General features: G+C 40.9%; 107 protein-coding genes (1 of these 107 running past the window's edge). 36 read left to right on the top strand and 71 right to left on the bottom strand.

Annotated features, from left to right (window positions below; genetic code table 11):
* Positions 1–21 precede the first annotated feature (21 nt).
* Positions 22–675, bottom strand: a complete 654-nt coding sequence (locus OO007_RS07460) for a hypothetical protein (protein WP_325808326.1) — start codon at positions 673–675, stop codon at positions 22–24.
* A 236-nt stretch (positions 676–911) separates the two neighbouring features.
* Between OO007_RS07460 and OO007_RS07455 the strand changes: the two genes are divergently transcribed.
* Positions 912–2,126: a hypothetical protein gene (locus OO007_RS07455; RefSeq protein WP_325808325.1), complete on the top strand. Its 1,215-nt coding sequence runs from the start codon at positions 912–914 to the stop codon at positions 2,124–2,126.
* A gap of 70 nt (positions 2,127–2,196) precedes the next feature.
* The gene (locus tag OO007_RS07450; protein WP_325808324.1) at positions 2,197–3,663 is read left to right on the top strand and encodes a cytochrome-c peroxidase; all 1,467 of its coding nucleotides are present in this window, start codon (positions 2,197–2,199) and stop codon (positions 3,661–3,663) included.
* A gap of 89 nt (positions 3,664–3,752) precedes the next feature.
* Here OO007_RS07450 and tsaD read toward each other — a convergent pair whose 3' ends face one another.
* Positions 3,753–4,757: a tRNA (adenosine(37)-N6)-threonylcarbamoyltransferase complex transferase subunit TsaD gene (tsaD, locus tag OO007_RS07445; protein ID WP_131905386.1), complete on the bottom strand. Its 1,005-nt coding sequence runs from the start codon at positions 4,755–4,757 to the stop codon at positions 3,753–3,755.
* Positions 4,758–4,865: 108 nt separating this feature from the next.
* The gene (locus OO007_RS07440; RefSeq protein WP_325808323.1) at positions 4,866–6,206 is read right to left on the bottom strand and encodes a DEAD/DEAH box helicase; all 1,341 of its coding nucleotides are present in this window, start codon (positions 6,204–6,206) and stop codon (positions 4,866–4,868) included.
* Positions 6,207–6,372: 166 nt separating this feature from the next.
* Here OO007_RS07440 and OO007_RS07435 point away from each other — a divergent pair, with 166 nt between their 5' ends.
* A complete protein-coding gene (locus tag OO007_RS07435; RefSeq protein WP_131905388.1) occupies positions 6,373–6,816 on the top strand; it encodes a YaiI/YqxD family protein in 444 nt (147 codons plus the stop codon).
* Here OO007_RS07435 and OO007_RS07430 read toward each other — a convergent pair.
* The 4 genes from OO007_RS07430 to OO007_RS07415 all read right to left on the bottom strand — a co-directional run bounded on the left by OO007_RS07430 (position 6,731) and on the right by OO007_RS07415 (position 10,135).
* On the bottom strand, positions 6,731–7,756 hold the full coding sequence (locus OO007_RS07430; RefSeq protein ID WP_325808322.1) for a M23 family metallopeptidase: 1,026 nt from the start codon (positions 7,754–7,756) through the stop codon (positions 6,731–6,733). The two genes, OO007_RS07435 and OO007_RS07430, sit on opposite strands and share 86 nt — an antisense overlap.
* Positions 7,757–7,947: 191 nt before the next feature.
* A complete protein-coding gene (locus OO007_RS07425; RefSeq protein WP_131905390.1) occupies positions 7,948–8,709 on the bottom strand; it encodes a sulfite exporter TauE/SafE family protein in 762 nt (253 codons plus the stop codon).
* A 124-nt stretch (positions 8,710–8,833) separates the two neighbouring features.
* Positions 8,834–9,247 carry a hypothetical protein gene (locus OO007_RS07420; protein WP_325808321.1) on the bottom strand — a complete coding sequence of 138 codons (414 nt, stop codon included), beginning with the start codon at positions 9,245–9,247 and terminating at the stop codon, positions 8,834–8,836.
* Between the two features lie 45 nt (positions 9,248–9,292).
* Complete coding sequence (locus tag OO007_RS07415) at positions 9,293–10,135, bottom strand: SDR family NAD(P)-dependent oxidoreductase (protein WP_325808320.1); 843 nt, start codon at positions 10,133–10,135, stop codon at positions 9,293–9,295.
* 146 nt (positions 10,136–10,281) lie between these two features.
* Between OO007_RS07415 and OO007_RS07410 the strand changes: the two genes are divergently transcribed.
* Entirely contained in the window at positions 10,282–10,827 is a 546-nt protein-coding gene (locus OO007_RS07410) for an RBBP9/YdeN family alpha/beta hydrolase (protein WP_325808319.1), read from the top strand.
* Positions 10,828–10,967: 140 nt separating this feature from the next.
* Here the strand turns inward: OO007_RS07410 and OO007_RS07405 are convergent, their stop codons facing one another.
* From OO007_RS07405 to OO007_RS07385, 5 genes are all read right to left on the bottom strand, one after another.
* A complete protein-coding gene (locus OO007_RS07405; RefSeq protein ID WP_325808318.1) occupies positions 10,968–11,396 on the bottom strand; it encodes a hypothetical protein in 429 nt (142 codons plus the stop codon).
* A gap of 150 nt (positions 11,397–11,546) precedes the next feature.
* Positions 11,547–13,193 carry a cell envelope integrity protein CreD gene (gene creD / locus OO007_RS07400; RefSeq protein WP_325808317.1) on the bottom strand — a complete coding sequence of 549 codons (1,647 nt, stop codon included), beginning with the start codon at positions 13,191–13,193 and terminating at the stop codon, positions 11,547–11,549.
* A gap of 325 nt (positions 13,194–13,518) precedes the next feature.
* Positions 13,519–13,755, bottom strand: coding sequence for a TIGR02647 family protein (locus OO007_RS07395; RefSeq protein WP_131905396.1), 237 nt, complete (start codon positions 13,753–13,755; stop codon positions 13,519–13,521).
* A 388-nt stretch (positions 13,756–14,143) separates the two neighbouring features.
* Positions 14,144–17,416: an efflux RND transporter permease subunit gene (locus OO007_RS07390; protein WP_325808316.1), complete on the bottom strand. Its 3,273-nt coding sequence runs from the start codon at positions 17,414–17,416 to the stop codon at positions 14,144–14,146.
* Positions 17,409–18,608, bottom strand: coding sequence for an efflux RND transporter periplasmic adaptor subunit (locus OO007_RS07385; protein ID WP_131905398.1), 1,200 nt, complete (start codon positions 18,606–18,608; stop codon positions 17,409–17,411). The genes OO007_RS07390 and OO007_RS07385 overlap by 8 nt, the downstream gene beginning before the upstream one ends.
* 113 nt (positions 18,609–18,721) lie before the next feature.
* Here OO007_RS07385 and OO007_RS07380 point away from each other — a divergent pair, with 113 nt between their 5' ends.
* A complete protein-coding gene (locus OO007_RS07380) occupies positions 18,722–19,198 on the top strand; it encodes a DUF4124 domain-containing protein (protein WP_325808315.1) in 477 nt (158 codons plus the stop codon).
* Positions 19,199–19,348: 150 nt separating this feature from the next.
* Here OO007_RS07380 and OO007_RS07375 read toward each other — a convergent pair whose 3' ends face one another.
* Positions 19,349–22,033, bottom strand: coding sequence for a hypothetical protein (locus tag OO007_RS07375; protein WP_325808314.1), 2,685 nt, complete (start codon positions 22,031–22,033; stop codon positions 19,349–19,351).
* 453 nt (positions 22,034–22,486) lie between these two features.
* Between OO007_RS07375 and OO007_RS07370 the strand changes: the two genes are divergently transcribed.
* Both OO007_RS07370 and OO007_RS07365 read left to right on the top strand, forming a co-directional pair.
* The gene (locus tag OO007_RS07370; RefSeq protein ID WP_325808313.1) at positions 22,487–24,238 is read left to right on the top strand and encodes a multiheme c-type cytochrome; all 1,752 of its coding nucleotides are present in this window, start codon (positions 22,487–22,489) and stop codon (positions 24,236–24,238) included.
* Between the two features lie 239 nt (positions 24,239–24,477).
* Complete coding sequence (locus OO007_RS07365) at positions 24,478–26,190, top strand: proline--tRNA ligase (protein ID WP_325808312.1); 1,713 nt, start codon at positions 24,478–24,480, stop codon at positions 26,188–26,190.
* A gap of 236 nt (positions 26,191–26,426) precedes the next feature.
* On the opposite strand, the gene OO007_RS07360 is transcribed toward OO007_RS07365, so the two are convergent.
* Complete coding sequence (locus OO007_RS07360) at positions 26,427–27,635, bottom strand: MFS transporter (RefSeq protein ID WP_325808311.1); 1,209 nt, start codon at positions 27,633–27,635, stop codon at positions 26,427–26,429.
* A gap of 92 nt (positions 27,636–27,727) precedes the next feature.
* Between OO007_RS07360 and purH the strand changes: the two genes are divergently transcribed.
* Complete coding sequence (gene purH / locus OO007_RS07355; protein WP_325808310.1) at positions 27,728–29,296, top strand: bifunctional phosphoribosylaminoimidazolecarboxamide formyltransferase/IMP cyclohydrolase; 1,569 nt, start codon at positions 27,728–27,730, stop codon at positions 29,294–29,296.
* Positions 29,297–29,492: 196 nt separating this feature from the next.
* Here the strand turns inward: purH and OO007_RS07350 are convergent, their stop codons facing one another.
* Positions 29,493–30,851 carry a dicarboxylate/amino acid:cation symporter gene (locus tag OO007_RS07350; RefSeq protein WP_165874652.1) on the bottom strand — a complete coding sequence of 453 codons (1,359 nt, stop codon included), beginning with the start codon at positions 30,849–30,851 and terminating at the stop codon, positions 29,493–29,495.
* 327 nt (positions 30,852–31,178) lie between these two features.
* Between OO007_RS07350 and OO007_RS07345 the strand changes: the two genes are divergently transcribed.
* Complete coding sequence (locus OO007_RS07345) at positions 31,179–31,622, top strand: CopD family protein (protein WP_131905405.1); 444 nt, start codon at positions 31,179–31,181, stop codon at positions 31,620–31,622.
* A gap of 301 nt (positions 31,623–31,923) precedes the next feature.
* On the opposite strand, the gene OO007_RS07340 is transcribed toward OO007_RS07345, so the two are convergent.
* From OO007_RS07340 to OO007_RS07310, 7 genes are all read right to left on the bottom strand, one after another.
* Complete coding sequence (locus OO007_RS07340) at positions 31,924–33,336, bottom strand: DEAD/DEAH box helicase (protein WP_325808309.1); 1,413 nt, start codon at positions 33,334–33,336, stop codon at positions 31,924–31,926.
* A 50-nt stretch (positions 33,337–33,386) separates the two neighbouring features.
* Positions 33,387–34,229 carry a shikimate dehydrogenase gene (gene aroE / locus OO007_RS07335; protein ID WP_325808308.1) on the bottom strand — a complete coding sequence of 281 codons (843 nt, stop codon included), beginning with the start codon at positions 34,227–34,229 and terminating at the stop codon, positions 33,387–33,389.
* Between the two features lie 152 nt (positions 34,230–34,381).
* A complete protein-coding gene (gene hemB, locus OO007_RS07330) occupies positions 34,382–35,389 on the bottom strand; it encodes a porphobilinogen synthase (protein ID WP_325808307.1) in 1,008 nt (335 codons plus the stop codon).
* A gap of 109 nt (positions 35,390–35,498) precedes the next feature.
* The gene (locus OO007_RS07325) at positions 35,499–35,990 is read right to left on the bottom strand and encodes a nuclear transport factor 2 family protein (protein WP_325808306.1); all 492 of its coding nucleotides are present in this window, start codon (positions 35,988–35,990) and stop codon (positions 35,499–35,501) included.
* Between the two features lie 27 nt (positions 35,991–36,017).
* Complete coding sequence (locus OO007_RS07320; protein WP_325808305.1) at positions 36,018–37,595, bottom strand: HAMP domain-containing sensor histidine kinase; 1,578 nt, start codon at positions 37,593–37,595, stop codon at positions 36,018–36,020.
* 24 nt (positions 37,596–37,619) lie between these two features.
* Positions 37,620–38,318, bottom strand: a complete 699-nt coding sequence (locus OO007_RS07315) for a response regulator transcription factor (protein WP_325808304.1) — start codon at positions 38,316–38,318, stop codon at positions 37,620–37,622.
* 76 nt (positions 38,319–38,394) lie between these two features.
* Positions 38,395–38,916, bottom strand: a complete 522-nt coding sequence (locus OO007_RS07310) for a M23 family metallopeptidase (RefSeq protein WP_325808303.1) — start codon at positions 38,914–38,916, stop codon at positions 38,395–38,397.
* Between the two features lie 127 nt (positions 38,917–39,043).
* Here OO007_RS07310 and OO007_RS07305 point away from each other — a divergent pair, with 127 nt between their 5' ends.
* Positions 39,044–39,952: an NAD(P)-dependent oxidoreductase gene (locus tag OO007_RS07305; protein WP_325808302.1), complete on the top strand. Its 909-nt coding sequence runs from the start codon at positions 39,044–39,046 to the stop codon at positions 39,950–39,952.
* 97 nt (positions 39,953–40,049) lie between these two features.
* Here OO007_RS07305 and OO007_RS07300 read toward each other — a convergent pair whose 3' ends face one another.
* The 5 genes from OO007_RS07300 to glyA form a co-directional block, all read right to left on the bottom strand.
* On the bottom strand, positions 40,050–40,838 hold the full coding sequence (locus OO007_RS07300; RefSeq protein ID WP_325808301.1) for a sulfite exporter TauE/SafE family protein: 789 nt from the start codon (positions 40,836–40,838) through the stop codon (positions 40,050–40,052).
* A 176-nt stretch (positions 40,839–41,014) separates the two neighbouring features.
* Positions 41,015–41,566 carry a GTP cyclohydrolase I FolE gene (gene folE / locus OO007_RS07295; protein ID WP_325808300.1) on the bottom strand — a complete coding sequence of 184 codons (552 nt, stop codon included), beginning with the start codon at positions 41,564–41,566 and terminating at the stop codon, positions 41,015–41,017.
* A gap of 212 nt (positions 41,567–41,778) precedes the next feature.
* A complete protein-coding gene (gene ribD / locus OO007_RS07290) occupies positions 41,779–42,933 on the bottom strand; it encodes a bifunctional diaminohydroxyphosphoribosylaminopyrimidine deaminase/5-amino-6-(5-phosphoribosylamino)uracil reductase RibD (protein WP_325808299.1) in 1,155 nt (384 codons plus the stop codon).
* 62 nt (positions 42,934–42,995) lie between these two features.
* On the bottom strand, positions 42,996–43,514 hold the full coding sequence (gene nrdR / locus OO007_RS07285) for a transcriptional regulator NrdR (RefSeq protein WP_325808298.1): 519 nt from the start codon (positions 43,512–43,514) through the stop codon (positions 42,996–42,998).
* 15 nt (positions 43,515–43,529) lie between these two features.
* Positions 43,530–44,792, bottom strand: a complete 1,263-nt coding sequence (gene glyA, locus OO007_RS07280; RefSeq protein WP_325808297.1) for a serine hydroxymethyltransferase — start codon at positions 44,790–44,792, stop codon at positions 43,530–43,532.
* Positions 44,793–45,161: 369 nt separating this feature from the next.
* On the opposite strand from glyA, the gene OO007_RS07275 reads away from it, so the two are divergent.
* Together OO007_RS07275 and OO007_RS07270 are read left to right on the top strand one after the other, a co-directional pair.
* Complete coding sequence (locus tag OO007_RS07275; RefSeq protein ID WP_325808296.1) at positions 45,162–45,878, top strand: NYN domain-containing protein; 717 nt, start codon at positions 45,162–45,164, stop codon at positions 45,876–45,878.
* 56 nt (positions 45,879–45,934) lie between these two features.
* Positions 45,935–46,408, top strand: a complete 474-nt coding sequence (locus OO007_RS07270) for a LabA-like NYN domain-containing protein (protein WP_325808295.1) — start codon at positions 45,935–45,937, stop codon at positions 46,406–46,408.
* Positions 46,409–46,474: 66 nt separating this feature from the next.
* Here OO007_RS07270 and OO007_RS07265 read toward each other — a convergent pair whose 3' ends face one another.
* A complete protein-coding gene (locus OO007_RS07265) occupies positions 46,475–47,356 on the bottom strand; it encodes an alpha/beta hydrolase (RefSeq protein ID WP_325808294.1) in 882 nt (293 codons plus the stop codon).
* A gap of 123 nt (positions 47,357–47,479) precedes the next feature.
* Between OO007_RS07265 and nth the strand changes: the two genes are divergently transcribed.
* From nth to OO007_RS07240, 5 genes are all read left to right on the top strand, one after another.
* Complete coding sequence (gene nth, locus OO007_RS07260; protein WP_131905425.1) at positions 47,480–48,112, top strand: endonuclease III; 633 nt, start codon at positions 47,480–47,482, stop codon at positions 48,110–48,112.
* The gene (locus OO007_RS07255) at positions 48,109–49,113 is read left to right on the top strand and encodes a D-2-hydroxyacid dehydrogenase (RefSeq protein ID WP_325808293.1); all 1,005 of its coding nucleotides are present in this window, start codon (positions 48,109–48,111) and stop codon (positions 49,111–49,113) included. Before nth ends, OO007_RS07255 begins: the two co-directional genes overlap by 4 nt.
* Positions 49,114–49,262: 149 nt before the next feature.
* Positions 49,263–50,135 carry an SGNH/GDSL hydrolase family protein gene (locus OO007_RS07250; RefSeq protein WP_325808292.1) on the top strand — a complete coding sequence of 291 codons (873 nt, stop codon included), beginning with the start codon at positions 49,263–49,265 and terminating at the stop codon, positions 50,133–50,135.
* A gap of 14 nt (positions 50,136–50,149) precedes the next feature.
* Positions 50,150–50,638, top strand: coding sequence for a DUF1841 family protein (locus tag OO007_RS07245; protein WP_325808291.1), 489 nt, complete (start codon positions 50,150–50,152; stop codon positions 50,636–50,638).
* A 66-nt stretch (positions 50,639–50,704) separates the two neighbouring features.
* Positions 50,705–51,157, top strand: coding sequence for a hypothetical protein (locus OO007_RS07240; RefSeq protein WP_299880626.1), 453 nt, complete (start codon positions 50,705–50,707; stop codon positions 51,155–51,157).
* A 116-nt stretch (positions 51,158–51,273) separates the two neighbouring features.
* On the opposite strand, the gene OO007_RS07235 is transcribed toward OO007_RS07240, so the two are convergent.
* From OO007_RS07235 to OO007_RS07130, 22 genes are all read right to left on the bottom strand, one after another.
* A complete protein-coding gene (locus OO007_RS07235) occupies positions 51,274–53,286 on the bottom strand; it encodes a GlyGly-CTERM sorting domain-containing protein (protein WP_325808290.1) in 2,013 nt (670 codons plus the stop codon).
* 104 nt (positions 53,287–53,390) lie between these two features.
* Complete coding sequence (locus OO007_RS07230; RefSeq protein ID WP_325808289.1) at positions 53,391–54,005, bottom strand: hypothetical protein; 615 nt, start codon at positions 54,003–54,005, stop codon at positions 53,391–53,393.
* 404 nt (positions 54,006–54,409) lie between these two features.
* Positions 54,410–55,708, bottom strand: coding sequence for a histidinol dehydrogenase (gene hisD, locus OO007_RS07225; RefSeq protein ID WP_325808547.1), 1,299 nt, complete (start codon positions 55,706–55,708; stop codon positions 54,410–54,412).
* A 34-nt stretch (positions 55,709–55,742) separates the two neighbouring features.
* Positions 55,743–56,822 carry a 3-deoxy-7-phosphoheptulonate synthase gene (locus OO007_RS07220; RefSeq protein ID WP_131905433.1) on the bottom strand — a complete coding sequence of 360 codons (1,080 nt, stop codon included), beginning with the start codon at positions 56,820–56,822 and terminating at the stop codon, positions 55,743–55,745.
* A gap of 141 nt (positions 56,823–56,963) precedes the next feature.
* A complete protein-coding gene (gene hisG, locus OO007_RS07215; RefSeq protein WP_131905434.1) occupies positions 56,964–57,593 on the bottom strand; it encodes an ATP phosphoribosyltransferase in 630 nt (209 codons plus the stop codon).
* Between the two features lie 38 nt (positions 57,594–57,631).
* Positions 57,632–58,885, bottom strand: a complete 1,254-nt coding sequence (murA, locus tag OO007_RS07210; protein WP_131905435.1) for a UDP-N-acetylglucosamine 1-carboxyvinyltransferase — start codon at positions 58,883–58,885, stop codon at positions 57,632–57,634.
* A 162-nt stretch (positions 58,886–59,047) separates the two neighbouring features.
* A complete protein-coding gene (locus OO007_RS07205; protein ID WP_131905436.1) occupies positions 59,048–59,407 on the bottom strand; it encodes an STAS domain-containing protein in 360 nt (119 codons plus the stop codon).
* Between the two features lie 47 nt (positions 59,408–59,454).
* Positions 59,455–60,084, bottom strand: coding sequence for an MlaC/ttg2D family ABC transporter substrate-binding protein (locus OO007_RS07200; RefSeq protein ID WP_131905437.1), 630 nt, complete (start codon positions 60,082–60,084; stop codon positions 59,455–59,457).
* Positions 60,085–60,183: 99 nt separating this feature from the next.
* A complete protein-coding gene (gene mlaD, locus OO007_RS07195; protein WP_131905438.1) occupies positions 60,184–60,645 on the bottom strand; it encodes an outer membrane lipid asymmetry maintenance protein MlaD in 462 nt (153 codons plus the stop codon).
* Positions 60,646–60,670: 25 nt separating this feature from the next.
* Entirely contained in the window at positions 60,671–61,453 is a 783-nt protein-coding gene (gene mlaE / locus OO007_RS07190; protein WP_131905439.1) for a lipid asymmetry maintenance ABC transporter permease subunit MlaE, read from the bottom strand.
* A complete protein-coding gene (locus tag OO007_RS07185; RefSeq protein WP_325808288.1) occupies positions 61,453–62,259 on the bottom strand; it encodes an ABC transporter ATP-binding protein in 807 nt (268 codons plus the stop codon). Before OO007_RS07185 ends, mlaE begins: the two co-directional genes overlap by 1 nt.
* A 211-nt stretch (positions 62,260–62,470) precedes the next feature.
* Entirely contained in the window at positions 62,471–63,028 is a 558-nt protein-coding gene (locus tag OO007_RS07180) for a phosphoribosyltransferase (RefSeq protein WP_325808287.1), read from the bottom strand.
* Between the two features lie 178 nt (positions 63,029–63,206).
* A complete protein-coding gene (locus OO007_RS07175; protein WP_325808286.1) occupies positions 63,207–63,773 on the bottom strand; it encodes a phosphatidylglycerophosphatase A family protein in 567 nt (188 codons plus the stop codon).
* On the bottom strand, positions 63,760–64,818 hold the full coding sequence (gene thiL / locus OO007_RS07170) for a thiamine-phosphate kinase (RefSeq protein WP_325808285.1): 1,059 nt from the start codon (positions 64,816–64,818) through the stop codon (positions 63,760–63,762). Before thiL ends, OO007_RS07175 begins: the two co-directional genes overlap by 14 nt.
* Positions 64,819–64,821: 3 nt before the next feature.
* A complete protein-coding gene (nusB, locus tag OO007_RS07165) occupies positions 64,822–65,274 on the bottom strand; it encodes a transcription antitermination factor NusB (protein WP_131905441.1) in 453 nt (150 codons plus the stop codon).
* Positions 65,275–65,449: 175 nt separating this feature from the next.
* Positions 65,450–65,923, bottom strand: coding sequence for a 6,7-dimethyl-8-ribityllumazine synthase (gene ribH, locus OO007_RS07160; RefSeq protein ID WP_131905442.1), 474 nt, complete (start codon positions 65,921–65,923; stop codon positions 65,450–65,452).
* A 133-nt stretch (positions 65,924–66,056) separates the two neighbouring features.
* Positions 66,057–67,163 (bottom strand): bifunctional 3,4-dihydroxy-2-butanone-4-phosphate synthase/GTP cyclohydrolase II, encoded by a 1,107-nt coding sequence (gene ribBA, locus OO007_RS07155; RefSeq protein WP_131905443.1) that lies wholly within the window; start codon positions 67,161–67,163, stop codon positions 66,057–66,059.
* 4 nt (positions 67,164–67,167) lie between these two features.
* Entirely contained in the window at positions 67,168–67,839 is a 672-nt protein-coding gene (locus OO007_RS07150; RefSeq protein ID WP_131905444.1) for a riboflavin synthase, read from the bottom strand.
* A gap of 293 nt (positions 67,840–68,132) precedes the next feature.
* Positions 68,133–68,915 carry a lytic transglycosylase domain-containing protein gene (locus OO007_RS07145; RefSeq protein ID WP_325808284.1) on the bottom strand — a complete coding sequence of 261 codons (783 nt, stop codon included), beginning with the start codon at positions 68,913–68,915 and terminating at the stop codon, positions 68,133–68,135.
* A gap of 158 nt (positions 68,916–69,073) precedes the next feature.
* Complete coding sequence (gene truD, locus OO007_RS07140; RefSeq protein WP_325808283.1) at positions 69,074–70,138, bottom strand: tRNA pseudouridine(13) synthase TruD; 1,065 nt, start codon at positions 70,136–70,138, stop codon at positions 69,074–69,076.
* Between the two features lie 186 nt (positions 70,139–70,324).
* Entirely contained in the window at positions 70,325–70,912 is a 588-nt protein-coding gene (locus OO007_RS07135) for an acyl carrier protein phosphodiesterase (protein WP_325808282.1), read from the bottom strand.
* A gap of 237 nt (positions 70,913–71,149) precedes the next feature.
* Complete coding sequence (locus tag OO007_RS07130) at positions 71,150–71,506, bottom strand: hypothetical protein (protein ID WP_325808281.1); 357 nt, start codon at positions 71,504–71,506, stop codon at positions 71,150–71,152.
* A gap of 543 nt (positions 71,507–72,049) precedes the next feature.
* Here OO007_RS07130 and OO007_RS07125 point away from each other — a divergent pair.
* Both OO007_RS07125 and OO007_RS07120 read left to right on the top strand, forming a co-directional pair.
* A complete protein-coding gene (locus OO007_RS07125) occupies positions 72,050–72,424 on the top strand; it encodes a hypothetical protein (protein ID WP_325808280.1) in 375 nt (124 codons plus the stop codon).
* 64 nt (positions 72,425–72,488) lie between these two features.
* The gene (locus OO007_RS07120; RefSeq protein WP_325808279.1) at positions 72,489–73,049 is read left to right on the top strand and encodes a lysophospholipid acyltransferase family protein; all 561 of its coding nucleotides are present in this window, start codon (positions 72,489–72,491) and stop codon (positions 73,047–73,049) included.
* 27 nt (positions 73,050–73,076) lie between these two features.
* Here the strand turns inward: OO007_RS07120 and OO007_RS07115 are convergent, their stop codons facing one another.
* Complete coding sequence (locus OO007_RS07115; protein ID WP_325808278.1) at positions 73,077–74,036, bottom strand: 1-aminocyclopropane-1-carboxylate deaminase/D-cysteine desulfhydrase; 960 nt, start codon at positions 74,034–74,036, stop codon at positions 73,077–73,079.
* Between the two features lie 174 nt (positions 74,037–74,210).
* Here OO007_RS07115 and OO007_RS07110 point away from each other — a divergent pair, with 174 nt between their 5' ends.
* The 12 genes from OO007_RS07110 to OO007_RS07055 all read left to right on the top strand — a co-directional run bounded on the left by OO007_RS07110 (position 74,211) and on the right by OO007_RS07055 (position 85,990).
* Positions 74,211–74,528 carry a c-type cytochrome gene (locus tag OO007_RS07110; RefSeq protein ID WP_325808277.1) on the top strand — a complete coding sequence of 106 codons (318 nt, stop codon included), beginning with the start codon at positions 74,211–74,213 and terminating at the stop codon, positions 74,526–74,528.
* Positions 74,529–74,757: 229 nt separating this feature from the next.
* On the top strand, positions 74,758–75,456 hold the full coding sequence (gene rpe, locus OO007_RS07105) for a ribulose-phosphate 3-epimerase (protein WP_325808276.1): 699 nt from the start codon (positions 74,758–74,760) through the stop codon (positions 75,454–75,456).
* A 117-nt stretch (positions 75,457–75,573) separates the two neighbouring features.
* A complete protein-coding gene (locus OO007_RS07100; RefSeq protein WP_131905454.1) occupies positions 75,574–76,254 on the top strand; it encodes a phosphoglycolate phosphatase in 681 nt (226 codons plus the stop codon).
* 240 nt (positions 76,255–76,494) lie between these two features.
* On the top strand, positions 76,495–77,982 hold the full coding sequence (gene trpE, locus OO007_RS07095; RefSeq protein WP_325808275.1) for an anthranilate synthase component I: 1,488 nt from the start codon (positions 76,495–76,497) through the stop codon (positions 77,980–77,982).
* Between the two features lie 10 nt (positions 77,983–77,992).
* Complete coding sequence (locus OO007_RS07090; protein ID WP_207907013.1) at positions 77,993–78,571, top strand: anthranilate synthase component II; 579 nt, start codon at positions 77,993–77,995, stop codon at positions 78,569–78,571.
* Positions 78,572–78,586: 15 nt separating this feature from the next.
* On the top strand, positions 78,587–79,057 hold the full coding sequence (locus OO007_RS07085; RefSeq protein ID WP_325808274.1) for an RDD family protein: 471 nt from the start codon (positions 78,587–78,589) through the stop codon (positions 79,055–79,057).
* Positions 79,058–79,071: 14 nt separating this feature from the next.
* Positions 79,072–79,857, top strand: a complete 786-nt coding sequence (locus OO007_RS07080) for a CPBP family intramembrane glutamic endopeptidase (RefSeq protein WP_325808273.1) — start codon at positions 79,072–79,074, stop codon at positions 79,855–79,857.
* A gap of 138 nt (positions 79,858–79,995) precedes the next feature.
* Positions 79,996–81,621, top strand: a complete 1,626-nt coding sequence (locus tag OO007_RS07075; protein ID WP_442784332.1) for an electron transfer flavoprotein-ubiquinone oxidoreductase — start codon at positions 79,996–79,998, stop codon at positions 81,619–81,621.
* 139 nt (positions 81,622–81,760) lie between these two features.
* Positions 81,761–82,675: a hypothetical protein gene (locus tag OO007_RS07070; RefSeq protein WP_325808272.1), complete on the top strand. Its 915-nt coding sequence runs from the start codon at positions 81,761–81,763 to the stop codon at positions 82,673–82,675.
* 227 nt (positions 82,676–82,902) lie between these two features.
* A complete protein-coding gene (locus OO007_RS07065) occupies positions 82,903–83,775 on the top strand; it encodes a putative selenate ABC transporter substrate-binding protein (protein ID WP_325808271.1) in 873 nt (290 codons plus the stop codon).
* Positions 83,776–83,782: 7 nt separating this feature from the next.
* Positions 83,783–84,460, top strand: coding sequence for an ATP-binding cassette domain-containing protein (locus tag OO007_RS07060; RefSeq protein WP_325808270.1), 678 nt, complete (start codon positions 83,783–83,785; stop codon positions 84,458–84,460).
* A gap of 12 nt (positions 84,461–84,472) precedes the next feature.
* Complete coding sequence (locus tag OO007_RS07055; protein WP_325808269.1) at positions 84,473–85,990, top strand: PhnE/PtxC family ABC transporter permease; 1,518 nt, start codon at positions 84,473–84,475, stop codon at positions 85,988–85,990.
* Positions 85,991–86,162: 172 nt separating this feature from the next.
* Here OO007_RS07055 and OO007_RS07050 read toward each other — a convergent pair whose 3' ends face one another.
* From OO007_RS07050 to OO007_RS07025, 6 genes are all read right to left on the bottom strand, one after another.
* Positions 86,163–86,660 carry a hypothetical protein gene (locus OO007_RS07050; protein WP_299879450.1) on the bottom strand — a complete coding sequence of 166 codons (498 nt, stop codon included), beginning with the start codon at positions 86,658–86,660 and terminating at the stop codon, positions 86,163–86,165.
* Positions 86,661–86,968: 308 nt separating this feature from the next.
* The gene (locus OO007_RS07045; protein ID WP_131905464.1) at positions 86,969–88,096 is read right to left on the bottom strand and encodes an aminotransferase class V-fold PLP-dependent enzyme; all 1,128 of its coding nucleotides are present in this window, start codon (positions 88,094–88,096) and stop codon (positions 86,969–86,971) included.
* 259 nt (positions 88,097–88,355) lie between these two features.
* Positions 88,356–89,288, bottom strand: coding sequence for an electron transfer flavoprotein subunit alpha/FixB family protein (locus OO007_RS07040; RefSeq protein ID WP_325808268.1), 933 nt, complete (start codon positions 89,286–89,288; stop codon positions 88,356–88,358).
* Entirely contained in the window at positions 89,288–90,037 is a 750-nt protein-coding gene (locus OO007_RS07035) for an electron transfer flavoprotein subunit beta/FixA family protein (RefSeq protein ID WP_325808267.1), read from the bottom strand. The genes OO007_RS07040 and OO007_RS07035 overlap by 1 nt, the downstream gene beginning before the upstream one ends.
* 290 nt (positions 90,038–90,327) lie before the next feature.
* A complete protein-coding gene (nhaD, locus tag OO007_RS07030; protein ID WP_325808266.1) occupies positions 90,328–91,632 on the bottom strand; it encodes a sodium:proton antiporter NhaD in 1,305 nt (434 codons plus the stop codon).
* A gap of 186 nt (positions 91,633–91,818) precedes the next feature.
* Positions 91,819–92,952 carry an NAD(P)/FAD-dependent oxidoreductase gene (locus OO007_RS07025; RefSeq protein ID WP_325808265.1) on the bottom strand — a complete coding sequence of 378 codons (1,134 nt, stop codon included), beginning with the start codon at positions 92,950–92,952 and terminating at the stop codon, positions 91,819–91,821.
* Between the two features lie 312 nt (positions 92,953–93,264).
* Here OO007_RS07025 and OO007_RS07020 point away from each other — a divergent pair, with 312 nt between their 5' ends.
* The 3 genes from OO007_RS07020 (at position 93,265) to OO007_RS07010 (ending at position 97,376) form a co-directional block, all read left to right on the top strand.
* Positions 93,265–94,656, top strand: a complete 1,392-nt coding sequence (locus tag OO007_RS07020; protein WP_325808264.1) for an aminotransferase family protein — start codon at positions 93,265–93,267, stop codon at positions 94,654–94,656.
* A gap of 249 nt (positions 94,657–94,905) precedes the next feature.
* Positions 94,906–96,438, top strand: a complete 1,533-nt coding sequence (gene pdxR, locus OO007_RS07015; RefSeq protein ID WP_325808263.1) for a MocR-like pyridoxine biosynthesis transcription factor PdxR — start codon at positions 94,906–94,908, stop codon at positions 96,436–96,438.
* A 140-nt stretch (positions 96,439–96,578) separates the two neighbouring features.
* Positions 96,579–97,376, top strand: coding sequence for an IclR family transcriptional regulator (locus OO007_RS07010; protein WP_325808262.1), 798 nt, complete (start codon positions 96,579–96,581; stop codon positions 97,374–97,376).
* Positions 97,377–97,491: 115 nt separating this feature from the next.
* On the opposite strand, the gene OO007_RS07005 is transcribed toward OO007_RS07010, so the two are convergent.
* From OO007_RS07005 to OO007_RS06990, 4 genes are all read right to left on the bottom strand, one after another.
* Entirely contained in the window at positions 97,492–98,196 is a 705-nt protein-coding gene (locus OO007_RS07005) for a DUF599 domain-containing protein (protein ID WP_165874655.1), read from the bottom strand.
* Between the two features lie 391 nt (positions 98,197–98,587).
* A complete protein-coding gene (locus OO007_RS07000; RefSeq protein WP_131905472.1) occupies positions 98,588–99,877 on the bottom strand; it encodes a TRAP transporter large permease in 1,290 nt (429 codons plus the stop codon).
* 13 nt (positions 99,878–99,890) lie between these two features.
* Positions 99,891–100,418 (bottom strand): TRAP transporter small permease, encoded by a 528-nt coding sequence (locus OO007_RS06995; RefSeq protein WP_131905473.1) that lies wholly within the window; start codon positions 100,416–100,418, stop codon positions 99,891–99,893.
* A gap of 123 nt (positions 100,419–100,541) precedes the next feature.
* On the bottom strand, positions 100,542–101,765 hold the full coding sequence (locus OO007_RS06990; RefSeq protein ID WP_325808261.1) for a TRAP transporter substrate-binding protein: 1,224 nt from the start codon (positions 101,763–101,765) through the stop codon (positions 100,542–100,544).
* A 643-nt stretch (positions 101,766–102,408) separates the two neighbouring features.
* On the opposite strand from OO007_RS06990, the gene OO007_RS06985 reads away from it, so the two are divergent.
* Positions 102,409–104,049, top strand: a complete 1,641-nt coding sequence (locus tag OO007_RS06985) for a GMC family oxidoreductase (protein WP_325808260.1) — start codon at positions 102,409–102,411, stop codon at positions 104,047–104,049.
* A gap of 135 nt (positions 104,050–104,184) precedes the next feature.
* On the opposite strand, the gene OO007_RS06980 is transcribed toward OO007_RS06985, so the two are convergent.
* Entirely contained in the window at positions 104,185–104,964 is a 780-nt protein-coding gene (locus tag OO007_RS06980) for an IclR family transcriptional regulator (RefSeq protein ID WP_325808259.1), read from the bottom strand.
* Positions 104,965–105,164: 200 nt separating this feature from the next.
* Here OO007_RS06980 and xsc point away from each other — a divergent pair, with 200 nt between their 5' ends.
* Positions 105,165–106,922, top strand: coding sequence for a sulfoacetaldehyde acetyltransferase (xsc, locus tag OO007_RS06975; RefSeq protein ID WP_325808258.1), 1,758 nt, complete (start codon positions 105,165–105,167; stop codon positions 106,920–106,922).
* A gap of 196 nt (positions 106,923–107,118) precedes the next feature.
* Here xsc and OO007_RS06970 read toward each other — a convergent pair whose 3' ends face one another.
* The 9 genes from OO007_RS06970 to OO007_RS06930 all read right to left on the bottom strand — a co-directional run.
* The gene (locus OO007_RS06970) at positions 107,119–107,994 is read right to left on the bottom strand and encodes a DMT family transporter (protein ID WP_325808257.1); all 876 of its coding nucleotides are present in this window, start codon (positions 107,992–107,994) and stop codon (positions 107,119–107,121) included.
* Positions 107,995–108,073: 79 nt separating this feature from the next.
* Complete coding sequence (locus OO007_RS06965) at positions 108,074–108,649, bottom strand: hypothetical protein (RefSeq protein ID WP_325808256.1); 576 nt, start codon at positions 108,647–108,649, stop codon at positions 108,074–108,076.
* A gap of 216 nt (positions 108,650–108,865) precedes the next feature.
* Positions 108,866–109,291, bottom strand: coding sequence for a hypothetical protein (locus tag OO007_RS06960; protein WP_325808255.1), 426 nt, complete (start codon positions 109,289–109,291; stop codon positions 108,866–108,868).
* 329 nt (positions 109,292–109,620) lie between these two features.
* Positions 109,621–110,328, bottom strand: coding sequence for an ABC transporter ATP-binding protein (locus OO007_RS06955; protein WP_325808254.1), 708 nt, complete (start codon positions 110,326–110,328; stop codon positions 109,621–109,623).
* The gene (locus OO007_RS06950; RefSeq protein WP_325808253.1) at positions 110,321–111,106 is read right to left on the bottom strand and encodes an ABC transporter ATP-binding protein; all 786 of its coding nucleotides are present in this window, start codon (positions 111,104–111,106) and stop codon (positions 110,321–110,323) included. Before OO007_RS06950 ends, OO007_RS06955 begins: the two co-directional genes overlap by 8 nt.
* Positions 111,103–112,389, bottom strand: a complete 1,287-nt coding sequence (locus OO007_RS06945; RefSeq protein ID WP_325808252.1) for an ABC transporter permease subunit — start codon at positions 112,387–112,389, stop codon at positions 111,103–111,105. Before OO007_RS06945 ends, OO007_RS06950 begins: the two co-directional genes overlap by 4 nt.
* On the bottom strand, positions 112,386–113,288 hold the full coding sequence (locus tag OO007_RS06940; protein ID WP_299881666.1) for a branched-chain amino acid ABC transporter permease: 903 nt from the start codon (positions 113,286–113,288) through the stop codon (positions 112,386–112,388). Before OO007_RS06940 ends, OO007_RS06945 begins: the two co-directional genes overlap by 4 nt.
* A gap of 109 nt (positions 113,289–113,397) precedes the next feature.
* Positions 113,398–114,519: a branched-chain amino acid ABC transporter substrate-binding protein gene (locus tag OO007_RS06935; RefSeq protein ID WP_325808251.1), complete on the bottom strand. Its 1,122-nt coding sequence runs from the start codon at positions 114,517–114,519 to the stop codon at positions 113,398–113,400.
* 387 nt (positions 114,520–114,906) lie between these two features.
* Positions 114,907–115,343, bottom strand: partial view of a GntR family transcriptional regulator gene (locus tag OO007_RS06930; protein ID WP_131905477.1) — the 3' portion only. 313 nt of this gene lie beyond the right edge of the window; 437 of the gene's 750 nt are visible here — the last part of the coding sequence; the start codon falls outside the window, past its right edge; it ends in the stop codon at positions 114,907–114,909.

The following is a 115,343-nucleotide window of genomic DNA, read 5'->3' as shown; positions in this document are numbered from 1 at the left end:
TTTTAATCATTTATCAGCGCCTTACTTTTTTAATGCTTCCTGCAATTTAGTAAGACCTGCGAAATCGCCTTTCGCTGCAAGCGTTGCTTGCTCATTCCAGGAATCCATCGCTTCTTTATTGTTGTTTAAACGCGCTCCAGATTTCTCAAGCATTTCACGAAGCTCATCATCGTCCGTTTCAGCAAGTTTAGTGAAAGTATCAATACCTAAACCTTTCAGTGTCGCTTCCATGCTTGGGCCTATTCCACTGAGCTTAGTGAAATCATCACCGGTCTTTTTAGCTTTTGCTGCTGCTTTTTTCGGTGCTGCTTTCTTGGCAGTAGCTTTTTTCGGCGCTGTTTTCTTAGGTGCTGCTTTAGCAGGCGTTTTTGCAGCTGCTTTTTTTGGAGCAGCAGTAGTTGTCGTGGCAGTGCTTGCAGATGCTGCTTTTGTGCTACTTGCGGCTGTAGTTGCTGCTGAAGCAGTAGCTTCATTCAATCTGCTTTGTAAACGATTGATTTCTTTTTTTCGTTCTTCTAGTTCGGACTTCAATGAAGAACAGTCTGATTTATCGCCACCTTTTAACCAAAAAGTATAGAACAACCATTCTGCAAGCCAGCCGACCAATATACCTAGAACAAATGCACCCATTACAAACTCCTGAATATGAAAGTAATTAACTCTTTCTATTGTCACACAAACACCCATAAAACTTCAAACAAATCACTTATTTTTTAATTATTTGCTGCTTCTTTGGGCAATTTATTTCTTATTTGCATACTTTGTTAATTATTGTAAGCCGATAAACGGTAGTTAAAACCCGAATAAAGAGTAAGTGGTAGTAACCATTACCATGACAGGCTGAACCTGCAATAAATATATCATTAAAATATCTTGCTTGAATCACACTTGCTAAAGTCTGTTAAATTTCAATGAATACATATTCTTTTATAGTCACTATTTTTTCGTTTGCTATGATCTCGATCATCGGCACACATGAAAATACATCCGATATTTCAGCAGATAAATTAACGAATACATCACGCTATTCAAACATAGTTACAATCAAATCTATTTTAAACGAAAAAGATGCGTTTGATCTTTTTGATGATGAGTTTTCAGCAACCAGTATGTTGCATGATCAAATGGCAATTAACGAGCTTACTGAAGAAACAGAAATAACTGCAGAATTAACAGCACAGTCAACAAAGAACACCTTAGAATTACACACTGTTCAGACTGTTGTAGCCAGCTCTCCAAACAGATCTCAAAAAGCAAACCGCAACAATCATCGCTTAGCATTTTACAAACAGCTAAATGCAAAAAATGAATCTATAAAGTCCAAAGAAAATCGTGCAATTTCTGATTTAGAAAAAGAAAGTACTGCAGCAGAGTTAACCTTCAACTTTAACAAGCCTACGGAAGTAGCGCCCTATACAACTTCAAACGCAGCTTTACCCGTTGTTTCAAAAAACACCAAACAAGAGACCAAAACTGCAAACAAGATTTCGAAAGTTGCTAACGTTGATTATTGGGATACGGTTCATTCTATCGAATCCAAGCAGGGCAAATTACTCTACAGACCCAAAAATAAAAGTAGAAGTTGTACCTACACTACTTCGCCTTGTGGTCATCATCAATTAACGGTTCAGGCGTTAAAAGACATTGGTTGTAAATCACTTCAATGTCGTAAAGATCGTTTGGACTATGCAAAGTCACTTGCCATGAGCAAGAAGCTATTAGCGAAAAATGAAAAACGTTTGAAGAAGAATGGTTATCAAAACCTGGAAGATTATCAGAGATATTTAATCCACCAACAAGGTGCTAGTGGTATTAAAGTGATACTGGGTGCAAACAAAGGTGAGAAATTATTAAACAAAACCATCAAGAAAAACATGGCGAATAATTCGCCTTACAGTTATCGGCAACTTAATCGTATGGGTAGTCGTCTAGCTGCCAATATCTTCCTCAGTCACTGGAAACATAAGTGGGAAGAAGAGAAAAAACTGGTTGCAGGAATTAATCTGGCATCTAATCAAACGCCTAAGAGGAATGACACGAATGATGACCAGATATCGGTAGAATCCTTCAGCCTACCCCTATTTAATGAAAATGAGATACAATTGGCATTAAACTACAAATTCTAGAAACATAGGCTATGTTCTAGTTTAATAAGAGTTTTTACACATAACCCCAACTAATCTTTAAGTCATTACAATGAAAATAATAACAAAAGTTCTGATTGAGAAATCAGCTTTTATATCTTTGGTATTAGCTACAAGTATTTTATCGTTTGCAGTCACAGCAAACGTAGAGGCGACCCAGCCTGCAAATACTGCGTCAACTCATCAACACTATGATCCTCAGCTTGATTTAGACTTATCTTCATTGATATCTCGTTACGCACTTACAGGAACCCCCAAAGCTGATCACCCACTACCTAATATTGAAAGCCCTAAAGCCCAGCTTGGGATGAAACTATTCTATTCAAAAACACTGGGTGGAGATAACACAACAGCCTGCGCTAGCTGTCATCACCCAATGTTAGGTGGCGGTGATGATTTATCGCTTTCAATTGGGGTTGATTCAAAGAATCCTGATGTACTGGGCTCTGATCGTAAATTGATCGGCAAAAAACACGCCCAGGTCCCTAGAAATGCGCCAACAACGTTTAATGTCGCTTTCTGGAAAAAAGTCTTATTCCACGATATGAGAATAGAACGTGTTGGCAAATATGACATTCACACACCTGATATGAGCTATCCAAAACCGGATGCACTCGCGGGTGAGACTCTGGTACAGGCTCAGGCACGCTTTCCGATAACATCAGTCGAAGAGATGCGCGGTGGTTATTTAAACGATTCACATAATCAAACATTACGCAGAGCGCTTGCATCAAGACTTCAGGAAAACTGGCTGGAAGAATTTAGAAAAGGCTTTGAAGAGCCCAATGGTAATGTAGAAGATTTAATCACCGAGCAAAACTACTCAGAAGCTATCGCTGAATACGAACGTTCACAGGTGTTTATCAACAATCCCTGGAAGGCTTATGTAGAAGGCGACAAACAGGCTATTTCTGCATCAGCGAAGAAAGGTGCATGGTTGTTTTATACCGATCAAAAAGACGGCGGTGCTGGATGCGCATCTTGTCACTCAGGTGATTTCTTTACCGATGAGAAAGCCTATAACACTGCAATACCCCAAATAGGCGTAGGAAAACAGAACGGCAAAACCGGTAATAATGATTACGGATGTAGTTTAATCACAAACAATCCAAAAGATAAATTCCGTTTCCGTACGCCATCACTGCTTAATGTAGAGATGACAGGTCCTTGGGGACACGACGGCGCCTATACATCACTGGAAGCTATTACTCGTCACATGCTGTCACCTGTAGAGTCTGCCAAGCGTTATGAGACTAAACAACTTAAGCAGAAATCAATCGATACACGATTTGTGAAAGAAAATACTTTAGAAGCAATAGCAGAAGGCATTGATTTAAAGGCAAAACCAAATCTAGTTGAGGAAGACGTTACCCATCTGGTAAGTTTCTTGAAAGCTTTGACAGACCCTTGTGTCAAAGATCGTGCCTGTATGTCTAAATGGATACCCGATGCGGGTGATAATGATCCGGACGGACAAATGCTACATGCGATTAATGCGAGAACAGGTAAACCGCTGTAATAGGTGTAATAAGCTAGTCGTTATTGGCTATTGATAAGCCTAAAACACTGCTCTCCAATTTTTTAAAAGCCCCCTTAACGTTACTTATTTTAAATAGCGTTAAGTTCTTCTAAAGACCAACGTGGTTTGGGTTGAATTTCCGCAGGTTCAGTTTGCCCCGCCTGTAGGCGTAAAGCCCCAGCGTAAGCAATCATAGCGCCGTTATCGGTGCAATATTTCATCGGAGGAAAGAATACATCTGCCGGAAGTTCTTGCAGTTTTTCTCTGAGTCGCTTATTTGCCCCAACACCACCGGCGATAATTAAACGCTTCGCTTCGGCATCTTTTAAAGCACGCTTACATTTTATGAATAAGGTATCGACAACCGCTTCCTGAAAGGCGTGAGAAATATTTGCTTTAACCTGTTCAGTCTTGGTCGATGAATTCCAGGTCGTTAATGCGAATGTTTTCAAGCCACTATAACTAAAATCTAATCCGCCCTGGCGAATCATGGGACGTGGAAAGTCATACGCACCTGGCTCACCTTTTTCTGCTAATGCAGCAAGTACGGGACCACCAGGATAACCTAAACCTAGCATTTTAGCCGTTTTATCGAAGGCTTCGCCCACCGCATCATCCAAAGATTCACCCATTATTCTGTAATCACCGATGGCTTTAACTTCTACCAACATGGTATGTCCACCTGAGACCAGCAAAGCAACAAAAGGGAAATCTATGGTTTGGTTTTCATCAAGCATCGGCGCCAGTAAATGACCTTCCATGTGATGTACGCCAACCGCTGGAATACCTAGACCCCACGCTAACGAACGCCCTATAGAAGCACCTACCATGAGTGCACCGATTAATCCGGGGCCGCGAGTATATGCAATGCCATCAATATCTTTAAAACTAAGACCGGATTCTTTCAGCGCAGCTTTAATTAAAGGCGTAGTTTTTTGGATATGATCACGTGAAGCAAGCTCAGGCACAACCCCACCGTATTCAGCATGTAAGGCTACCTGTGAATATAACTGGTCAGCGATAAGACCTTTATCAGTATCGTAGATTGCGATGCCGGTTTCATCGCATGATGATTCAATGCCTAGAACTTTCATAAATGCGCTTACATATCCTATTGATAATAATCAGGTAAGAAACAAGAAAGCTATTCTACAAGGTAGTCTAGCTTTCAGAAATCATTTTTTGAAATGTAACAAATACCATTAACTCTGATTAGAGTTCGATGTGTTTCCGCTACTTTTCTTTTTGGCTTGTGCGTTTTGACCACCACGTCTACTCGAATTCTTATTACCGCTTTTATTAGCGTTATTACGATTTCTGTAATTGGTTTTCTTATTTGGGCGACCACTACCACCCCCCGGCTTACGGGCAGGTTTTTGCTGGTCGTTCAGTGATGTTACAGGAACATCGTGGTCAGGCTCAAAACCATCGATTAACTTACGCTCTAATAAGCGTCCAATTAACTTTTCAATATCTCTAAGTTGTTTGATCTCATCAGCGCTGACTAATGAAACCGCCTGACCTACTTCTCCAGCGCGTCCTGTACGACCAATTCTATGTACATAATCCTCAGGAACATTTGGTAGATCGAAGTTAACAACCTGAGGTAACTGGTTGATATCTATACCTCTGGCAGCGATATCGGTTGCTACCAATACTCGCACATTATTCTTTTTAAATGCGGCTAATGCTTTTGTTCTCGCACCCTGGCTTTTATTACCGTGAATGGCTACTGCAGTAATCTGGTTCTTTTCTAATTGACGAGTAAGTCGATCAGCACCGTGTTTGGTACGTGAAAAAACTAATACCTGCTCCCAATTATTGTCATGTATCAGGTGAGCCAGCAATTCTGACTTCTGCTTTTTATCAACAGGACAAATCCATTGCTTAACCGTATCGGCCGTTGTATTTCTTGGTGTTACTGAAATCTCAACCGGATCATTCACCAAAGTCTTTGCCAGTTTACGAATTTCATTCGAGAACGTGGCTGAAAATAACAAGTTCTGTCTTTGACTAGGCAGATGATAGATGATTTTACGGATATCGTGGATGAATCCCATATCCAACATGCGATCGGCTTCATCCAGTACCAAAATTTCTAAATCATCAAACTTCACTGCTTTTTGATGATGTAAATCCAGCAATCTTCCCGGTGTAGCGACCAGAATATCTGTACCGCGTTGAAGTCGTTTAATCTGCGGGTTAATTTTCACCCCGCCAAAAACAACCGTAGAGGTCAATTTTAAGTGTTTGCCATAGGCTTCAACACTTTCCTGAATCTGTGCCGCTAACTCACGGGTTGGTGTGATAATTAAGGTTCTAACCTGTTTAGCTTTGGGTGGCTGACCTTTTCTGAGTAATTCTAGTATCGGTAAGGTAAAACCTGCGGTTTTACCAGTACCTGTCTGTGCTGCAGCCATTAGATCTCTGCCTTTTAATACGGCAGGAATTGCTTGTGCTTGAATGGGTGAAGGTTCGGTATAACCTTTTCGTGATAGTGCTTTTAGGATGTCTTCTGACAATCCTAGGTCTTCAAATTTCATGATAATCTCTTTATCTCGTTATTGTGTTCTTTTATTATTTTCAAGGAGAAAGATGATCAAAGAACACTGCACAGTAATTGCATTACTGTTAATCGCGGGAGGTTACAGCATAAGCAAGCATAGTGCTATGATAATCAGGTTTTAAGAGCTTGATTGAGCAACTATTATGAAAATATGGGTCGATGCGGACGCTTGTCCAACTCCAATTAAAGAAATCATCTTTCGCTTAGCCGCACGTAAGGAAATTATAACGACCCTGATTGCGAATCACGCGATGCGAATTCCGCCCTCACCCTATATTAAATTTACGCAAGTCGCCTCTGGATTTGATGTTGCTGATAATGAAATCGTAAAGCGCCTGGAACCAGGTGATTTAGTGATTACTCAGGATATTCCGCTGGCAGCTGAAGCTATTGAGAAAGGTGCTGTGGCTTTGAATCCGCGTGGCGAGTTATATACCACCGAAAATATAAAACAGCGTTTGAATATGCGTGATTTTATGGAAACCTTACGTTCCAGTGGGATTAATTCGTCTGGCCCGGCACCACTAAACCATAAAGACCGTCAAAACTTTGCAAATAGTCTTGATAGGTTGCTTCATCAAAATTAGTCGCTAATTTATTATCCGTTGTGGTCTTTGCATACTGACGCACAATAGGTTTTGCCGCTACCGTCGCTTTACCCGCAAGGAATATGGAAGGATCAACTTCTGTTTCATTGAGCGCTACTTCGAGATGCAAATGTGGTCCGGTTGAAACTCCTGTACTTCCCACCAATCCAATCACATCTTCAGGGGTAACCTTCTGGCCCACTTCGACTAAAATTTCTCTTAAATGTGAATAACGGGTGATTACCGTATTCCCATGCTTAATATCGACATTATTACCGTAGCCTGACTTTCTGCCGGCAAAAACTACCGTTCCCTCACCCATTGCCTGAACATTGCTACCCGCTATTGCTGCGATATCAATACCCGAATGCATTCTTATATTGCCGTGTATGGGATGTTTTCTCATGCCAAAGCCTGATGATAAAAATCCATCTTTTACCGGAAAGTTACTGATCTTTATTACTTTGGAAGAAAATTGTTTAAGTTTTGCAGTGTCCTTTAGAGTTTTATCCAATGCCTTTTTCACTAGCTTGTTTGATGTTGTTGTTAAAGCAGGCTCTTCATCGTTATTCAAAACAGTCACTGCATTATTTTGATCAAAATCACCAACACTCACATCAGTGACTATCTTAACCGTATTTGTAGTTTTATTTTCAACGATGGATTGTTGTTTAGCATGAGATACGGGAACGCTTCTCATTTCTACAGGTACAAACTTGTTAGAATGGATATCGTTGAAGTCTGACTCATCTACGTCAACCGCGGCAAGCTTAAGCACTGGTTTAATAATCACTGGTTTAATAACCACGGGCTCATTTTGAGCAATGTTCATATTGACCACAAATACAATAGCAATTGAAACGATCAGACTAGCGATTAAAAACAAAGAATGTTTAATAACGCCACTTCTATTGGTGGCATTACAATTGAAAATATCCATACTGATTTCACAGGAGCATAGGGATTTTGAATATTAGCACAGTGGTTTATCTGATTTCAATCACCCATTTGGGTAATTAATAACCAAGCCACCCCCCTACTTATGAGGACTTTTTTGATTCTATATAATCGAAATACGTAATTAAGTCCTAATGTTAAGGCAAGCCGTTATGTTGAGGTAAGCTGTTGTGTTTAGGTAAGTACAACCTTGATTAAACCGATAATTGAAAGACAACATAAAGCAATCAGCACAATACGCTTCAGGGTCCTCTCAGTAAGAATAATGAATAATTTAGAACCGTAGGTTATCCCAATCAGCATTGGCAATATCAAAATAGCGGTGGTGAAGAATATTTCCTGATGCAGCAAGCCATTAAAATAAGCAGATACAAAAAAGGTAGGTTCTACAATAAAGAAGTAAACAACCGCTGTGGCTCGAATGGTTCTGATAGGAAAGTTCGAACTGGTTAGCATTGACGCCAGAAATATCCCACCAATGGCTGCCATTCCATCATAAAAACCGGCAATCAGTCCTGTGGTATTTAATCGTATTTGTGTGACAGGTTTTTTAAAAGTAAATCTCGATAAACTAAAGGCTACGATAAACAATAAATAAACACTGATGAGTATTTGATGATAATCAGGATTTATATTGGCTAACAGGAGTACACCCAGAATATTACCAATCACTGCTGTAATAATCAGAGCTTTTAACACTTTAAAATCGATATCCACTTTGACATTTTTAAGCATAAACAAAGAGGCAATGATTTCCATAAGGATAACCATCACCACGATATATTTTACTTCCAACCAAAAGCTGGTACTTGCAACCACTAACGCAGAAAAGCCAAAACCAATACAACCACGTACGATTGCGGCCAAAAACACGACACCAGCGAGTAATACTAATTGGCCGTAGCTATCAATGAATAAAAAATCCAGGAAATTCATTAGTGTAGTGTTATTTTCACGGCATTAAGACCTTAAGGAGATAAAGAGTTCGGCAGAGAAACGAGATTCTGTTTATTTGATGGTCATACTGATATAACGCTAATGATTTATCAAATCAGGAACATCAGGTGTGACATATTGGGGAATCATCCGGGTTTTCGACACTGCTAACAATGGTCTCGACGAATGTATTAAATTCATCCATTGAAATAACTTCCAGCATGCGATTCATGACATCGGGATTAACCTGAGCAACAGTTTGCTTGCCACCCGCTAATTGAATGTAGATACCGGCAGCATTGGTTTCGGTATCAGTGTCTTGCATCGCTACTTCGAGCAATTTTTGATCCTCTTCGCCTAATACCTCATGATAATCATCGAGCTCATCCCATAGATCATCTGCGATATCTTCAGAAGTTTTGATCACGATTGAGTCTAACATCGGGTCAATAAACTCTTCCCACGCCAAAGATTTCTTATCCAAAAAAGCAGTAAACTTTTCTGCGATTTCGCGATTAAAAAACAAATATTCCAACATTTATTTCATCTCTCACAGTATCTTATGATTAATTAATCACGCTGATTAATCGTTTAGCTCACCGCCCGCTACTTTAAGAATAAATTTATCCATCCACTTGGTAGGCAGTAAACGTTTTAGCGTTCCCATAATATAGGTTGGCTTAGTAACGTAATAATGCGCTTGTGGGTTGTCTTTTTCCAGTGCATGAATCACTTTTTCCAATACAGCCTCGGGAGGAAGCGTAAATGAATCGGTATTACCTTCTTTCTCCAGACGTTGTAGTGTTTTGCGATAGCGATCTCGATGCACGCTGGCTTCCATATCTACATTCGCTTTCAGCGCCAACAAAGCATTAGGTCGAAAACGACTTTCGATGGGTCCAGGTTCAATCAATGACACTTTGATATTGGTGTCTGAAAGCTCTAAACGAAGAGTGTCTGCAAACCCTTCAATCGCGTATTTACTGGCGTTGTACGCGCCACGAAACGGCAGAGAAACCAAACCAAGTACCGAACTATTAAAAATCACCCGCCCTCGATTATTCTGACGCATCATCACTAATAGACGATTGTTCAGCTCCATCCAACCAAATACATTAGCGGCGAATTGTTTCTCAATGGTTTCACGCGTCAGGTCTTCAACCGCTCCGGGTTGGCCGTATGCGCCATTATGGAAAACGGCGTAAAGATTGGTTCCGACTAATAGCATCAACTCATTCGCTAAATCCTGAACGCTTTCTGAGTCGGCATAATCAAGCTTCAAACATTTAAACCCTTCGCCGATTAAACGCTTTACATCCTCATCGGTTCTCGCCGTCACATAAACGTTATAATCACGTGCCATCAAACCTTTTGCGACATGATAACCAATACCGCTTGAGCAACCTGTTACTAATACTGTTTCCATAAAAAACCTCTGAGAATACGAGTGTGGTTATATAATTTTCCAGTATCGTAACAAGTAAAAAGTTAAAACACACCCCCCCACTTACAGGCGTTTTTTGTTTTATAATCCTGCTATTCAATTAACTGCGACGTAACACATTCATTACAATGAAGATTAAAATATTAACGCTTCCAGGTTATCTAGGATCTGATGAAGGTCATTGGCAATCAATCTGGGAACAGCAGCTAGAAAATATCGAACGTGTTGAACAAGACAATTGGGAATTTCCACAGTTAACTGAATGGTTGGCTACTTTAGATGCGCATATTCAGAAAACGGATGAGCCAATAGTGGTAGCCAGTCATAGTCTGGGTTGTTCATTGCTGAATCATTGGGCTTCCACCTTTCAATCAGAAAAGGTTATCGGTGCTTTACTGGTGGCACCTGCGGATATCGAATCAGATCGACATACACCCGATGTATTAAGAAATTTTGCCCCAATGCCGAAACAGAAGCTGCCGTTTCCCAGCATTGTGGTAAGCAGTGATAATGATCCTTATGTATCGATTCTGCGTGCTGAATATTTTGCAGAATGTTGGGGCAGTCGTTTCATCAACTACGGTTCGCATGGTCATTTAAATGCTGAATCTGATCTGGGTGATTGGCCGTTTGGACAGGGCTTAGTTAAGAACCTAGTTAAGAGCCTAGTCTAAAACTTGACAGAGGAGTTAAACCATGAATGAAAAAATCAGTATTTAAGGCGTCCTAAGAGTATTAAACATTTAATAAGTCACCCCCCTACTTTGGAGCACTTTTTTTAGTGTTTTTTTTAGAGAACTGGTTTAAACAATTTTTAGACCATTCTCTTTTGCGTTTTTTTCAACAAAGAAAAGGCCTGTTTCATCGTCCCTTCATAATACCAAACCAAAGCGCACATTAAATATAAAGACAGTGACGCCAAAAAATTCACATCTCTCATTAACGCTAATGCTACTGGATCTTTAAAATACCAATAAATAGCGTAACTGCCGTCGATACAGAACCAGATTATAAATAACATTAAAGGTAGTTTTGACCATTGTCTTTCGGTTAACACATGCAAACTCCATGATGCAGTTAAATAGCTTAGAGAAGCCATGATAATACTGATAGGAATATCCCAATCAGGTGCTTTGTAATAGAACGAACCGACAATCAACAAAGACAATCCAATAACGAAAGTAAACAACTTCCACGGTCTTTTGTATTCAACGAGTAATGTTTCCGAAAAATTTTCTATCATTTTAAAACCTCAATATTGTGTGCAGATATACATTTAGTTTTAGCTTGGGATATCGCCATACCGTTACCAAAAAGTACCCCGAATACGAAACCGTATATCGGGGCAAATGCTTGGGGTTAAGCGTTAAAATATAATTATGATGTCGATGTATTAGGTTGCAGAGACAGTCGGGTTATCGGTTAATCCATCGATACCTGTCTTATCTACTGGCTTATCAGACGGTTTGCGGGTTGTTATAGCATTGCCATTGTCTGGCTTATCATCCGAACCTGTATCCGAGTCTCTACCAATATTGCGTGTTAACACCATCAGTACTGCAAGAATCACGAGCAGTAACACAGTGCCTGCTAACAGCGCGTAGTCTTCGAGTTTGAGTAAGGAATACAACAAGGTGTATAAACCAGCGAGTAACACCGTGATGATGATGCTGCGCTTTATATTCCTTATCGCCGCGTAAGCGTAAAGGCTGATCATGATGATGATAATTCCTGCCGCTGATATATAGGCATTGAAGAAACCTGCATGCTCAGCCATAGAGAGCAAGGTTAAATAGAACATGGATAGAGCAAGACCAATCACCCCGTACTGGACGATATGCAATCGACGACCAATACCCATTTCAAAAATCAGAAAGGTGATATAGGTTAAAGTAAAAAACAGCATACCGTATTTAATCGCGCGGGTTATTTGAGAATACAGCGATACCGACTCGAATAAATTCACGCCCGCCTTAAATTCATTCACATTAAACTGCTGTTTTTCTAGCGTCCACAATTGTGGGTAGTTACGTGCAAGGTTCGGCACTGACCAGGTAGCTTCGAAGCCATCACTGTCAACCTCGTGTTTATTGGGCAAAACACTTCCCTGAAAGCTTGGGTGTGGCCAATCCGATACGATCTCGACATCAGTGGTTTTACCAAATGGCGTGAAATAGAAACCCTGACTACCATTGATATTCAGATTCAGCTGGAATGGATATTTAAGTGTCGTATCTGCCGCAGATGAGTTAATAGGAGACAAATCAATCGGCGCATGAAAACCACTAGCGATAGTATTGACGACTTTGGTACCGGGTTCAAAGTCGATCGATGTTTCATTATTCCAGTTAAGCCCTGAAACTTTATTAATCGCCTGAGTATCCGAAATGCCCAGCGCTAACCATGAACGGTTCCAGTGAATTTTATCGATATGATTGGAAAGGCTATTAATGTCTGGTCGTAGAAAATCGCCTGTCACGTTTAAATCAGCGGTATACACCAATGATTCATAAAGGCTGCGTTTACGCGTTTCGCCATTAAGCTTTACGCTGATATTTAAGTCATCTGGCAATACGATTGCTGTGCGCTGTTTATAGATGGTTTTATTGACTTTGCGCTCGTAGCCGTCTTTATCTGTTTTCACTTCTTCGGTTATGAATTTTTCTGTATATGGGATAAACAGTGCTGGTCCTTGCAGGTTTTGTTGTTGCCCCCAGGTACTGGCAATATCATTAAGTACGCCTCGATAGAGGTTACTGCGTTCGCGTACCACATCGCTGACCAGACTCAGCGGTATCATCATAAATCCGATTAAAACTGCGATGAGAATAAAACGAAAAACCAGTGAATCGCTTATAGTTTTGAGATCAGAAACATAACGCTTAACAATATGTTGATCACTATTTGCAGAATCACCTTCAGTTGTTTCTGGCGTTTTAAGAATACCTATTTTCCTTGCCATAAAGATAGCGGCAAATAAAAACAGTGCGATGATTATGACTAAAAAAATGAATCCGATCAGACCAGCGATAATACCCATTGAGACACCTCGTTTAATAATGAATTAACGAGTACATCTTATAAATAAGTTTTGTAGATTCAGTGGGGGTGTAATGGAAAAGCTAAGACTATCTTGTGCAGAAAATGTGGAGACAAGTAAATATTAAGTGTAAAAACTTCGAAAAAATATCAGAAAAGTTTCGGAACAACTGTGCAGTAAAGTGATCATTATTTACTGCACAGTGGCTCTAATAGCGGGATGATTGATCGTTAATTATTGGAAAGTTGACGATCTTTAGTTCTTAATACTAGGGTTTTAATATATTAGGACTCTAAATATCTTAGGGCTCTAATTAACAAAAACTCTAATTAGCAATAATAAGTGTTGTTAAGGCTTGCGAATGCTCTGCTGCCTTGCGTCCAAGGTCTGTCAGATAACCACCATCCTTTTGCGTGATTAAACCTTTTTCGTGTAATCTTTCAGCCGCTGCAACAAATTCTGCTCTAGCGTCGTGATGTACTTTAATTCCGTCTTGTTCATTTTTCAGATTAAACTGAGTTAACAAATTCAATTCATCGGTCAATTCTGAGTTAAATGGCATTTTTATTATTTCTCCTATTGTGTGTTTCAGTAACAGTTTGTTTCAGTAACATTGTTTTGTACGATAACACTGCTTTGTGCGATAACACTGCTTTGTGCGATAACACTGCTTTGTGCGATAACACTGCTTTGTGCGATAACAATGTTGTGCGATAACTGTGTGATGTCTGTAACTTCATCTTAACTGTAGATGATTTAAAGACTTTTTGAAATACAAATCGTTTACGAATAATCTGAAATCCAACAGATACACGCAGTTGTTCTCAAATTCGAAACTAACAGACCTGTTTAAATAATACAGGTCTGTGTGGTGTTACTAGTTTCTGACTTGCACCCGTTCTAACTGATCGCGCAAACTACTAAAAGCTTAGCAGAAAATTATCAATTAATTATGCAGAAGTTCCGGTAATGATATGAACTCGTTTTCGTAGATACATAAAATACAATAACGGGATAACCACTAACGTCAGTACCGTAGAAACCAGAATACCAGAAATTAACGCCACCGCCAGACCACCAAAAATTGGATCATCAATAATAAAGAAAGCGCCAACCATAGCCGCTGCTGCAGTAAGCATAATCGGCATTGCTCTTACTGCACTGGAATTGATGATAGCTTCATTCAACTCAACACCCGCTCTCAACTGATCGTTAATAAAGTCTACCAGCAAGATCGAGTTCCTGACGATTATTCCTGCTAACGCGATCATTCCAATCATAGAAGTTGCGGTAAATTGCTTATCCGCTATCCAGTGGGCAGGCATTACGCCAATTACCGTTAAAGGAATTGGAGACATGATTACCAGAGGAACAACATAAGAACGGAACTGAGCGACGATTAACAAGAAGATCATAATCATGCCAACACCATAAGCGATTCCCATATCACGGAATGTTTCGAACGTGATTTGCCATTCGCCATCCCACTTTAAACTGTAAAAATAAGGATCATCCGGTGGTGAGAAATAATGTTCGTTTATGTTCTTACCGTAAGCTGCCACCGGGGCTTCTTTAACCCCATTAGCAATACTAAACATGCCGTACAATGGGCTGTCGGTATGTCCTGTCATATCACCTGTAACGTATACGACTGGAAGCAAGTCTTTGTGATTAATTGAGTGCTCACGCGTTCCCTCTTGTACATGTACCACTTCAGACATAGGAACCAATGCACCCTTAGTACTTCGAATTTTTAAAGACAGGATTGATTCAATTTTATCTTTATTAGCAACAGGAAATTCAAGGCGAATCGGTACCGCATATTTCAGATTTTTGTTATGGATAAACGTCACATCCTCACCACCTAACACAGTACTGATTGACGATGTAATCGCTGCTTGAGATACACCTAAATGCGCTGCTCTTTGGCGATCTACTTTTATTACCAGACGTTCCTGGTTTGCTTCGACACTGTCATCAATATCAGAAATATCTTTAGTCGATTCGAAGACCTTTCTAACCTTGGACGCTATTTCAATTTGGCCTTCGTGATCCAAACCATAAATCTCCGCCACCAATGGTGCTAATACAGGCGGTCCGGGAGGCACTTCAACGACTTTGACATTGGCGCTATATTTTTTGGCGATATCCTGCAATGAAATACGCACTGCTAAAGCAATTTCATGACTTTGGCGTTTACGTTCATGTTTATCCGTTAAATTTACCTGAATATCACCCAGATTTGATCCTTCACGCAAATAGTATTGACGTACTAAACCATTAAAGTTAATCGGTGCAGCGGTGCCGGTATAAATCTGGTAATCGCTAATTTCTTCAACTTTGTCTAATTCGGTTGATAGCTCATTAAGCACTCTGGAAGTTTGTTCAAGAGTAGTACCTTCTGGCATATCAACCACAATCTGGAATTCAGATTTATTATCAAAAGGTAGCATTTTCAGGATGACTTTCTGAAAAGGGAAAGCCAAAGAAAGTGATATGGCTATCAATATTGGAATGAAAACAAATAATAAGGTAAAGCGTTTCCAACCCCCACCTTTCGCGCGTAAAAATGGACTTAAGATAAAGTGAAAGAATTTATGTGATTTTGTTTCACCATCATCTTCTTGATGATAACTGAAGTCGACCTTAGACAGCACCTTATTCGTCATCCATGGCGTAACAATATACGCAACACCCAAAGATAACAGCATACCAATGCTGGCATTAATGGGGATTGGGCTCATATACGGTCCCATCAAACCACTAACAAACGCCATTGGTAATAAAGCGGCAATTACCGCAAAAGTGGCAAGAATCGTTGGCCCCCCTACTTCATCAACCGCTATCGGGATAACATCGACCAGTTTTTTCCCGCCCAACACCATGTGACGATGGATATTTTCAACCACCACGATGGCATCATCGACCAGAATACCGATGGAAAATATTAACGCAAATAAGGAAACACGATTAAGCGTAAAGCCCCACGCCCATGACGCAAATAAAGTCAGAGCGAGCGTAATCACAACCGCTGTACCCACAATAAAGGCTTCTCGGTAACCCAAAGCAAGCCAGATTAATGCTGCTACTGCGAGTGTTTCAATTATCAGCTTATTAATTAATTTGTCAGATTTAGCTTTAGCCGTATCACCATAATTACGCGTAACAGTCACATTGACGCCTTCCGGTATAAACGTACCTTTTAATTGTTCGATACGTTTGATGACATTATTCGATACCGAAACAGCATTAATACTCGGTTGCTTTGCAATGGCTATGGTCACAGCTGGTGATTTTATACCTTCCTGCAATCCTTTATGACTTGCGCCTTTGGCTGTTGAGAATGACACATAGGTTTCAGGTGAATCTGCACCGTGTTTAATTGTGGCGACATCTTTTAAGAAGACCGGACTACCGTTAAATACACCGACAACCAGATCACCTATTTCATCATCACTACTTAAGAAAGTACCGGCAACCACCTGAATTTCTGTATTATTATTAACGACAGACACCGCATCTTTAGCTGTATTACTGGCTGCCAATGCATTGCGCAAATCATCTAATGAAATATTAAAACCGGCTATTTTTGCACTGTCTAATAACACATGCACCACGCGTTTAGAGGCGCCTACGGTATAAATGTCCCTAGTTCCAGGAATCCGTTTTAATTCAGCCTCAATCGCATGGGCAACTTGTGATAATTCAAACCCACCTTTATTTTCATCTTCAGTCCAGAGCGTCAGCGACACAATGGGAACATCATCAATGCCCTTAGGTTTGATTAAAGGTTGTCCCACTCCCAGGTTTTGCGGCAACCAATCCTGATTAGAGGCGATTTTATTGTAAAGTCTGACTAATGCATCAGTTCGATCTATACCCACTTTGTACTGAATAGTCAGCATAGACATACCAGGCATCGAGGTAGAATAGATATGTTTTAAACCGGTTATTTCAGAAAGCACCTGCTCTGCGGGTGTACTCACCAAATTCTCGACCTCTTCAGCACTGGCACCCGGGAAGGCGATAAATATATTGGCAAACGTAACATTTATTTGTGGATCTTCTTCACGCGGCGTTACCATTACCGCAAATACACCTAATAACAGGCCAATCAAAGCGATCAGTGGGGTAATTTCGGTCAATAAAAACGTTTTGGCGATTCTTCCCGAAATCCCTAACTTTTGATTTTCGCCGTTTACATCATTTGAAGAATCATTCATCAGATGCTGCCTCATGAAGTTTTTGCTGGTGAGTTTTCAATAAAACAGCGGCATGCACTGGGTCAATTGCAACAATCTCACCAGAATCCAGACCCGCCAGGATACGTACCTTGCCATCAGGTGTTCGCCTACCTACTCTTACCTGACGTAATGTTGGAATACCTTTTTCATCAACCACATAAACACCAGTCACTTCACTACGATAGGCAACCGAAGATTCTGGAACAACCAGACGTTTCTCACTACCCACATTAAATCCAATTTTTACATAAACGCCTGGGAACAAGCCTTGTGGCGCAGAATCAAGCGACGCACGAACTTTAAACGCATTAGTTGTCTCATCCGCATAAGGGAAAATAGTTAATTTTTTAACGACGATTCCAGTCTTATCATCATCGGTATATACACGTGCAGCTTTGTTTTTTCTCACCGCTAAAATTAATCGTTGTGGCACATGGGTAACAACTCGAATCTCTTGTAATGAAATACCCGTCATTATTGGTGTTCCGGCACTAACAACCTCGCCTAATTCCACCAAACGTTCTGTAACGATGCCACTATAAGGAGCGACCACTTCGGTATAACTGAGTTGTTCGCCCGCTTTTGCCAAGCCTGCTTGCGCTGATGCCAGATTAGATCTGGCTGCATTAGTACGGGCTTTTGCTGCGTTCAGATTTGCTTTCGCCGACTCAACTCTTGCCAAAGTCGACTTCATGTTTGCTTCTGCCTGATCATACTGAGATCGGGCAATGATGCGTTTTTCGTACAAACCCTTTACCCGATTAAATTCAGCGCGAGCAGCATTATAGTTTGCTGTGGCTTCTCTAATCGCAGCTTCGGCCTGAACAACGGCTGCTGATGCACTGCTAATGGCAGCTTTAGATTCACTGACGGCGGCTTGTGCCTGACGTAATCCTGATTTCTGATTTTCTGATGATATACGCGCAATTAGCGCATCCTTTTCGACGACATCTCCCACATCGTAGGATAATTTACTGATTACGCCTGCCGTTTGCGACGATACCGTACTTTTATTTACCGCCTCGATTTGGCCATCCAGCATTTGGTAATCCACGACGACTTCTTCTACGGCCACAGCGGTATTTAGCGGTGAAATCTCTGCTTTTCCGATTAATGGTAGTGCCAAAACGACGGAAACACCCATCAAAATAAGTTTGTGACGACGACTCATGCTAAAATGCCTATATATAAAAATTATAATTGTGAAGTTTAACAAGCTATATTAGATATGTCTAATATAGAGTTACTAGAAATGAATTTAGTCTTATTAATAGGCACCTCAAAATGATAAAAATAATTAAATTAGCCGGTATCACAACGATTACTTCAGCACTACTTATTCTTTCTGCGAATACACACGCCGAAATTTATAAATGGGTCGATGAAAATGGCGGCGTTCATTACACTGCTCAACCACCTGTTCATAAAACCAAGCGAGTTAAAGCGAAAAATATCGAAGACGAAATCAAAGCAGCCGCAGGTAAATATAGACCACCTGCAGAAACAGCTGCAGCACCCAACAATGATTCAACAGATACACAGAAAACTGAAGTAAATGGTGAAACGCTTGCTGGCCCCGATAAAAAATTAATAAATTATTGTAATAACCAGAAGAAGAACCTTGAACAACTTCGTAAAAACTTTCGTAATGTATGGATTGATGTAAAAGGTGAGAAAACTAATCTTGATCAGGAACAACGAAAAGAAAAAGTAGCTTACTTGCAACAACGTATTGCAGAAGACTGTAAAGAAGTGAAATAAGTCTAAAAATAAAAGAGTAGATACCAAAGTGATTTAACTAATAGTCACCCCCCTACTTATAGGCCGTTTTTTTTAACCGCTTTATTATAACAGCCACTAAAAAGCCCGTTTTTAAACGGGCTTTTTAGTGGCTGTTAGTTAATGATTACATTAATTGCCGTTAGCAGCACCTGTTCCCATCCAGATTATTTCATCTTTGCTATAACCTAAGACTTGGTAATTAGGCACGGCTTTGGTTATGGGTTCAAGAACAGGCATCCATGAACCGCCATTCTTAGTCAGATCATCAGGTTTCATTTCCAAACCTTCCAGAACAGTTTCAGCAGCTTGATATCCACCAGGAGATTGAGGTGCAATCCAGTTCAAGGTCATACTGGTATCGCTCACCTTCATATAATTTGCATTATTTTCAATATCAACACTGGCGAGCCCAGCGACGATATCATCATCCTCCACTGTTAGACCTAACTTCGCAAGCCCATGGATATTGTAAAAGTGCCATCTATACTTGGGGAATTCAAGCATACCCATTAGCCCCATATCTACCGCCACTTTTTCAGTAACGGGAACAGGATTATTTAGCATGCCATCAGCTGCATGACAGGATTGACAGCCATCACTGCCAAAACCAATTGCTTGCTCTTTAGGTCTTACGCCATGACCACCCAGAGTTACACCATTTGAAAAGGCAGGATAGTTTTCAACAGCAGCAAGGAACGCTACTACTTGCTCTTCAGGCAAACTTGACGCCTGCATCTGCAAGAACATCTTCATCAAACTGCCGTCTGGCAATTTCATCGTAACCAGATCATCCGTTGATGCAAATGGCGGATACCAATCATAATCAGCTGGCATTCCCATTGCGGCATTCATTCCCTTGAAGCTATTTAAGCCAGCATTGGATGCATCAAATCGACTGAAATTGAAGGGAACATCACTATCAAGTATACCATCCTTATTTTGATCCCACGCAGCAAACTTAGGGTCTGAACTGATCATGTAGTGTTCATAGCCGTAAGTCGCTTTATCGAAGTGAATCATATTCGGGAAGATTTGCATCATCGCCATGGCTTGTCTATTTGGATCTGTGGAGAAGAAGTCGTTAAGCGTTACCTGTCGAACTTCTGTAGGGGTTAAATCCAGCATATCCATTGCGGCAAATGCTTCTGCATTTCCTGGACCTGTATCGGGCTTATTAGCGTAAAAGCGGTACATTGAATATGCGTTGTAGTCCGCATCCGCTTCATTTTTTATCATTTCACCTTTGAAGAAACGTGCATCAAACACCATGCCATTTGCCATTGGTTTAAATGGCGTAATCTTGGCATTCTGGGAACCACGTACCGCTAACGTTTGGGCTAAAAATGAGGTACCTCCATTGAACCAAACTAACACAGGTGGCGCTTGATAAGCACGAAAGTCACCCGCAATATCGTCATGATCACCCGCATTCATGTGGTCTGCTGATATCAATAAAGAATCTTTGCCTGCTGGATTTCGACCAAATGATAAATGTGAACCCTCGCCATAAACAGAATATGTAATCCCTCCACTTACCGGGATATGACAGGTTTCGCAGGCCATGGAATCAAGATGTTTGGAGCTATGGATTGATGCTTTCTTACCATTCACAGGTTCTTCTGGTGTTGCTGAATCTACTAAAGACTCGATTCTGTGACAGGTTGTACACATGATATTGCTTGGATCATCTGGGTCATTCTCTGTCCCGGGAGGTGGCGCAGGATAGTCTGCTGCAGCAAGGTCGCCCCCCACACTATGTCCGCGAACAAACTTATGTTTTGATACGGTATGGCACACGGTACATTGGTTTTCTGCATCTTCGAAAGGACCGGTTTTAACGGTTGCGTGAACATCGTAACCTTCTTCAAATAAAGTCGCTCTTTTGTATCCAGTGCGCGCATGTTCGTGACAACGTAAACAGGTAGACTGCTTGGTAGCCCCTGCAGATTTTACCGCTGCGACACTTCTATCTTGAGCCACAGTTGGCCAAGGTGTATCGGGATTACCATCGTTATCGGTATCCATCATCAAAGGCATATCGGGAATGGTGTCGCCATCGGTATCGATTTGTAAATCAGGAGAACCGTCCTGATCAAAATCACTATTGTCGTGCGCGGCTTTGGCATAGCCAAGTGATGTCGGTGAAGCGCCATCAGCGGGTGCATGCACACTAACGACCATATTGTTGCCTTCAGGTACTGATTTATAAATATCGGCATGACACACCAGACAATCAATGCCAGATTCCATAATATCGCTTGCCTGCTTTTGCGGCTCGGGCAAACCCATCGCAGTTAACATGCCCTCGAACATACCTTCCATCACAGGTAGATATCGACCTGCATGACATTTGGCACACTCACCTAAATTTTCATTGCTGGTAAAGTTGACTAAACCCGAAGTTCCCGGAAGTCCGCAAGCCCTGTCTAACATGCCATGAGCACCACCACCAGGAAACATAACAGTATCACTACGCGCGGCTAGTTTGTAATGAACCGTATCTTTAAAATCTGCAATAGACTCTGTGTGGCATTGTTGACAGAGTACCTGACTCACATTACGTTTAACCTCTGACTCTGGAATGACGGTGTCATTTACTATGTATTGTTTAAGCTGTGCATCATAGACAAAATCGTGAGCATTTCTGGTAGCCTCGGCAGCATCTTCGTCTTTGCCGCTACTATTACAACCTGCCGTTATCATTATCAGCAAAACCATCGCAATTAAACTGATTCTATTGAAAGGCTTACTAGCATGACTGCTGATCTGATAACTGCTTTTTCTGTTGATACTTCTTCCTAATATTTGCAACATATCTAACACTCCCTGAAAAACGACTAAGCACGTGAAGGCTGAAGATTTAAAACTCGTTTCGCCTTGTGAGCTGGTGATATTTCCTTATGCAAGCAGATTTTGTGTTTTTATTATTGATGCATTACACCACTCGATTAATCTCTAGTAGATAACGGAGTAAAATTATCAACAACGACAATTGTTAATTTTTTATAAGAAGAATTGTTAATGAGTGATAAAAATAAACATATCTAACATAGATGTGAAAAGAGAGAAAAGAGAGAAAAGAGAGAAATATATAAGAAACCAATAAATACAGATGAAAATCAGATAAAAAACAACTCAGAAATAAACAATTGTTAATTTCAACAGATAAGCATAAACATATACTTATTTAATAATATTGGGGACTTTGCAGGCTGTTCTTTGTAAGAACGTAAAGTCAGTTTACATTTATTAAGAAGTATTTTTATCATGAGAACAATAATAATAAGATCACTTTCATTCTTTTCATTGACTGTCTTTCTTTTCGCTTGTGGTGGCTCAAATAGTTCCAGTGAATCAACTGTAACGTCAAATGAAAATCAAGATATCATTACTCCTGTTATACCAGCACCCCCCGAAGATACAGATAGCACAACGATTACATCCGTAGAGCAATCAGCACATGATTTTACCTCTGATCATTTCAGCGGTTCGGATAATTGTGCGCAATGCCATGATGGCTTAAGTGATGATATGGGTGAAGATTTATCCATAGTCACTGCCTGGCAAACAACCATGATGGCTAATAGCGCTCGTGATCCCTTCTGGAAAGCAAAAGTTGCCAGCGAAGTGGTACGTAATCCGGAACACGGTAAAACAATCGAGGGTAAATGCGCCCGATGCCACATGCCAATGGCACATGTAGAAGCAACCTTTAAAGATGAAGCCATTACCTTGTTTGAGGATGGTTTTTTGTCTCCAGATAACCCTTATTTCAATCAAGCTGCTGAAGGCGTCAGTTGTACGGTTTGCCACCAGATAGAAAATACCGCAGGATTTGGTACAGAAGCAGCAACATCAGGTAAGTTTGTGATTGCTGATAATACCGCCGACCCAAAGCTCTATGGACCATTCTCCAATCCAATTCAGGGACCTATGCTCAATAGCACAGGCTATACACCCGTTGAGAGCCAACATATTTCCGACTCTGCACTGTGTGGCAGTTGCCATGATGTTAAAACTCCGATAATCGATACCTCCGGAAACCTTACTGCTAATGAGTTTCCAGAACAGATGATTTACAGCGAATGGAAAAATAGCGATTTTGCAAAACCAGGCAGCGAAGAAAGCTGCCAGAGTTGTCACATGCCATTAGCCTCTGGCAAAACAAAAATTGCGAGTAGACCCAGTTTTGTTGAAGCACGAGATCATTTTTCCAAGCATCAGTTTGTTGGTGCTAATACCGTCATGCTAGATATCTTACAGAACAATTCTACGACACTGGGTTTACCAGTGAATGACTTCAGTAATACGATAAATTTAACAAAAGAAACGCTTAGAAGTTCAGCCGACATTGCGATTGAAAATCTACAACAGGAAAACCAGCAATTATCATTTAACGTTCATTTGAAAAATAAAACCGGGCATAAATTCCCCAGTGGATTTCCCTCTCGAAGAGCATGGCTACATATTCAAGTGACTAATACAGACGGTGATCTGGTATTTGAATCTGGTGCAATCAATCACTTAGGACAAATATCTGGTGTAGATTCTGATAATGATAACGACACTACAAATAGCACTAATACAGAATATGAAAAACACCATGATCTGATTACCTCTGCTGATCAAGTTCAGGTCTATGAAAGCATCATGGTTAATACGGACAATTCGGTTAATTACACCTTATTAAATAGCGCAGGCTATATCAAAGATAATCGCTTATTAGCCAAAGGCATGGATAAGAGCCATATTCCGGTAGATATCGGCGCAAAGGGTAATGCAATTGATGATGAAAACTTTGATGCTGCAGAAGATGTCGTTACCTATCAACTGCAAAATATCCCTACTGGTTCATACATTGTGAAAGCCACATTGAATTATCAATCCATTTCCTACCGCTTCGCCACAGACTTATTTAAGGATAAATCTGCACATAGCTTAGTTAATGACTTCAAACTTATGTACGATAATGCACGTTTTCGTCATGAAGAAGTGATATCCGTAGAGGCTAATTTATAAAGATTCATCCTGTTTGGGTGGCTAAACGTAGTATTCGATATTTAAGAAAACCATGTATCTTGGTCCTTTATACAAAAGCCACCCCCCTGCTTTGAGCCGTTTTTTTACAGGCCAATATCAGATTGGATAGATAGAAACCACGCCATCCTATCGTTGATATCCTTTATTATGAAAATAGTACTTGTGCTCAGTCACGCAAGGACTAAAATTGAGCGCTTTGATAATAACCAAGCTATTTCATGAAAGTATCTCATTTTCCAATTTCCACCCTCCGCGAAACGCCTGCCGATGCAGAAATTAAAAGTCACCAGTTAATGCTGAAAGCCGGCATGATCAAACGTGTCTCATCAGGTCTATATACCTGGGCGCCCTTTGGCCTCAAGGTAATGCGTAAAGTTGAAGAAATCGTTCGTGATGAACTCAATAAAGCGGGTCTAGTAGAATTACTCATGCCAACGGTACAACCGGCAGAGCTATGGCAAGAGTCTGGTCGATGGGAACAGTTTGGTCCTGAATTACTGCGCATGAACGACAGAAAAGGTGCTGAGTTCTGTTACGGCCCAACGCACGAAGAAATTATCACAGATTACGCTCGTAAAGAGTTGAAAAGTTATAAAGAACTTCCTGTGACTTATTATCAGATTCAAACAAAATTCCGTGATGAGGTTCGTCCTCGTTTTGGGGTAATGCGTTCACGTGAGTTCATCATGAAAGACGCATACTCATTCCATACCACACAGGAATCTTTGCAAGAAACTTACGATCAAATTCATGCGGCTTATTCGCGTATTTTTGAACGCATGGGATTAACCTTCAGACCTGTTCTTGCAGACTCTGGCGCGATTGGTGGCAGTACTTCTCACGAATTCCACGTATTGGCTGATTCTGGTGAAGATGCGATAGCATTTTCCGATGAAAGTGATTACGCCGCTAATATCGAACTCGCCGTGGCTCTTCCACCTAAAGGCGAGCGCCCTGCGCCGACTGAAGAAATGCAAACGGTTGATACGCCGGATTCTCACACGATTGATGCGGTATCTGCATTCTTGAATAAACCCGCAGAATCTTCCATCAAGACATTAATTGTCGAAGGTGAAGAAGAAGGCGAAGTCGTTGCAATTCTGATGCAAGGCAATGATCAGTTAAACGAATTAAAAGCCGAGAAAATTGATGGCATTGGTTCACCGTTAACGCCAGCTACAGAAGAACAACTGCTTCAGGCTGTTGGCTGTAACGCCGGTTCTATTGGCCCTGTTGGTCTGAAGATCAGAATCTTTGCTGACCATGCCGTTAAGAACATGGCTGATTTTGTCTGTGGTGCGAATGTCGATGATAAACATCACATCGGCGTAAACTGGGGACGCGATCTACCAGAACCAGAGTATGTAGACGTACGTAACGTTGTAGAAGGAGATCCTAGCCCTGACGGAAAAGGCACGCTCAGTATTCTTCGTGGAATAGAAGTCGGACATATCTTCCAGCTAGGTACTAAATACTCAGAAGCGATGAATGCCACAGTATTAGGTGAAAACGGCAAACCAGAAATAATGACCATGGGTTGTTACGGCATCGGTATTACCCGTGTTGTGGCAGCAAGTATCGAACAAAGTCATGATGATAACGGCATTATCTGGCCAGCAGCATTAGCCCCTTTCCAGTTAAGTATTGTGCCTATCAATTACAATAAATCAGAAGACGTAAAAGCAGAAGCTGATGCCTTGTATGAAGAGCTGATTGCAGCCGGTTACGATGTATTACTGGATGATCGTAATATGCGCCCAGGTGCAATGTTCGCTGATCATGAGCTGATTGGTATCCCACATCGCATCGTTATTTCTGATCGTGGTTTGAAAGAAGGACAGGTTGAGTTTAAATCTCGTACAGATGACGACGCAAATGATGTTCAACGTGCTGATATCATGCAGTTTGTTGCGGATAAGTTAAAAGCCTAAATACAAGAAAAAAGTGGCTTGTCTTGGCTCACTAAGAGCCAGACAAGTCCATCATAGATTTCGTAAGAAATCGTCGAGGCACATTGCTAAATCTGGTTTAGTAGCTTTTATAACTACTTAAGTCACCCCCCTACTTTTAGGCCTTTTTTATATAAACAATAATTACTTTTGTTTGTTTGTTTGTTTGTTTGTTTGTTTGTTTGTTTGTTTGTTTGTTTGTTTGTTTGTTTGTTTAATCAAATCTTAGCAGCTAAACGTTTCTCCACAGGCATTCTGACTAACCAGAAAATACTTGCCAATATAACGCCCACAAAAAGTATCCCGCCAATATTGACCGACTCCCAACCAAACTTGTTTTGAAAAATTCCTGCGGATAATGATGCAATAGTTACCATCGAGAACACCATAAAATCATTCAACGCCTGAGACTTTGCCGTTTCTTCTGGTTTGTAAGTTTCAGTTAACAGTGTTGATGCGCCAATAAACAGGAAATTCCAGCTGATTCCGAGTGCTACCAAAGCTACCCAAAAATGCCACACCGATGTACCTGATAGGTTTATCAATGTGCAAATCAATGCCAATACTGCTCCTGTCACCATGACTTTAATTACTCCCACCTTTTGAATGATTGTTCCGGTGAAGAAAGAAGGGGCAAACATGGCGAGTACATGCCACTGAATCACAAAAGCGGTTTGATCAAACGCATGTTGATGATGATGCATCGCTAACGGTGTAGCGGTCATCACATACGTCATAACGCCATATCCCAACATACCGCAGATTACCGCAACGATAAACGTCGGCTGCATGGCAATCTGTTTTAATGGCCGCCCAGTATGTTGCAAATCAACGATAGAAGCTGGCGGTAACTTTATGAAAAATAATACAATAAAAATTAAAACATAAAGTACGGTAACGTAAACAAAGCCGCCCACGAAAGGAATGTTATCGACCATTCCTCTACCAAAGTTAGCCAGATTTGGGCCGATAAAAGCAGCTATAACTCCACCTACCATCACATAAGAAATGGCCTTAGCACGATTACTGACTGCGACAACATCTACCGCAGCGAAACGAAAGTAAGTACCGAATCCGTTAAATACTCCGATAGAAAATGAGGCAACAGCGAATAACCAGAAATTAGTGGTAAATACCGCATACACAGCCAAACAACCGCCTGTAATCCCAAACAAACTGCCAAACATAAAACCAGCACGTCTTCCCCATTTACCCATCAGTAATGACGCCGGGATGCTGGTTAACATCTGCGCCAGAAACTGTAATGACAATGGTAGAGTAACCAGTATTTTATCATCCGTTAAGGTCAGACTTACCAAGGCAGATGCCGTTATCAATAACGATGAACCACTCATCAATAAGGCCTGACAAATGGCCAGCAAATACACGGAAAATGGCATTTTATCTGTGCTTATTAGTGCGCTCATAGCTAAAGTTTTTTTCAGAAACGAAGTGCCACACCATAGAGGGTATGCGATACTCCGTCCATTCTATTTTTTCGATATAAGGATTTAATTAAATGGCTGATAACCGTCCTGTGCAACGCGCATTATTAAGTGTTTCCGACAAAACTGGTTTGTTAGAATTTGCCAAAAACCTGCATGCTAAAGGCATCGAGCTTCTTTCTACAGGTGGCACCGCAAAACTACTGGCTGATAATAATGTGCCTGTAATTGAGGTTTCAGACTACACAGGTTTTCCTGAAATGATGGACGGCCGTGTTAAAACGTTACATCCAAAAATACACGGCGGTATTCTCGCTCGCAGAGGCACTGACGATGCTGTAATGCAACAGCATGATATTCCGCCTATTGATCTTATTGTGGTTAATCTATACCCGTTTGCAGAAACAATTGCTAAAGAAGGCTGTAGCTTTGAAGATGCGATTGAAAATATCGATATCGGCGGTCCAACAATGGTTCGTGCCAGCGCGAAAAACCATGCGCATGTCACTATCGTTGTGAATCCATCGGATTACGCGACGGTAGAGAAAGAGCTTGAAGAAAATAACGGAAGCATTTCTAAAGACACTCGTTTCAAGCTAGCCACAAAAGCTTTCGAACACACTGCGGGTTATGATGGCATGATCGCAAACTACTTAGGAAAAATCGTTGAGAATGACGAACCTAAAGGTTTCCCATCTACGTTTAATGCACAATTCAAATTAGCACAAACAACCCGTTACGGTGAAAACTCTCACCAGTCTGCTGCTTTCTATGTTGAAGAAAATCAGCAAGAAGCGAATATCGCTACTGCAAAGCAATTACAAGGTAAGGAACTCTCTTACAATAATATTGCAGATACAGATGCAGCATTAGAATGCGTTAAACAATTCGATTCAGAAGCCGCCTGTGTCATCGTCAAACATGCTAACCCGTGTGGCGTTGCTACTGGAGACAATCTTCTGGAAGCTTACGAGCGTGCATTTAGCACTGATCCAGAATCAGCCTTTGGTGGCATCATCGCATTCAACAAAGAATTAGATGAAAAAACGGCGAAAGCAATCATCGAAAAACAATTCGTAGAAGTGATTATTGCTCCACACGTATCAGCGGGAGCTAGCGAAGCCGTTAGCAGCAAAGAAAACGTTCGTTTATTAGAATGTGGTGATTTTGCTGAATCCATTGCACGTTTAGATTTTAAACGCGTTAATGGTGGCTTATTAGTTCAAGATGCAGATTTACAACTTTATGAAAAACTAGAAGTGGTTACTAAACGTAGCCCTAGCGATGAAGAAATGCGTGATCTTCTGTTTGCCTGGAAAATAGCGAAGTTTGTTAAATCTAACGCTATTGTTTATGCAAAGAATCAAATGACGATTGGCGTTGGCGCTGGTCAAATGAGTCGCATAAATTCTGCACGTATTGCAGGAATCAAAGCGGAACATGCAGACTTAACAGTAACAGGCTCTGTAATGGCTTCTGATGCCTTCTTCCCTTTCCGTGATGGTATTGATGCCGCTGCAGAAGCAGGTATTGCTGCTGTTATCCAACCCGGTGGATCTATGCGTGATGCAGAAGTTATTGCAGCTGCTGATGAAGCTAACATGGCAATGGTGTTCACTGGAATGCGTCATTTCAGACATTAATAAAAAATTGCCCATAAGTGGGGGGGTGTGTTTAAGTTTTGATATAACAATTATCAATAACTGATTGAATTAAAACCCTTTCCAAATCATAAAAAAAGCAGAGTTAATACTCTGCTTTTTTTATGCCTTAAATTAGCTTATTTCTATTAGCTTACTTTGCATAAGCTAAATTCAGCCAACTTAATTAGAGACCAACTTAGCGATCTCGTTTATGTGCAGCTTCGATAGCTTCTGCCATTTCTTTCTCAACCTCAGCATCGAACTCACCGATATCTTCTTCGTTGTGAGTGCCCGCCAACGGATCATTATAAACATCAATATCCAGCTTACCTTCACTTTTAGCGACTACAGTTGATACTGTCGCATCACCCGAAACATTCACTGCCGTTCTAATCATATCCATCAGACGATCGACACCTAGGACTAAACCGATACCTTCAACAGGTAATCCCACTTGGGTAAACACCATGGACAACATGATTAAACCAACACCTGGCACACCGGCTGTTCCTATTGAGGCCAGTACCGACATCAAAATAACCGTTAAGTAACCACCTACACCCAGTTCGACATTATAGACATTAGCGATAAACACGGTGGCTACACCCTGCATAATCGCTGTTCCATCCATATTTATGGTTGCACCAAAGGGAACGGTGAAGGAAGCGACTGAATTATTCACACCAAAACGTTCGGTGACCGTTCTCATGGTAACCGGAATCGTCGCGTTAGAACTTGCCGTACTGAAAGCGAACACCTGAACATTCCTGATCTTCTTCAAGAACATCGCGGGACTCAGCCCTGAGAAAACCTTGAGTACTATCATCAGCGTGATAAACAAATGGAACATTAATGCGCCGACCAATACCAGCACATATCCGGCCAATGACGCGAGTAGATCAAGACCTAAAGTAGCGACTGCTTTTGCAATCAACGCGAATACCGCATAAGGAGCAACTGCCATCACTATGTTAACCATCTTCATCATGATTTCATTCGCAATCTCAGCACCTTCAACAAAAGGTTTGGCTTTTCGTCCTACCAACAACATGCTAATGCCCAATAGAATCGAGAAGAAAATCAACGGTAACATATCACCCTGAGCCATTGATTTAACAGGATTTGTTGGGATGATATCGATTAATACCTGCGTCAACGGTGGAGATTCTTTACCCGTAAAAGCCGCGGCTGAATCTACATTCATGCCTTTACCAATACCGAAGCTAACCGCGATGATGATTGCAGTAGCGATCGCGATTGCCGTAGTCATCATATACAGGGCAAATGATTTACCACCGACGCGACCCAGCATTCTGATATCACCGATACCACACACACCACAAATCAGAGAGAAGAATACCAACGGAACAACGAGCATTTTCAAGGCATTAACGAACATCTTGCCTACGACATGAAACAATCCATTAACGATATAGGTGTCGACAAACGAGTTTGAAATCAAACCTGTCAGGTTAAGGACTAACCCCACAAGTATCCCCAAAGCCATGCCCAACAGCACTTTGACCGTCAGACTCATTTTTTTCTTTTCACTCATAAAATTATCTCCATGTTATTAATAATTCCAATCATTTAGTTCTGAAACTGTTGAGTTTTATTATGATTATTTCTTTAATTAACTCGCCTAATACTAAAAAAGTGTAGTACAGAATAATTGGAAAGTGATACAAATTGACTGAAATTTGCCTCATTTACACAAGCAAAAAAACATGTATGGCTAAGTGATTAATTTTAAATAAAATATATTTTTCATATTTAGATTAAACTTCTGCAACAAACACTCGTATTACTTGAATTTGCTTGTTACTTGCTAGTTTCTTTGTGAGAATGTGACATTCAAAATAATGGAATAGTTTTTATGTTTATGTCGATTGCACTAGCACTTCATGTATTAGCAGTAGTAGTTTGGGTTGGCGGTATGTTTTTTGCACATCAGGCGTTGCGTCCTGCTGCTGTAGATACTTTAGAACCACCGTTACGCTTAACACTCTGGGTTGCTACCTTTAAACGTTTTTTTCCATGGGTCTGGCTTTGTGTGATTGTCATTCTGGTGACAGGGTTATGGATGATGACGCAATTCCCTAAAGCTATTTATATTCACAGCATGATGGGTTTAGGAATAATCATGATGCTACTCTTCATGCATGTATTTTTTGCACCGTATAATAAATTGAAGAAAGCTGTTGCATCTGAAAGCTGGCCAGAAGGCGGTAAAGCATTAGGTCAAATCAGAATGTTCGTTGGTATTAATACAGTGATAGGCATTGTTACTATTATTGTTGCTACTGCTGGTAGATACTTCATTTAGTAGTTTTATCTAATCTAGATAATAAAAAGAAAGCCTCCTGCTATGGGGGCTTTTTTATGTCTGTTATTTATTAGCTGTTATTTATTGAGTGATAACTAATTGGAGGTAATTAATCAGTATCAAATAGGATAGAAATAAAATCTAGCCAGTTTTAGAGGCTGGTAAAACCAATAGAAAATTAGGTTGAACCACGTGTTTATGAAAATCTAGGACAAATACCGTAGGAGAGTATTGCACCCCCCTACTTTGAAGCCTTTTTTTTAGTTAGATTTAATTGGCTTTAACTAACGATGTAAACCAGTTAAGACGCTTTTGGCTTGTTATCTGATTTGTTAGCCGTTTTATTCGATGATTGGTTACCTGATTTATTACGAGGGTTTTTGCCCTTATAACCACCGCCATTGCGAGGCTTTCCAGAGTGTTTCTGGCCAGGTTTGTTACCGTTGTTATTCGGTCGCTGTGGCACACGATCACGGGTAATACGCTTACGTGGTTTCAAATCATCTGCAAGTAACTCTGCAGTTACACTTGCCATCTCTATCGATATACCGATGTATTCTTCAATTTCTGGCAAGTAGAAGGCAGTATCTTCACAAGCAAAACTATGAGCTTCACCCGATGCACCAGCACGAGCGGTACGACCTATACGATGTACATAATCTTCCGCGATTTGAGGTAGATCATAATTGAACACATGCGACACATCATCAATGTGTAATCCACGCGCAGCTACATCCGTAGCTATCAATACCTGATGCTTACCCGCTGCAAATTCTTTTAACAGACTCTGGCGTTTGTTCTGGCGTACATCACCCGAAATAAGCACGGCTTGAATGTCATTGCCGCGCAAGTAGTCATCAATGGTTTCAGCATTACGTTTGGTATTTACAAAAACAATCGCACGCTCTGGTTTCAACTTTTGAATCAAACCAATCAACAGTGGGATTTTTTCATCGTTGGATGGATAGTAAACATACTGCGCAATTTTCTTGGTATTAACTGCTTCGGCTTTGATTTCCAGTTTTTCAGGCTGGTTCATGTGCTCGTAGGACAATTCCATGACACGATGCGATAAGGTGGCAGAAAACATCATGCTGAGTCTTTTGCCTGGATCTGGTAAACGTCTTAATAAAAAGCGGATATCCTGAATAAAACCAAGATCAAGCATGCGGTCGGCTTCATCAAGGACTAAGCCCTGACATTCGTGCAGGCTGAATACTTTTTTCTTCCAGTAATCAATAATTCGACCAGGTGTTCCAATCAGAACATCAACACCTGCTTCTATGGCTTTTTGTTGTTGGTCGTAACCGGTACCACCGTAGGCTAAGGCAATTTTTAATTCGGTATTTTTGCTCAGCTTTTCGGCATCTTTGGCAATCTGAATCGCGAGTTCGCGGGTTGGAGCGAGTATTACAAAGCGCACTTGAGATTGATTACGCTTATTCTTATTAGGTTTTGGGTGTTTGATTAAATGTTGAAACGCAGCTAATAAAAACGCCGCTGTCTTGCCGGTTCCTGTTTGTGCCTGACCGGCGATGTCTCTGCCTTCGAGACTGATTGGCAATGTTTTAGCCTGAATGGGTGTACAAAATTCAAAGCCCATTTCAGTGATTGCTGACTTTAACTCTGGCAGTAATGGCAAATCGGCAAATTTGACATCACTTAAATGTGTTTGGTGTAATTCTACTGTTTCTTCTTTTGTCGTATTATTCATTTATTATTTCTATGTTATGAAAGCTCTAATCGACATGATCTGAACTTTCTTTATGCGAGCCATGATAATTGCATAGCTTCCAGCACGGGTTTAGTGTCCGGCATCTTTGTGCGCCAGATTGAAAATGACTCAGCGGCTTGCTCTACTAACATCCCCAGCCCGTTCATTACTTTAGTAGCACCTTGATCTTCGCACCAAAATTCAAATGCAGTTGGTCTACCTCCGTACATCATATCATAACAATGCACGCCTGACGCTAAACAGCTTTCAGGGATCGGTGGCATGATGCCTTGAAGGCTAGCCGCTGTGCCATTGATGATTAAATCGTATTCGCCTTCGATGTCATTGAAGCCGCCACCCGCTAATTCACATACTGGAGAGTTCTGCTGTGACAGTTCCTGCATATCAGCGACTAATTCTGTGGCGCGTTCCGGGGTGCGATTAGCGATAAATATTTGACTCGGCAATTGCATTAATAACGGTTGCAGAATACCTCTGACTGCACCACCTGCCCCTAGAATTAAAATGCGTTTGCCCTGTATCTGGCTGTGATGATTTTCTACCAGATCACGAACCAAGCCGATTCCATCGGTATTAGTACCGTAAATGCTACCATCTTCTCTAAATACGAGGGTATTTACTGCTCCCGCTTTTTTGGCGTAATCACTTAATTCATCTGCCAATTCCCACGCTTCCTGTTTGAAGGGTACGGTTACATTTAAACCCATGCCTCCGCCTTTACGAAAAGCTTCAACCGTTTCTTTGAATTCATCTGTAGGAGATAACAGTGCTTCATACATGATATCTTCGTCCGCTTGTTGCGCGAACATCTGATGAATCTGCGGTGATTTGCTGTGGGCGATAGGGTTACCGATAACGGCGTATTTATCCATTTGTGTGAATCCTGTGCGTTTATCTCTTATCCATCAAACTTTATTGAGATAATACACCCCACCACTTTCTAAAATACTGCCGATAAGTGGGGGGTGCCTTTGAATTAAGTGGGTATTTATTTTGGCTTACTGTAACTACAATATGGCGCTATTTAAGCTTTCTTCAACCAGCGAGCAACATCTTTAGCGAAGTAGGTCAAAATTCCATCTGCGCCGGCACGTTTCATTCCAAGTAATGCTTCCATGACTACCGCTTCTTCATCCAGCCAGCCATTTATAGTCGCGGCTTTTAACATCGCGTATTCGCCACTGACCTGATACACATACGTCGGTGCTTTGAATTCATCTTTAACACGGCGCACGATATCCAGATAAGGCATGCCTGGCTTTATCATCACCATATCAGCACCTTCCTGTAAGTCTAACGCAACTTCATAGAGCGCTTCATCGCTATTCGCAGGGTCTTGCTGGTAACTGTATTTATTGCCGCTACCGAGATTACCTGATGAACCGACAGCATCTCTGAAAGGCCCATAAAAAGCAGATGCGTATTTTGCGGAATAAGCAAGAATACGAGTATTAATATGACCTGCCGCTTCCAATGCTTCACGTATTGAGCCAATGCGTCCATCCATCATATCCGAAGGAGCCACAACATCAGCACCTGCATCAGCATGGGAAACCGCTTGTTTGACTAAGACTTCAACCGTCTCTTCATTCATTATGTAGCCTTCATCATTCATCAAACCGTCCTGACCATGTGATGTAAACGGATCAAGCGCAACATCGGTGATTACACCTAACTCTGGGGCTGCCGCTTTGATGACACGAATAGCACGTTGCGCCAATCCTTCAGGATTGTATGCTTCTTCCGCTAAATCCGATTTTTTGCTGTCACCGGCTACAGGGAAAATTGCCATCGCAGGGATGCCTAATTCAGCCACCTGCTTCGCTTCTTCAGCGAGTATATCCAAGGTTATACGATCAACACCTGGCATTGATGCTACAGCTTCACGAGTGTTTTCACCCTCAATAACAAATATAGGATAAATCAGGTCATCAGTAGTTAGTGTGTTTTCGCGCATTAAGCGACGAGAGAAATCATCACGACGCATACGACGCATTCTAGAATGAGGGAATGAACCAGTGGTTATTGGCATAGTAAAATCTTCCAGCTTATTGATTAAATCAATTAGATTTTATTAACTTTTACAGTGTTACAAAGTAAATCATCTAGGCAAAAGTTAATGAATTAAATGAGTAGTAAGTTTAGTGAACAGTCTGAGATATTTCGTAGTCCATAAGGTCTTCAGAATCTTCTAATAAATCTTCATCAGTATATTCAGATTCAGAAATATATGAAGCATGGTGCATCATCAATCTCCAACCGTTTTCCTGTTCAACATAGACGTTGGTTGCCAGAACTTCTGAAAACTCGGTTTCTATATCGTCACTATCAGCAAATATTTCAGTGACCAAATGCACGGCAACGCCGTTCGAATTTGTACGATTCATGACTTCTACTTTTATTACAGAACCTGAGATTGCATGTAATATTTGATTCCAGCTTTCAATCACGTCCTCTCTGCCAACTAAAGGTACGGATGATGGGTGAATACAGCTGACATTATCATCGGCTATTAACGCTTCCATCAAATCTTTATCACCCATTTCAAAGGCGGAGTAAAATGCAGCTTCGGCTTCATCAGCCGTGGCAAAATAGTATTCTGAGTTATCTTTTTTCATAGTCGAATGATACATCAAAGTTCCTTAAAGCATAAGGAAACTCTACTGTACCAGCGCTAAATTTATGACGAATTTAGCACCCGGGTAATCATCTCCGGCAGTATCTTCATTCTTAATTGTGCCATTCGAAGCTTTGAGAATAGATTCGATAATACCCAAACCTAAACCAGTGCCTCCCGTTTCTCGTTTGGTGGTAAAGAAGGGGGTGAAAATGCGCTTACGGTTAGCCTCTGAGATACCTTTGCCATCATCAACAAATGCGATGGATAGTTGATCTTTTTCTTCAGTGATTTGAATCGCTATTTTACTCGAGCCATGCTGCAAACTATTATCGACCAGATTACTGATCACACTTTGCAGGGCAGATTTGCCGATAGCCACTTGTCTATCCATTTCCAGCTTACTGTAGATAAATTCAATTTTTTCATCAGCATAGCGCGATTCAATGGCTTTCATAGATTCCAGTAAATTACTCGAGTCTGCACTGCCTTGAAGAGAATCCGCACGAGCCTGTTCTAACAAACGATTAACCAGCCGCTTCAGACGTTCCGTGTCATCCTGTAGGTTATTGATAAAACGCTGATGCTGTTCCTTTGGCATGTCATCGCCGTGTTCTTGCAACAACTCCAAAGAACCCTGCATCGACGTGAGCGGTGTTTTGAACTCATGCGACACATGTGAAGCAAATTGCTGAATATATTGCGAACGTTCGTGTAATGTTTGTGACATTTTGGCAAAACTATTCGATAACTTTGAAAGCTCATAAGTACCGGGTTGTTTTAATACTTCAACCGTTTCACTTTCTCCACTGGTCACTTTTTGTGTTTGTTCGATTAACTCTCGAATGGGTCGTGATAACCGCGATGAAATAAATAGAACGATCAAACCTGTTAAACCAAGTAACACCAGGGACAACAAGATGACTTTTTCTTTGATGCTGTACAAGTGCTTGAGGATATTCTGCGGCGTTCGAGAAAGATAGACCACTCCATACACTTGCCCCTGATCAATAATCGGAAAAGCAGTAAATACGCGAATACCTGTTCCACGACTTAAAGACGCAATGGACGGTGGTGGCTCATCAGAAATACGCTCACGCAATACCGCAGCGTATTCACCTTTCAATGCTTGTTGGACTTCCGGAATATGCACCAGCGACATACCTATTTCACTTCGTCCAGCTACCACCAACCCCTGATTATCCAGAATTCGCATTCCAGCCAAGGTGACCTTTTGCGTACTAAGTAGAATATTTTGCATACGCTCACCCGCAATTTGTGCAGGACTAAGATCAGTGTCTTCAAAGCTACTTAACACTAATCTGGCTTGCGGACGACGCGGTAATATTTTTTGTTTAGATAAATCGAGTTGTGGTTCTACCGGCGCGTAAACACCATTGTCCTGAGGATTATTATGTCCGATAAACTCTCGATACAGTGCTGAGAAAACGGCAGATTGAGTGATTAATTCTACCTCGGTTTTTTGCACTAATACATTTTCGTAAAACCGAAAGAAGTACAAACTTCCTAAGGGCAGCAGTAATACCGAGAGCATCACCATCAGCAAAATGGTGCGTAGTCGGAAGAGCTTTCTCACCCGTTGTTTAGCGTCTATTCGCATTAATTGACTATTCTTAGAGCGACTTTATTCACAAGCACTCAAACGATAACCCACACCGTGTTGAGTCTCGATAATTTTATGACACCCCACCTCTGAGAATTTAGAGCGGATATGGCGGATATGGCTATCAATCGTGCGATCACTGACAAACACATTGTATTGATACGAACCCTGCATTATGGCATCTCGACTGAAAACGCGTTTTGGCTGTTTTAGCATTTGTGCCAGCATCGCAAATTCTGTTGCGGTCAATGAAACCGCAATTTTATCCCACCATAGTGCGTGCTGTTCCGTGTCTAATACCAGCTTACCGTGAGTCAGCGTTTTATCATCGGTTTGAGCTTGAGGCTGGATGGCCTGCGTTCGTTTAAGTATCACATTAATTCTGGCAACCAGTTCACGTGGGCTAAACGGTTTGGTCACGTAATCATCACCGCCAATCTCCAGACCAAGAATACGATCGATCTCTTCATCGCGTGAGGATAAAAACAAGATAGGCACTTCAGAGGTTTTACGAATTTCCCGGCAACATTCAAGGCCATCCATTTCTGGCATATTGATATCCAGCACGATCAAATCAGCCGGAGAATCGGTATAAATTTGTAGTGCCTGTCTGCCATCGCTTGCCGTAGTCACAGACATTTCAGCCTTTTCAAGCGCAAATGTAATTACTTCGCGAATATGTGGATCATCATCTACAACCAATATTTTTTTCTGAGTCATTGTTTATATATTCTATTTAGTGAAGTTCTTAATGGCTTACATTTATTGTTTAAAATTAGTTACTTAGTATCAAAGCCTACAAACGCAAATATTCATCAGGGTTAACAAAAAACGTGCGCTTCCAGGCTTGCCTCTGTTTTACATCATACTTCCAGACCTGAGGATACATGCTTTTAATCGAATAGTGTAAATGCGGCGATTTACCGGCTGCATTTCCTGACGTACCCACCGAACCGATTTGCTGACCTGCATCGACAAAACCAAATCGTCTTTTGGAGCTGTCTTTTAAATGAGCGTAATAATGAAAACGCCATTTTGGACCCAGCATAAACACCACATTGCCACCCATGGAAATTTTACCGTTGTATAGGATAAAACCACCTGTAGATGCTTTGACCGGAGTTCCTTCTTTAGCGAAGATATCGATGCCTTTATGTGTTCTGGATTTACCCCATGGGTAATACCAAAAAGATTCAGAATTCCAATCCTTTGGTGATGCGTTCTCGACGGGTATCTTGCGTTGCTCTGGCAACACAAAGCCAAAACTAAATATCACAAGTAGCATAATAAAGATTTTATTGATCAGTGAAAAGTTCATGCTGTTAGTAAAACACTGTGAATTGCATATACAGCGAATGAAATGTGCAGATATGGTGCAAAATATAGTAAAACTAGACATTTTTGATTAGGATAAGTCACCCCCCTACTTTTAGGCAGTTTTTTTGATGACAATAAATGATCAAGCTCAAACAAATAATTTAAAAGGCTATACGATTGGTTTTATCGGCTTAGGCTTAATGGGCAAACCCATGTGTTTAAATCTACAAAACGCTGGTGCAGAACTTATCGTTCACAATCGTAGCCAGCAAGTGGTTCATGAGCTTAGCCAGCAACCTAACATTACCGCAGCTAAAAATGCTGCTGACGTAGCTTCACAAACTAACATCATCATATTAATGCTTTCAGATACTAATGCTTTAGAAACAGTAATTTTTGGTTACAATGGCTTATTTGACTCTCTTCAAAAAGGTTCTTTAGTCATTGATATGGGCACTTCTGCCGTTACTAAGACACGCGCATTTGCAGAAAAACTTAAAACGATTGGCGTTGACTATATAGATGCACCCGTATCAGGTGGGGAGCTCGGCGCGATAAACGCCAGCTTAGTCATAATGGCGGGAGGTTCTGATGTATCTATCGAAAAGGCTAAACCGATCTTTGATGTATTAGGTAGTTCACTGGTACACATCGGTGATGTTGGAACTGGTCAGGTAACAAAAGCTGCCAATCAGGTTATCGTAGGCTTAAATATAGGCGCTGTCGCAGAAGCGCTAACCTTAGCCAAACAAGCTGGCGCGGATGTAGCAAAAGTACGTGAAGCTTTGATGGGAGGTTTTGCTGCATCACGAGTATTAGAACTACACGGTCAGCGTATGATTGATGAAACATTCGAACCTGGTGGAAAAATCACCACACAGCACAAAGACCTTACTCAAGCCCTGGAGTTGGCAGCTGAATACGATCAGGATTTACCTGCAACTAAATTGAATCGCTCACTGTTTGAAAAACTCATCAATGAAGGCCAAGGTGGACTGGACCACAGTGCATTGATACTCGCTTTAAACAAAAAGTAGGGTCAGTCACCATCTGGAAATTGTCTTATTGGTATTCTGGTAACTCACTTGTTATATCTTTTTTATTCACAAGCCATTGTTTACTAATGAAAAAAATTTAACTCACAAGTAATTTTATCGATACAAAAAATAGCAGTACAGCAAAGATTCGCTTTAACACTAACACCGGAATCTTATGTGCGAGTTTTGCGCCATAAGGAGCTGTTAAGGCACTGGCTACAACAATACTTAAGGCGGCTGACAAATTGATATAACCCAGACTCCATTCTGGCATTGCTTCGGAATCCCAACCAGAAATAATAAAGCCTAGAGTTCCCGCTAAAGCAATAGGTAATCCAATGGCTGCGGATGTTGCAACTGCTTTTCGAACCTCGATATTACACAAGGCCATAAAAGGTACATTCAACGATCCGCCGCCAATACCGAGCAAGGATGATATCGCCCCAATAGCCGTACTTGCAGATAATAAGCCAGCACGCTCGGGTAATTTCCGATGTGGCTTGGGTTGTTTATTTAGTGCCATTTGCACAGCAACCGCCATAAGGAATGGCGAGAAAATAAGTTTTAAGGTATCACTGGGTAAAGCATCGGCAATAGCCGCCCCAATCAAAGCACCCAATAAAATCCCCGGTGTCATTTTCCAGAATATTGGCCAGAGTATTGCACCGTGAGCGTGATGCGCGCGAATTGATGATATCGAAGTAAAAACTATTGTCGCCAGGGAGGTTCCTATCGCAGTATGCATAATGATTGAAGGATCTACGCCTTGATACTGGAAGATAAATACCAGCACCGGTACGATTACAACGCCGCCGCCAACGCCCAATAAGCCCGCAAGAATGCCTGCAAAAGCACCCGTAATTAATAATAAAAGGAGATCAGCCATAGCATTCTACATTCTGGACTTTGATAAAAGACCAGAAGTATAGATGATATGTTTTATAAGAAACCAGCCTTATCCAAACTAGTTTATAGAAATATTCACATTGCTATGAAGCATGCTTTTTTGAGGAGGATATTGAATAACAAACCGACGATTAAAAATTAAACATTAAAAGACGGTTAAAACTTTTTAATCAGATTCAAAAACTCTTCGCGGGTTTTGGCATTTTCACGGAATGTTCCCAGCATCATGGAAGAGATCGTTGAGGAACCCTGCTTCTCGACGCCGCGCATCATCATGCAAAAATGCTGTGCTTCTATAACCACACCAACGCTGCTAGAACCTGTCGCATATTTTATTGCTTCGGCGATTTGCTTGGTCATATTTTCTTGAATCTGCAAACGTCTTGCGTACATATCAGTGATACGTGCAACTTTGGATAAACCAATGACTTTACCTTCTGGCAAATACGCGACGTGTACTTTGCCAACAAATGGCAACAAATGATGTTCGCACAATGAATACATTTCGATATCTTTTACAATCACCATCTGGTCATTATCAGAATCAAACACCGCACCATTGATGACCTCATCAAGGTCTTGATCATAACCCTTGGTTAGAAACTCCATTGCTTTTGCCGCTCGTTCAGGCGTTTTTTGAAGCCCGTCACGATTAACATCTTCGCCCAGATTAGTCAGTAATTCTGAGTAGAGTTTGCTGTTATCCATTTGTTATCCTTCCTTGTATTTTTTATCGTTTTCTTTTGGGTTTAATCTTTATTGCATTTTATAGAATTATTTTACTTATGCTTTCAGTGAGTTGCATAATCACTGATGGCTGGCATAAAAGATAATTCCTGTAGTTTTTAAAAGGCATTTATCGTAAATGGCACCCCCCTACTTTGGAGGACTTTTTTCACGACTTACAATTTACGTTTTAATTACTTTCGTATCGGTGTAATGGTAAAGCGCCAATCCGAACCTATTGATCGTATATCATTGATCGTTAAATCTATTGTATCTTTCATTTTATCCAGCCCGGGAATTGCCAACAACCCACGCGCATCATCACCCATAATTTTAGGCGCCATATAAAGCACGATCTCATCGACATAGCCTTGTTGCAACAATGCACCGCAAAGCGTGGCACCGGCTTCGACATGGATTTCATTGATTTGCTGTTGCGCCAGAACAGTCAGAATAGCGTTCAAATCTAGACCTTGAGAATTCGAATCAGTTTCAACAAAAGCGACTTTTGCACCTGCGGACTCAATCTGTTGAATCTTATCGCTGTGCTTGCTCTTGGTATCAGCGCTGGAATAAATCAGTGTATCGCCTTCCAGAGCTAGCATTTTAGCCTCTGAAGATAATGCTAAGTGCGAATCTAATACGACGCGTAAAGGTTGATTTACTGGTCCATTGATCCCTAACTCATCAGCAGTCAATCTCACATTCAACGAAGGATCATCATCAATCGCAGTCCCCGAACCGGTTAAAATAGCATCGGCTTTAGCGCGTAAAAACTGCACATCTTTTCTCGCCTCAGGGCCTGTTATCCATTGGCTTTCACCTGACGCCATCGCTGTTTTACCATCGAGACTCATGGCGAGTTTTACTCTGACCCAGGGCAGCCCAGTTTCCATACGTTTGATAAAACCCGGGTTTAGTGCTCTTGATTGTGCTTCTAAAACACCTACTTCGACGTCGATACCAGCATCTCTTAGCAGCTGGATTCCGCGACCGGCAACTTGAGGGTTAGGGTCTTGCATGGCAATTACCACGCGTGAAAATTTTTCTTTGATAAGCGCTGTCGCACAAGGCGGTGTTTTACCCGTATGCGAACAGGGTTCTAAAGTAACGTATGCTGTAGCGCCAACAAGCGAACTGGTCGCAGCAGCGATTGCATTGACTTCAGCATGCCCTTGACCTGCATACTGGTGATAACCTTCCCCGATTATTTCGCCATCTTTAACGATGACACAACCCACACGTGGATTAGGATGGGTCGTGTATTGACCTTTTTGAGCCAACTGAATAGCTCGCGCCATAAAAGCATGATCTTGAGCATTGATTTGAGGTGAGGTTTGCTTACTCATAAACAAGATAAAAAGAGAAGTGGATTAAGACAGTATAACGATAAATTGAGAGATCTATCGATTTACGTACCTGGAAGTTTATTCTGGCGTTTTTTAAGCTCTGGGCTAGGAGAATTCTCAAGCCCTTCAATAGCATCGATAAACTCACCAATATCATTAAAGTCACGATAAACCGAGGCAAAACGTATATACGCGACATCATCCAGCTTGCGTAATTCTTCCATCACGAATTCACCAATCAGATTGGTCGTTAAATCAGATTTATCGTTTTTATCCGTAGAACCTTCGCGCGCAAGAATACGCTTCTGGATATCCATCACTGCACGGTCGATGGATTTAGAATCAACAGGACGTTTTTGCGTTGCTCGCATTAGTCCTGCTCTAAGTTTATGCTCGTTAAATGCCTGTTTTTCACCGCCTGACTTGGTCACTTGCGGCATATTAAAAACAGCTATTTCATAGGTACTAAAACGTTCGTTGCAGGAAGTACACTCCCTGCGACGACGCACTTGATCGCCCTCACTGGCAAGACGCGAATCTACTACTCGAGTATCATCTCCTCCACAGAAAGGGCAATGCATAAATTAGCTACCGACTTATTTGTAAACAGGTAAACGCTGACAAATCTCAGTCACTTTACCGCGCACTTCATCAATTACACTAGTATCGTTTTCATCTTTTGAAATTGATTCTAATACATCACAAATCCAATGCGCGAGTTGCGAACTGTCTTCTGCGTTAAAACCACGCGTAGTGATTGCAGGAGAACCGATACGTAGACCACTCGTTACGAATGGAGACTGAGGATCGTTAGGTACAGAGTTCTTGTTAACCGTAATGTGCGCGTTACCCAAAGCAGCATCAGCCACTTTACCGGTTAGACCTTTGTCGATGAGATCAAGCAGGAACAAGTGATTTTCAGTACCGCCAGAAACGATATTGAAACCACGCTCCATAAAGGTATTCGCCATTGCCTGTGCGTTAATCACAACCTGCTTTTGGTATTCTGTAAATGCTGGCTCTAATGCTTCTTTGAACGCTACCGCTTTACCAGCAATCGCATGCATTAACGGACCACCCTGAGTTCCAGGAAAAACTAAAGAGTTTAACTTCTTTTCAATCTCTGGATTCGCTTTTGCAAGGATGATTCCACCACGTGGACCACGAAGTGTTTTGTGAGTAGTAGATGTTGTTACATCAGCAATTTGTACTGGAGATGGATAAATACCTGCAGCAACCAAACCGGCAACGTGAGCCATATCGACAAATAAATAGGCACCAACTTCATCAGCGATATCACGGAATTTCTGCCAATCAACAATTTGTGAATAAGCAGAGAAACCAGCAATAATCATTTTTGGCTTATGTTCACGCGCTAAATTAGCAACTTCTTCGTAATCAATAATGCCTTTATCATCTATGCCGTATTGAACCGCATTGTAAACTTTACCGGAAAAACTTACGTGTGAACCATGTGTAAGATGTCCGCCATCAGAAAGAGACATACCAAGAATTGTATCTCCTGGCTCGACAAGCGCCATGTAAACCGCAAGGTTTGCTGAAGAGCCTGAATGCGGCTGTACATTCGCGTAATCCGCACCAAATAATTCTTTAACACGATCGATTGCTAACTGCTCTGCAACATCAACGTATTCACAACCACCGTAATAACGCTTACCCGGGTAACCTTCGGCATACTTATTAGTTAGCACAGAACCTTGTGCTTCCATCACGCGAGGGCTCGTGTAGTTTTCAGAAGCGATCAACTCAATGTGATCTTCCTGTCGTTGTACTTCAGAGGCTATAGCAGCAGCAAGTTCTGGATCGTAACTTGCGATTGTCATGTCTTTAGAAAACATTGTTGAATGCTCCAGATTATTTCAGAAAAGAGCGACATAATAACGCAAAAATTCTAAATAGATAATGCAATAACGACATCTTTTTGCTCTTCTAGGCTGAAGAATGCAGAGAACACCCGAAATTCATTTTAAGCCAACTGATATATTCATGAAGCCACCCCCCTACTTATGGGCAGTTATATTTACAAATTATCTATCGTTATCTAATGTAAGAAAAATATATTCCATTTTTTACCACTGAATAAAGCAGATATAAAAACACAAATTTTCCAATACCATTCTTCTTAGAAAAGTATATTTATTCCTATAGCAATGTTTAAATCAAAAAAAACGACTTTGCTTAATAATAAAAATTAGAGGGTTAGTATTTTGCCAATTGAAAAAATGGAAAATATTGCGTTACTTATTGATGCAGATAATTCACCATCAAAATTTATTCAGGAAATTTTATCTGAACTAGCTGGGTTTGGAAAAGTTAATATTAGAAAAGCATATGGAAATTGGACCTCATCTAACCTAAAAAGCTGGGAAGCAATCATTCAGGATCATGCTATTCAACCGATTCAACAATATGATTTAACTAAAGGCAAAAATGCTACAGATATAGCCCTAACAATAGATGCTATGGATATTCTGTATACAAAAAACACTGATGCATTCTGTATTGTAAGTTCTGATTGTGATTTTACACCGCTTGTAACCAGAATTCTCTCAGAAGGAAAACCAGTAATAGGATACGGACAAAGAAAGGCACCAGCCGTGTTTGTTAATGCTTGTTCAAAATTTTTATATCTTGATGATGAAATAACTGAGCTGCCAGTTAAAAACACAACAAGAAATATAACAAAAGAATTACAAAAAAATGGCCAACTAGTTAAATTATTAAATAACTCTGTAAAAACAACTCAAGAGGATGATGGTTGGTCTAAATTATCAAGAGTCGGAACTTTAATCTCTAACCATGCTTCTTTTGACTCAAGGAATTATGGGTTCACTAGATTAAGTGATCTAATTGAAGCTATAGGACTTTTCGAGTTAAAAAGAGAAGGCACTACCTTTATAGTAAAATCCAAAATAGTTAATTAGATATTTCGGTGATGATACTTTATTACCTTTTTCTATAAAAACTAGAGTATTAACCCATGGAAACAGTCTCAATCTTGGTAGATGTGCAAAACGTCTATTACACAACCAGGCAAGCTTACAAACGAAATTTTGATTACAACAAATTTTGGGCACAAGCGACTAAAAACCGAAAACTTGTGAAAGCGACTGCGTATGCAATTGAAAGTCAGGATGAAAAGCAAAGACAGTTCCAAAATATACTCAGAGCCATTGGCTTTGAGGTGAAATTAAAACCCTATATCCAGCGTTCGGATGGTTCAGCAAAAGGAGATTGGGACGTTGGTATTGCTTTAGATGCGATGGAATATGCCGAACAAAGTGATACGGTTATTCTCGTTTCCGGCGATGGTGACTTTGATTTACTCGCGAATCGCATGCAAAGCAAACATCATGCATCGGTAGTCGTTTATGGCGTGGAACCATTAACGGCAGCGTCTTTAATGAATGCAGCGAACCAATTTATTCCTATTGATTCTAATCTATTGTTGTAGCCAGATTAATACGACAATTAAACGAAACTAAATGGCACTCCCCACCTTTGGGGCACTTTTTGTAACTCACTTCAGCAGAAAATTAATGACTCGATTAAAGTTCGGTTGCCAATCTACCCATTTATGTCCACCATCGTAGATAAAATACTCGTGCTCTCGCCCACTTTTCTGCAGTAGCTCATGGAAGCTTTGATTCGATCTAATAATATTGGGTTGATCTTTATCTCCCCAGATTAGTTGTAGACGTATTTTTTGCAGTGCTACATTATTCTTATCTGACCAGACATTTCTAATGCTCTGTGATTCATCACCATTATAAAGTTTGGGGCCGAAGATTCGTTTCAGAGGAAAAAATAGACGGACCAGTAAAGGCACTTTTGTATCCTGTTTATTCTCATTACTCAATACAGGCGTGCTTATCGCACTGAGACTTGAAAAACTGTTTTTATAAATACTGGCCATGCGCAAAGCACCAAAGCCACCCATGGATATTCCCATAAGGCTGCAATGTTCGGGACAATCCAGCGTATTATAATCTTTTTGTACTTTGGGAAGAATGTCCTGCATCACCCAGTCACGATAATTATGCGAGCCATCGTACCAATTTTCCCAGAAGCCCTTACCACCATTCGGCGTAACTAAAATAAAACGAGGCATTTGATCCGCGTTGATTTGTTCGTCGAAGTAACGGTGAGTCTTGTATTGTTCCAGAGTATTATGATCATCTCGAGCACCGTGTAGAAATAGCACAAGCGGCAGTCTTTCTGTCTTGATCCAGTTCGGTGGTGTATAAACACCATACTCGATGGTTTTATCTAAACTGCTGGTTGGGATTTTTTCATACGCCAACTCTGTTCCTTTAAAACTGGAACAACCCACTTGAACAACAAACAAGCCAATGAAAGCCGCCTGTTTCATTAATCTAATAAAGTTATGGTAATTAGGCATATTTATTAGGCTAAATGATTAGCCCTTAAATAACAAATACACCCCCCTACTTTGGGGCAGTTTTTTTAATAAGTTTAAAAGAGATGTTTTTCAAACAGCAAACCCGAGTGATAAACTCCGCGAATGAATAATGAAAAACGCTATGAAATTTTCAGACGCTTTCGAGAAGCTAACCCACACCCAACCACCGAACTTGAATTTGATTCCCCTTTTGAATTATTAGTTGCAGTTACATTATCTGCGCAGGCAACCGATGTCAGTGTGAATAAAGCAACCGCAAAACTATTCCCAGTGGCGAATACACCCGAAGCCATTTATGCCTTGGGAGAAGATGGCTTGAAGGAATACATCAAAACGATTGGTTTATATAATAGCAAAGCTAAAAATGTGATTGCGGCTTGCAAAATGCTCATTGATCTTCATCACTCTGAAGTGCCTGACGATCGAGAAGCGTTAGAAGCATTACCCGGTGTTGGCCGAAAAACCGCCAATGTGGTTTTAAATACCGCATTCGGACACCCCACAATGGCCGTCGATACACATATTTTTCGTGTATCCAATCGAACAGGAATTGCTAAAGGCAAAAATGTCGTTGAAGTCGAAAAAAAACTACTACACTTTGTGCCTAAAGAATTTCTAGTCGATGCACACCATTGGTTAATTTTACACGGGCGTTACATCTGTGTTGCGAGGAAACCCAGATGTGGCGCCTGTTTGATTAGTGATTTATGTGATTATAAAGAGAAAAATCTATGACTAACTCCACTTCATCCGACAACGCTCATAATTTTCGTGTCGCCATATTAGATGAAACCACCTTTAATCCGGGAGATCTGGATTTAGAGGCTTTGGTTGAACTGGCTCAAGATTGTCAGCGTTACCCGAACACCAGCGCAGAGCAACGACTCGAACGCCTCGAAGGCATCGATGTTGCAATCGCTAATAAGGTTGTTTTTGATCGCGAATTATTAGCGCAATGCCCACAATTAAAAGCCATTTTATTAACCGCTACCGGCATGGATAATATCGATCTTGAAGCCTGCGAAGAAATGGGAATCGCCACATACAATGTGACCAATTATGGGACTCCCTCTGTTGCCCAACATGTTTTAATGTTAATTCTAGCGTTATCGACCTCATTGAATGATTACCAGACAATGACGCGAAATGGCGGTTGGTCAAAGAGCGAACATTTCAGCAGCCTGCAATTCCCTATTCGTGAATTAGCAGGAAAAACTATTGGTCTCGTTGGTTACGGCACCTTAGCCAAAGGCGTCGAAAGAATTGCCAGAGCATTTGACATGAATGTCCTGATTGCTGCTCGCGCAGGTGCAGACACTGTGCCAGATGGTCGTTTATTACTGGATGATTTATTACCCCTTGTGGATGTGCTGAGTCTGCATTGCCCACTCACAGCTGAGACCCATAAACTGATTAATCGCGAAGCTTTAGAAAAGATGAAATCAGATGCCATTTTAATCAATACCGCCCGCGGTGCTGTGGTTGATAATGAAGAATTGGCGCAAGCACTGAGAGATGGTGTGATAGCCGGCGCAGGTATTGATGTACTAGAACAAGAACCACCACCAGCAGATCATCCATTATTAGCTACTGATATTCCAAACCTGATTGTTACACCTCATGTTGCCTGGGCTGCCATTGAAGCGAGACAGCGCGTGGTAAATAAGACGACACAGAATCTTAGAGACTGGCTGTCTAAACAAGAGCAACCAGATAACGAAGCGGTGGAAACGTAGCAGCAGGTAATTATTAATAAGCAAACAGCAGGACAGCAGTAACGATAAAATTTATACCTAGTTACATTTCGCTGTACCGATTCAATGCGGTATAGCGAAATGTGACTTTATTCACAGAACTCCGTTTGCATATAAGATATTTTGTCACTATGGCTAAACGTCCAAATATCTGTGATTACCATGATGTCTATGAAGCAGAAGTAACAGACACTTTCTGTGACCCTGTTTTTAATAAACGCAACATCATTGCAGAAGGCGACTCCTGGTTCACTATTGGTGGCCAAAGTCTACAGTACCCCTGGTTTACCAATATCCTTTATACCTTGCGCTTTAGCGAAGAAGTGTTGATTTTGAATCTCGCTGAACCTGGCGACACTATCAAACATATCTCTTCGATGCCACGCGATCAGTCGTTTAAATTCGCCATTGAAGAACATACTACGACACCATGGGATGCGATAATTTTGAGTGCTGGTGGCAATGATCTCATCGACAAAGCACGCACTTTAATTAAAAATCGCTTAGAACGGCAGGGAGAAACTATCCATAAACCTGCCGATTATTGTAAACAGGTAGAAGTGAAAAACTTTCTGCAAAATATCGAAAACCACTTCCGCCGTTTGGCGGCTATTCGTGGCAATCACGTCATTCCAATCGTCTTACATACCTACGATTACCCAACACCACGCGATGCACCTGCACGCTTCTTTGGCGTAGGTTTGCTTGGTCCCTGGCTTTATCCCTGTATGAAAAATGCAGAGATCCCAAAAACGGATTGGCAAGCATTGAGTGATTATTTATTCGATCAACTCGCCGTGCGACTTTTGAGTCTGGAAAATGGTGTAAATCCTATCGCTAATTTTCACGTGATTGATACGCGCCATCTACTCACGCGAGCTGCACTGGATAGCACAGGTGAAAGTGGCGACTGGATGAATGAGATTCATCCTAATAAAAAAGGCTATAAAAAAATTGCGCATAAAATTGAACAAAAGCTTAAAATGATCAACGCGATTCATTAAATTTTATGGTAATTATGTCTTCTGACGACGCTTCAAATACAACTTCATCCGACCAATACGAACAACAACGCGAACAGCTGCGTCAGTTTTATTGCGATACCTGGGATAAACACCTCAAACAAAAACAGACGCTGACCGACCTAGAACAGCAAGTCACTGCGGTCATCAAAGAGCACCCAGAATATCATGGCTTGTTAGAAAACAAAGAAGCCAGTGTTAACGCCGAATATTTGCCGGAGATGGGAGAAAATAATCCTTTTTTACACATGGGCATGCACTTGGGTATTCGAGAGCAAGTAACGACTAACCGCCCTGTTGGCATCGCTGAACTTTATCAACGTTTGGTTGCCTTAAAAGGAGTACACGATACCGAGCATGAAATGATGGAATGTTTATCAGAAGCGATGTGGCAAGCACAGCAGAATAATATCGCGCCTGATGAAAATAGCTATCTGGATTGTCTGGGTAAGATGGAAGAAAAGTTTCGGACGAATAAAGGCTAAACTCATTCACCTCCATTGAAAATTGTATTCGTTGTAACCTTAAATCTAACTAAGCGATTTACAAACATGACACACACTAAAACAATCACACGTTGTAGCTTCTATGCACTTTCATTATTGATAATTAGTGCTTGTTCTAGTTCATCCAGCACAACGACTGATTCCGCTAAAAGCAAAGTAGATGACGCTATTCCAGTCAGTGTTGAACAAAAAATCGAGACGGGCATTGTTTTAGCCGTCAGAATTATAGAGGTAGCACCAGAACCGATTCACTCCTACGGTAATGTTGGTGTGAATGTAGATTCAAGTGGAACCTCGGGAATTCAGGGATCAATTGATCTAAAGACCTTAAGCACCCTCTACCGCAACGCAACAAAAGACAAAACAGCGCAAGAATTAATCGTTAAAAAAGATATCGGTGAAACGGTAGCAATTACACAATCAACTAAAGAAATTTTTAAAGTTGGCGATCGAATAAAAGTGCTTAAAAGGGATGGGAAAGCGGTTGTTATTCACTAACTCATTATTTTAGCTATAGACCATAAAACAAAAGCCACCTCCCCACTTACAGGCACTTTTTAAAAAAGTGCCTGTAAGTGGGGAGGTGGCTTAAAACCATTTATCTGATCTAAAGCTTAACTACAGTGTCTCAACTCTACATAACGCCTGCGTAATAAGGCAATCACACCAAGTAACAATAAACCTAAGAAGCTCATACTACCGCCCTTTTTCGTGGTTTCATCATCAGTAGAATCTGATACATCGCTAGACGATTTCGCTGGATCTAAAGGAAACTCATCTTCATCGTCTGAAACTCCGTCATTATCGTCATCAGTATCCGCATTGTTACCTATTCCATCACCATCAGTATCAACCGATTCAGAAGCATCTAAAGCAAACGCATCATTTCTATCTGGTACATTATCACCATCATCATCAGTGTCGGCATTATTACCTGTTCCATCACCATCGGTATCAATCGACTCAGTCGCATCTAAGGCAAACGCATCATCAACATCCAGGACATTATCGTTATCATCATCGAGGTCAGCATTATTACCCGTGCCATCACCATCGGTATCGACTGATTCATTTTTATCTAATGGAAAAGCATCATCTATATCAGCAACACCGTCATTATCGTCGTCTTCATCAGCCAAATTGCTTATACCATCACCGTCAGTATCTAATGATTCAGTTGGACCAAGTGGGAATGCATCGTTTATATCAAGGACTCCATCACCATCATCATCTGTGTCCGCATTATTTCCTGTTCCATCGCCATCAGTATCTACTGATTCATTTTTATCTAGTGGGAAAGCATCATTAGCATCAGGAACATTATCGCCATCATCATCTGTATCGACACCATCATCACACATTCCATCACTATCTGTGTCTAGTGGAACTGACGTGTTATCTAAACTGTCTGTGCCACAGGTACCTTCATCAACATCAGAGAAAGTATCGTTATCATCATCGGCGTCGACGCCAGCATCACATAGTTTATCGTTATCAGTATCCGTTGGCGTATCTGCAATATTGAGTGGATCAGAGCCACACGTAGCTTCATCAAGGTCTGAGAATCCATCATCATCATCGTCTAAATCAATGATATCTATCTGAGCAGTTAACGTATCTAACTGCGTATTCATCATATCTACTTTCTGTTTTAGTAATGCCGCAGCGGCAATTTGATCTTCGACTACTGAATACTCATCGAGCCTTTCAAGCGTTAAAATATCAGTGGCATCGATTGCATTAGCCACATTGGCGATTCGGCGTAATAAACTAGCCTTACCTACCGAAACAGTGTTTACCTCAAATTCACTTGAGGAACCAATAGCAATACTGTTACCTAGGTCATTAGCAGGGTTTGCTGTACCAAACGTAAGGGCTGACTGAACTTCAAAATCTACATCAGGATCACATGTAAAAGAACAGGTGGTTCCGCCTCCTGACAAAACGCAAGTTGCAGGGTCTCGTACCGGAGTTATAAATGGTTGACCGATTGGAATTGTTCCTGTCACAGGTGGTAGATTATCGGGAGGTGGAGAAAAAATATTTACAGGAACAGAACAATCATAAGAGGGAACCACACCATCTAGAGCAGTTACTAATCTAGTTGTATCTTTAGTAACTGATTTTACTTGTATATCAAAATAAGACGGTGCTGTATTTCTAGATGAGTTTGCTTCAATATTCCAGCTTTGTCCTAAACCAGTGGCAACAGCAGTATCCGTCATACGAATGCGTAGATTATTCTCTTTTAGTCTAAGTGTGTCGTCATTGAATACTTCATCATCGGCACAATCAGATCCTATACAGGCTGATGCATCCGGGGTTGAACAAGTGTATTCGCAAATAAAAACCCCAGCAACTGTTGTACATGCAGTTGGGGTCGCAATTATTAATGGATCACCAGCGGGTATCACTGATCCGACTGAACTTGTATCAAAAGAATTTGTTGTTGAATCAAAAGGCAGTGTAACCCCTGCGCTACAATCATAAGCGGGGGCAGTGCCATCGCTTACACCACTGAGTATTAAATCATCATTAATAACTTGATCGGCTATTGCGCCATAAAAGGGGATAAATAATAGCAATAGGCAAATTTTTATTTGTATTACTTTATTGTAAAATAACATCTGTATTCTCCATTCTCTCTTTGAATTTTCTGCTCTTTTTTATACCCTTATCGATATGTTTTTTTATCGATGAGAGAAAAAAGAAACGTTATGTAAGCTGTCGTTTATAAATTATCGACGCGCGTAACGAGAGCATTCAAACGAGTTGTGAGAGTCGTTATTTCATCTTGTAACGTAGTGAGTTGAATATCAAAAGCAGTAATCTGTGCGTTAACTGCTGTAGTAGCTGTTGTTGTAAAAGCATCAAATTGTGCTTTATTAACTGCATCCGTTGGCATTGTGGCTGGTGCGACATGAATAATGCGTCGTTCACTACCCGTTGAACCTACTGAAACAGTATCTTCGACCAATTCTGCATCCGCACCCAGGGCAACACCACCATTGCTAGCAGCGCTCAATCTTAAAACTGCTTTGCCGGCATCTACATCAGTAATAGAAAATATACTGATGTTATCAGTATCGCTAGAAACACCCATGAGCCAGTCATTTGTTGGGAAAGATGCTGAAATACTAGTATCCTGAAAACGGATTTGTGGGTTAGTTGCTTTGAGTCTGATGGTATCAAAATGAAATTCCTCATCTTCGATACATTCAGCGCCTACACAAAGACTACTTTGCACTATTAGGTCATCTGAAATGACTTGATCGGCTTGGATAGGTAACCCAAATGACAATGGAACAAGCACTAGCGTACTTAGAAATTTTGTTTTAATTTTCATTATTATCTTCTCTTTATCTCGCAAAAAAATTTATAGTTTGATTCTCTTTCCTTTCACTATAAACAGCTGACTCATATTGAAATTATCTGTGCATTTATTTTTATTAATTTGTAAATATGAGTGTTAAATGTAGGTATAGCACAAAATCTTTAAAAAAACTGTTATTTAACTATTGCATGTAAATTAATAAAAATAGAGTAATACTGAATATACAGATAAGAATAATTTAAAAAGAATGACTTAAACTGATAGTTAATAAACTACTTAGAAACGATAGAGAAACAAACTTAAAAACTGTTTTGATTTAAATTATCCATAAAAAAAGCCACCTCCCCACTTACAGGCACTTTTTGAAAAAGTGCCTGTAAGTGGGGAGGTGGCTTAAATTAAGCTGAACTGGTTATTTACTTGATTCGATACTCAGCAGAACGCGCATGAGCCGTTAAGCCTTCGCCATGAGCCAATGTCGAAGCGATCTTACCCAACTCGGATGCACCATCGGCAGAACAACCAATCAGTGAAGAACGTTTCTGAAAATCATAAACCCCTAAAGGTGATGAGAAACGAGCAGTTCTTGATGTTGGCAGTACGTGATTCGGACCAGCGCAGTAATCACCTAAGGCTTCAGCCGTGTAACGACCCATAAAGATCGCACCAGCGTGCTTGATACGCTTAGCCACTTCTTCTGCATTATCGACAGAAAGCTCTAAATGTTCAGGAGCTATATAGTTCGCTATCTCGATCGCATCATCCATATCTTTAGCCTGAATAACCGCACCACGTCCTTGTAATGACGCCTTGATGATATCGGCTCGTGGCATCTCTTCAATCAACTTGTCGATGCTTTGCATAACGCTATCGATGAAATCCGCATCCGGTGAAACCAGAATAGATTGTGCATCTTCGTCGTGCTCCGCTTGCGAGAATAAATCCATCGCAATCCAGTCTGGATTTGTCTTGCCATCACAAACCACTAGGATCTCTGATGGACCTGCGATCATATCAATGCCCACGGTACCAAATACCATGCGTTTTGCTGTCGCCACATAGATATTACCCGGGCCAACAATCTTATCAACCTGCGGTACGGTTTCGGTACCATACGCCAATGCAGCAACTGCCTGAGCACCACCAATCGAGAATACACGATCGACATTGGATATCGCAGCAGCAGCGAATACTAGTTCGTTTACCTCATCATCAGGCGTTGGTACAACCATGATTAACTCAGGTACACCCGCAACCTTTGCAGGTATCGCATTCATCAATACTGATGAAGGATAAGCGGCTTTACCACCGGGTACATAGAGACCCACCTTGTCTAACGCAGTAACTTGCTGACCTAGCACCGTGCCATCTTCTTCGGTGTAGCTCCATGAATCCATGGTTTGGTGTTCAGCATAGCTTTTAATACGCGCTGCTGCTTTTTCTAAAGCCGTTCTTTGCTCTGCAGTAATATTTTCAAGTGCTTCCTGTAAGCGAGATTGTGGAATCTCTAACTCTGCAAATGAGGTTGCCTGCATGCGATCAAATTTATTGGTGTATTCAATGACTGCTTTATCACCTTTAGATTTAACATCGGCCAAGATTCCGTTAACCGTTTCGATAACACTATGATCAGACTCACTATCCCATGCCAGACGCTTATCAAGCTTCTTCCAGAAATCAGTTTCGTTTGTGTTTAATCGTTGGATATCCATAATATTTCTTCTGTTTTATACGTTTCAGTATGTATTTTTACTGACTCAAGCTACGACGCTTTGCAACAGCTTCTGCTAACTCACGCAATACTGCTTCAGTCGTATCCCAATTAATACAAGCATCTGTGATGCTTTGTCCATAGGTTAGATCGTCGAGATTTTTGCCTTCGCCGTTCTGATTACCTTCAACCAAATGACTTTCGATCATCACACCGCAAATTCCATGTTCTCCACGAGCAATTTGTCCGGCGATATTATGAGCAACCTTTGGCTGGTTATTGAAGTCTTTATTGCTGTTAGCATGACTAAAATCAACCATAAGTTTTTTGCTAAGACCCGCTTTCTCGAGTTGGCCTAGTGCTTCTGAGACACTCACCTCATCATAGTTCGGACGGCGACCGCCACGTAAAATGATATGACAATCATCATTACCTTTTGTGGTAAAAATCGCTGAATGCCCTGCTTTGGTCAAAGACATGAAGTGATGCGAATGCGAAGCTGATTTAATTGCATTAATAGCAATATCTAGATTGCCGTAGGTGCCATTTTTGAAACCGATTGGACAAGACATACCAGACGCTAATTCACGATGACCCTGTGATTCTGTAGTACGTGCTCCAATTGCGCCCCAAGAGATCAAGTCCGCCACATATTGTGGTGAGATTAAATCCAGGTATTCTGTCGCTGTTGGCATACCCTGCTCTGCCAGATCTTTCAATAAACTACGCGCAACACGTAAGCCTTTATTGATATTAAATTTACCTGTTAAGTCAGGATCATTGATCAAACCTTTCCAACCAACACTGGTACGAGGCTTCTCAAAATAAACACGCATCACAATGTGCAAATCATCGCTTAATTCTTCACGCATTTTTGCCAGGCGCGCAGCATATTCCAACGCTGCTTTAGGGTCATGTATAGAACATGGACCAACCACTACCAGCACACGATCATCTTTATCATGCAAAATATCATGAGTCATATTACGCGCGGTAAAGACTGTTTCTGCTGCTTTATCTGACAGAGGATAATCCTCTAATAATGTCGCCGGAGAATGTACTTCTGTTTCGCCCATAATACGTAAATCGTCTGTTTGGTATTTAGTTTCTGTACTCATAGTGATAGTTTCGCTTAAGTAATTTGTATGTGTGTGGTTCTGTATTCTTTGTGTATTGTTTCTGTTTCACTTGTCTTTATTTCAACGAATAATTCAACGAATAATTTAACGGATATTTCAACGAAAAATTTGCTAACGCGTTTAATTAACCGCTTGTTTCAACTGATCAAGCAATGTGCTTAATCTTTGGTGTTTGGTTTTCATCGAAGCTGTATTTACAACGATTCTAGAACTGATATCAGCCATGTGCTCCAACGGCACTAAACCATTCGCTTTTAAGGTATTACCAGTATCAACAACATCCACGATAATATCTGCAAGACCAACGATCGGAGCGAGCTCCATAGAACCGTAAAGTTTGATCAACTCAATTTGACGACCTTGTTCTGCAAAATAATTACGTGTGCAGTTCACAAATTTGGTCGCTACTTTTAATTGACCTTCAGGTAACGGTTTATCTGCAAAACCTGCCGTCATTAATTTACAACGCGCGATTTTTAAGTCGAGCATTTCGTATAATCCTTCACCACCGTGTTCCATTAACACGTCTTTACCTGTAACACCTAAATCAGCGGCACCGTATTGTACATATACTGGTACATCGGTAGCTCTAATAATGACTAACTTCACATCATCATGATTGGTATCCAGAATCAGCTTACGGCTTGTTTCCGGGTCATCCAGTGCTTGTATACCAGCGGCTTCTAAAAGAGGCATCGTCTCTTTAAAAATACGGCCTTTGGATAGTGCTATTGTTAAGGTTTCTTTCATGAGATGAATTATATCTATCTAATTTTAAATAAAGGTTACTAGCTTCGCTTGATCTTGGCGCCAATCTTGGTCAACTTTTCTTCAATCTTTTCATAACCACGATCCGTATGATAAATACGATCAACGATGGTTATGCCTTTAGCCGCCAAACCTGCAAGAATTAAACAGGCAGATGCACGAAGGTCAGTAGCCATTACCGGAGCGCCTCTTAATGAAGGCATGCCTGCAACTATTGCCGTATTTCCTTCAAGGCGAATATTTGCCCCCATACGCATAAGCTCTGCAACATGCATCATTCGGTTTTCGAAGATGGTTTCTACTACCACTCCAATTCCTTCTGATACACAATTCATTGCCATGAACTGTGCTTGCATATCGGTAGGAAATGCCGGATGTGGTTCAGTTCGAATGTCTACAGCTTTTAATTTGCGGCCGCGCATGTCTAATTCAACCCAGTCTTTACCGACTTCGACACTTGCGCCACATTCTCTAAACTTTTGTAAAACAGCATCCAGTGTTTCAGGCGCTGCATTAACACATCTAACTTTGCCACCAGTAATGGCTGCAGCAGCTAGATAAGTACCTGTTTCAATTCTATCTGGCAGTACCGAATACTCGATACCTTTCAATTTCTTTACGCCTGTAACGGTAATGGTATTAGTGCCAGCGCCAGATATTTTAGCGCCCATGGCGATCAAACAATTGGCGAGATCTACAACTTCTGGCTCGCGTGCTGCATTTTCAAGAATAGTCGTACCTTCTGCGAATACTGCAGCCATCAATAAGTTTTCAGTACCTGTTACGGTAACGGCTTCCATCACAATGGTTGCGCCTGTTAGCTTATCCGCTTTAGCACGGATGAAACCTTCATCGACAGTGATCTCAACACCCATAGCCTCTAAACCAGTCAAATGGATATTGACCGGACGACTTCCGATGGCACAACCACCTGGGAGAGATACTTCAGCGTAACCGTATTTAGCAACGAGTGGTCCAAGTACCAAAATAGAAGCTCGCATGGTTCTGACGAGTTCATAAGGAGCAACCTGGTTTTTAATCGTAGACGTATCAGTGGTGATATTATTGTCTTTGTCGATATTGACCGTGACGCCCATACCTTCAAGTAAAGATGCCAATGTAGCAACATCCTTTAGACGCGGAACATTTCGAATTGTCATCTTGCCATCGGCTAATAATGCAGCGGCCTGTAAAGGCAAAACAGCATTCTTTGCACCTGAGATTACAACTTCACCTTCTAACGGTGTACCACCTTCAATCTGGAAAACCTGCATGTACGTATCAGCCCTAAAACCAAAAGGGTGCATAATAACGAATTATGTACATTAAATGCACCTTTAATACGTGATTAATGCGTTAAAATCCGTTATTAAACAGAGGTAATTTAAATTCTAAGTATTGTAGGGAACTGTTTTGGCGAAATGCCAGAAGATATTCTATTGAAGTAGTTTTTCTAAACGGTAAGTTTCGACCAATGATTTGGCCTGATCTGGGAGATTTGTCAGTGAAAACTGCTTATTATTCTGATCACAGGTTCTTTTCCATTCGACCAACAAGGCTATACCCGCGCTATCAATACGCGTCACTTCCGAGCAGTCAAAATTAAAACTTGTTGCTTCATTTTTAAACTGGCTTTTCATTAAGCGCATACTTTTTTCTAGTAACGAAGAAGCACTTGAATAAACAAGTGCTCCTGTAATTTTGAAACCATTATCGCTGCTTACTATTTCTGATACTTTTTCTGATACTTTTTCTGATGATTTGGTATCTATAGATCGATTATTTTGACTATTCATAGCTCGTTTATTTTTTAGTATTCAGAAAATAATAACTAAAATGATTTTTAGCTACCGCTTTTTTCGATTCTAGCAATAAGTGATTCTAAACCTTTAGTACTGGCTTCACGTGTAAAGTTTGTACGGAAATTAGTGATTAAATTAATACCCGCAATTTCTACATTATACGCTTTCCAGATACCATCCACTTTACGTACGCTGTAATCAGCCTTAATTGGAGCAGCTCCTTTAGGCGTTACCACGGTACGCACTAGCACGTAACCAGGTTTACTATTTGGCACAGAGTTTACACCCTTAATAGCGGCACCTTTGTATTTAAGCATCGACTTGGCATAGCTCTTTACTAGCATTTCACGAAACGCATTTATAAAACGCTGACGTTGTTGTGGTGTTGCCGTTCTCCAGTGTTGACCAAGCGTTAGCTTAGACATCGCTTCGAAATCGATTAAAGGTAAAATTTCTGTTCTTACCATCGCATTCAGCGCATTGATATCACGGCTGTATTGTGCGTCGTTGACTTCGAGCAAATGAACAATTTTACTTGTTACATCAACCACTTTTTTCTCAGCCACATCAACATCATTCGCCCATACTGAGGTTGTGAAAGTGACAAGCATTAGCAACATTGTTATTTTCTTGGTTTGTGCCATAACTTGCTTAGCGATTACATTAATCATTAAATTTTTCCTATTTATATTCGGTACTTATTAGTTTCTTTACAGAGACTAAAGTTCACCAATTATTCTTTAGTTACAAAAAGTTACATTAATTGACATTTATTTCGTTGTCAGACTAACCAGAACTTTTCCAATTATTTCTTCCAATACTACGGCTGATTGTGTCAATTGGATCACACTGCCTTCTTTTAATGATACTTCTTCAGCACCAGGCTCTAAGGAAACGTATTGTTCACCAAGTAAACCAGCGGTGTAAATACTCGCCTGTGTGTCTTCTGGCAAGTAGTCGTATTGCGGATCAATCGCCATGACTACTGTCGCTCTAAATGATTTTTTATCGTAAAAGATTTCTGTCACACGACCTACGGTAACGCCAGACAAAGTGACTTTTGCTTTGGTTTGTAACCCACCAACATTGCCAAACTTTGCGGAGACATTAAACCCCTTTTCGGCACTAAAACTGGATAAGTTACTAACATTCATTGCCAATGCAAAAAGCGCTAGAATGCCTAGTACAAACAAAGCACCTACTGTTATTTCAGCTGTTCTTGAAGAACCCATAATAAAACCTATCAATAATTATTTTTTAAAAATTCGAAAACATTAGCGCAGTTAAAACAAAATCTAACGCTAATACTGCTAAAGCCGAATAAACCACGGAGTTTGTCGTCGCTTTACTCACACCTTCCGACGTAGGCATCGCATTATACCCCTGGAAGACCGCAATCCATGTCACTACGAATGCAAATACAACACTCTTAATAATTCCATTCACAATATCGTGTCTAAATTCTACCTTGTGCTGCATCTGCGACCAGAACGATCCTTCATCAACACCTAGCCAAACGCTACCCACGAGATAACCCGAATAGATACCGACTGCCATAAAGATAATCGTTAAGATCGGTAAGGTAACCAAACCCGCAAAAAAACGTGGGGCTATAATTCTTCTCACCGGATCAACCGCCATCATTTCCATGCTGGCAAGTTGCTCGGTGGCTTTCATTAAACCAATCTCTGCGGTCAATGCTGACCCTGCTCGTCCTGAGAACAACAAGGCACTCAACACTGGGCCTAATTCACGAATTAGAGATAAAGATACTAATAATCCCAGTGACTCTTCCGCACCAAAATCTACCAGGGTAATGTAACCCAATAAACTCATTACCATCCCTACAAATATCGCAGAAAATATAATGATGAGCATCGACAGCACACCAACCGAGTAAAGCTCACGTATAAATACTTTAGGTCTGAGCAATACGTCTTTTAAACCCAGTAACACATTAAACAGAAATATCGTGGCGCGTCCAAGGCTGGAAACCGTATTGATAATATGAGCGCCAAATCTTTGTAATAAATCTAACATTAGGAGTCTCCTCCCAATAAATCTTTTGTGTAATCACCCGCTGGGTAATGAAATGGCATCGGACCATCAGGTTTACCATTTACAAACTGTTGTACAAATTCAGAATCAGAGTTCATTAATTCATCAGGAGAACCGGCAGCGACAACTTTTCCTTCAGACAAAATACAAACATGATCTGCGATAGAGAAGGTCTCACCAATATCATGCGAGACAATCACACTCGTAAGGCCCAAAGATTCGTTTAGCTCTTTAATCAACGTTACAATCGTACCAAGGGTAACAGGATCAAGTCCGGTAAATGGTTCGTCATACATCATAAGCAATGGATCTAATACAATTGCTCTTGCCAAAGCCACACGACGCTTCATGCCACCTGATAGCTCTGAAGGCATTAAATCTCTAGCGCCTCGCAGACCTACAAGCTCGAGTTTCATCAAAACCAAATCACGTATCATCGATTCAGTGAAATCATAGTGTTCTCGAATCGGGAATGCGATATTTTCAAAAACACTCAAATCGGTAAGTAAGGCACCAGATTGAAACAACATACCCATGCGTCTACGAGCTTTATAAAGCTGCTCTCTATTAAGCTCAGGGATTTCTTGACCAGCTACTTCGACATTACCGCTACTTGGACGTAACTGACCGCCAATCAAACGCAACAAGGTAGTTTTACCTGTGCCACTTGGCCCCATGATGGCAGTAATTTTGCCTTCTGGAATTTCCAGACTGACACCCGAATATATTTCACGGCTTGGATTCCATGAAAAATGAACATCTCGAATGCTGACTAACGAATCTGACACAGTATATTGCCTGTTTTGACTATTTAAATAGTAGTGTTTACGTAAAACAAAAAGCCATATAAACAACTATTTATATGGCGATATCAATTTTTTCGTGAATGATACGGATATTTATCATTTTTTACCAGACAGCGTGTAATAAATATGACGTTAGGCATTGAAACCATTCATTTAATACACCCCCCTACTTATAGCGGCTTTTTTTAAGTACTTAAGCTCTATTCGTCAAAATCTCTTTTACACCTGGCTTATTTTCAAAGATTTCTTCTTCGGTCAATCCCTGTAATTCATGCGGAAAAACGAGCCATTCTTCTGTTTCATACAAAAAGTAGTCAGGAACGCGGTCGGTTTTATTGTTATTGGGCTTATACCAGGGTGTGGCAATACGTATGTCTTTAGGTGTATTACGTCTGGATTTTTTATCTAAGGTATCCACAATCGCCTGAATGCTGCTGCCTGAATCAAACACATCATCGACAAGCAATAACTGATCTTCGTAGTTGATGTTTTTAATGATGTAATCCAGACCATGCACTCTGACCTTCTTTTTCTGCTTACCAATTCCATAATAAGAAGATGTGCGGATCGCGATGTGATCAGATGGAGACCCTAAATACTCAAGCACTTCTTGAACGGCTATCCCTACTGGTGTTCCACCGCGCCAAACGCCTACAATAAAATCGGGTCTGAAACCGCTATCAAAAATTTTGGCACCCAGTTTATATGAATCCAATAAAAGTTCATCGGCGGAAATGTAATATTTACTCATGGAATTGCGGCTCGTTTAAGGCATTTGATGTTACGACAAACACGTTGTCATAGTAATTCAGGAACAAAATAGCTTAGAAAAAAGCGAATAATAAGATAAGAAAGACCAAATAGCGATTTTTAGACTGTGATATTACATAAAGAGCCAGACAGAAGGAGTTCGACTCTTTATTTAAAGACTAAATGTGGGTTGAGATGTAATAAATCACCTGTAAACATACTAAAGCATAAATACCGGCGACAATATCATCGACCATGATACCCAAACCACCTTCAACTTTTTTATCCAGAATGGATATCGGCCAAGGTTTCCAGATATCGAAAAGGCGGAACAAGGCGAAACCTATGACAATCCACAACCATCCTGCGGGTGCTGCAATCATCGTCACAAAAAACCCTGCAAACTCATCCCAGACAATACCCGAGTGATCATGCACTCCCAGTAATGCAGACGATTTATCACAAATCCAGACACCAACAACACATACAACCGCCAAAATCGCCAAGTAGATGGGAAGCGATTGAGTTTGTAGTAACAAATAAAGGGGAATCGCCATTAAAGTACCAAACGTTCCTGGTGCAAAAGGCGCTAAACCACTACCAAAACCAAACGCTAAAAAATGCACAGGATTTGTCATCACTTTGCGGTTTAAATCAGGTATTTTGGGATTTTTACTGGTCATGTACTGATTATTGCTTCCTGTTAATTTCTCGTATCGCTGTTTATTTTGACTAAGAACCGTCATTCACATCGTCATTAAAATGATTGTATCCATTGCCATGTAGATTAAAGCCTTGTGGATCTAGAATAACACCACTCTCCTGCTTTTCATCGACAGAATTGGAAGTGATTTCTCCAATCATGGTTACACGGGTTGTTATTTTTTCACTGACTGCCTGCATAAAAGCTTCGCATTTATCGACGGGAACAGTAAACAGTAGTTCATAATCATCGCCACCATTTAATGCATAGTGGATGGCTGTATCTTGCGGTAATTGTTGCAAACTTTCTGACAGTGGTAATCGTTCCGGACCTAAAACAGCAGACACTTTGGATTTTTTTAAAATATGCCCCAAATCTTGCAATAAGCCATCTGAAACATCAATACATGAGGTTGCGTATTGTTTGATGATTTCACTTTCTTTGAGTCGTGCCGTCGGATAATTCAACCTTGCTTCACAAATGGTTTTATCTTCGCTCGACAAGGTCAGATTATCGCTATCTAAGACGCCTTGAATTGAAGCCAGACCCACAGCCGCATCTCCAGGTGTTCCTGTGACAAATATTTTGTCATCTGCCTGTGCACCACTGCGAAGTAAGGATTGATTATTTTCTATCGTACCCATGACTTGAATACTGATTGCGAGAGGACCACGGGTAGTGTCGCCACCCACCAGACTCACAGAATGTTGATTGGCTAATTTTTTTAACCCCGAGCTAAATCCTTTTAGCCATATATGATCTGTACTTGGAAGTGTTAAAGCCAGGGTAAACCATTTTGCTTTGGCACCCATCGCCGCTAAATCACTTAAATTGACCGCAAGTGCTTTATGACCAATTGCTTCTGGTGATGTTTGTTCGGGAAAATGAACACCCGATATGAGTGTATCTATAGAGGTAACTAATTGATGATTGTGTTCTAACTGAAGGACTGCCGCATCATCGCCGATACCGATTTTCACACCGTTATCTTCTACATTAGAGTTGTCACTGAAACTACCCTCTTCGCTGGCAAAATCTGATTCATTATCCCAGCGAAAATAGGTTTCAATTAGATCGAACTCACCCAAGGATTAGTTTTCCTGTTGGCGAAGTTTGTTTCCCAGCTTATCCAAAACACCATTGATAAATTTATGTGCCTGATCTGCACCAAACTTTTTGGTTAAGTTTACAGACTCGTTAACTACCACTTTATAAGGTACTTCTGGCTGATTAAGCAATTCACACGTTGCTATACGTAAAGCTGCTTTTTCTATCTGGTCGAGGTGATCTGCTTCCCTATCAAGGAAAGGACTGAACTCGCCATCCAGTTTTTCACTGTTTTCCATGGTGTATTGCACCAGAGACTGGAAATACGCCATATCTGCTTTGCGCATATCTTTTGATAGATCTTTATCTTCCTGCAAACCCAGATAAATATCTTCATACGAATTCTGAGTCATCTGCCATTGATAAACAGCGATTAGGGCTAATTTCCGTGCTACACGACGCTCAGAAATATATTGGTTTTTCTTATCAACAGGCATTATTACGACTTCATTTATTATTTAAAAGAACATATCAAAGTAAATTAGAGACTACCTTGATTACAACAGAAACGTTGTACCGCACATTGTACAGAACATTGTTTACTGTATTAACTAGCCACTCTGATTGTTAAACATTTAAGAGTAACTAGCCTTTCATAAGTTTGATTTGCAGTTATTTAAACTTCTTCAGTAAAGAAGTCATTTCGATAGCAGTAACTGCGGCTTCTGCACCTTTATTACCCGCTTTGGTACCCGCACGCTCGATGGCTTGCTCGATAGAATCAGTGGTTAAAATACCATTGATAATCGGTAAACCTGTATCCAGCGCAATTGTTGCTAAACCTTTTGCAGACGCATCAGCCACAATATCGAAATGAGGTGTACTGCCTCGAATGACCGCACCTAAAGCAATCACTGATTCGTATTTTGCGCTGTTCGCCATTGCCTGAACCATTACTGGCAATTCGAATGCACCCGGCACGCGAACGATTTCAATATCTTTGTCTGCAACACCGTGGCGTTGTAAGGTATCAACTGCACCTTCGACCAGACTTTCTACGATAAACGAGTTAAAGCGTGCAACGGCAATACCAAACTTAGCTTTCCCAGGGTTGAAGTCACCGGCAAACTCTTTAATTGAACTCATATTTTTGATCCTATACTTTTATCTTATTCATTCCCTACTTCGTGCAGACTTATAATAACCTAAAAAAAGTGCCTATAAGTAGGGGGGTGTGTTTTGTTTTAGAGCGTATTCTAGCAGTTATAATAAATCTGCTTTACTCAGATACATACTCAACGATTTCGAGGCCAAATCCAGCGAGACCATGGAAATGCTTAGGCGCGCTCATTACGCGCATTTTTGTCACGCCCACATCACTTAATATCTGCGCGCCAATACCAAAGGTTTTTAATGCGGTAGGCGATGATTCATCGTATTCAGCTTGTTGCTCATGATTGATATCGATTTCTCTTAGACGATCAAGGAAGCTCTCTGACCCCGTACCACGAAGCACAACGATTACTCCCTGCTCTTCACGTTCCATAATTTGCATCACATCGCGTAACGGCCATGAACAGCCTTCTTCCTGAAGTGAGAGCATATCGCATAAGGTATCTTCTACATGTACACGCACCAATACTGGTTCATCTTCTTTGACTTCACCTTTTACCAAGGCAAGATGTGAACGTTGGCTTGCTTCATCCTGATACCCAATAACTTTGAACTTTCCAAACTCGGTATTCAATTCTGCTTCGTGCTTACGTACGATGGTTTTTTCATTCTGCACGCGGTAACGAATGAGTTCTTCGATGGTGCCAATTTTTATATTATGCTTTTCTGAAATTTTAAAAAGATCATCGCGGCGCGCCATGCTACCGTCTTCATTCAAAATCTCAACAATGGCAGCAGCTGGTTCCAGACCAGCCAATCTCGCCAGATCAACACCGGCTTCAGTATGGCCCGCACGCGTTAACACACCGCCGGGTTGTGCCATTAAGGGGAAAATATGGCCAGGTTGCACAATACTCTTACTGGTAGCATCAGGTGCTACTGCTGCACGAATTGTTAAGGCACGATCGTAAGCTGAAATACCAGTAGTAACGCCTTCAGCCGCTTCAATAGATACGGTAAAGTTGGTGCTGAATTCTTCATTATTTTCAGCAACCATCAACGGAAGTGCCAACTGCTTACAGCGCTCTGCGGTAATAGGCATACAAACTAAACCACGCCCATAAGTGGCGAAAAAGTTGATATCTTCCGTTCTAACTTTAGAAGCAGCCATTAAGAAGTCACCTTCGTTTTCACGATCTTCATCGTCAACGATAATGACCATTTTGCCTTCGGCAAGGTCTTCTATTATTTCTTCTATGCTATTAAAATTCATATAATTAACTTCGCGCTACAAAACCGTTTTCGGCTAAATATTCTTCTGTAATAGTTGATCCTTTTGCACTTCCTTCATTCAGCGCGCCGCCTTGTAACAAACGCTCTAAATAACGGGCAATAACATCAACTTCTAAATTAATTTTGGTGCCTGCTTGATAATCACTGATAACAGTTTCTTGCAAGGTATGTGGGACGATATTGATTTCAAAATAAACACCATCAACACGGTTCACAGTGAGGCTAACGCCATCAATGGTAATTGATCCTTTGGCGGCAATATAACGTGCCAGATCATCGGGAGCTTTGATACGGAAATGCTCAGAACGACCATCATTTCGTCGAGATTCTACTTCACCTAGACCATCCACATGACCACTAACCAGATGACCACCCAAACGGGTATTCAGGGTTAATGCCTTTTCCAGATTAACCGGAGAACCTTTTGATAAACCACCCAATGAAGTCAGTGAAAGTGTCTCTCTGGAGACATCCGCCGTAAAACTATTTTCAGTCATAGCAACTGCTGTTAAACACACACCGTTGACGGCAATACTATCGCCTAACTCAACATCGCCCATATCGAGCTTTCCGGTGTTTACAACCAGAGACACATCGCCGCCCTTAGGCTGAAGATCTGAAATAGTACCGATTGATTGAATAATGCCTGTAAACATGAGTTTATTTCTACTTTCTAAGAATGATTTCTTATGATTTAAAAAGGTTAAAAATCGCGTCAAATTGCGAGGGTGAAGTATTATCACCTAGCTAGATTAAGATAGAAAGCCCGAGAGATGACTATTTAGCAATAGAATGCCTTAAAAGTGATGCAAATTTTAATCAATGAGGTGAATTGAATTCATTCGATTAGTCAGGCAGGTAGAGAATTAGGTGATTAATAGATGGGTTGAATAAAGCGTTAGAAGACTAAAACGAATTGAAAAAAGCGAAAAGAAAGAAGAACAAACAATCACTTCATTTTTTTGTAAAGATGCGGCGCCAAAGTGCGATTGAACTGCCAACCATGTCTACCCGGCTTTGCGCCTAATTTGGGTGGTTGGTAAACAGCCTTCACTCTTTTTTTATCAAAATCGGGATTGAGCACAGCATAGATCCTAAGCACATTCTTCACGTATTGCTTAGTCTCTTTATAAGGTGGAATTCCATTGTATTTATCAACCGCGCCTTCACCCGCGTTGTATCCCGCTATGGCTTTCTCAATATTGCCTTTATACCGATCCAGCAAAAATCTCAGATACTTAACACCAGCGCGAATATTCTGTTGCGGATCATAACTGTCGGTAACACCAAAACGATCAGCCGTATCGGGAATTAATTGCATCAGGCCTTGAGCGCCCGCTGAAGATAATGCCTTACGTTTAAAACACGATTCAGCTGTAATTATCGATTTGACTAAATTGGTATCCACATTATGCTTTTTCGCATACTTTGTAATGTGTGTATCGTATTGATCGGCTTTTGCATGAACCTGCCTCGCATTCCAGCTAATGCAATTATCCGGAAATGTCAGTTTGGGTTGAGCCTTTTTAACGATCTTTTTAGAATTATTCTGAGCTGGTTTCGCCGCTGCTGTAGGTCGCACAACAGCATTATTGCGGGTTAAATTTAACATCGCCAATTTCATGTTTTTATCTATAACAGGCTGTTTAGCAGGATTTGCACCCACAGCTGGAAGCATGCTGACACTCATCAGCAATGCAATAGATAACTGTTTGTAATACGTTAAAAACATGAATATTTCGGGCTAGGCTCGTTTATGAATTAGATTGCTTGGTTTGGGTTTGTTGGTTTAGCTAAATTAGGGGGTACTTATATTATAGTGTACTTTGGTTATAAAAAGTTCGTTTGGTCCGTGCTTTATATCCCGCCAAGCTAAAATATAAACCCCTATTAATCAAAACTTCCTATTTCAGCCAATACTGATGTTGCGTAGCAACCGGCTGGTAGAGCAAAGGATAATTCTACCGTACACCCTGCTTCATCACTATCATTGTGGCTATTACTATCTTTATCAAGATACGCATAAGTGAGGTTTTCTACGCTAATTCGCATCGCGCGTCTTTCCTGTTTTAAGCCATTTCGTTCCAATCCATCACACAGGCTTCTAAAGGTATCTGCAATTTCTGTTTCTAAACCTAAAATTTCATCATGAGTTGCTAAACGTCCACGTCCCCACAATGCTGCGGTTGGATGCAAATCATGCTTTTCTACCCGTTGAATAATCTCATCGCTCAATGCCTCATAAAAGCATGATTTAGAACCATTCAACATGTACACATCGCCTTCAACAGCTTTGTTCCAGTTATCAGCCTCTATACGCGCCGAAAGAATATGATTGAAAATCCACGAACGCGCTGAAGATAAATAAATACTACGTTTAGCGCGGTCTTTAATCTTAAATTCACCCGCAAACCATTTTTCAGCTCTTTCGATATTGTAATTATTATGACCAAAGCGTTGAGCACCAAAATAATTAGGCACTCCCTGTTGTTTGATACGCTCAATGGTTGCTGCTAACTCTGATTCTTCGCCTTTGAAATCGCTTAACTTCAAGGTAAATTTATTACCAATTAACGCCCCACGCTTGAGCTTTTTATCATGACGTTTCTCTGCTAATACTTCTACCGATTCTGGCAGTAACGCCTGCCAATCAGGTGCTTCTCGTCCTGGCATTTGCACGCTAAACCATTGTGTTGTTACCGCATTGCGATCTTTTAAACCTGCATAACTCACATCCCGACGTGGAACACTAGCCGCTTTCGCTAACAAGCCCCCCACCCAGTCAGTATTCTCACCGGTTTTTTTGATGTGCAACCACACGTGTTCACCAATGCCCGACGGTGAAAATTGCTGAATCTCATCCACTTGAAAATCAGACGCAGCACTGCGGATACGTCCGGAAAGCGCGCTGTTTTTGTTAACCTTGCTAAAGGAAATTTTATCTAAGTCAGTCATGGGCGGGGAGTATAAAGTGATACGGCCGTTCTTGATAACTAATTGATAACTAATTGATAGCTAATTCATAGAATATTTAACTGAAAAAATAGTAAAAGGCACCCCACTACTTTGAGGCACTTTTTTAATATAAACCGAGAACTGTTAATTTATTAGGAATCCTATTACTCAACTCTAAAGCGTTTATCAGATTTGTTCAATGCTTTGATTCTTAACTTCTTCTAGTAGCTGAGGAAAGAAATCCAAATAAACATCTTCTATCTGGTTTTTATGTATTTTTAACTCATCTATTGATCCAGAGAAATCATTTTTAAAGCGAATACGCTCTGAGATACGATCAAGCGCATAACCAACCCCATCTAATTCTGAATACGCAGAAAACCAATCATTCTCGATTAAGTTAGTAGTGACGCGTTGCATACGATCAGGCATCAGATGATTACCCGCTGCTAAGTCTCGATAATAAATGCTTCGACGACTTTCAAAACTTAGCTCATCGAAACGTTCCCAGTGCACAATCAAAAAATGATCAAACACCATATCAAGCATAATGCCGGCAAAACGTCTTCTTTGTGGAGAAATTAAGGCTTTTAAATCGAGAACCTTGGGATGACTATCAGTAAACCGATCGACCAGTCGATGATTGTCGTAACCTAAGACAACTTTACTTGGCAAAGCCTGAATATCAACACCTTTACGAAAGTCACCTAATAGATTTCCAACGCGCGATTCAATGGTAGGTTGAGACAAAAATAAATGAGAAAGGTAATTCATTGCTGTAGTTTACAGAAGCTGTAACAGGCTTGTAAGTTATGTTCAAAAAATATGATAGGGAAGATTTAAAACATATCTATTGCCACCCCCACAACTTTGAATGAGATATATAAATGATACTGAATTTTTGCTGAGCTAAGACAGTAGATAGCTCATCGTATGTTCCCTCACTTCAGAAAGCGCACCATGCAAATAGATACTTTCTATTTTTGCATGGTGCGCTTTAAATTATTTTTATTATTTTATCTTTTTAGGTTGAAAATGATCACCCGGTAATAAATTTCTTTTTGGATTAACAAGCTTGGGATTACTTAATTTTGGATTTGTTACTGAATCTAATCTGGAATTAGGTAGCTTTAAATCGCTCTTATTATTACAACCAGCAGGTACAAAAACACAATCGCTTCCACCCGCTCCGTTTGATGTACATTTTAACTCGCATTTAACTTTTTGTATGAATGGGCTATGTAACAAGCCGCTATATTCAGCAGCATTCAATGAATTAAACATAAACATGCATGCCAGGATTGCCCCCACCCCAAATTTGCTTACATTAACGTTTTTTTCTGGAATACAACCTTTAAACAATTTCATAATAAGTCTCCTCGTATAATGAAAAGTGCTTATAGCTTCCTGAAGAGTTATTCAACTATTCTACTAACTTTTACTCAATATGCTTACACATGTAGTTTGCTGTTAATACTGATTATATCGTTGCTTATTCAAGCCACAGAATCACTCGGCTGCTCTCAAGAGATTAACCGTTACACACAAACTTTAGGGAAGCCATAATTCTATTGCTGTAAAATATATTGTTTACTTTGCATAACGTAAACTCGATTTTTTTCAAAGAATCTAATCAATCGCACTGTAAGGATTCATTGATTAGGTTATTGATACTAAATGAACGCCTCAATATTTTCTGTGATTAAATTCACAAAAAGTAAAAACATTTGATGACATATTAGTTTATCAAAAGCCACCCCCCTACTTTGGGCCAATTTTTTAATCTGCTTATTTTCTATAGTATGATGCGATTAATCTTTTAATAAAAAAGTGCCTATAAGTAGGGGGGTGACCTTCACTCTATTAGCCGTTCATTGTCTGTATTTGAGATAATCTTAAAACGAGATATTTATGCAAATTTATCTATTATGGTTAGCTGTTGCTGTCAGTTTTCTTACATTTACAATCCATACTTTTGTAGGTGGTCCACGTGTAGCAAAACCATTATTAGAAAGTAAAGAACTTCCCATAGCATCAAAGTGGCTTAACTATTACACTTGGCACATCACTACCATTTTCACTTTGTTAATGGGGGGCGGATATGCTTATGTGGCATTACACCCAAACAAACCAGAATTAGTTGTATTTTTAACAATTCTTACTGGTGCCTTTTCCCTGCTAAGTGCTAGTGTTGCCATTAAAGGAAAGATAAACCCGTTTAGATTTCCATCCACGTCTCTTTTTGCAGCTGTCTGCTTATTAGGTTTAGCGAGTTTGGTCATATAAAAATAATTAACAAGAAATTGTTGAAGACTACAACACCAGAAATACAACATTACAAGGAACCAGAATGCTTAAATCTTTCGCTAAAACGTTATTGAAACTTATTGGCTGGAAAATTGATATTGTTTTACCGAAAGAAAAAAAATACGTGTTGATTGGCGCACCTCATACCAGCAACTGGGACTTTCCGTTGACTATGCTGACCTTCTGGACACTCCATTTAAAAATTCACTGGGTGGCTAAAATTCAAATGTTTTGGGGACCCTTTCATTACTTGTTTACTGCACTTGGCGGGATACCGGTAGATCGCAAAAGCTCGAAAGGTTTCATCGAACAGATTACCACCAGATTCGACGAAGCGGATGAGATGGTGCTTACTATTTCACCAGAAGGCACCCGTTCTAAAACAGATCATTGGAAGAGTGGTTTTTATCATATTGCACAATCGGCAAATGTGCCGATTTGTATGGCTTATATCGATTACGAAAAACGCACTATGGGGTTTTCTCAGGTTTTATATCCAAGCGGAGACATTGATGCCGACATGAAAATTATCGCTGAATTCTACAAAGATATTAAAGGTAAACGACCTCAGAATCAGGGCCCTGTTCAACTGAAAAAAGAGTAAAGCCACCCCCCTACTTTGGGGCATATTTTATTTGTCTTGCAGATAAGATTGAATACGATGCCAACTGGATTCACCCGCGAGTTTCATGACGTTATCCTGCATCCCAAAACAACCTTGCAAGCCGCCGCTATGCACCATGGTAATGGATGTTCCTCTGGCAAATTCGCCGGCAACTATTTGTTCGACTAAACGCCGGCACATTTTGCTGGTGTAAATCGGGTCGAGCAAGATTCCTGTTTGCTCTAGCCAGTCGAGGATAAACATCAGCTGTGTATTATCAACCTTGGCATATCCACCATAGTCTGCCTGCACGATTGAATACCTATTAGAATGAGCAGCCTCTGCGTTCTCAGCCGCAATGAATGATGCGATGCGTTCCTCGAGTGATTGATCTTTTAAAACGGCATAGCCAATAGCTTGTTGTGATTCTTCTAGACCACAAACCAAACCCGCAAAACTAGCTCCTGTGCCACTGGCAATAGTCAAAATATCACTTTTATGCTGTGCGTTGATGTCTTTGCTTAATTCTGTACAACCCGCAACAGCTAGAGGGCTACTTCCACCCTCAGGAATAATCAACGCTTGTGGAAATCGTTTGCCTAATGCAGTTAAATAATTTTCATCGTGACGAAGCTTATAGTCTTTTCGGGTGACAAATTCCAAAGTCATACCCACATTTCGTGCCGCCGTGAGCGTTGAATTCGTGGCGTATTCAGCCTCACCACGAATAATTCCTATACTCTGAAAATCATATTCATTAGCCATCAAAGCCAAGGCATGAATATGATTAGAAAAAGCGCCACCGAAACTAAGGAGTTGTTCGATACCATTCTTTCTAGCGTAATCAAAATGCGGTTTTAACTTATAAAACTTATTACCACTGGCAAGCGGATGAATTTCATCTGCTCTAGCCATAAATAGCTCTACTCCGGCATTTTTTGCAACGTCCAGCGCCACACGCTCCACACGCAAAGGACGCTTATACATATCTAAACTGGTCATTAAAATAATTAATTAAAATACCTTTCATTTTATTATGGGATTTGACAGTGCTAATAGATTACGTATTTTAACGGTATTACAAATAGAAAATATCGCTAATTTACCATGCTTAATCTCATTCATTAATCGCTACTAAAATTAGAAACAGGAGACTGCTTTATGCAAACAACAACGATCAAAACCATCCTTTTAAGTACATGTACTTTGTTATCTGTTAACGCTTTTGCCGCAGATGATGCAGGTAAGAAGACCTATGACGATGCATGCAAAGTCTGCCACGATGCGGGTATTGCGGGTTCCCCTAAATTTGGAGATGCAGAAGCCTGGGCACCGCGCATTGAAACCGGAATCGAAGCGCTATATACCACTTCATTAAAAGGCAAAGGAGCGATGCCGGCTAAAGGTGGACGTGCTGATATCTCTGATGATGATGTTAAAGCTGCGGTTGATTATATGGTCAAAAACGCATCTAAATAAGTCAGTTACCGTCAAAGCCCATATTATTTTTTTATAATCAAGGCGTTCTTTTCACAAGCAGTAAACATCATTAAATCACGGTGTTTACTGCCTACTATAAATAGTTAGGGTGTGAAAACAGTATCCCCAAAGGCGAATACACAGTTGAAAAATTATCAGATAGAGTCAAACTACAGGTATTAACATTAATCGCTTCATATAATACTTCATTAAACACAAGGAACCTTTTATGGCACGTCAAACAGACCTCATCGCACCTTCTATTCTGTCAGCAGATTTTGCTCGTTTGGGAGAAGAAGTCGATAACGTCATAAAATCGGGTGCTGATGTGGTGCATTTTGATGTCATGGATAATCACTATGTGCCTAACCTAACGATTGGTCCCTTAGTCTGTGACGCGCTGCGCAAACACGGTGTAACAGCGGATATTGATGTGCATCTGATGGTTAAACCGGTTGATAGAATCATTCCCGATTTTGCAAAAGCGGGCGCAACGTATATTTCATTTCATCCAGAAGCTTCAGAGCACGTGGATCGCACCCTACAAATGATTCGTGAATTAGGTTGTAAAGCAGGTTTGGTGTTCAATCCTGCAACGTCTTTAGACGTTCTGGAATACGTGATGGATAAAGTCGATCTGATTTTATTGATGTCAGTAAACCCGGGCTTTGGTGGTCAGAGTTTTATTCCATCAACACTAACCAAGCTTAAGCAATGTCGCAAACTAATCGACGAGTCTGGTTACGATATCCGTCTTGAAGTGGATGGTGGTGTTAAAGACAACAACATCAAAGAAATCAAAGAAGCCGGTGCAGATATGTTCGTTGCGGGTTCTGCGATCTTCGGCGCTGCAAATGCGGATGATCCTAATGATTACGAAACAATCTGTGGCAAATTCCGTGAGCAACTAGCTGCAGCTAAGGTTTAAACGCCTCAATGATAGTCTTTTAAGTCACCCCCCTACTTTGAGCCCCTTTTTTTACATGATAAAAAATAATCGTGTAAAAAAGGGCAATAAACGCACAATGAACAGTCGAGTCGTCCTATGAGTAAAACATTTTCACCAGAATTAATCATGATTGATGTAGATGGCACATTGGTAGATTCAGTGCCAGACCTCTCATGGTGTCTCGATGAAACGTTAAAAAAAGTAGGACTTCCACCACGCGGTGAAGCGGCGGCACGAAAGTGGGTGGGTAATGGCGTTATCCGAATCGTTGAACGTGGTATCGCCAATGATTTAGACGCACCACACGATGAAGCTATCTTCAAAGATGCGATGCCGATTTTCAGAGAACTTTACGCAGAAAACACCTCAAAACGCAGCAAGCTCTATCCCGGTGTTCGTGAAGGTGTCGATTACTTAAAATCTACCGGCATCAAAATCGGTTGTATCACTAATAAGGATGAACAATTCACTCACCCTATTTTAAAAGACTTAGGATTGTGGAATGATTTTGAAATTGTTATCAGTGGCGATACTCTGGAAAAGAAAAAACCTGATCCACTCCCGCTATTACATGGTGCAAAAATGCTCGGGGTTAAACCAGAAAATTCCTTGATGTTAGGTGATTCAACTTCAGACGTAAAAGCGGCTCGCGCTGCTGGGTTTGAAATAATCTGTATGTCTTATGGTTATAACCATGGCGATGATATTCGGGATTCTAACCCTGATGCGGTTATTGACTCGATGACCGAGTTACGCGACATGATAAAGCCTCGCTAATCCAGTCTTCTCTGCACAGAAACTCATCACTACGTTTACTAACTTTTCACTCAGCCAATCCTTTGGCTGTTTACTACTTGCTGATTGATTAAAAAGCGAGTTAAAATACCCCCATGTTAAATACCTCTATAAATCGTAACTGGCTTTGGATATAGCGTCTTTTGAAAAAAAGACAGTTGTACGCTTATTTATTCGTAATAAATTAATACCAATGCACATACATTTATATCAGGTTTAACCATGAACAAATCACAATTCGAAGCTTACCTTTCTGAAGGTTACAATCGCGTACCTTTAGTTCGCGAAATACTCGCTGATCTCGACACCCCTTTAAGTACCTATCTCAAACTCGCCAATGGCCCGTATTCTTATTTATTTGAATCCGTTCAAGGTGGAGAGAAATGGGGTCGTTATTCAATTATCGGCCTACCCGCTAAAACGATTATTAAAGTCACAGATAGAGATGTTGACGTTATCACCGATGGTGAAACCGTTTCCTCTGAAACTGTCAGTGATCCTCTAGAATGGATTGAAAACTACAAAGACAGCATCAAAGTCCCTGAAATCGAAGGCATGCCGCGTTTTAATGGTGGTTTAGTCGGTTACTTTGGCTATGAAACAATTCGTTATATCGAGCCAAAACTATCCGGTGTAGAAGCAGAATCAAAACCCGACCCGATTGATACTCCCGATATTCTTCTGATGCTTTCTGAAGAAGTAGTCATCTTCGATAACCTGAATGGTATACTTTCGGTAATCGTACATGCCAGTGACGGGGAATACGAAGACGCAGAACGTCGACTCGATTACTTAAGCAATAAACTGCAAGAACCACTGACTTTATACAATCCTGTAAGTAATCCCAAGACCATTACAGAAGATGATTTTGTCTCTGGCTTCACCAAAGAAGGTTTTGAAGAAGCCGTTGAGAAAACACGTGAATACATCAAAGCCGGCGATGCCATGCAAGTGGTGCTTTCACAACGTCTGAGTATTCCCTTTGAAGCTCCACCAATAGATTTATATCGCTCCTTACGATCGTTCAATCCATCCCCCTATATGCACTTTATGAATCTGGATTCTTTTCAGATTGTGGGTTCATCACCGGAGATTTTAGTACGCCTTGATAATGGTGAAATCACTGTTAGACCGATTGCTGGTACGCGTAAACGCGGCCACGATAAAGTCAAAGACCTGGCTATGGAAAAAGAATTACTCAATGATCCTAAAGAACTCGCCGAACATTTAATGCTGATTGATTTAGGGCGAAATGATGCGGGCCGAGTAAGTCAGACTGGATCTGTGCGCCTCACCAATAAGATGGGAATTGAGCGTTACTCTCACGTCATGCATATCGTTTCAAATGTCGTCGGTAAATTATTACCTGACATGTCTGCGATTGACGTGCTTCGTGCGACATTCCCTGCGGGTACAGTAAGCGGCGCACCTAAAATTCGCGCAATGGAAATCATCGATGAATTAGAACCCGTAAAACGGGGTATTTATTCGGGTGCTATCGGTTACCTGGCATGGAATGGTAATATGGATACTGCAATTGCAATCCGTACTGGTGTGATTAAAGATGAGACCTTACACATTCAGGCAGGTGCCGGTATTGTTTATGATTCTGTTCCAGAAATGGAATGGATGGAAACCATGAATAAAGCACGCGCCATTTTCAAAGCAGTCAGTCAGGCAGCTGCTGGTTTAGACAGACTTCACAAGTAAGGAGAACGACATGATTCTAATGATAGATAATTACGACTCCTTTACCTATAACCTGGTGCAATACCTGGGTGAATTAGGCGCTGAAGTCGTTGTAAAACGTAATGATCAAATCACCATTGAAGAAATTGAAGCACTCGCACCAGAAAGAATAATGATTTCCCCCGGTCCTTGTACTCCCACAGAAGCCGGTATTTCTCTAGCTGTCATCGAACACTTTAAAGGCAAGCTTCCAATTTTTGGCGTGTGTCTAGGCCATCAATCAATCGGTCAGCAATTTGGCGGTAACATTATTCGCGCCAAAGAAATCATGCACGGCAAAACCTCGGATATTTATCACAAAGGCACGGGCATTTTTAAAGGCCTACCGAATCCATTCAAGGCGACGCGCTATCACTCACTGGTTATCGAAAAAGAAACATTACCCGATTCGCTAGAAGTGATTGCATGGACACAGGATGATAACGGAGAACTTGATGAAATCATGGGTGTGCGACATAAAGAACTCGCGATTGAAGGCGTCCAGTTCCATCCAGAATCTATTCTGACGGAACATGGTCACGATATGTTACAAAACTTTCTTAATATGTGATTGATACTATTTAGAATGCCTGAAACAAACTTATCATCACCCGCAAAAATACGATCTCGTCTATTAGCTATATTTTACGATAGCTTGATCGTATTTTTCGTTATCATTATTTCAACCTTGATCATTCAACAGATCATCATCAGTTCTGGCCTGGTTAACTTACAGCAAGTGCAGATCAGTGAGACCGAGACCATCAACACAATTCCAGCCACTAGTCCGGTTAACCTCTTCTTAAAAAGCCTGTGGCTGATTGTCAGCTTTCTGTATTTTGCCTATTTCTGGACAAAACGCGGACAAACACCAGGCATGAAAGTCTGGAAAATCAAACTCGTGAATAACAATAATGCGCTCGTATCCTGGTCACAATCCTTGATTCGCTATATCACTGCGTTATTTGGATTAGGATTGCTATTGATACCTTTTAATAAACCACGTCATGCGATTCAAGATATCCTAAGTAAGACTTCACTTGTACACACGCAGTAAGCCACAGCATCCCTATGCTTCAAGACTCAGGCAACAACTCTAATAACGCTGATCAGATAACTAATCCCTACTGGAATGTCTGGGCAACCTTAGCCTTTACCATTCTGGTATTTATCTTATTTTCCGCTTTACAGTCATTCTTTCTTGTCGCTTACATGTTTTCTCAAGAGAGCATGACCATTAGTGATGCGTTAAATCCAGGTTCCTCCTCAGGCTTTGGCGCACTACTTAATAACTATGCTTTTAATGGTGATGCCATTAGCGTGTCGCAAATTCCTGCAGCGATAATAGGCACAGCCTTAATATTTTTTATTATTGCCAAACGTAAAACCTTAAGCATAAAAAACTACCTTGAATTCTATCCACCCAGATTAAAATATTTACTCGGTTTTCTTGGGCTTATGATTCTGGGCATGATGCTAATGGAAGGCCTCAACATCTGGTTAGATCGCCCTACACCTGAATTCATGACCAAGGTCTATTTGAGCGCAACTAATCTCCCTTTATTATGGATAGCCGTAGGCATTTCAGCGCCATTTTTTGAAGAAATTTTATTCCGTGGTTTCTTTTTTGAAGGCTTGCGTAAAAGCGCTTTCGGTACTTTAGGCGCGGTACTCCTGACCTCTGCCTGCTGGGCAATCATTCATGTCCAATATGGCTGGTTTGAGATAACAAGCATCTTCCTCATTGGTATACTCTTGGCTATTGCCAAACTCAAAAGCAAATCTCTGTATGTACCGATAGCGATGCACATGCTGATGAATCTAACCGCCAGTCTCGGTATGGAATTAAACTTATAGCCAAAACCTCTGTTACATAAGCGCCTCTAATTTACCAAGACTGGTTTTATGTTAACCATTGGATAAAAAAAAGAATATCCACCAAGTTCTTTCTACTATAATTGACCAGATATTGATTTGTTATGGGTGGAAATAACTATGAGTGAACGCGATTCTATAGATGTTGATGTAGTCATTGTTGGTGCCGGACCTGCGGGTTTATCGACTGCAATTCGACTCTCTCAACTGGCTAAAGAAAAAGGACAAGAACTGGCTATTACCGTTCTCGAAAAGGGAGCCGAGGTTGGCGCTCATTCTCTGGCTGGTGCAATCCTGGAAACGCGTGCTCTTGACGAACTCATCCCCGACTGGAAAGAAAAAGGCGCACCAATCAGCACCGCAGTCACAGAAGATCATTTCACCTACCTGACAGAAAAAGGCTCAAAGAAACTACCGACGCCACCTTCCATGCATAACGAAGGCAATTACGTTATCAGCATCAGTCGTTTAACCAAATGGCTGGGCGAACAAGCAGAAGCAATGGGCATCGAAATCTACGCAGGTTTTGCTGCTGCTGAAGTGCTTTATGATGACAACAATAAGGTTGTGGGTGTTGCTACCGGTGAAACAGGTGTGGACAAAGAAGGTAACAAAACACCCTCTTACGACCCGGGAATGGAGTTGCGAGCAAAACTCACCATCGTTGCAGAAGGCTGCCGTGGTTCATTGAGTCGTGTATTAATCGATCACTATGACTTGGCGAAAGATTCTTCACCGCAAACTTATGGCCTCGGTATCAAAGAAGTTTGGGAAGTTAAACCAGAAAAACACACAATGGGTAAAACATTACATACCATTGGATGGCCATTAAAGAGCGATACCTACGGCGGATCTTTCCTTTATCACATGGAAAAGAATCTGGTCGCAGTAGGATTCGTCGTCGGTCTGGATTATACCAACCCATACCTTAGTCCTTTCGAAGAATTTCAGCGCTTTAAAAGTCATCCGTCAATCAGACCACTTTTTGAAGATGGCCAACGCCTCAGCTATGGCGCACGCGCTATCGTAGAAGGTGGTTTACAATCTTTACCAAAATTAGATTTCCCGGGCGGATTACTGATTGGAGACGCTGCTGGTTTCCTCAATGTGGCGAAAATCAAAGGCATTCATACAGCTATGAAAAGCGGTATGTTAGCTGCAGAAGCGACATTTGCTGCGCTGGAAAAAGACGCGTTTGACTCTGTCTCTTATGAAGCGGCTTTCAAAAATTCATGGATGCACGAAGAACTGCACAAAGTGCGTAATATACGCCCGGGCTTCAGCAAAGGTTTACTGCTTGGTTTAGCCAACGCAGGTTTAACTGCTTATGTGACTCGCGGTAAAGAGCCATGGACGATGACCCACCATGCGGATCATCTACAACTGAAGAAGAAAACAGAAGTCGAAAAAATCGAATACCCAGCGCCTGACGGAAAAGTCACCTTTGATCGTTTGTCGTCAGTGTATTTATCCAATACGTTCCACGATGAAAACCAGCCGATTCACCTAAAACTGAAAGATCAAAAAATCGCGATTGATACCAATTTAGCGCTTTATGATTCACCTGAATCACGTTATTGCCCTGCCGCTGTATACGAGATTGTAGAAGAAGAGGATGGTTCAAAAGCGTTGCTCATCAACTCTCAAAACTGCGTGCATTGTAAAACCTGTGACATCAAAGACCCAACGCAGAATATCGTTTGGACCACACCAGAAAGTGGCGGACCGATGTACAGCAATATGTAATAGCTGATTAACTAATCAGTAACTTGGAAATGCCACAATTTTGAACATCAAGGTTGTGGCATTTTAGTATCTGGATTCGTCATTAAATCTTATTTAGCATAAAGTCACCCCCCTACTTTAGAGGCTTTTTTTATATCCCATGGAAAAACCACACGACATCTTTTCCAAACAACTGAATGCATTGTTAGAACCGATCACGTCAGTCAAGGATAAAGCACTAAAACTCATCATCCATGCTGGCACACCCAAAACCGGAACCACCAGCTTACAAACTTATCTGGATAAAAAACAACGCAAACTCAGAGGTAAAGGGATTCTGTATCCGCATAACCTGCAAAAATTACAGAATACCCATGCACCCAAACACCAATGGTTCGAGAAAAATCTGGTCACTACTCATCACGAAAACTTTCTGGAAAATTTCAAAAATATTCTGTCACAGGTCAACGAAGACACCCACACCATAATCCTGTCATCTGAAGGAATTTATAATTACTGGTGGGATTTTCCCGAGGCATCAAAAGACCTTTTAAGAGAATTGAACAAATGCTTCGATGTGGAAATCTGGGTATGGTTTCGCGAGCCTCTGGCGTTTATCGAAAGTTATTACAAACAATGTATACGTAACCCGCAAATAGAGAATAACCCCTGTTATGGCAAAGACTTATCTCTATCCGAAATGTTAGACATTAAGTGGTTTTCACAACATTTAAACTATCGCGGTTTCGTTTCAGAATGCCAAAGCCTGTTTGGTGATAATAAGGTCTCAGCATTCAACTATGAAGGCGATGTGGTTCAGGAAGTTATTCAGAAACTTGGTTTAGCCACGCCGCATGATAATCCTACACCGCGCAAAAACCAGAGTTTGAATAGTGCATCGATATCAATACTCAGAACAATCAATATCTACAACATAAAAGCAAAAGATAAAGAGTTATTGATTCCGCCTTTAAAAGCCATGAATGAAATCCTTGGTGAATATGCTTTAGAAACATTGATGGATGATGCAACCAAAAGCAAAGTCCTGAAACTGGCTCAGCCCATAGATTTTTAGTCACCCCCCTACTTTGAGGCACTTTTTTGTAGATTGTATTTTTAAACACCCACAAAATCGACAACAACGAGAACAACAACGACAAAGACAACGATTAATTAAACGCCTATAAGTACGGGGGTGCCTTTTTCATAAAAATATCATGGCTTTTTACTTATATTTCATTGCCCGCAATCAACATTTACACTACGCTACCCGCTTTAAAAATTATTAGATATTCTTATACTATGATCAAACGTACACTCATCGCAGCTATTTTGTTTTTTACGATAAACACGGCTGCTACTGCGAAACCTTTTGTTTTTACCGCTATTCCTGATCAGGATGAAACAGCTTTGAAAGAGCGCTTTGATAAAGTCGCTGTATATTTGAGCAAAGCGCTTGATCATGAAGTGAAATTTGTTCCGGTTAAATCGTATGCGGCAAGTGTTACCGCTTTCCGCAATGATGACGTGCAATTAGCATGGTTTGGTGGATTGTCTGGTGTTCGCGCACGTCTATTATCAGAAGGTTCTCAGGCGATCGCACAGGGCGCTGAAGATCCTACGTTTAAAAGTTACTTCATCGCGCATACTGGCGTTGTGAGCAAAGATAATGACAGAAAGTCAGAAAAAATGCCTGCGTCTATTCTCAACAAAACTTTTACCTTTGGTTCTAAGGGTTCTACTTCTGGACGTTTGATGCCCGAATATCATCTACGTAAACAATTTAATAAAGCACCAGAAAAAATCTTCGAAAAAGTAGGTTTCAGTGGCAACCATTCTCGCACGATTGCGTTGGTTCAGTCTGGCGCTTACCAGGTAGGAGCGGTTAACTACAAGGTGTGGGAAAGAGAATTATCCGAAGGAAAAATCGATACCGATAAGGTTTCAGTTGTTTGGGAAACACCTGATTACCCAGATTACCAGTGGAGTATTCGTGGAGATGCCGACAAAGTATACGGCGAAGGTTTCACCGCTAAAGTAACTCAGGCGTTAATCGACATTAAAGATAAAAGCATTCTGGATGCCTTCCCACGTTCTGGTTTCATTCCTGCAAGCAATGCTGATTTCCAACCGGTATTGGATGTTGCTAAAGAGATTGGTCTAATCGACCAGTAACACGCGCTTGTCTTTATTTGATCTGCAGGACGTAAGTATTAGCTATGACGAAACAGTCGTTTTAGCGAATCTTAACCTAACCATCCATGCAGGTGAACGAATCGCTCTTCTTGGTAAGAGCGGTTCGGGTAAGTCCACCTTATTGCGCTATCTTTACGAATTGTCTTCAGCGCAAAAAACACATAAGCCTACCAATCAATGTGCGTGGGCGCCACAAGCACCGGCTTTATCCCAAAGCTTAAGTGTTTACCATAATGTTTATATGGGCCGTTTAAACGAATATCCCACTTGGCGAAATCTGTGGAATTTAATCCGTCCTTTTGAAAATAATGTCACTGAAATTAAACAACTGCTAGACGTGCTTCGCTTAAAAGACGAATGTTTCAACAAAGTAAATACCTTATCGGGCGGACAGCAACAACGTACTGGACTGGCGCGTGCTCTGTATCAGGAAAAACCCGTGTTATTAGCGGATGAACCTGTTTCAGCGGTGGATGAATATCAGGCAGAAGAAATTATCAAATGCCTTCAATCCTACAGCCAAACCATCATTTTAGGCTTACATGATAGTTATCTGGCGTTAAATCATTGCGATCGAATTATCGGTTTAAAAGATGGCAAGGTTCTGGTCGACTCGCCATCGAGTCAATTAAATATGGCTGATCTGGCCTGTTTATATCAGTAGACCTTTGCTGTTATGCAAAACCCATTGACTATCTTTTCTGCTAACTTGTCTTACCGTAACGTCTCAATACTGTTTGTTGTGATTGCACTATTGTGCATTCCATTTGCAGATTTAAGTATATACAACGTAGACCCGTGGCAAGAATTAAGGCGCTTTGGCACTGCGATACTCAACCCTGATGTTGGTGATATCAGCATCTTGTTGAACGCTTTATTACAAACGCTCAGCTTCGCATTGATTGGAGTTTTCCTCGGGGTGGTCTGTGCAATACCGCTCAGTTATTTATACCGTTTTTCGATGATTCGTGGTTTGTGTGCGTTTCTTCGCGCTATTCATGAATTGTTCTGGGCACTCATCTTTTTACAAGTCTTCGGTCTACATCCGTTAACCGGTATTTTAGCGTTAGCCATTCCTTATGCGGCAACCTTTGCCAAAGTCTATGCAGAAATTATTGAAGAAGCTGATCACTCAGTCATCAAAGCCTTACCTTCCAACACTGGACGTTTAAATCAGTTTTTCTACGGTTTGCTCCCTGATGTTTGGCAAGCGCTAAAAACCTACACATCGTATCGTTTTGAATGTGGATTGCGCAGCAGCGTGATTCTGGGTTTTATTGGTCTACCAACCTTGGGATTCTACCTGGAATCGTCATTCATGCAGGGCGATTATTCCTACGTCGTGGTGTTATTACTGGTGTTTTATCTCTTGATTGCCAGCATCCGATATTGGTTACGACCATTATTGATGCCCGTGTATTTTGCAATCGCAGCTTACACAGTATTGACCGATCAACATGATTTCAAATGGTCCAATGTGCATCGATTTTTCACTCAGGATATCATCCCTTCACCTATTCGAGGTGCAAAAGAAGGTAGCTTTAACGATCTGTGGCACTGGTTTAGCAACATTATGCAGGATCAGGCTATACCGGGAATTATCAATACCTTACTACTGACACAAATTGCATTGGTAGTGACAGGCATTCTGACTTTAATGGTTTATCCGCTGATATCGAAACACTTTCAGAACAGGCTCGGTCAAGGTTTTGGACATGTCGCCTTAGTCATAATGCGCTCCACACCCGAATACATTCTGGCATTTATTCTATTGCAGTTTTTTGGACCGTCAATGCTACCTGCCGTGATTGCTTTAGCATTACATAACGCGGGAATTATCGGACACTTAGTGGGTAATCAATCGAATACGTTAGATGTAAGAATAGATGCGCCTAAAGGCCTAAACCTTTATGCGTACGAACTCACTCCGCGAATATATGGCAACTTTCTGGCTTACCTTTTTTATCGCTGGGAAATCATCCTGAGAGAAACGGCGATCATGGGCTTACTTGGCATTGCCACGCTGGGCTTCTATATCGATAACGCCATGCAAGACCTACGCTTCGATCGCGCATTACTGCTGATTCTCATCACTGCGTTACTCAATATGAGCGTAGACGCCATCTCACGTTTGTTGAGACGCAAGAGTACCAACACGCCTAAACAGCGATCAAACCGTATTCTCGTTGACTAATAAACGTTGACTAACAGGCGCTGACTAACAGACGCCCATTCAAAGATCCCAGTTCAATTCTCAATAAAGCGAATAACTTGGCAATGAAACCAGAATAAAGTGTTTAATTCTCGAATTAATAAGCATTAAAACGAGAATATAAACAGTCGTTGTTTATTGTGAGAATACTCTACTATTGTGTAACAACTTCGACTCTAACCGTATCGCTATACATACCCGGTTCAACTTCAGCTAAATACTGACCAGTTGTATTAAATTTAATTTTTTCGGGTTTGTAATTACAAGGGACTGACATCTTGTTGTTCTGCTTTCCAGAGATATTTTTATTCCGATAATTTAATAAATAATCGGATAATTTTGTATTGCTGCTGACATGACGCAAGCCAAAATTATTATCTGTTGAAAAGTTTAAGGTGCAATCACCACTCACATTTGAGTTTAAACCCAATGTACCTAAAGAGATTGTAGGACCGGGTTTTTGTGAGCTAGAGGGTTTAACTTGGACTTCTGAAAAATAGTGAGATGTATCAACTACTGTCCCTGAGAATTTTACATACCCGGGACTAACTACATTTAATTGAATACTTGTTTTATCTTCACCTGCAGAAACGAATTGAGTCATCACAAGTAGTGAAATGACTAGAAGCGGACTTCCTTTACGTAAATACATTTTAACAAATTTACATTGTATTAACCAAAATACAGAATTGTATCTCGGTTGGGGCAAACGCTTACCTTGTATACAATATTATTACACGGTAATAATTTTGCTTGTATTTCTGATAAACGGTCATAAGGGTTTTGAACTTATTTTTTATTCCAGATTTACTGCTTTTACATAGCCGTATAAACAAAAAGTCACCCCCCTACTTTAAGGCACTTTTTTCAACGTAAGTAAAAAAAGGCTTATAAGTGGGGAGGTGACGTTTAATAGAACTAGCCGGTTTAGATCATAGTTCTATATGCTAGTTCTAATGCTTATAAAACGTCCTTTAAAGCATCATCAAGACTTGCAACCGTACGGTCAATATTTTGTAATTTATCCAAACCAAATAAACCTAAACGGAAGGTTTGGTAATCTTCTCGCTCATCGCACATTAGTGGCACACCTGCGGCGATTTGCATGCCTACTGCACCAAATTTTTTACCGGTCTGGATATCTGCATCCTGCGTATAGCTAACCACAACACCTGGAGCTTCGAAGCCTTCGGCTGCGACACTTTTGATGCCTTTAGATGCGAGTAACTCTCTGACTTTTTTACCCAGCTCGTATTGATTTTGTTTGGCTTTATCGAAACCGTATTCGCGGGTTTCAACCATAATGTCGCGGAATGTACGCAACGCATCTGTTGGCATGGTTGCATGATATGCATGTGCACCACCTTCATACGCTTGCATAATGGTGTGCCATTGTTTTAGATTCATCGCGAAACTGGTGCTTTCGGTATTTTCCATTTTAGCGATTGCGGCATCACTAAGCATCACCAAACCTGCGCACGGTGGACCACTCCAGCCTTTTTGCGGTGCGCTAACTAATACGTCAACACTGGTTGCTTCCATATCTACCCAGATTGTTCCTGAGGCAATACAATCCAATACGAATAAACCACCTACTTCGTGGGTCGCATCAGCAACGGCTTTGATGTATTCATCGGGAAGAATCATTCCCGAAGAGGTTTCAACATGCGGTGCGAAAACCACTGCAGGCTTCTCGGCTTTGATGGTTGCAATGACATCTTCAACGGCTGCAGGTGCAAAAGGTGCCTGTGTTGCATCTTCTGCTTGCTGTGCTTTCATCACGATGTGTTCTGATGGAATGCTGCCCATATCGAATATCTGTGTCCAACGGAAACTAAACCAACCGTTACGAATAACCAGACATTTCTCGTTAGTCGCGAATTGACGCGCGACAGATTCCATACCAAAAGTACCACTGCCGGGCACGACGATTGCTGCTTTCGCGTTATAGACTTCTTTTAATGTAGAAGAGATATCTCTCATCACACCCTGAAAAGATTGTGACATGTGATTAAGAGCACGATCCGTATAAACTACGGAATATTCGAGTAAACCATCCGGGTCTACGTTTGGTAATAACGCGGGCATAATAATTCCTACAGTGTTAATTGATGAAAGGGGTGTTGTTATTATAGGTAAAAACACGAAAAAAGATTGTACGATAAATCTCCAGAGCTTGTTAATAACCTTTTAAAGAGAGACGCCGGAAATTTAGAGATATAACACTAGAATTAGCGGCATATCGAAAAACGACTGATTGGCTTCACCCGTAAGGATCAGCCAATCAGTATGTATAGCAATGCTAAGAGTTTATTAGCTAAGCTCTAGTTTGCTCTAGTTTACTTTTTTAGCTCAATAGCTCGGTAAGCTCTGGAACCACATCAAACAAATCAGCAACAATACCGTAAGTAGCAATCTGGAAGATTGGTGCTTCTTCATCTTTATTGATGGCTACAATGACTTTACTCTCACGCATACCCGCCTGATGCTGAATCGCACCAGAAATGCCGATAGCGAAGTAGATATCAGGAGCAACCACTTTACCGGTTTGACCTACCTGAAAATCATTTGGCGCATAACCCGCATCAACTGCTGCACGAGAAGCACCAACTGCTGCATTCATTTTTTCAGCAAGCTTTTCGATGATTGCAAAGTCTTCTTTACTACCAACACCACGACCACCAGAAACAACGATAGGCGCTGTAGCAAGATCAGGTCTTTCGGACACTGTTACATCACGACTTACAAATGAAACGCCTTCGAATGCTTCGCCAAATGCGAGCTCTTCAACAGCGGCAGAACCACCTGTCGCTTCAACTGCATCAAATGCTGTACTACGAACAGTAATCAACTTAACTGAATCACTACTCTTCACCGTAACTAATGCATTACCTGCATAGATAGGACGAACAAATGTATCTGCAGAAACCACATCAACAATATCAGAAACCTGCATCACATCTTGCATCGCTGCAACACGTGGTAAAAAGTTTTTACCGAAGTTAGACGCTGGTGCTAATACATGAGTGTAATTAGCAGCTATGCCATTTACTAACCATGCGATGTTTTCTGCCAAACCATCAGCCAGTGCCGCATCATTCGCAGATAATACTTTGCTAACCGAAGCTATTGCAGCCGCTTCATCAACCACACTTTGTGCATCACTACCTGCAACCAAAAGGGTAATATCACCACCAATTTTTGTAGCGGCGTTTAAGGTATTTAAGGTATTAGCGTTTAAAGCACTGTTGTCGTGCTCAGCAATTACTAAAATAGACATTATAGTACTCCCGCTTCGTTCTTAAGTTTGTCGATTAACTCTGCCGCATTCGCCACGATAACACCTGGCTTACGAGCTTCAGGAGCAGATACACTAACAACTTCTAAACGTGGTGCAAGGTCAACACCAAAGCTAGCTGCTTCAACCATATCGATCGGCTTCTTCTTCGCTTTCATAATGTCAGGAAGTTTTGGCAGACGTGGCTCATTCAAGCGTAAGTCAGTAGTAATAATCGCAGGAAGGTTGATTTTGATTGTTTCCAAACCAGCATCCGTTTCACGTGTTAGGTTTACGCTATCGCCTTCAAACTCAGCTTTAGATGCGAAAGTGCCTTGAGGCCAGTTCAATAATGCTGCAAGCATTTGACCGGTTTGGTTAGAGTCATCATCAATCGCCTGTTTACCCAGAATAACCACTTGTGGCTGTTCTTGCTCTACTACTTTGCTCAATAGTTTAGCTATGCCTAATGGCTCAGGAGCTTCTTCGGCATTGATTAGAATGGCACGGTCTGCACCCATCGCTAATGCACTGCGTAATGTGTCTTGTGACTGCTCTGTACCTACAGTTACCGCAACGATCTCAGTTGCAACACCTGCCTGCTTCATACGTAATGCTTCTTCTAATCCATTTTCATCAAATGGGTTCATCGACATTACAACGTTATCTGTGTCTACTCCGCTGCCATCAGATTTAACGCGGATTCTCACGTTATAATCGACGACGCGTTTTACCGCGACTAATACTTTCATTTCGGTTAATCCTCTGTTGCAGAAATTTTACTAAAGCTAAGATTATAAGATAGTAGTGTACTTTTAATCGAACGACACTAAAAATCAAACATTTTCGTGAAATATTTTAGATTTTTTTCATTTTAAAATAATTTCTCGCTGAAAATTTCATATCTAAACCTCCCTCGATAATTTTCAATATCGGCCTACATCCTGCATTTTCAATAAAAAAACGCCTGTAAGTGGGGGGGTGCAAATAATCAATAAAAGATCTGAATCAGAGCATGAATATCAATTTACAGATAGTTACATTAGATAAAATTACCAATAAACCACGTTGCCAGAAAACCAATACTGTAGGCCAATAATAAATGCCCTGCAAAACGTGCATAACTAACAAAGCTTAATAACTCATGCCCTGCTTTACTCATGGCGATAATACCCGCGGCAGAACCTATTATGAGTAAGGAACCTCCAACACCCACGGCATATACCAGAGTAATCCATTCACCAATTTGCATCTCCACCCCTGAATGCAAAACAGCCGCTGTCAGTGGTACGTTGTCTACCAACGCAGAAAACATTCCCAATGAATAATTCGCCAGTTGAACCGGTAATACGTCATACAGTTTAATTAAATGATCGAGTGTACCTAATTGTTTGAGCATGCCAACCATCAGCAGCACACCTAAGAAGAACAGCAAGGCATCAAACTCAATTTCTCGGATATTACGCATAATGTCTTCATCGTGATTGAGGAATTGCATAATAATAAAGAGCAAACCCAGCGACACCAGGAAGGTCAAAACAGGTGGTACACCATAAAGTACGTTTAGTACCAGAATACTGATAATAGTCAGCAAGAACTGCACACCAGCCAGTATATCCATACGCGGAATTGTAGATTCAACGCGCTGGACTTCGACTTCACCTTTTAGGTTATATCCCAGTATCAACGCTAATGACATCAACCCAATAAATGCAGGCAATGCAAGAATGAGAAGATTAAGAATAGACACTTTACCTGCCATAAATATCATCAAGGTGGTTACATCACCCGTAATCAAAGCGACTCCACCGGAGTTAACACCAAATACGATTACTGCAGCGAATCTTAAGAAGTCGGCTTTTGGCAGTTTAAGCGGCAACAGTAAACTCATACACACCAGAGTGGAAGTCACGTTATCGGCTAATGATGAGAAGATGAAAGCAAAGATCGCGGTAATCAAGAGTAATCGGCGCTTGCCCAATCGTTCTGGTAATAAGCGCATCACCAGTTTTGAAATCAAACCGCGATTATTCAGGTAAGCCACGAAGGTCATTGCCGATACCAGAAACAACCATAGCGAGGCTATTTCCAGCAGGTTTTCATCCAGCGCATGTCGTGCTTCTTCAATATCTGGATCGTGTGCTACAAAATACAAAAGCCAAACCAGACTCCCGAAAAACAAGGTGGTTTTCGCCTTATTGATGTGGGTTAAATCTTCGATAACGATGCTTATAAAGCCAAGCGCAATAAATACCAACAGCAAGGTATCCATTATTAAATCTCCAGCGCGAACGCGCTTATCTAAAGAAAGGTCGGCATTATTAATAATCTTAAGCGTAGAAATCAACCATTACTTGTATCTATTTATACTGCTATCAACACTGCTTATAAGGCTCTTAAATAACTATAATTGACCACTCGGGTATTGCGAGATTTCTTCCATCAATGCTGCATTTTCAAAACGATCAGGTGAAAAATATTTCAGGTATTCGGGAGTTTGTTGATTGGTGATTATCTCCGCCATTAATTCACCCTAGGCACAGCCTGCCATGGTTCCATAACCTGCAAATGCGCCTGACACATAAAATCCCTGTTCCAGTTCACCCATTACCGGCAAATTGTCATTGGTTCTAGTGTAGTAGCCGGCGAAATGCGTCACTGATGTTGGTATTTCATCGGCGTAAGCGCTGATGGCGGGAATGAAACGACTCGCGCCTTTTAACACCACACTGACAAATTCATCATCCGCAAAAATATCCCATTGTGGTTGTTCTTTTTGCTGATTATACGCCCAACCCATTTTGATCTGGTCTTGTCCTTCTGGTTTGATATGCAATCCAGCGGGGAATTCTTCCAGCAGCCAATGATATTCTTCGTACTCATTCATCAACTTCTCTTCATCTGGATTCCATTGAAGATACTGGCTATCCGCATAAATAGTAAACGGCATATCACGCGGTATTATTTTTTTGGTATCTTTAAAAACAAACTTTCGCTGCTTGATATTATAGATAGGAAGGTCGTAACCCAGGGATTTGGCGTGTTGTTGAATAAAGGGACCAGACGCCAGTAACAAGTCAGTTGTTTCCAGTGAAGCACCCGATTCAAATGAAAGCTTGAACTGACTTGATGCCGTTCTATCGAGTTCAACAACCTCTTCTGTGAGCAATTTCACGCCATTCTGTCTGGCGAGTTTTAATAACATCGATCCCAGTGCATACACTTCTATCGAGCCGGCTTTATTAATGTGTTCTACTGCTTTTACAGAATCATCCAGATAGGGTTTGGTTTTCTGGATTAGTTCGTGATCTTCTAATCGCTGGATATCGCCTATTTCACCAGAGTCCGTGTCGGTTAAAGGGAAAATCGAGTGATTGTCTTTATGTGTGACAAAGTCATACCCGCTGTATTTCATATTGAAGCAGTTACCACAATCCTTACTAAAGGCTTTCATTAAATCAATACTGTGACCGATGAATGTATTCATCATGGGTTGAGGCCAGTATTCCCTGAAATTTTCACCCGAACAACTGGTGGTAAACGATAGCGGCTGAAGTTTATCAATCACGATGATCTCATCAAATACGCCCTGCTTTGATAGATAGTAAGCACTCGATATACCACTGATTCCAGCACCTAGTATGGCGATTGATCTATTCTTTTTCATTTATGACATCCTAAAAACGTGATCATGAAAGCAACTCAAAGTTATTTTGAAGTCAGTTCGAAGACAGTTCAAAAACTATGAATACTAGTATTTTACGATTTCAGTCTCTAGTACCAGATCGCTTTTATCGCGGTTTGATCATGGTGCCAGTCAGCTCATTTTGGGTTAATTGGAGGGATAGTTTTATCCAGACTGGCACTATACAAAAATGAGTCGTATAGACTACAGTTAGGAGATACCGTACAGAATCAATAAAGAGTATTGATAAACTGTATCTATTTACTATCTCAGTTATCTCAGAGGGAGAAAATCATGGGTAATACCAACGTTAATACCACACCAGCTACCGAAATCGAAGAACTAGCAGCAAAAGATCAAAAACACGTTTGGCATCATCTTACGCAACATAAAGGTTTTGAAACAACCACGCCCATGATGATGGTTTCTGGAGAAGGTTTAAGAATAACCGACGATAAAGGCAATGAATATCTTGATGCTGTTGCTGGCGCTGTCTGGACTGTAAACGTTGGCTATGGCCGCGAGCGTATCGCCAAAGCAGTTTACGAGCAAATCAAAACCATGAACTTCTTTGCTGGTTCTATGGGTAGCGCACCAGGCGCACAATTCGCAGAAATGCTGATTGATAAAATGCCTGGCATGAACCGCGTTTATTATTCGAACTCAGGTTCTGAAGCGAATGAAAAAGCCTTCAAAATGGTTCGTCAAATTTCACACAACAAATATAACGGCAAAAAACACAAGATTCTTTTCCGTGAGCGTGACTATCATGGAACTACCATTACCGCATTGAGCGCTACGGGACAACTTCAACGTAAAGACCAGTACGGTCCGTTTACACCGGGTTTTGTTGAATTCCCACACTGTTGTGAATACCGTTCGCAGTTTGAAGAAACGACTGACTACGGTGTAAAAGCAGCACTGGAAATGGAAAAAGTAATCCTCGCTGAAGGCCCAGATACAGTCGGTGCAGTTATTGTAGAGCCAATTACGGCAGGTGGCGGCGTAATCACACCACCAGCTGGATACTACGAGAAAATTCAGGAACTTTGTAAAAAATACAACCTACTGTTGATTGTTGATGAAGTGGTTTGTGGTCTTGGACGCACAGGAACATGGTTCGGTTACCAGCATTTCGGCATCAAGCCTGATATCGTAACAATGGCAAAAGGCGTTGCTTCTGGTTATGCAGCAATCTCTTGTACCGTAACAACTGAAGAAGTCTTCAATATGTTTAAAGAAGACCCAAGCGATAACATGAGCTACTTCCGTGATATCTCTACCTTTGGTGGTTGTACTGCTGGTCCGGCAGCGGCTATCGAAAACATGAAGATCATAGAAGAAGAACACCTGCTTGAGAACGTAACCAAGATGGGTGAGTACGCGATGGATAGAATGCTTGCGCTGAAAGAAAAGCATGCAATGATCGGAGATGTACGTGGTAAAGGTTTGTTCTTAGGTATCGAGCTCGTAAAAGATCGCGAAACCAAAGAGCCTATGGATGAAAGCGTTTCAGTAGCAATCGCAGCTGATTGTATGAAAAACGGCGTTATTATCGGTAGAACAAATCGTAGCTTTGCAACATTGAATAACACGCTATGTCTTGCACCTGCTTTAATCGCGACAAAAGATGATATCGATGAAATTATGGATGCGATTGACGCTGCAATTACCCGATTAAATTAACGCTAAGCGATTAATTTATAACAAAATGCCTAAAATTGGGTCACCCCCCTACTTTTAGGCATTTTTTTTGGCTACACTTATAGATGCAACCAAATGTTAAACTAATTTAGATTTCCCTCACAAATTAGACATTAACTAAGTTGTAAGAATCTGCCATCACTCTCCTTAGGGAGTTAGTGGTGGTGGATTTTTATTTTTTTAAATTCCTTTTTCTAAACTATACTGATTCTCATAGAATAAATATAAGAGATGGATCTATCGCTGGGTCCGATATGGGATCAGAATAATCTATATAAAAAGAGACAATCGAGTTTGACTGAATATCTATTTCAACTATCAGAAACATCAACTGGGACGCTGCAATCCCGTATCCAGGAAATGATGGTGTCAGCGATCGTTAATCGTCATGTAAGGCCCGGCATGCCATTGCCTTCGGGACGAAAATTAGCGGATCAATTAAAAGTCTCTCGAAATACGGTAGTACTTGCCTATCAAAACCTAGTGGATGAGGGTTTTATCGAAACGCGTCAACGCAGTGGCTATTACGTTTGTGAAGATGTGCTATCGGGTTATGCAAATACAAAACCACAAGACACAGAAACCAAAGGAAAATCCAGCTTAGACTGGAAACAGCTTTTCAGCATTCAACCAAGTAAATTTGTTACCGCAAGAAAAGAACAAGACTGGCAAAACTTTCCCTACGCTTTTTTATACGGTCAATACGACAAAGAAATATTTCCTATATCAGACTGGCGCGAATGCTGCCGTGATGCCGCAAGTATCTCTGCCATTTACGACTGGGCTTCTGACCATATCGATCAGGACAACTCAGAACTAATCGATCAAATCCATAACAAGCTATTACCTCGTCGTGGCATATTTGTTGAACCGGATGAAATACTGGTAACACTAGGCGCACAAAACGCAATTTTTCTCGCAGCGCAGCTTTTACTCAACAAAGACAAAACCATCGGCATTGAAAACCCCGGTTATGTCGATGCAAGAAACACCTTTCTTACCCAAACCGATAAGGTTGCCTGCCTTGATGTGGATGAAGATGGTTTAGTCATCGACAAAAAACTGGATAACTGTGATTGCGTGTATATTACGCCGAGCCACCAATACCCAACCACGGTGACCATGCCGCAAAAACGTCGAACTCAGCTATTACAGAAAGCTAAAGATAAAAACTTCATTATCATTGAAGACGATTACGAAGCAGAACTGACCTACAATAAAAAACCACTCGCCGCCCTGAAAAGTCTGGATTCCGACGGGCGCGTGATCTACATCGGCAGTATTTCAAAAACACTAGCGCCAGGTATTCGTTTAGGTTTTATGGTGGCACCCAAGGAATTTATCGAAGAAGCCCGCGTGTTAAGGCGCTTGATGTTGAAACATCCGCCGAGTAACAATCAATTTATCATTGCGCGTTTCTTACAACGCGGCTATCACGACTCCTTGATTCGTAAACTCAGCCTCACGCTATATAAGCGTTCCAACACGATGCGTGCTCAGATAGATGAGAATTTCCCCGGAGAGGCATTAGAGTCACAACACGGCGGTTCTGCACTCTGGATAAAAGGCCCCAAAGGATTAGATTCTCGCAAGCTCGCTGAAGAGCTTCTAATCGAAGGCGTTCTGATTGAACCCGGTGACGTGTATTTCTACCCGAAAAAAGATAAATGCGAATATTTCCGTTTAGGGTTCTCTTCATTACCAGAAGAAAAAATTGCCACAGGTATCGAAAAGATCGTAGAAAAAATTAAGCAATTAACTTAAATAATTGCTGTTGCCACCCCCCTACTTTGGAGGCTTTTTTTTCTTACATTTCAACTTTCTATTAAATGGTAGCTAAGTACAAATACCAAACTAAATAGGGTATTATGACTAATCTTTGCTAGTAAATACAAAAAACCTATATGGCCGATTCCGACGATAAAAACTCAACGACCAATTCAACCTTACTTCGTGGACTTTCGATACTTCAATCAGTATCGAATTCAAGCCGGCCACTTTCGATCACTGACTTAGTAGCAGAGCTCAATTTAGCAAAACCAACCGTTCACAGAATTGCAACGCAACTCGAAGCGAATGGTTATTTGCAAAGAGATCCTATTGATAAACGCTTTATCATTGGAGATGAATTACAGAGTTTATCGCTGAAAATTATTTCAAATGCTTCTCTGGGTGCGCCACGACATGCCATTCTTGAAGCCCTTTCAGAAGAAGTTGAAGAAACGTGTAATTGCACCATGCTGGATGGCAATCACATTGTTTATTTTGACCGTGTTGAATGCAATTGGCCGATTAAAATCAATTTGCGACCCGGCTCACGTTTACCGCTACACGCCACATCCAGTGGCAAACTATTTCTTGCTCACATGAAACCGAGAGAGAGAAAACGTCTGTTAAATGCAGCGCAACTGTCACAAAATACAGACCAGACAATGGTTTCGCCTGAAACGCTAGAAGTCGAATTAAAAAAGATTAAAGCGGAAGGTGTTTCTTATGACAACGAAGAATTACTAAAAGGCATGGTTGCAATCGCTGTACCAGTGTTTAATAACGATAATAAAATCTGCTTTACAGTAGCGATTCATGCGCCTACAACCCGTCATTCTATAGATAGCCTGCGGCAATTCATTCCCGCATTGAAACGAGCGTCAGCGGCATTGGCATCTAGTTATTGTGATAGCCTTAGCGATAACAATAAATAACAAAGTATTAATACGACAAGACTGAAAGCGAAATAAAGTCACCCCCCTACTTTGAGGCGTTTTTTTTAGTTACACCTAAACGAACTAATTATTAAACAAGGGTAACTATAGATAACTACCGAGCTTTAAGAATAGCGAGTGCTTTAGAGTGATATTCACGACGGTATAGAATAATCACAACCCACGTTGACGATAATATAAAAGCAAACGGATGGAAGAACCAACTTAACTCAGCCAACGCAAAATAATATGCGCGTAAGCCGTCATTAAAATGATTCGCTGCAAGGCTACTCAATTGCGCAAGTTGTCTGGATTTTGCTTTAGCATTTTCTGTTTCGCACTCTTTGGCTGCTGGAATAGAACCCAGAAACGTTGAACAGTAAGAATGTTGCCTAATCGACCAGGTAAATTTAAAGAAAGCGAACATAAAAATAACGATCAGCACCAGTACTTTTAACTCCCACAATACTTTAGATGTGGTTTGAGAAAACGGAATGTTCTGGAATACTTTTAATACGTCATCACCGGCACCAATCAAGGCGAGCGAACTGGCTATAATCAACATAGTGGTTGATGCGAAGAAGCTTTCTTTACGAATTAAGCCATTGATTACCTGACTATCCATAATACGGTTATCGCGTTTAATCAGCTCCGAAGCCCATTCATTCCGGACAACGTTCATTTCAGCTAATAAGCCTACTTTGTGTGTATAAAACTTATAACGAGTAAATCGAATATAGACTATCCATATTATGATAAACCACGACAATGCGATTAAATCGAGAGATGAAATCCCTACATTACTTAACGCTGCTAACACGATAAATTGACCATAATGATGAAATCCGCTTTTTTACTCTATGTCTTGTGAGTGCTTGTTAAATAAATATATGAGTGCAATCTCAAACGTTACAAATAAATACTGTTAAAACTACCTGTGAACTATACCCGATAAGTAATCATCATTCCCAATACCACGATAACTTTTTTAAACGTATTATCTTATTACTATCAATAAGGTAAGCGTATTTTTGATAAACGTAACCCGTGGCGTGATGCTAAACACATGGTGTGATGCAAAAAGACGGGATGTACATTAAAGACACTAAAACCAATTCAGTGATTTAAGTAAACACGCCTTGATACGATTACTTTATAAAAAAAGGCCGCTAAAAATTAGCGGCCTTTTTTATCTATAAGCTATATGCTATTTAACTCAAACCTGCAAACTGTAACAGAACCAATGATAGTGGCGGCCAGAAGGCAATAATTATCCAGACAATAGTCAACGCTAATAAGTACGGAAGCACATGCTTAACGATTGAGAAGTATGGAATACCAGTGATACCACTCGCAACATAAAGGTTTAATCCGTATGGAGGCGTAATAAAACCAATTGCATCACCCACTAGGAAAATAACCGCAAAGTGAATAGGATCAACACCTGCCGTATAAGCAATAGGTGCCAAAATAGGCGCAAGAATAATGGTATTAGGTAAACTTTCTAATACTGTTCCAGCGGCCAACACCAATAACATACAAGCAAGAAGTATTATCGTTGGATCACCCAAACCGGTGATAAGTGAACCGATCCACTCTCCGGCTCCTATCAAAGATAGAATCTGTTGCATCACAACCGATACCGCAATTAACGGTGCCAACATACCTGTGATATGACCTGATCTCATCAAGATTTTTGGAAGACTCTTGAATTTGATTTCTCGTGTAATAAACAGACCTGCTATCACACTAAAACCAACGGTCACACTTGCTGCTTCTGTCGGTGAAAACAATCCAGAATAAATACCATACACAACAATGAAAATCGCAACAAAACCAAGGTAGGCCCTAAGACCTGTTCTCATGATGCGTTTTGGTTCCCACTTTATGATATGTCCCCAACCGTTTTTGCGACTAATGAGGTAACAGGTGAACATCATCGCAACCACCATCGCCAAACCTGGCAACATACCGGCGATAAACAATTCACTTATCGGTAAATTAAGTAAGAAACCGTAAACGATAAAGATGATACTCGGCGGAATGATGATTCCAACCGTACCACCTGCAGCAATGGTTGCTGCTGCAAAGGTTTTGTCATATCCACCCTTAGTCATTTCTGGGTGCATAATGCTACCGATGGTTGCCGTCGTTCCCGAGTTTGACCCAGAAATTGCCGCAAACATCCCACAGGCACTTATCGACGCCATGCCCAAACCACCTCGAATAAAACCTAGACAAGAATAAGCAAAATCAGACAATCGTTTGGCGATACCTGCAGCATTAATCAAGTCACCCGTCATAATAAATAAGGGTAGTGCGAGAAGCCCAAAGAAACTCAAGCCTTCAAATAAGGTTACACCTACGTTAGCCAGGGTAAAATCGATAACTAGACTGACACCAACCACCCAAAAACCAATCACTAAAAATATCGGCACACCGATAATAAAGAAAAACGTAACTCCGAGGGAGATAAGCGTTATTAACATTCCATCTGTCATTTTATATCTCCTATTACTCGTTTAAGAGGCCTTGTAAAACAAAAGGCTCACCCGTTTTATAGACTCTAAGGTCTTCCAGGAATCGCTGAATCACACGGAAGATAATCAACGTCCATGAAAGCGGTGTTGCAAGATAGAACCACCATTGCATAACATCGTTAGTACCCCCGACAATCGCAAAGTTATCGTAAGAACTGTGCACTTGAAGAATGGTGTAATAGATGACCACACCTGCAAAAACGATCCACAGAATTCCGTCTAATGCCAAGGCGGCAAATTGTAATTTATAAGGTAACCGAGCGCGCACCTCTGTTAATGCCAAATGTGTGCGTTTCTTGATGTTGTAAGAACAGCCAAACCATGTCAGCCATAAGAATAAAAGAATGGGTACAGTCGTACTCCAAGGTGCTTGTAGATTGAAAAAGAATCTGCGAATAACTTCGACAAAGATTATGCCTGCCATGGCTGTATATGAAATTACAATGACGACTTTTTCTATATTTTCATCTAGCCAATTAAAAAGTGAACGGAGTATTCCCATGTATATAACCCTGTAATTTGATGGATAATCAGATGATTTAATTTAAAAGTAACTGAATAAATGACTAGGAGCACCTTTGAAAAAGGTGCTCCTAGTCATTTACAACGATAAAAAACTAAGAGATTAAGCTCTCCACCATCTGTTAGGCTTGACGTTAACAGCGTGTGTATCTTTTGGAATTTCACGAGCGATATCATAAATTTCTTTATAGGTATCATGTCCGCCAGACCACTTATTCAAACGCTCACGCCACTGTTCCCAAGGCTCAGGAACATATTCAGGTGAACACATTTTTTCAGCTTTCAATAATTCTTCATCAGATAAAGTAATTACACGAGTCTTGTTTTTAGCAAACAGACTATTTGGGTTTTGCGGGTTAGTCGCACCAGTGATTTCATACATGCCTGCTTCATTCATACCTTGAGTAAAGATTTGAGCAGTATATGCAGATTCCATCACATCATCTTGTAAGTCAGATCCCAACTTATCAAATACAGGTACTGTTATTCCGGTAAACTCTGTTCCACAGAAGAACTTCAGATCTACTGATTGCGAAACTACTGGTGACATACCCGCGTAAGCAACTGCAGATGCCCAGGTTTCAGCACCATCAATAAGACCCGTTTTTAATGCATCTAAGGTTTCAGACCAGGCAACTGGTACTGGATTAAGTTTCATTAAGTCCATGGCAATACGACCTAACTGAGTACCAGTTACACGATTTTTAGTACCTGCCAATTCATCAATACTGGTAATGTCTGGCTTATCAGCGTATTTCAGACCCATTTGTAGGCCGCGTAACTCACAGTGTGTGAATAAGAAATGCAGTTTATGCTTGTCTCTTAATGGTTGACGGAATAATTTTTCACTTTTATTACTGTAGAAAAAGTGGAATTGCGCAGCTCTTGAAGGGAACATATAAGCATAATCAAGAACATTAAGATAAGGCGCTGCACCTGCTGAGTTTTGTGTTGAAGCAGAAACCATATCAACGATGCCTTGTTGTGATTTCTTAACACAGCTAGTTTGACCACAAATTGCATTGTTGCCGATAAATTCTACTCTGATTGCGCCATTTGTGCGTTCTTCAAGATCACGCGCGAAGAATAATTGTCCAGACTTTTGAATGTCTAATGCTGCCTCACTAAAACCTGAAGCACCAAATTTTAATTTAAACTTTGGTTCAACGGCGTAACGTTTTTTATCTGTTTCTTCAGCAGCCTGGGCTAATTGAGTCAGAGACGCAGTTGCAGCGATACCGCCAGCTGCCATCAATGTAGAACTCATACCATAACGACCGGCAACTTTCATAAAGTCGCGACGAGATACTCCTTTTTTACTATCCATATTACATCTTCCTCCGGTTTAAATTTATCAGCATTATTTTTTGATATGCCTGATCTTTTTTTTAGATAAAAGAACAAGACAAATATAAAAACTGCTCATTTTAATAAAGCTTTGTAGCTTATTTGCTTTCACATTTAGAAATGCCCCTTCATTACGGAAAGCAAATTAATGCGGGGTTTAAACAGTGACAGAGTTAATAAAACTATAGTCACCTTTTAAATATATTTCTGAGCTTTATTTATTATTGTTGTTGAAGTTAACACTTAGAACCTGTTCTTTGACGCTTAGATTTTGCCGAATATATATCCGTAAAAACCTGTGTATTAAGATCAAAAAACGCTATTCATTTTTTTAAAATTGATGATGCAGAAGCACTACAAAAACCAGGTTGAGCTTAAAATTAAACTATCAAAAAACCCCTAATTGTAAGCGCTTACATCAGTATAGTTCAAAATCTAATTATTACAATTGGAAAATTAAAACTATGTTTTGTTTCATCATATGAAATCCCTAAGTTGATCTAAATATATCCATACACATTACTAATATCAACCATTTTTTAAATAAAATGAAACTAATTGTTCCAAAAAATGAAAATTATGATTAATATAAGCCGAGATTTGTTAAATTCGGGAGATAAAAAATGACATCAGCAGTAAATAGTGCGCATTCAAATGAACAAGAATTTGACTATATAGTTGTTGGTGCTGGCTCTGCCGGCTGTGTATTAGCCAATAGGCTCTCTGCCGATCCTGCAAATCGCGTGTTATTGCTAGAAGCAGGCACTAAAGACTGGAACCCATGGATACACGTACCAGTCGGTTACTTTAAAACCATGCACAACCCTGCCACAGACTGGTGCTATATGACCGAGCCAGACGAAGGCATTGCTGGACGACAACTACAATGGCCTCGAGGCAAAGTATTAGGCGGTTCGAGTTCTCTGAATGGCCTTTTATATGTTCGCGGTCAAAAAGAAGATTACGATCGCTGGGAAGAATTGGGTAATAAAGGCTGGTCATTTAGTGATGTTCTCCCCTATTTCAAAAAATCAGAAGATCAGGAACGCGGCGCTAATGATTATCATGGTGTTGGTGGTCCGCTAAAAGTGTCTGATTTACGTTTGCGCAGGCCTATAGCAGATCTATTTATCAAAGCCGCCAAACAAATCGGTATACCTTTTAATGAAGACTATAACGGTGAAAAACAGGAAGGCGTTGCCTACTTCCAGCAAACGGCACACAAAGGCTTTCGCTGGAGCACAGCTAAAGGCTTTTTGAAGCCTGCACGTAGTCGAAGCAATTTGACCGTGATGACGCATGCACACACCTCGCGTATTTTATTTGACCAGTCTGGCGAGACACCTAGAGCTATAGGCATCGAGTTTTTACGCAAAGGTGACTTGCAAACAGTAAAAGCCTCTAAAGAAGTTATATTGGCTGCAGGTGCTATTGGCTCACCACAGATATTACAACTCTCAGGGGTTGCTTCCTCAGAGCTATTGAACAAACATAATATTCCGGTTGTTAAAGAATTACCCGGCGTAGGACAAAACCTTCAAGACCATCTGCAAATACGCCTAGTCTATAAGACCAAACAAAATACCCTAAATGACGAACTAAACAGTTACTTCAAACAATTTAAAGTGGGATTACAATACTTCTTTAAACGTACCGGTGCATTAACCCTGGCAGCTAGCCAAATCGTTATCTTTACTAAAACAAAGCCCGAATTAGAACGTCCTGACATTCAATTTCATTTTCAACCATTGAGTGCTGATAAGCCTGGTGATGGCGTACATCCTTTTTCTGCCTTTACCGCATCTGTTTGTCAGTTGCGCCCTCATAGCAGTGGTCATTTAGAAATCACATCAACGGATCCACTAAAGTACCCCGCAATTCATCCCAACTATTTATCGGATGACCGAGATGTTGAAGTGGCGATTGAAAGCATTAAAGTTGCCAGAAAAATAGCTGAAGCACCTGCGTTAGAAACCGAGATTCTTGATGAATATGTTCCTGGGCGTCAATTCCAGACCGATGAAGAATTACTGGATGCCGCGCGCAAATATAGCCAAACCATATACCACCCAACCAGCACCTGCAAAATGGGCAATGATGAGATGGCAGTGGTAAATGACCGTTTACAAGTTCACGGTATACAAGGATTGCGCGTTATAGACGCATCTATTATGCCAGAAATAGTATCAGGGAATACCAATGCTCCGACTATTATGATTGCAGAGAAAGGTGCAGATATGATTCTAGAAGACAATAAAAGCTAATACTCTTCAGCTTATTCATAAGCCACCCCCCCTACTTATGAGGCCTTTTTGTTCATGTGATACTAAAAGGCGTGTAAGTTAGTCTAGATATTTCTATAACAATAAAATTAAGAGCGAAAGCACAGGCAGGATATTCTAAGCCTCATCATACTCCGCAGACTCAAGCCCTGAGATCTTGGTGGCCGCCTTATTAAGTTGAGGAATGTATTCTTTAAGGTCATCAAGACTTATGCGCGCGCTAGGTGCATGAACCGCTATTGAATAGCACACATCACCCTGCTCATTTTTTACAGGTACCGCCAAAGCAATCATACCATCAAGATATTCACCCTGATCAAAACCGACTTCTTCTTCAGCAATCTGTCTTAATTGTCCGCGGAGCTCTTTGACACTGGTGATTGTTTTATCGGTATGCTTTGAAAGACTCGCCGCTTTTAAATATCGTTGCTGCCATGCCGTATTCATATTCGCCAGAAATAACTTTCCTGCAGCGGTGCAATGTAACGGTAAATGCGAACCTACGGGTAAATGTATGCGATATGGCCAGTTACTTTCGATACGATCCAGATAGATGATTTCATTACCGTCCAATGCCGTCAGGTTGACGGTTTCATTAATACTCTCAGACAAACTTTGTAATATCAGGTGTCTGCTAGCTGTCATGACAGAATTAGATAGCACAGCAGTTGCGAGTTTTCTTAAACGTAAGCCACCTACAAACCGTTTACCGTTGGGCTCACGTTGCAATAAACCCTCTTCTTCCAGTTGTTGTGCAATTCTGTGAACCGTCGCTTTCGGTAAATCCAGGTCTTCCGCAAGGTATGCGCTGGTCAGTGGTTTATCTGCCTTCATGATGGTTTCTAGCAACATAAATCCGCGTATTAATGTCGATTGGGTGGCGTTATCACTACTCATATTGACCTTTTGTCCTATAGTTTAACTCTAAAATACACGTTTAAAATACCGATGTACACAAAAATGAGATTATTCATCTCATTTAGTGAAAAAAATGATTGACTTAAATTAATGAGACGATTAATCTCAATTTTCTTAACACAGCTACACATTACTGTTACACAATACTATGTAACAGCTTTACTACAGAGGAGATCGAAATGGCTAAAATGACGCCAAGTGAAGCATTCGTAGAGACTATGGTCGCGAATGACGTAGACACCATATTTGGAATTATGGGTTCTGCATTTATGGATGCGATGGATATCTTCGCACCAGCAGGAATTAGTTTGATTCCGGTTGTACATGAGCAAGGTGCAACGCACATGGCTGATGGTTACTCTCGCGCTACAGGTAAGCACGGTGTAAGTATCGGACAAAATGGTCCTGGTATTTCTAACTCTGTAACAGCAGTTGCAGCAGCATACTGGGCACACACGCCTTTAGTAATGATTACTCCTGAAACAGGAACCATGGGTCAAGGCCTTGGTGGTTTCCAGGAAGCTAACCAGCTACCTATGTTTGAAGAGTTCACTAAGTACCAGGGTCACGTATGTCACCCGGCTCGTATGGCAGAATTCACGGCACGTTGTTTTGACCGTGCAATGTCTGAAATGGGTCCTACACAATTAAATATTCCACGTGATTATTTCTACGGTGAAATAGACGTTACGATTCCTAAGCCTATGCGTTTAGATCGTGGACCAGGTGGAACACACAGCCTTGATGAAGCAGCAGACTTGATTGCGGATGCTAAATTCCCAGTGATCATTTCTGGTGGTGGCGTTGTAATGGGTGATGCAGTTGAGCAATGTAAAGCGCTTGCAGAACGTTTGAATGCACCTGTTGTAAACAGCTACCTTCACAATGACTCATTCCCGGCAAGTCACCCTCTATGGTGTGGTCCACTAGGATATCAAGGTTCTAAAGCTTCAATGAAGCTGATCGCACAGGCTGACGTTGTTATCGCTTTAGGTTCACGTCTTGGTCCATTCGGTACATTGCCACAACACGGCATGGACTACTGGCCAACTGAAGCAAAGATCATCCAGATCGATGCTGATCACAAAATGCTTGGTCTAGTTAAAGACATTTCTGTTGGTATTTGCGGCGACGCAGGTGAAGCAGCAACAGCACTTGTTGACCGTTTAGAAGGTCGTGATCTAGTAAGTGACGCGAACAAAGATGAGCGTGTTGCAACAATGAACGCAGAGAAGACAGCTTGGGAAAAAGAACTAACTGAATGGGTTCATGAGAAAGATGATTTCTCTCAGGACATGGTTGAAGAAAACAAAGAGTTTGGTTACCCATCTCCACGTCAGGTATTACGCGCTCTTGAAAACGCAATGCCAGAAGACGTAATGGTTTCTACAGACATCGGTAACATCAACTCTGTAGCTAACAGCTACCTACGTTTTGAAAAGCCACGTTCTTTCTTCGCAGCAATGAGCTGGGGTAACTGTGGTTACGCATTCCCAACAATCATCGGTGCTAAGAAGGCTGCTCCACACCGTCCTGCAATCTCATACGCTGGTGACGGCGCATGGGCAATGAGCATGATGGAAACTATGACCTGTGTACGTCATGACATCCCTGTTACTGCTGTTGTATTCCACAACCGTCATTGGGGTGCAGAGAAGAAGAACCAGGTTGATTTCTACGGTCGTCGTTTCACAGCGGCTGAGCTAACAGATCAGGACTTCTCAGCAATCGCTAAAGCAATGGGTGCAGAAGCAATCACTGTTACTAAGCTTGAAGAAGTCGGACCAGCACTAGAAAAAGCTATCGACATGCAGATGAACGAAGGCAAGACGACTATCATCGAGATCTTCACAACTCGTGAATTAGGCGACCCGTTCCGTAAAGATGCATTGAGCAAGCCAGTACGTTACCTTGAGAAGTATAAAGATTACGTATAATCGTTAGATCGCTTAATGATTTAGGCTAATAAAAAGCCCGTTCAACGTTTGTTGGACGGGCTTTTTTTATGAGTAAAATATTCGTTGAATAAAAAAAGCCCTCAAAGGTGGGGGGTGCCATTTGAATAGATAGCACTGAATAAACGAGATTAAAAAGAGAACATTATTCGTTTGATAATGTATTCGCTTGATAATATCAGCTAACCACTTTTGCCCTATTCTCTCCCCAAATATTTAACAGGTTCGAACCGAAAACAATAATCGCACCAACAATCACCCAAGCATTGATAGCTTCGTTATAAAAGCTAGCGCCAATCAACGCGATAATGGGTAAACGCAAAAAATCTATCGGGGACACAAACATTACTGGAGCCAGTTTCAGTGCTGATGTTATACAGAAATGGGCAAATAAACCCGCACAGGCAACCAGCACAATCAAAGGTAAGGTCGCAAGACTTGGCATCGCAACATCGCCATCGTAAGCTGCACAGACGATCCCAAGCGCCAGTTGAATCGCCGTTAACCAAAACATGATGCAGCTAATACTTTCCGTTTTAGAAAGTAATTTGGTGCCAATATACGCACCTGCAAAGGCTACCGCACACAATGCAGCGGCTATTACTCCTGAACTTATTACAATACTTCCCGGCTGTGCAACGATGAGAATACCTACGAAACCGATAACAACGGTGAGTAAACGAATTTTGGTTAATCGTTCGGCGAGAAAAATGGGGGCTAATAAAGCGACCCATATTGGTGTACTAAATTCAAACGCGAAAACCTGTGCGAACGGAATGATGGCTACCGCATAAAACCAAAGATTCTGACCAATGAAATGACTCACGTTTCGAATAAAATGCAACCGAAAGCGTTTTCTTGTGATGGTCGATAGCGTGCCGGTAAATCTCGCAATAATGATTACGATGATTAAACCAATCATAGAGCGATACAACATGATTTCGAAGGTATCTAACTCAACGGCCATTTCCCTGCCAGCAATTGCCATCGACGTAAACGACATGACTGCACCCAGCATCCACAGCATTGCTTTGACAGAGTTTGATAATTTCATGTTGGATTCACCAATACCAAATCTTGTGAATGTCTAGATAAAATTATCGCGCCTAGTTTATAAATACCTGGCTTGATAATTACCAAGAGAAGTTTTGGATTTCGAGGTCTTGATTATTGATCATCACAACGCGTATAACTGCGTTTTTAACATCGATATGCCAGCTAGAACCAACACCAACACTGACTACCTTTTGTAATTCTGACCCATCTTTTTTAGATACCCAGAGGTCTGTTACCCGTTTTTCATTGTCTTTCAAACCAATCAGTAACTTATCTTTAGGTTGGCGCTCAGGGACTGACGCATTGTTTTTAATCACGGGATTATAAGCGACTTCTGCACCGTTGAATTGAATGCTATTACCCTGATAAGCCGATTCAAAATAAACAAACGAAATCATCCTGTCACTGCTCTTATCAAACAGTAATTTATGTGTTTCAGAACGAGGATCATAAATGGCTAAATTAGTCATTTTTCGTGATGATTTCTTACTGCTTAAAATCCCCTTGCCTTCAGCTACTGACACGATTGCCTTGTAGTAATAACCTGATACTGGGTCATAAGTATTTATTTCGTTATTAGCGTAATAATTTGCCTCAGCGGAGAATACGGTTAACAACAATACGAGTGGGAGGAAAGAGATTAAACGTTTCAATGAAATATCCTTATTTTGACTGACTCAAAGCAACTGTTGAATAACATTATAGTCAAATAATACTGCTTGAGGCACCCCCCTACTTACGGGCGTTTTTTTTACAGTATCTTCAAGACTAGCAATGAATGTTTATAAGATTATATGTAGGCACGATATCTAAAGCTTTATCAATTAGCTACTTCGGTACAGGCAATGCTCAAAGTTTATTGGAACGCATTAGGAATTATTTTCTAACCTGCCGTATATCAAGCCCAATGCGATACCAGTGAAAACAAACTGAAAAACCTGAAACATCAAGGTGTACATTAAATAAGGCAAAATAGGATCTATTTGAAATTTAGCGGCAATACCAAAACCTATCACCGAATATGCCATAGTGCCCATGAGTAAATTAAAGGTTACTGCCTGAGCCACAGGATGAGATCCTGATCGGTAAAAGTACGGATAAACATAAGCGATTACAATCGACTGAATCACCATAACAATGATACCCATCCAGACAATTGGATCAGCACGTGTATTTGCGCCTAGCGCTTCGTACAAATCTCGAAACAAAACGACGTTCCAGCCATACGCAATAATCAAAGTGATAATGACGTAGGAAATGACAAATAAGAGCAACTTTTTAAAATCAGTCTGCACGTTATTTCATCTCCTATTGACTGTCGTTAAAGAGTGTTGGCTATGGTGGTAGAGCCTGTATTTTTTACATTTAAAATGTGATCAAAATATAGTTTACACAAACCTTGTTACTAAAAAAAAGTAATGGAAATACTTAAGTGACACATTATTATTCTTTTCTCACATTTATAATAAATCATTACTCTAACAAGCATATCAAATATTAATGTGAATCTGATCTAGGTCACAAATAAATAAGCATTCACATTGAAACGCTGTAGAGTTTCACACATATTCGAAAGGTAAGTTGGGCAGAGGGGCAGAGAAACTAACAATTTGCAGTCTAAAAGCTAAATTCCTAGGTACGCTTTCTGCACATCAGGGTTAGACATCAAAGCATCCGCATTGTCACTCATGGTAATTTTACCATTTTCGATGACGTATGCTCTATCCGCTATATGCAGCGCCTGATTCGCATTTTGCTCAACCAGAAAAATAGTGGTGTTCTGCTCTTCGTTGATTTGCTTAATGATGTCAAAAATTTGCGCAATAATAATGGGCGCGAGTCCCATGGAAGGCTCGTCTAACAACAATAGTTTCGGACGTGACATCAGGGCACGTGAGATTGCGAGCATTTGTTGCTCTCCACCACTTAATGTTCCACCTGATTGACCTGACCTTTCTTTAAGAATAGGGAAAAGTGAAAAGACATAATCTAGGTCTTTTTTGATACCGTCTTTGTCATCTCTAAGGAAAGCACCCATATCAAGATTTTCACGCACGGTTAAATGCGGAAAAATATGGCGTCCCTCTGGCACCTGACATAAGCCCATCTTTACAATGTCTTCAGGTGGTTTGGTATTGATCAATTCACCCTGGTAAATGATTGAACCCTGACGCGGTGAAACAATATTACTAATCGACATCAACGTGGTTGATTTGCCGGCGCCATTAGCGCCGATCAAACTAATGATTTCACCTTCATTTATTTCAAGGCTAATACCCTTGAGCGCTTCAATATTACCGTAGTAACTGTGAACGTCTTGTAATTTAAGCATCAGCGCCTTCTCCCAGATAAGCTTTAATTACAGCAGGATTATTACGTACTTCCTGCGGAGTGCCTGTAGCAATCAAAGTGCCGTAATCCAGCACATAAATACGATGCGACAGATTCATTACCAATTTCATATCATGCTCTATCAATAAAATAGCCTGACCTTCTTGCTGCAGTCTTAAAATCAACGCTTCTAACTCTTGAGTCTCTTGCGGATTCATTCCGGCAGCAGGCTCATCCAAAAGAAGTAGCGAAGGTTCTGTGGCTAAGGCGCGCGCAATTTCCAGACGACGTTGCTCGCCATAAGATAAGTTACTCGCAAGTTCATTGGCTGAGCCTTCCAAACCAATTTTTTTCAGAATTGCGTAACTTGTCTCGACGGTTTGCTGCTCTTCCTCGCGGGTGAATTTAGTTCTAAAAGCCGCACCAAAAATAAATGATTTAGTTCGGCAGTGACGACCAATCATGACGTTTTCCAGAACACTCATGCTTTGAAACAAACGAATGTTTTGAAAGGTTCTCGCCATTCCTTTAATCGTAACCTGATTGGGCTTTAGACCATTCAATCGAATATTCTTGGCTTTCGGTGTATTGAGCAATACATCGCCAGACGTTGGCTTATAAATACCTGTAACGCAGTTAAAGAAGGTTGTTTTCCCCGCGCCGTTAGGTCCAATCAATGCAACGATTTCACCGCTGCTAATTTGTAAGTCGACATCGGTTAGCGCATGAATTCCACCAAAGCGCATACTAAGTTTTTTTACATCGAGAATGAGACTCATGACTTCCCTGCCTGTGTAGTATCTACACGTTTCTTAGCAGTCTTTGATTCAGGGTCGTACTGAATATGCTTGCGCACATTCGAAATAATACCTTGTGGTCGATAGATCATCACCATCACCATAATTGCACCAAAAGCTAACATTCGATAATCAGATAATGCACGTAGATATTCTGGCAACAGAATCAAGACAAAGGCGCCAACAATAACACCGACAATCGAACCCATTCCGCCAATCACCACAATCGCCAAGATGATTGCTGATTCTAAAAAGGTAAAACTAGCGGGATTGATAAAGGTCGTTTTCGCCGCAAAGATAACGCCAACCATACCCGCCCATGTTGCGCCTAAAGCAAACGCAGTCAGCTTGGTTTTGGTTTTATCGATTCCCATTGCCTGACAAGCAATCTCATCTTCTCTCAATGCTATCCAGGCTCGGCCTAAACGCGAATTCTGTAGGCGATTAACAAAGAATATAGTGAAAAGCACCAAAGCAATCATTATATAGAACATATAGTTGATGGATTGATTGAGGGTTAATTCCATTCCAAACAAACCCGGACGATCTATATTAGAAATACCACTGGGCCCCTGCGAGAACTCATTCCAGTTTTCCAATACCAATCGAATAATCTCACCAAAACCTAAAGTAACGATGGCCAAATAATCACCGCGTAAACGCAGTACAGGGAAACCTAAAATAATCCCGAATAAAGCCGCCAGAATTGCGCCAATCGGCAATACTATCCAGAAGCCTAAATCAAAATGTGTATTCAATAAGGCGTAACTGTATGCACCCACTGCGTAGAAGGCAACAAAGCCAAGATCCAACAGACCAGCCATGCCCACCACAATATTTAAGCCCAAACCCAACACCACATACATCAGTGCTGTTGTCATAATATTCGTCTGGTAAGGAGAAAAAATCAGCGGAAAAATTAATGCGAATACACAAGCTGCAAATGCAATCGGATACAGGTATTTAGGCTCGTTAAATATTCTTTCCAGAAACCCGATTTGAGGCTCGGTCACCAACGCTGCTCTTTCCTTGCGCTTGGTATTCTGGTCCAAGAAAAATTTACTCAATAAGGAAACCAGAAAAGTACCGATCGCAACGTACAACATATTCTGCCAGCGATATTCTACAGTCTTTTCTAAGGCATCAACTTTTATCACTAACAGTGGAAAAGTGAGAAAAACAAACCAAAGCGCAACCTTTAATGATCGCGTGATTTCTGTGATCAATTTGATGTCTTTATCGTTTTGTGCATTATCGTTAATCATACTTTTTGCACTTCCGCCTTACCGAGTAAACCTGATGGCTTAAAAATAAGGATTAAGACTAAAAGGGAAAATGCGAATACATCTTCATAATCACTAGAGACGTAACCGGTCGCAAAACTCTCGGTTAATCCCAGGATAAAACCACCTAAAACTGCACCAGGTATTGAACCGATGCCACCTAAAACAGCGGCGGTAAATGCTTTGATACCGGCGATGAAACCGATGTAAAAATTGATCTGGCCGATATGAGAGGCAATCAACAAACCACCCAATGCCGCCAGTGCAGAACCAATAATAAATGTCACCGAAATAACCTGATCGACATTAATACCGATGAGTTTTGCCATGGTGCGGTCCTGAGCGGTTGCACGCATCGCTTTACCGGTACGGGATTTTTTGATGAATAAGGTCAGAAGTAACATGATGACTATGGTACTGACAATTATCACCATGTCCGTGGTTCCAACGATATGCGCAATCGGCTCCATGAATTCAAAATCGGGGATCAATTCCGGGAATGCTAAAAAATCAGAGGTTTGTGCGAGCAAAACATAATTCTGAAGGAAAATAGACATACCGATTGCGCTGATTAATGGTGACAAACGCGGTGCGTGTCTTATCGGTTTATAGGCGACTTTCTCAATGGTATATCCATAGGCACTGGACCAGATTGCAGCAGCTAAACCCGCTAGAACAATAATCGCCAATACCGGAAAACCATAAATACCCAATACCGTGGCTATAACATAAGCGGTGAACGCACCGATCATATAAATTTCACCATGGGCAAAGTTAATCAGGCCAATGATTCCATATACCATGGTATAACCCAATGCGATCAATGCATATATTGAACCGCGGGTTAAACCACTAAAAAATAATTCTATAAAATATTCCATGTGCTCACACTAAAAAACCTAGAGCGATAAAACCGCCCTAGGTTTATTTTTTACTTCATTAATTTTCTAAAGTTATTAATATCGTCATTCGCAATTAAATTGCTCTAACTTATTTAACTTCAGTGAATTTGCCATCAACAACTTGATACATTGAGAAGCCGACACCCGTTGCATCGCCTTTCTCATCAAACTTGATGTCTCCTACCGGAGTTGAGATTTCGTTTTCATGAAGTGCTTTGGCAATTTTGTCAGAGTCAGTTGAATCTGCTTTATCAATCGCATTCAAGATCGCTAAAGCCGCCGCATAAGCATTTTCATAGAAAGCACCCGGATCTTTTCCGAACTCTTTCTTGTGTGCTTCGTTAGCTGCTTTTGCAACAGGGTTGCTTGAATTGTCGTTAGGACCGGCAGCATAAACGCCATCTGCGTACTTACCTGCTACTTTGATAAACGTATCATCCTTAACACCATCATCAGAGATAAATGGCGTCTTCATACGCTTTTTACGCATTTGCGTTACAATCTTAGACGCCTCTGGGTGATAACCACCGTAGATAACCGCATCAGCACCTGAACGCTTAATTTTTTGCACAACCGCAGAGTAATCAACCGCTCCAGGCGTTACACCTTCGAACAATACAACTTCACCATCTTTCGCTTCTTCTAAGAATTTTTTCGCGAAATCAGCAAAACCTTTACCATAATCACCTTTATCGTGAATCACTGCGATTTTCTTCAGACCCAGATTTTGCAGAGTAAAATCTACTGCTTTCTTAGCCTGAGCATCATCCGATGCAATAGTACGGTAGAAATTTGGGTATTCGCCGCTCTGCGTTAAACCAGGACTGGTAGCAGATGGAGAGATTACAATGATATTTGCACTTTTATAGATCGGCAATGCTGCTTTTGTTGCGCCAGAACAGATATGCCCTAGTACCGCGTGAACACCTTCAGAGACTAATTTAGTCGCGGTATTCGTTGAAATTTCTGGCTTACACACATCGTCTTCAACCAGTAACTCGACCATCTTGCCATCGATGCCGCCTTTAGCATTGATTTCTTTTACTACAAGCTCAGCCGCTTTAGTCGTTGGAATACCATAAGATGCTAAATCGCCACTGTGTGGTCCGGCAACACCTAATTTAATAGTGTCAGCGCTAACTAAACCAGTCGCCCCAAAGGCAAGTCCTAGTAATGTAGCAGCAACAGTTTTGTGTAATGATTTTTTCATTATTGTATCCTTCGGTTATATAAAAGTATCATCTCCTGAGAATAGGAAAATATGGCAGAAAACACCACCAAGAAATATGATAAAGAATAAATATTTTGATGTGAATCACAAAAATAACTTTTCTATTCTTAATTCACTGAAAATCAAATAAACAATCTAATTGAAGAAATTGCAAAGCCACCCCCCTACTTTGAGGCGCTTTTTTCATTTAATTGTTTAAAAACGTCAAGAGAATTTATACACCGCTAGCCAGTTATTAGGTTGTCTTTTAGTAAGCCGACTAAAAAAAGCCCTGTAAGTAGGGGGGTGCCATTTTGAAATTTAAGCTATCAGTTTTAAGCTTATCCGCCACAATAACTACTCTTTACTAGCCAGCTGACATAGAGACTAGCGTATTTCACGTTTATAACTAAATTGATCTGCGCGACCTCGTGTTGTTCTTACCTCAACTATTTTACTCCCGCTGGTAAATGTAGATCGATTCAAAACCACCACTGGAGAATCTATCTTCATATTCAGCTTCTCAGCGGTGTGTTTATCACAAGCTTCAGCGGTTAATGTTTCTTCCGCACGCACAATGGGAATTTTATAATGATCGACAATTAACGCGTAAAACAGGTCCGGGATGTGTGTTTCTTCTTTTTCCAGATCGGGCACCAACTCGGCAATCCACCAGGAGTTTTCGATAAACGTGGGGGTGTTATCAATGGAGCCAATTCGTTCTATGAAGAGTAATTCGGTACCCTCTGCTACTTCTAGTTTCTCGCAAATTTCTTTGGGGCCTTTGCCCAACCAGCGATCGGTTGTCGATTTTCTAATTCTTA

Source organism: Cocleimonas sp. KMM 6892 (genome assembly GCF_035798195.1).
GTDB classification, from domain to species: Bacteria; Pseudomonadota; Gammaproteobacteria; order Thiotrichales; family Thiotrichaceae; genus Cocleimonas; species Cocleimonas flava.
This window is presented reverse-complemented; position numbering and strand designations above follow the sequence as displayed.

Coding starts and splice junctions, on each gene's coding strand:
- OO007_RS07455 (WP_325808325.1), top strand. CDS start 912: ATGAATACATATTCTTTTATAGTCACTATTTTTTCGTTTGCTATGATC.
- OO007_RS07450 (WP_325808324.1), top strand. CDS start 2,197: ATGAAAATAATAACAAAAGTTCTGATTGAGAAATCAGCTTTTATATCT.
- tsaD (WP_131905386.1), bottom strand. CDS start 4,757: ATGAAAGTTCTAGGCATTGAATCATCATGCGATGAAACCGGCATCGCA.
- OO007_RS07440 (WP_325808323.1), bottom strand. CDS start 6,206: ATGAAATTTGAAGACCTAGGATTGTCAGAAGACATCCTAAAAGCACTA.
- OO007_RS07435 (WP_131905388.1), top strand. CDS start 6,373: ATGAAAATATGGGTCGATGCGGACGCTTGTCCAACTCCAATTAAAGAA.
- OO007_RS07430 (WP_325808322.1), bottom strand. CDS start 7,756: ATGGATATTTTCAATTGTAATGCCACCAATAGAAGTGGCGTTATTAAA.
- OO007_RS07425 (WP_131905390.1), bottom strand. CDS start 8,709: ATGAATTTCCTGGATTTTTTATTCATTGATAGCTACGGCCAATTAGTA.
- OO007_RS07420 (WP_325808321.1), bottom strand. CDS start 9,247: ATGTTGGAATATTTGTTTTTTAATCGCGAAATCGCAGAAAAGTTTACT.
- OO007_RS07415 (WP_325808320.1), bottom strand. CDS start 10,135: ATGGAAACAGTATTAGTAACAGGTTGCTCAAGCGGTATTGGTTATCAT.
- OO007_RS07410 (WP_325808319.1), top strand. CDS start 10,282: ATGAAGATTAAAATATTAACGCTTCCAGGTTATCTAGGATCTGATGAA.
- OO007_RS07405 (WP_325808318.1), bottom strand. CDS start 11,396: ATGATAGAAAATTTTTCGGAAACATTACTCGTTGAATACAAAAGACCG.
- creD (WP_325808317.1), bottom strand. CDS start 13,193: ATGGGTATTATCGCTGGTCTGATCGGATTCATTTTTTTAGTCATAATC.
- OO007_RS07395 (WP_131905396.1), bottom strand. CDS start 13,755: ATGCCATTTAACTCAGAATTGACCGATGAATTGAATTTGTTAACTCAG.
- OO007_RS07390 (WP_325808316.1), bottom strand. CDS start 17,416: ATGAATGATTCTTCAAATGATGTAAACGGCGAAAATCAAAAGTTAGGG.
- OO007_RS07385 (WP_131905398.1), bottom strand. CDS start 18,608: ATGAGTCGTCGTCACAAACTTATTTTGATGGGTGTTTCCGTCGTTTTG.
- OO007_RS07380 (WP_325808315.1), top strand. CDS start 18,722: ATGATAAAAATAATTAAATTAGCCGGTATCACAACGATTACTTCAGCA.
- OO007_RS07375 (WP_325808314.1), bottom strand. CDS start 22,033: ATGTTGCAAATATTAGGAAGAAGTATCAACAGAAAAAGCAGTTATCAG.
- OO007_RS07370 (WP_325808313.1), top strand. CDS start 22,487: ATGAGAACAATAATAATAAGATCACTTTCATTCTTTTCATTGACTGTC.
- OO007_RS07365 (WP_325808312.1), top strand. CDS start 24,478: ATGAAAGTATCTCATTTTCCAATTTCCACCCTCCGCGAAACGCCTGCC.
- OO007_RS07360 (WP_325808311.1), bottom strand. CDS start 27,635: ATGAGCGCACTAATAAGCACAGATAAAATGCCATTTTCCGTGTATTTG.
- purH (WP_325808310.1), top strand. CDS start 27,728: ATGGCTGATAACCGTCCTGTGCAACGCGCATTATTAAGTGTTTCCGAC.
- OO007_RS07350 (WP_165874652.1), bottom strand. CDS start 30,851: ATGAGTGAAAAGAAAAAAATGAGTCTGACGGTCAAAGTGCTGTTGGGC.
- OO007_RS07345 (WP_131905405.1), top strand. CDS start 31,179: ATGTCGATTGCACTAGCACTTCATGTATTAGCAGTAGTAGTTTGGGTT.
- OO007_RS07340 (WP_325808309.1), bottom strand. CDS start 33,336: ATGAATAATACGACAAAAGAAGAAACAGTAGAATTACACCAAACACAT.
- aroE (WP_325808308.1), bottom strand. CDS start 34,229: ATGGATAAATACGCCGTTATCGGTAACCCTATCGCCCACAGCAAATCA.
- hemB (WP_325808307.1), bottom strand. CDS start 35,389: ATGCCAATAACCACTGGTTCATTCCCTCATTCTAGAATGCGTCGTATG.
- OO007_RS07325 (WP_325808306.1), bottom strand. CDS start 35,990: ATGTATCATTCGACTATGAAAAAAGATAACTCAGAATACTATTTTGCC.
- OO007_RS07320 (WP_325808305.1), bottom strand. CDS start 37,595: ATGCGAATAGACGCTAAACAACGGGTGAGAAAGCTCTTCCGACTACGC.
- OO007_RS07315 (WP_325808304.1), bottom strand. CDS start 38,318: ATGACTCAGAAAAAAATATTGGTTGTAGATGATGATCCACATATTCGC.
- OO007_RS07310 (WP_325808303.1), bottom strand. CDS start 38,916: ATGAACTTTTCACTGATCAATAAAATCTTTATTATGCTACTTGTGATA.
- OO007_RS07305 (WP_325808302.1), top strand. CDS start 39,044: ATGACAATAAATGATCAAGCTCAAACAAATAATTTAAAAGGCTATACG.
- OO007_RS07300 (WP_325808301.1), bottom strand. CDS start 40,838: ATGGCTGATCTCCTTTTATTATTAATTACGGGTGCTTTTGCAGGCATT.
- folE (WP_325808300.1), bottom strand. CDS start 41,566: ATGGATAACAGCAAACTCTACTCAGAATTACTGACTAATCTGGGCGAA.
- ribD (WP_325808299.1), bottom strand. CDS start 42,933: ATGAGTAAGCAAACCTCACCTCAAATCAATGCTCAAGATCATGCTTTT.
- nrdR (WP_325808298.1), bottom strand. CDS start 43,514: ATGCATTGCCCTTTCTGTGGAGGAGATGATACTCGAGTAGTAGATTCG.
- glyA (WP_325808297.1), bottom strand. CDS start 44,792: ATGTTTTCTAAAGACATGACAATCGCAAGTTACGATCCAGAACTTGCT.
- OO007_RS07270 (WP_325808295.1), top strand. CDS start 45,935: ATGGAAACAGTCTCAATCTTGGTAGATGTGCAAAACGTCTATTACACA.
- OO007_RS07265 (WP_325808294.1), bottom strand. CDS start 47,356: ATGCCTAATTACCATAACTTTATTAGATTAATGAAACAGGCGGCTTTC.
- nth (WP_131905425.1), top strand. CDS start 47,480: ATGAATAATGAAAAACGCTATGAAATTTTCAGACGCTTTCGAGAAGCT.
- OO007_RS07255 (WP_325808293.1), top strand. CDS start 48,109: ATGACTAACTCCACTTCATCCGACAACGCTCATAATTTTCGTGTCGCC.
- OO007_RS07250 (WP_325808292.1), top strand. CDS start 49,263: ATGGCTAAACGTCCAAATATCTGTGATTACCATGATGTCTATGAAGCA.
- OO007_RS07245 (WP_325808291.1), top strand. CDS start 50,150: ATGTCTTCTGACGACGCTTCAAATACAACTTCATCCGACCAATACGAA.
- OO007_RS07240 (WP_299880626.1), top strand. CDS start 50,705: ATGACACACACTAAAACAATCACACGTTGTAGCTTCTATGCACTTTCA.
- OO007_RS07235 (WP_325808290.1), bottom strand. CDS start 53,286: ATGTTATTTTACAATAAAGTAATACAAATAAAAATTTGCCTATTGCTA.
- OO007_RS07230 (WP_325808289.1), bottom strand. CDS start 54,005: ATGAAAATTAAAACAAAATTTCTAAGTACGCTAGTGCTTGTTCCATTG.
- OO007_RS07220 (WP_131905433.1), bottom strand. CDS start 56,822: ATGAGTACAGAAACTAAATACCAAACAGACGATTTACGTATTATGGGC.
- hisG (WP_131905434.1), bottom strand. CDS start 57,593: ATGAAAGAAACCTTAACAATAGCACTATCCAAAGGCCGTATTTTTAAA.
- murA (WP_131905435.1), bottom strand. CDS start 58,885: ATGCAGGTTTTCCAGATTGAAGGTGGTACACCGTTAGAAGGTGAAGTT.
- OO007_RS07205 (WP_131905436.1), bottom strand. CDS start 59,407: ATGAATAGTCAAAATAATCGATCTATAGATACCAAATCATCAGAAAAA.
- OO007_RS07200 (WP_131905437.1), bottom strand. CDS start 60,084: ATGATTAATGTAATCGCTAAGCAAGTTATGGCACAAACCAAGAAAATA.
- mlaD (WP_131905438.1), bottom strand. CDS start 60,645: ATGGGTTCTTCAAGAACAGCTGAAATAACAGTAGGTGCTTTGTTTGTA.
- mlaE (WP_131905439.1), bottom strand. CDS start 61,453: ATGTTAGATTTATTACAAAGATTTGGCGCTCATATTATCAATACGGTT.
- OO007_RS07180 (WP_325808287.1), bottom strand. CDS start 63,028: ATGAGTAAATATTACATTTCCGCCGATGAACTTTTATTGGATTCATAT.
- OO007_RS07175 (WP_325808286.1), bottom strand. CDS start 63,773: ATGACGGTTCTTAGTCAAAATAAACAGCGATACGAGAAATTAACAGGA.
- nusB (WP_131905441.1), bottom strand. CDS start 65,274: ATGCCTGTTGATAAGAAAAACCAATATATTTCTGAGCGTCGTGTAGCA.
- ribH (WP_131905442.1), bottom strand. CDS start 65,923: ATGAGTTCAATTAAAGAGTTTGCCGGTGACTTCAACCCTGGGAAAGCT.
- ribBA (WP_131905443.1), bottom strand. CDS start 67,163: ATGAATTTTAATAGCATAGAAGAAATAATAGAAGACCTTGCCGAAGGC.
- OO007_RS07150 (WP_131905444.1), bottom strand. CDS start 67,839: ATGTTTACAGGCATTATTCAATCAATCGGTACTATTTCAGATCTTCAG.
- OO007_RS07145 (WP_325808284.1), bottom strand. CDS start 68,915: ATGTTTTTAACGTATTACAAACAGTTATCTATTGCATTGCTGATGAGT.
- truD (WP_325808283.1), bottom strand. CDS start 70,138: ATGACTGACTTAGATAAAATTTCCTTTAGCAAGGTTAACAAAAACAGC.
- OO007_RS07135 (WP_325808282.1), bottom strand. CDS start 70,912: ATGAATTACCTTTCTCATTTATTTTTGTCTCAACCTACCATTGAATCG.
- OO007_RS07130 (WP_325808281.1), bottom strand. CDS start 71,506: ATGAAATTGTTTAAAGGTTGTATTCCAGAAAAAAACGTTAATGTAAGC.
- OO007_RS07125 (WP_325808280.1), top strand. CDS start 72,050: ATGCAAATTTATCTATTATGGTTAGCTGTTGCTGTCAGTTTTCTTACA.
- OO007_RS07120 (WP_325808279.1), top strand. CDS start 72,489: ATGCTTAAATCTTTCGCTAAAACGTTATTGAAACTTATTGGCTGGAAA.
- OO007_RS07115 (WP_325808278.1), bottom strand. CDS start 74,036: ATGTATAAGCGTCCTTTGCGTGTGGAGCGTGTGGCGCTGGACGTTGCA.
- OO007_RS07110 (WP_325808277.1), top strand. CDS start 74,211: ATGCAAACAACAACGATCAAAACCATCCTTTTAAGTACATGTACTTTG.
- rpe (WP_325808276.1), top strand. CDS start 74,758: ATGGCACGTCAAACAGACCTCATCGCACCTTCTATTCTGTCAGCAGAT.
- OO007_RS07100 (WP_131905454.1), top strand. CDS start 75,574: ATGAGTAAAACATTTTCACCAGAATTAATCATGATTGATGTAGATGGC.
- trpE (WP_325808275.1), top strand. CDS start 76,495: ATGAACAAATCACAATTCGAAGCTTACCTTTCTGAAGGTTACAATCGC.
- OO007_RS07090 (WP_207907013.1), top strand. CDS start 77,993: ATGATTCTAATGATAGATAATTACGACTCCTTTACCTATAACCTGGTG.
- OO007_RS07085 (WP_325808274.1), top strand. CDS start 78,587: ATGCCTGAAACAAACTTATCATCACCCGCAAAAATACGATCTCGTCTA.
- OO007_RS07080 (WP_325808273.1), top strand. CDS start 79,072: ATGCTTCAAGACTCAGGCAACAACTCTAATAACGCTGATCAGATAACT.
- OO007_RS07075 (WP_442784332.1), top strand. CDS start 79,996: ATGAGTGAACGCGATTCTATAGATGTTGATGTAGTCATTGTTGGTGCC.
- OO007_RS07070 (WP_325808272.1), top strand. CDS start 81,761: ATGGAAAAACCACACGACATCTTTTCCAAACAACTGAATGCATTGTTA.
- OO007_RS07065 (WP_325808271.1), top strand. CDS start 82,903: ATGATCAAACGTACACTCATCGCAGCTATTTTGTTTTTTACGATAAAC.
- OO007_RS07055 (WP_325808269.1), top strand. CDS start 84,473: ATGCAAAACCCATTGACTATCTTTTCTGCTAACTTGTCTTACCGTAAC.
- OO007_RS07050 (WP_299879450.1), bottom strand. CDS start 86,660: ATGTATTTACGTAAAGGAAGTCCGCTTCTAGTCATTTCACTACTTGTG.
- OO007_RS07045 (WP_131905464.1), bottom strand. CDS start 88,096: ATGCCCGCGTTATTACCAAACGTAGACCCGGATGGTTTACTCGAATAT.
- OO007_RS07040 (WP_325808268.1), bottom strand. CDS start 89,288: ATGTCTATTTTAGTAATTGCTGAGCACGACAACAGTGCTTTAAACGCT.
- OO007_RS07035 (WP_325808267.1), bottom strand. CDS start 90,037: ATGAAAGTATTAGTCGCGGTAAAACGCGTCGTCGATTATAACGTGAGA.
- OO007_RS07025 (WP_325808265.1), bottom strand. CDS start 92,952: ATGAAAAAGAATAGATCAATCGCCATACTAGGTGCTGGAATCAGTGGT.
- OO007_RS07020 (WP_325808264.1), top strand. CDS start 93,265: ATGGGTAATACCAACGTTAATACCACACCAGCTACCGAAATCGAAGAA.
- pdxR (WP_325808263.1), top strand. CDS start 94,906: ATGGATCTATCGCTGGGTCCGATATGGGATCAGAATAATCTATATAAA.
- OO007_RS07010 (WP_325808262.1), top strand. CDS start 96,579: ATGGCCGATTCCGACGATAAAAACTCAACGACCAATTCAACCTTACTT.
- OO007_RS07000 (WP_131905472.1), bottom strand. CDS start 99,877: ATGACAGATGGAATGTTAATAACGCTTATCTCCCTCGGAGTTACGTTT.
- OO007_RS06995 (WP_131905473.1), bottom strand. CDS start 100,418: ATGGGAATACTCCGTTCACTTTTTAATTGGCTAGATGAAAATATAGAA.
- OO007_RS06990 (WP_325808261.1), bottom strand. CDS start 101,765: ATGGATAGTAAAAAAGGAGTATCTCGTCGCGACTTTATGAAAGTTGCC.
- OO007_RS06985 (WP_325808260.1), top strand. CDS start 102,409: ATGACATCAGCAGTAAATAGTGCGCATTCAAATGAACAAGAATTTGAC.
- OO007_RS06980 (WP_325808259.1), bottom strand. CDS start 104,964: ATGAGTAGTGATAACGCCACCCAATCGACATTAATACGCGGATTTATG.
- xsc (WP_325808258.1), top strand. CDS start 105,165: ATGGCTAAAATGACGCCAAGTGAAGCATTCGTAGAGACTATGGTCGCG.
- OO007_RS06970 (WP_325808257.1), bottom strand. CDS start 107,994: ATGAAATTATCAAACTCTGTCAAAGCAATGCTGTGGATGCTGGGTGCA.
- OO007_RS06955 (WP_325808254.1), bottom strand. CDS start 110,328: ATGCTTAAATTACAAGACGTTCACAGTTACTACGGTAATATTGAAGCG.
- OO007_RS06950 (WP_325808253.1), bottom strand. CDS start 111,106: ATGAGTCTCATTCTCGATGTAAAAAAACTTAGTATGCGCTTTGGTGGA.
- OO007_RS06945 (WP_325808252.1), bottom strand. CDS start 112,389: ATGATTAACGATAATGCACAAAACGATAAAGACATCAAATTGATCACA.
- OO007_RS06940 (WP_299881666.1), bottom strand. CDS start 113,288: ATGGAATATTTTATAGAATTATTTTTTAGTGGTTTAACCCGCGGTTCA.
- OO007_RS06935 (WP_325808251.1), bottom strand. CDS start 114,519: ATGAAAAAATCATTACACAAAACTGTTGCTGCTACATTACTAGGACTT.